Origin of the sequence: Candidatus Anaeroferrophillus wilburensis (assembly GCA_016934315.1) — a bacterium.
Taxonomy (GTDB): Bacteria; Desulfobacterota; Anaeroferrophillalia; order Anaeroferrophillales; family Anaeroferrophillaceae; genus Anaeroferrophillus; species Anaeroferrophillus wilburensis.
This window is the reverse complement of record JAFGSY010000038.1, coordinates 1-112,008: the sequence shown is the minus strand read 5'-3', so window position 1 is coordinate 112,008 and position 112,008 is coordinate 1. Positions and strand designations below refer to the sequence as shown.

The window sequence follows — 112,008 nt, the reverse complement described above, 5'->3', positions numbered from 1 at the left end:
ACGGGTGACTCAGAGCTTAACACATTGTCCAATTTTTGGGGACCACCGTAGACAGAGGAAAAAGAGTAATCATGGCCGAAGAGCAGGTTCAGGAATCAGAATGTCCTGAAGGAAACGGGGAAGAGTGCGAAGAGGGAGCGCCAGCCTGGATGGCCACCTTTGCCGACATGGCCACCCTGCTGATGACTTTTTTTGTTCTGCTGCTCTCCTTCTCCAACATGGATGTTGTCAAGTTCAGAACCATGCTCGGTTCGGTCAAGGATGCCTTTGGCACCACGGTGGAAAGTCCGGGGGACTTCCAGGAAAGGTCGAGCACCCCGGTTTCCATCCAGCTGTCGGAAGAAGAAAGTCACATGATCGACATGTTGCAGATGGGCGACCAGGTGAAACGGGCCATCGAAGAACATCATCTGGAGGATGCCGCCGAGGTGAGCGTCGATGAGCGCGGCGTCACCCTGCAAATTACCGGTCAACTGATGTTCGATGCCGGTTCGGCCACCATCAAGGAAGAGCTGAAACCGTTTCTTGCAACCATTACCAGGATTATTGAAGAAAATACCTACCCGGTGGCCATCGAAGGGCACACCGACAACCTGCCCATGACCTCTTCTCCCATCTACCCTTCCAACTGGGAGCTTTCGTCAGCCCGAGCCACCGCCGTATTGCGCCATCTGGTTGAGGTACACCATCTCCCGCCAAACCGACTGATGGCGGTGGGCTATGCCGACACCAGGCCGCTGGTCCCCAATGACACCCCGGAAAACCGAGCCAAAAACAGGCGGGTTGAATTCCATTTCATGAAAGAAGCCGCCTCGTCCTCCCCGCCGGCGGCAACCCAGTAGGATTTCATTTTCTGTCTCCTGAATCCTGACTTCTAGGTTTTTTGCCGGGCAGCAAACTCTTCACATCCCTGCACCAAGACCTCATTATCGGCCCGGTTTTTGACCGCAACCCTGATGAACGTGTCGTCCAGACCGGCAAAATCGTTGCATGTCCGCACCAGCAGATGATGGTTGTGCAGAAGAAAATCAGCCAGGGCCTGTGTCTTGATGTGCGGGTCAACCCGAATCAGCAGATAATTGGTCGTTGAAGGAAAAGGATGGAAAAAAGCCAGGGTTGCCAGCTGCCTGGTGAGATAGCTCCGTTCCTTGTCGATCAACCGGCGGGTCCGCTGGCGAAACGGTTCATCGGCAAGCGCCGCTTTTGCCGCCGCCACCGCCAGACTGTTGACATTCCAAGGCTCCTGATGGCAACGCAGCCTGGTTACCAGATCAGGGCAGGCCAGCAGATAGCCGCAGCGCAGGCCGGCCAAACTGAATATCTTGGTCAGCGATCGGAGGATAATCAGATTGTCAAACTCCTGCACCAACTGGTCTGCCGATACCGAGTTATCAACAAAATCCACAAAGGCCTCATCGATGACGCAGACAACTCCCTGATCGCGGGCAGTTTCAACAATCGGTCGCATGTCGGCCACCGGTAGATAAGCCCCGGTGGGATTGTTGGGGTTGCCGATAAAAAGCAGGTCGGGGCTAGACAGCAAGGCTTCCCGCAGGCGTTCCGGCTGCAGGGCAAAATCATCCCGGGAGTCAGTATAAAAGAACTTCACTGTCCCGCCATGGACAGCCACCGATCGCTGGTACTCGGTAAATGCCGGCGCGACAATGAGCGTTCTGGCCGGTTGCAGCACTCTTACCAAAAGATAGATCAGCTCCGTTGAACCGTTGCCGGCCAGAACAGCCGCCGACGGCAGGCCGATCGTGGCAGCAATCTCCTCAACCAGGGACTCAGCATAGCTTTCTGGGTAGTGCTGCAGATGTCGGATACCTTCCTGCAGCGCTGCCAATGCCGTGACCGGCATCCCCAGTGGATTGATGTTGGCGGAAAAATCGATGAACGCCTCAACCGGGAGGCCCATTTGTTGAGCCTTTTGAAAAACAGTGCCGCCATGAAAGGGCTGATCCTTGCACACTACCATAAGACCACCACCCCAATCATCGTCATCATCACGGTACAGCCGTAGAGAATGCTGATGGCCATCTGCACCTGTTGTCCAGAGATCTCGTTTATTGCTTCTCCGAACGATGCTTTATCAATGAGCGAACCAAAATAAGAGCTGGGGCCGCCCAATCTGATGCCCAGTATTCCTGCCATGGCAGCCTCCGGATAACCGCTGTTGGGGCTGTGGTGGACGCCATGATCACGCCTCATGGTCCGCCAGCCGGCCCGCCACTCATAACCAAGACACCAGCCGGCCGCAACAATCAGCAGCCCGGTCAGCCGGGCCGGAATAAAATTCGCCAGGTCATCAAGCCGGGCGGCAGCGGTTCCAAAGCAGGCATACCGCTCGTTGCGGTAGCCAATCATGGAATCCATTGTGTTGATCGCTTTATAAGTCATGGCCAGGGGAACTCCACCGACGATCAGGTAGATCAGGGGAGCTACAATCCCGTCACTGATATTTTCAGCTACCGTTTCCACCACCGCCTGGAGCATCTGCCGGCGGTCAAGGTTCGCCGTATCCCGGCCGACAATCATTGCCAAAGCTTTTCTGGCTTCCTGCTCCCCCTCCAGATCCAAGGTTCGCAGAACATTGGCTGCCGCTCTGGCAAGGCCGGTACTGGCAAGGGTCGTATAGCCTATAAATACGGTGATTATCATGCCAATGAGAGGGGAAAGAAAAGTTGCTGTCTTGAGTAGGACGACAGTTGCCAGAAACGTCGCTACACAGACCACCAAAACCAGCAAAACACCCATCCACCGGTGAAGCTGCGGCTGTTTTTCCCGGGGATAGAGATGGTGTTCGAGGGTCTCTATCAGGCGGCCTACAAGGACGACCGGGTGGGGAAAAGGCAGAGCACGTTCTCCAGCCAGCAGGTCGGCAGCAACCATCAGCACCAGCAGAAAAGGTGAAAGAGTGAAAAACATTGGTATGACATGCCTTTTACGGGTAAGAAGGAAAACAGGATCATGCGGATTGGGTTATTCCAGCTCCTGCCGGGGCTACAGACCATCACCTTTCGTATCTACAACAGGGGGATAAACAGCTTTATGGGTCGGCTTTAAAAAGCGATTACTCCATACAATAAAAATTAGCTGTTGTCAAAAAAATGTTGATCTGCTACCATAAAAAGTTACCGTTCGAGAATACTATAACCTATTGAAAATAAAAGTTTTTCCCTCATGCATGATAATTTCTGGCCCCAAGTTCTGGCCCATATCAAAGAACAGGTCTCAGAGCAAAATTTTCTCACCTGGTTTAAGCCGATAAAATTGATCAAAACGGAGGAAACTTCCCTGCTGTTGGAGGTACCCAACCGTTTTTTCAAAGATTGGCTGGCGGATAACTATCCCTCCGCCATTGAGAATGCGGTTGAGGCCATTACCGGACAATCACTCAAGGTCACCTGCAAGGTGGCCAAGAAGACCCCCAATTATCTGAAAAACAACGATGGTAAACCGGATAGCAAGGTTCCTGAACAGCCCCCGGCCAGCAACGGGGCCCATTCTCTCTTCAATCCTAAATACACGTTTGCCGAGTTTGTTGTCGGTCCTTCCAATGAATTTTCCCATGCCGCCGCTCTGGCGGTTGCCAAACAGCCGGGTACCAGTTATAATCCACTCTTTATTTACAGCAGCGCCGGTTTGGGCAAAACCCATCTGCTCCATGCCATCGGCAACCACATATGCCGCTACAATTCCCGGTTAAAAACGCATTATGTAACATCGGAAGATTTTACCAATGATCTGATCAGCGCCATCAAAGAAGACAAGATGCCGAAATTCAGAAATAAATATCGGCAAATTGATGTTCTACTGATCGACGATATCCAGTTTATTGCCGGCAAGGAGCGTACCCAGGAGGAATTTTTTCATACCTTCAACGCGCTTTACAAAAGTCACAAACAGATTGTCCTCACCAGTGACAAGTTTCCCATGGACATTCCCAAACTGGAAGATCGTTTGCGGACCCGTTTTGAGTGGGGGCTGATCGCGGATATTCAACCGCCTGATAATGAAACGCTGGTCGCCATACTGATTACCAAAGCCAATCAGGAAAATCTTATTTTAAATACCGATGTGGCATTTTTCCTGGCTGAAAATGTTTCATCCAATATTCGCACCCTTGAGGGGGCATTGTTGAGGATAGCTGCCTTTTCTTCGTTTGAAAACAAGCAGGAGATAACCATCGATTTTGTCAAAAAAGTGTTGAAAGACATCATTAAACTGGAAGATAAAGTGATCACGGTAGAGGATATCATTACTGCTGCGGCGGAGGTGTATCGCCTGAAAACCTCTGATATTCGATCACGTAAAAAAACTCGGAATGTGGTTGTTCCCCGTCAGGTAGCCATGTATCTATCGCGGAAATTAACCAACTGCTCCTATCCTGATATTGCCGATAAATTCGGCGGCAAAGATCACTCTACCGTCATTTATTCTGAAAAAAAGATTGCCGGTCAACTGAAGGAGCAACCAGCACTTCAGGAAGTGATTGATAAAATAACCCTGATGCTTAAAAACAGTCATTAACCCGTGTTGATAATCCTGTGCAGGTTATTTGCAATCTGTGTGGAATAGATGTTGAAAAAATAGAACAACCCTGAAAATGCGAAGATAATAATAAAATACCATTTTATCCGTTTTGTTATACACAGCAAATTAAACAGGTATTTCTCTATATAATTAGTAACTTATGATTGTTATTCACAAATTAACAGCTTTTATTACTATTACTGGTTTAGTTAATTCTTAAAGGAAAAATATTATGGAAATAACAATAACAAAAAATAATTTGGTTAACAGTTTACAAAAAATTCAATATATTTTGGAAAAAACATCAGCATTACAACATTCCCATAACATTCTTTTTACAACGAATGAATCCACCGCCTTTATTACTGCCTATGATATTGATTGCAGTGCCAGGGCAACGGTTCCCATTACCCTTTCCAAACCAGGTACCATCTGCGTTAATGGTAAAAAACTTTTTGAAATTATCAAGAGTTTTGATGATGAAGATATTCTTCTGCAAAAAAACAGTGATGATAATCTTGTAACCATCAAAGGAAAGAAAAGTTTTTTTCATATTGTCAGTGCAAATCCGGAAGATTTTCCGGTTATTGATTTTACCTCACCGGATGAACATTTTTATCTTCAGGCCGAAACGGTCAAAAAAATAATCGATAGGACCGTATTTTCCGTTGCCCGGATTCCGGATCCCCGTTACAATCTTGAGGGTGTATATGTAGAGCTTACCCCCCAGGAAAAGGAATCTGCTGATGACGATGAAAAAAATATGCTGGCCTTCATTGCCACCGATGGTCACCGGGTAACCGTGGCTAAAACTGACAAGGTCGGGGGTCAGATAACTCTTGGAGAGCGGCGGATATTTTCCCGAAAAAGCCTGGTGGAAATTAAAAATGTTTTTGCCGATTCAGAAACGTTGAAAATGAGTTTTGCCGGCAACGATGTTCATGTGCGGGGAGAAAATTTTATTCTTATTCTCCGGATGCTGAAGGGAAGTTTTCCCGATTACCGGAAGATGATTCCCACTAGTTTTATCCATGAGATAACCATCAATAAGGATGCCCTGCTGCAGATTCTCCGTCGGATGAATATTTTGGCTCACGATAAATACAAGGGCATTGCCATGCATTTTGCCACCGATAATCTGACGGTTAGTATTAATAATCCTGAAATGGGCCATGCCCGCGAAGATATGGCTATCAATTATGCAGGAGAACCTGTTAATGTGTCATTTAATATTCGTTACCTGCTTGATTTCCTTCAGGTGGTGGCCACGACGGATATTGATATTATGATGAGCAGCGGCATGCATCCGTGTATTTTGAAAGAGCATGGAAGTGATAATTTTATTAACGGTATTATGCCTATGAAAAGCTAGACAATCACGGAATTCCCTCTGATCTGGAACGAACGTAGAAAAAATAAATAATTGGTGGCCGCGCGTGGATGGTGGTTGCAGATGGAAACATAAGGAATATCAATGTCAAAAGAGTACAGTTCTAAAAATATAAAAATACTTGAGGGACTGGAAGCGGTTCGGAAACGTCCTTCCATGTATATCGGCAGTACGGATGTCGGCGGCCTCCACCATCTGATTTATGAATTGGTGGATAATAGTGTTGATGAAGCACTGGCCGGATACTGTCATAATGTATCAGTTATTGTTCATGTGGATAATTCGGTAACTGTAGAGGATGACGGCCGGGGAATACCGGTTGACATGCATGTGGAAACCGGCATGCCAGCGGTTGAACTGGTACTGACCAAGCTGCATGCCGGTGGTAAATTTGAAGATACGGCTTACAAGGTATCCGGCGGCTTACATGGGGTCGGAGTTTCCGTTGTTAATGCGCTGACCGAATTTCTTGAGGTTGAAATCCGACGCAACGGGAATGTCTACACCCAGCGATATGAGCGGGGTGTGCGGAAAACGGACCTGACAATCATTGGGAAGACCAAACGATCAGGAACATTGGTTCGTTGTAAGCCTGATGCGGAAATATTCGAAAATACCATCTTCAATTTCGATATCATTACCCGGCGTTTACGTGAATTGGCATTTCTTAATTCCGGCATCAGGATTCTTGTTGAAGATGAACGGAATGGTGGAAGAAAGAAAGAATTTTTCTACGAAGGGGGAATCAGCTCCTTTGTTGAATATCTGGGCATTAATAAATCACCATTGCATAAAAAACCGATTTACATCAGCGGTCAGCGGGAAAATATCGAAATAGAAGTGGCAATGCAGTATAACCACGGCTATAAGGAACAGCTGTTTACCTTTGCCAACAACATCAATACCCATGAAGGTGGCAGCCATCTGATAGGATTTAAGGCGGCCTTGACGAGGACCGTTAACGCCTATATCAATGCCAAAAATATCTTGAAAGGAAAAAAGGTCAATATCGGTGGTGATGATATCCGTGAGGGACTCATAGCGGTTATCAGCGTCAAAATTCCCGATCCACAGTTTGAAGGTCAGACCAAAACAAAGTTGGGTAACAGTGAAGTAAAGGGGCTGGTGGAGTCACTCGTTAATGAGCATCTGGCGGATTTTCTCGAGGAAAATCCGGCGGTGGCCAATGCGGTGGTGCAAAAGGTTGTCGATGCCGCCAGAGCAAGAGAAGCGGCCCGGAAAGCCCGTGAACTGACCCGTCGCAAAGGACTGTTGGAATCCTCCATGCTGCCGGGTAAGTTGGCAGACTGCCAGGAGAAGGATGCCAGCTTTTCTGAAATTTTTATTGTCGAGGGGGATTCAGCTGGGGGATCAGCCAAGCAGGGTCGGGATAGGAAAAATCAGGCGATTTTACCCCTGAAGGGTAAAATATTGAATATCGAGAAAGCCCGTTTTGATAAAATGCTCACCAGCGAGGAGATCAAGACCCTGATCGCCGCCCTGGGAACCGGCATCGGCCCGGATGAGTTCAGTCTTGATAAGTTGCGCTACAACAGGGTTATCATCATGACGGATGCGGATGTCGACGGTTCCCACATCAGAACCCTGCTCCTGACCTTCTTTTTCCGGCAGATGACCTCACTGGTTGAAAAGGGGCATCTTTATATTGCCCAGCCGCCTCTTTACCGGGTCAGCAGGGGCAAGTCTTCTGAATATCTCAGTACCGACAAAGAACTGAATGAGTTTATTATCAAGCACAATACCGATGACATGGTGGTAACCATCCAGACAACCGGTCAGGAAATCAGGGGAAAAAACCTTGTGCAGATGCTATTGAAGCTGGTTTCCTATAAATATTATATTGATCGGTTGATGAAAAAAGGGTACTCCGCTGCCTTCATTAAGTTGCTGATGAAAAATGGGATCATCAGCCGCAAGGATTTGCAGGACGAACAAAAAATCAAACGGCTGATCAAGGTACTGGTTGATCATCAGATGGAGGTCAAGGAGTTTTCCTTCGATGAGGAAAGTAATGTTACTAAATTGACGATCGCTGATATGGTCAGTAAACGGCTTTTTCCTTTGGATGTGCGATTGATAAAGTGCATTGAGTATGAAACGCTGCTGGATCTCAATAGCGCCTTGAAGCAGATGGAAACGCCGCCGTTTTCGCTCACTTATAAAAACGGTTTTCTCGAGGTGGGCACCAAAGAGGAGCTGCTGCTTAAAATTCTTGAAATTGGTAAAGGGGGTATTTCCATTCAGCGTTACAAGGGTCTTGGAGAGATGAACCCAGGCCAGCTGTGGGAGACAACCATGAATCCGGAAACCCGCAAACTTCTACAGGTACGGGTTGAAGATGATGTGGAAGCAGATGATATCTTTACGGTTTTAATGGGAGATCAGATAGCACCCCGGCGTAGTTTTATCGAGGACAACGCTTTGCTGGTATCAAATCTCGATATCTGATTAAAGAGAATGGCATTATACCAACGCCTTCGTTTTTGTTAAGCTGTAACCTCTGTCCGCTTGGTTGCCCTTTTTTGGATTCAGACACGGCGATTTTGCGCTTCACCTTATGTTGTTTCGCCCGCGGCAGCGAGGCGAGGGGCCACTGAATTATCATTTGACAAACAGGTTATTTGGTGGTAAGTTCGCCGACGTTTTTTCCGGGTGGGGGATCGTCTAGCGGCAGGACTACGGACTCTGACTCCGTCAACCCAGGTTCGAATCCTGGTCCCCCAGCCACATGTGGTCCCATCGTCTAGTGGCCTAGGATATCGCCCTCTCACGGCGGAGACACGGGTTCGAGTCCCGTTGGGACTACCATTGCATATGTGAAGGGGTATGAGTGAATACCCCTTTTTTCCGTGCTGTTTTACACGATTTCAGGGGCAAGAGATAGACGGTGCCATGAAAAGATCTCTGATCCAGCACCCCGAAAAGAAAGGTGATCGATAACCATGAAAAGGACGTTTCAACCCAGCAATCTGAAAAAGAAAAGAACCCATGGCTTTCGTAAGCGGATGAGTACGGCCGCCGGTCGGCTCATTATCAAACGGAGAAGACAGAAAGGAAGAAAACGTCTGACGCTCTAGAACATAATGAAATCGCAGGGTTTTTCTTCCCAGGAAAGGATGCTCAAGCGTTCTGATTATCAACAGTGTTTTGCTGCCGGCAAAAAAAGAAGCAGCAAAAATCTGCTTTTTTTTTACCTGGTTCAGGATACCGGCCGGGTTCGATTTGGGGTGACGGTCAGTAAAAAGGTTGGCAAGGCAGTAAAGCGGAACCGGCTCAAACGGCTGCTCAGAGAATTTTATCGATTGCATAAAGCTCTTTTTCTTCCGGGGGTAGATTATTCCATTGTCGTCAAAAGAAAGTGCTCCATTCAATCCCTGACGGATGTCGCCCGGGAGATGATGCCCCTTTTGCAGCAGATGAGAAAGCAGCATAATCCTGTAGAAAACGTTTCATGATGCTGAAAAAGCTTTACTGCCTGCCCATCCGAGGGTATCGTTTTTTTTTATCACCCTATGTTGGTCATTCCTGCCGCTTTGTTCCTTCCTGTTCCCAGTATGCCCTTGATGCGATTGACCGCTATGGTATCGTTAGGGGGAGCTTAAAGGCCTGTCTGAGAATCTTGCGCTGCAATCCACTGTTTCCCGGAGGTATTGATCCGGCATAAGCACGTGGAGCCTGAAGAGCGGCTGAGTGTTATGTTCAGCTGCTGCAATTCTGATTAGTATCATCAATGTGGAGTTTTTATGGAAAAAAGGACCATTCTGGCTGTTGCCTTATCACTGGCTGTCCTTCTGGGCTGGCAGTTTATCTTTCCCCCGGCAAAAAAAACTCCTCCGGCCCCGGTGGAGGTCGTTGCCGAGCAGGCAAAGCCCGACGTTGCAGACGATCTGACTAAGGTGCTGCCAGCGGGTTCAAGTGCCTCCCCCCTGGCGGCAGGTGCCGGTAGCGTGCCGGCATCGAGCGGCCGTGAGGTCACCATTGAAACCCCGGCATATCAGTGTGTTATTGATACTGCCGGCGGGGTGGTGAAAAAATTTACCTTGCAACATTACCAAGAGAGTGTTTCACCGACCAGCGCCCGTCTGGAGATGGCCACCGTTGTCGACCCGGCCTATTATCCCCTTGCGGGAACGTTATCTCTGGGAGATCAGCAGTTCAGCGACCGGCGGTTTGTCTACCAGCCGGCAGCTGGCGTGAGCGGACAGCTTGAGGTTATTGACCGGCAGCAGGAGTTGGTGCTCACCCATCCCTTGCCAAACGGTCAACAGGTGGTGAAAAAATATGTTTTTTACCCCGGGGAATACTATTTTGATCTTTTTTATGAACTGCGAGCTTCCGATGGTAGTCCTGCGGCCTTGGCCACCACCAGCCTGGCATGGTCACATGAGCTTTTCGAGTCGGCAGCGAAAGAGAAGACCTATGTCTATAGCGGCCCTTTAGCCTATGTCAACGGCAAGCTGTTCAAGCAGTCTAAAAAACAGAAAAATATCAAGAAAATGGAGCTTGACGGTACGGTAAGTTGGATCGGCTATACCACCAAATACTTTATGGCCGCGATCATGCCTCTGCACCCGGAAAGTTCCGGGCGTTCTGTTGGTGCGATTGAGAAGCCGAGCATGCACATTGTTGAAACTGGTTTGCAGCTTGATGGTGCCGGCCAGTTTCGCGTTTTTGTCGGTCCCAAGGAAACGTCCTACCTGAAGACCCTGGGTCAGAATCTGGAGAAGTCGGTTGATTTTGGCTGGTTTGGCGTTATTGCCCGGCCTCTGGTGCAGCTGCTCAACCTTTTTTACCGTTATGTGCATAATTACGGGGTGGCCATTATTCTGGTTACCATCCTGATCAAGCTGGTGTTTTATCCTCTTTCCCAGAAAAGCTACCAGTCGATGGGCAAAATGAAAGAGGTGCAGCCAAAACTTGCTAAACTAAAAGAAAAGTTCAAGGATGATAAAGCCCGCCAACAGAAAGAGATGATGGATCTCTATCGCACCCATAAAGTGAATCCTTTTGGTGGTTGTCTGCCGATGGTAGCCCAGATTCCGGTGTTCTTTGGCCTTTACCGGGGGCTGATGGTTGCCATTGAACTTCGACATGCACCTTTTTTCTGGTGGATTCAGGATTTGGCGGCCAAAGATCCCTATTATGTGACCCCGATTCTCATGGGGGCGACCATGCTTCTGCAGCAGAAAATGACCCCGTCGACGGGCGATCAGATGCAGGCCAAAATGATGATGTTCATGCCGATCATATTTACGTTCATGTTCCTGAGCTTTCCAGCCGGTTTGGTGCTTTACTGGTTGGTGAACAATCTCCTGTCGATCGGTCAGCAGTACATGGTGATGAAAAAAGCCACGGTAAAATAGCCTTGTGACGTGCGAGTGCTGACGGTGGACCGCTTGTGGCGGCAGTAGCCAGCTGCCGAGCAGGAATGGTTTTACGGAGAAGAGTTGGATGCAAAAAAATATAGAAGGAAAAACGGTTGCTGAGGCAGTGGAAAAGGCCTGTCTCCAGTTCAATACTTCAGCAGATGAGCTGGACTATGAAGTGATTAGGCAGGATTCGAAAAAAATATTCGGCTTATTGGGTGGTAAATCAGCCATTATCCGGGTGAAGCGTCGGGAAAAAGAGGGCAAAGATATTGTCAAGGACCTGATTGACTCGGCCTTCAGCGACCTTAAGGAGGAGCAGCCAAAACCGGCGGCAGACCTTATGCAGCCGTCTGTGCCGGCGGCGGTCGGAACGGTTGAAGCGCCGCCGGATGAGGAGTGGCAGGCGGAAAGCGGCGACCAGCTGGAAATCCCGGCGGCAGTCAGCGAGCCTGCTATGGCTGCTACGCAGGATGTTGCCATTGCCATCAACCCGGATGGCGTGAAGCAATCCCTGATTGATATTCTCGCCCTGATGGGACTGGCGGTGGGGGCGATAGAGATTCGTTTTGAAGGTCGTGACTGCCATGTGGTGGTAGATGAAAATAATGAACGTCCAGTGTTAACCAGCCGAAAAGGACAGGTTCTGGATGCACTCCAGTATCTGCTTAATAAACTGCACGGGGTTCGCGGTGGGCGAATTTATGTCGATAGCGGTGGTTTTCGCTCCCGCCACGAGAATAATATCAGCAAACTGGCACTGAAACTCGGAGCCAAAGCGAAAAAAAGCCGCAAACCGGTGACCATCAATGCCTTGAATGCCCATGATCGACGCCTGGTCCATCTGGCCATCCAGGAAGATAAAGAGTTGCGTTCACGCAGCAAAGGAGAAGGGGAATATAAAAAAATTATTATCTACCCCAAAAATGGCTATCGCCGCCGTGAGAAAAGCAAGCCGGAAGCGGCAGATAACTAAACAGCTTTGTCCATGATTACCGGTGATACCATTGCCGCCATTTCAACCCCGGCCGGGGAAGGCGGCATTGCTATTGTGCGCTTGAGCGGTCCCTGCGCCCGTGCCATCCTCCTGGAACTTTTTACCCCGGTTCCCGATCCCTTTATTCCCTTTCATCTCTATCTGGGACTGCTCCATGATCCCCAATCTATGAAAGCCGTTGATCAGGTTCTGGCCGTCTGGATGCGTGCCGGCCGATCATATACTCGTGAAGAAATGGTTGAAATTCACTGCCATGGCGGTCGGCTGGCAACCAGAAAGATTTTGGCATTGGTGCTGGCCCGGGGAGCCAGGCTGGCGGAACCGGGTGAATTTACCCGTCGGGCCTTTCTCCATGGCCGCCTGGATCTGGTGCAGGCGGAGGCCGTTGCCGATCTGATTACGGCCCATAGCGAACAGGCACTGGCGGTGGCCGCAACCCAGCTGGCCGGAGGTTTATCAGCGGTTCTGGCTGCCATGAAGGAGACCCTTTCCCGGCAACTGGCAGCGTTGGAAGTTGATCTCGATGGTTTGGCTGGGGAGGGCCTGCAGAGCCATAAGATATCGCTGGCGGTGGAGCTTGCCACGTTGTTGCAGCGTTCCCAAGCATTGATTACCTCCTATAGGGAGGGCAGATCATTGGTGAACGGTTTGCGGCTTGTGTTGGTGGGCCGGCCGAATGTGGGCAAATCAAGTCTGCTTAATGCCCTTTTGGAGCGGGAGCGGGCGATTGTTACCGATGTCCCCGGAACCACCCGGGATGTGGTCAGTGAACGGTTTGAACTGGCGGGCATCGCGGTTGAGTTGGCCGATACCGCGGGGATTTGTGACTCGGCTGATCCGCTGGAGCAGCTGGGTATTGCCCAGACCGATAGATGGCTGCAGCAGGCTGATCTGGCTATCATGGTCATTGATCAGAGTCAGCCGCTGACGGTTGCTGATCAACGACTGTTCCAGCGCTTGACATCCAGTCGCCATCTGGTGGTGGTCAACAAAACCGATCTTCCCGCTGCTTGGAGCGAGTCGCAGATCAGGGCATGGCTTTCCCATGATGGTCCGCTCATACCCTGTATCGCCCACCAGCGGCATACCAACATCACCGCATTGAAAACCGCCCTGCTGACGCTCATCGAGCAGGAATTTTCCCAGGTGGCGGGGGAGCAGGTGGTCTGTCATCTGCGTCAGAAACAGCAGCTGGAAAAGCTGGCAGTTTCCTTGGAGCGTGCCATGACCCTTCTTGAGACTTCCCAACCGCTGCTTGATATGGTTGCCGATGAACTCCATCAGGCTCGTGGAGCCTTGCTGGAGCTGACCGGCGAGCGTCGGGACAGCGATTTGCTGGAAACGCTCTTTGCCAATTTCTGTGTTGGAAAATGAAGAAGAGTGATCTTTCCCCTCCGATTGCGCTTCTGGTCCGGGGTGCCGAAGAGCTGGGTATTTCTCTTGGCGTTCATCAACAAAAGGCTTTTGCCGTCTATCTGGCTGCCTTGCAACGCTGGAACAAGACCTATAACCTCACCGCAATCCATGATCCTCTGGAGATGGTCAGCCGCCATTTCCTGGATTCCCTGGCTTTCATTCACGGTCTTCGGGGGGTGGAGGGAACGGTTCTCGATCTGGGCAGCGGCGCCGGATTTCCCGGCTTGCCTTTAGCCCTGGTTATGCCCGGCCACCGTTTTTACCTGGTGGATGCGAGGCGCAAGAAAACATTTTTTTTACACCATGTTGTAAGAACGCTGGGACTGGAAAATGTGATGGTCATCCATTTGCATTTGCAGCCGGGAAATGGTAGTACGGAGATCAAACATCCTGTTGCAGCCTTGGTGAGTCGGGCTGTGTCGGCGCCTGATGTGGTGCTGCCGGTGGCGGGCGAGGTGGTGGTCCCCGGAGGGCGACTGGTGTTTTCCGCCACCGCTTCATCGCAAAAGAATATTATCGCGGCCTTATCCCGATATCAGGGGAGACTGCAGCTCATGGAGAGCATTGATGTTGCCATCCCTTTTCTGGATCTGCAGAGACATTTGCTGGTGATTGGCAGAAGCGAGAATCCTGATGGGTAAAATAATTTCCATTGCCAACCAGAAAGGCGGCGTCGGCAAGACAACCACCGCCGTCAATCTGGCAGCATCCCTGGCCATCGCTGAATCAAAGACCCTGTTGCTGGATCTTGATCCCCAGGGTAATGCTTCCAGTGGGGTGGGCTATGCCGCCGATGACGGCCAATTGACCATCTATCATGCGCTGCTGGGACTTGTTCAGTTGCGGGAGGTGATCAGGCAAAGTCCTTTTGCTCACCTTGATATTATTCCGGCCAATCCTGATCTGATTGGCGCGGAAGTGGAGCTGCTGCATTTCGATCGACGGGAATTTGTTTTAGCCGATCTGATCAGACCGCTGCGGCAGCAGTATGAATTTATTATTATCGACTGCTCCCCCTCTCTGGGCTTGCTGACCATCAATTCACTGGTGGCGGCGGACTCCATTCTCATTCCTCTGCAGAGCGAATACTATGCCATGGAAGGGCTTGGTCAGCTGTTGCATACCGTTGATCGAGTCCGTGATTCCCTCAATCCCCGTTTGGCTATAGAGGGAATTGTATTGACGATGGTGGATCAGCGGACCACCCTGGCCCAGCAGGTTGAGCAGGAAGTTCGCCGGCATTTCGGCACGCTGGTTTATGACGCGGTCATCCCCCGGAATGTCCGCCTCAGCGAATCTCCCAGCCATGGGAAGCCGATCGCCTTGTACGATGTATCTTCCAAGGGGGCCCAGGCCTACTTCAGGTTGACCGAGGAGTTTTTACAGCAGCAAAAGGATGTCCAGCACGTGGGTTCAGCCACCAGGGGTAGTAAAGCCTCCTGATGTATCGCAGTGTATGTTAGGCGAGAGGATTAGCGGCCAGTATCATGAGTGTTGCTGGTGATTGATGTAGAGCTTTTGAGGTGGAGATGACTGAAAGACGTGATTTTGCGGTAAAAAGGGGGTTGGGGAAAGGTTTGGGGGCCCTGCTGCCGACAGCCGACAAGACGACCGGCGAAAAACTGATTCAGTGTCCCCTGTCATTCATCGATCCTGATGATCAGCAGCCCCGCAAACGGTTTGATCCTGAGAAGTTGCATGAGCTGGCTGATTCAATCAAGGAAAAAGGGGTGGTCCAGCCGGTGTTGGTGCGGGCTGCGGCTCAGCCCGGGAGATATAAACTGGTGGCCGGCGAACGACGCTGGCGGGCGGCTCAACAGGCCGGTCTTGATCAGATTCCTGCCCTGGTTCTTACCCTTGATGATCGTCAGGCGGTCGAGGTTTCCCTGATTGAAAATCTTCAGCGGGAAGATCTCAATGCGGTGGAAGAGGCTCGGGGTTACCAGCGGCTGATCGATGAATTTGACTTTAACCATGAAGAGGTGGCTAAAACGCTGGGGAAAGACCGTTCTACGGTTACCAATATGTTGCGCTTGCTTCATCTGCCTACCGTGGTCCTGGCAATGTTGGAGGAGAGCAAGCTGAGCATGGGACATGGCCGGGCATTGCTGGCTCTCGATAGTGTTGACCAACAGACCGCTTTGGCCGAGCGCATCGTCGCCAGGCAACTTTCCGTTCGCCAGGTGGAAAAGCTGGTGCGTGATGTCAAGCAAGAGAAAATGACAACCTCCCCTTCATCCTGTTTATATGACGCCGATCTTTGCAGCCGGCTGCAGCAGGCGCTGGGAACCAGGGTCGCTCTCAATTGGAAAAACAAAAATAAGCAGCAGGGACAATTGGTGGTGGATTTTCATAATGGTGAGGAGTTGGAACGGCTGATTGAGTTTTTTACCCGGACAACGCCATTGACCTAGGTGCTTGGTCTTTTCAGAGGGAGTATTCCTGCAGCCAGAGGCGTAGATCATGCATTGCTCTCTGGCTATAAGCGGCTTTTCGGGCCGCTTTTTTCATTTTTGTACCCAGGGGAGGAAACAGGCCGAAATTGATATTCATCGGCTGGAAATTCTTGCTGTGGGTGTTGCTGATATGGCTTGCCAGAGCGCCAAGCGCTGTGGTCTCGGGGAAAGGTGCGAAGGCGCCGGTTTTTAACAGCAGGGCAGCCTGCAGGCCGACACTTAAGCCGCTGGCCGCCGATTCGATATAGCCTTCAACCCCGCTGATCTGACCGGCAAAAAACAACCGTGGTTCCTGCTGGTGCTGGAAGCAGCGGTTGAGGATCTGAGGTGCATTGATGAAGGTGTTGCGATGGATGGTGCCGTAGCGGTAGATAGTTGCTGCTTCGAGTCCGGGGATCAGATGGATGACCTTTTCCTGCCAGCCGAAGGAGAGGCGGGTCTGGAAACCCACCAGGTTTAACATCGTGGCTTCCCGATTTTCCGGCCGGAGCTGCACCACGGCATGGGGTTGTCTGCCTGTCCATGGATTGATCAGCCCAACCGGCTTCAATGGGCCGAACGCCAGGGTGTTGGTGCCGCGGGCGACCATTGCTTCAATGGGCATGCAGCCTTCAAAAACCTTTTGATCTTCAAAGACATGGGCCTGGACCTGATCGCCGTCAGCGATGGTCTGGACCAGCTGCAGATACTCCTCTTCGGTCAGCGGGCAGTTGAGATAATCACCCTTGTCCTCCGGTTGATAGCGATTACCCCAGAAGCATTTCCCATAATCAAGGGAATCCGCTGCCACGATCGGGGCGGTGGCATCATAAAAATGAAGCTGTTCTCCCACCAAGCCAGCTAATGAGGCCGTCAGCGGTTCTGAGGTCAAGGGGCCGGTAGCAACAATCACCAGGGCTTCTGCCGGCAGTTGGCTGATTTCCCGGCGGACCAGCGTAATCATCGGTTGTGAGGTTATTGCTTCGGTTACTTGGTGGGCAAAGGCCTGGCGGTCGACGGCTAGGGCGGAACCGGCGGGAACCTGTGTCTGACGGGCAATTTTCATGATCAGCGAGTGGCACTCTTCCATCTCCCGTTTCAGCAGACCTGCCGCCTGTTCGGGGCTGTCTGAGCGCAGGGAGTTGGAGCAGACCAGCTCGGCCAGATCAGGATTCCCATGAGCCGGGGAAAATTTTTCCGGTTTCATGTCGTAGAGGGTAACGGGGATCTGGTGTCTGGCCAGCTGCCAGGCAGCTTCGCAGCCGGCTAGACCGGCGCCGATGATGGTAACGGGGAGATGCATGGAAACCTCGGATGATGATAGATAAGCCGGCATGTTCTTCACAGGAAAAGGGGCAGGGGCTTTCCGCCTGCCACCCGCAGCCTTCCAGCCGCCATCTGCCAGGGGAAGGGGTGATGGGGCACGTAGTCGTTTTTGCTAGGCGAACATGGTCAACGATACCATGGTTTGCTGAAACAATTCCACCAGCTCTGACTCAGCATAGAAGGGATCATGCTTTACCATGCCTTCCAGGGTGGGAATAAGGGCGTTGATCACTATCTCGCGGTCCATTTCTAACGCGTTGCAATACCAGGAGATTCGTTCAGCAAGCTGGTAGACGATCAGAGAGCGGAGGGTTTTTTCCTCTTTTCCCGGATGCAGCAAGGGGAAAGCAGGTTGTTCGTTGATGAGAACCCGGCGACAGACATGGCGCAGGTATTCCAGTTTTTGTTTTTCCGGACTATCGGATGTGGGAGCCTGAAGGAAAAACTCCTTATAATTGGCATACTCCCCTTTTTTATCAAGGAATTGCTCAATATGACAGGCTTCATAGCTCAAAAAACGGTCGTCAATGGCCTCCGTTTCGTAGACAAACAGTGGCAGGAGCCGGATGCGCTCATCATCAAAGGAGGCGGGAATTGTGGCAAAGCCTCCAGCGGTGTGGCGAATCTTTCCTTTTTGCAAGAGTTTCACCGCAATGATTGGTAGCCCGTCGGGCGAGGCTATGGAAATGCACACCGGTGTATTGAGGGTGCTTTCCACCAGGGTTTTCATGTTATCCAGATTTTCCTGATTATCCTGGCAGAACCGAATAAATTTCTCGTAAAAAAAACGATCCATCGTACTTTCCCTGCGTCGTGTAATTCCTAGAAACTCCTCTGACTATCGATGTAGAGGAACAAATCCGACTGACTATTTCAATGACGTTGTTATTTCAATCGATGTGGTGCCGCGGCGGAAGTTGATTGTGGTCTGGGGGGTTGGCCTATTCGTTTGAACGAGGCCAATTTAGGATCGGTTCCCTTCAAAAGACTGGTAGAGTGAGAGTATTTTGGCGGGATAGCTGGTTGGCAGCTGCCGGCCATTTCTGAGTTGCCGCCTTACATAGGTCGGCCCATAGTTATAGGCAACCAGAGCTGTAGGCAGATCGGAAAAATCTCGAATCAGGGATGACAGGTAGTAGGTGCCCATCAAAATGTTGGCTTCCGGATCATGTAGGGTTTGCGGGCCATCCCAGGAGGTTTCCAGCCGGCGGGCCATCTCCCGGGCCACAAACGGTCTTAGCTGCATAAGCCCCCGGGCTCCCTTGTGGGAGTGAGCCCTGTTCAGGAAGCTGCTTTCAATCTGGATGACAGCTGCAATAAGCTGGGGATCACAGTCAAACCGATAACCAGCCTGCCAGATAAATCTGGCCAGTCTGGCGGTGTGTGACGGGGAAAGACTCTGCCGCTGTTGTTGAATGTTGACCATCAGGCGGTGGAAAGCATCAAGGGAGCAGCGGTCATTCTCCAAAGAGGTGATGCTGCTTGCCTGTGGAGCCGTCTGAATTCCGGTGGCTTGCTGATTCCAGAGCTGCTTCATGGCCGGCATCTGACAGGTTGCCGCAACAATAAGCACAAAGGCGGCAGCTATGACCAGATTGCTGAACACGGTGCGCTTTCGGTTCATCATATTCATGGAGGGAACTATAGTGTTTAAAGCAGCTTTTGTCAAGGTTTGTCGCCTGTCATGAACAATTTCCCGGTTTCAGGGCCGCCGGTATATTGCCGGAATAGGTTGTCATAAGTGCTGACATGCGCCGCGGACAACCCTATGTTGCCTATGGTTGCTGATGAGCGACTTCCTGCTCACTGGTTTGCAGCTGGCGGAAGATCTGATCCAGAATGCCGTTGATAAAAGCGCCGGAATCCTTGTCGCCGTAGCGCTTGCTGATTTCAATCGCCTCGTTGATGGAAACCTTCGGCGGGATATCCGGGCAGTAGAGCAGTTCAAAAACAGCCAATCGGAGAATGTTGCGGTCCACGTAGGACATCCGACTCAGTTTCCAGTTGTGGGAACAGCGACCGATGGTCTGGTCAATCTCCACGACGTGCTCCGTAACCCCCATCGCCAGCTGATTGGCAAAGGCCAGGCAGTCGTATGACTGGCCGAAATGATCCCAGAACGCCTGAATCGCAGACCGGCAATCCTTGGCCTTAACGATATCCAACATATAGAGGATCTGCAGGGAAAACTCTCTGGCCTTCCGTCGATTGCTGGTCATGGTTTTATTGGTAACATCAAGGTCAGGGACTCAGATGTTCTTCAGAAGATCAATGGTTTCCAGGAGTGTAACGGCCGCATCCCAGCCTTTGTTGCCGGCCTTGGTTCCCGCTCTTTCGATGGCCTGCTCCACGTTGGCTGTGGTCAGGATGCCGAAAGCGATGGGCAGCTCCGTTTCCAACGATGTCTGGGCAATGCCTTTGCTTACCTCGGCGGCAACGTAATCAAAATGGGGGGTGTCTCCTTTGATGACCGCACCCAGGCAGATGATGCCGTCATAGGTTCCCTTTTTGGCCAGTTTTTTGGCAACCAGGGGAATCTCAAAGGCTCCGGGAATCCGGTAGACGGCACAGGCATCGCCGGCTACTCCATGCCGTTGCAGAGCATCCAGCGCTCCTTCCAGCAATCGTTCGGTGATAAAGCTGTTGAAACGACTGACCACCAGGGCGATCTTGTAGGCGCTGCCCTGGTGCAGGTTTCCCTCAATATACTGTGTCATAGTATAACCTCCTTGTTTTATGGGCAGTCCTGCGGATCGCCTTGGTCGAGAATGCTGATCATGTGCCCCATTTTTTCACACTTGGTTTTCATGTATCGCAAGTTTGTTTCGTTGGGTTCGATCTCCATTGGTACCCGTTCAACCACCTTGATGCCGTATCCCTGGAGGCCAATGATTTTTTTCGGATTATTGGTCAGCAGGCGGATTTCTTTGAGACCCAGATCGGCAAGAATCTGGGCTCCGACCCCGTAGTCACGGAGATCCGGCTTAAACCCCAGCTCTTCGTTGGCCTCAACCGTATCCCGGCCATGCTCCTGGAGGCAGTAAGCCCGCAGTTTGTTGACCAGACCAATGCCCCGCCCCTCCTGACGCATGTAGAGGATAACGCCGCGGCCTTCTTTTTCGATCATCTCCATGGCGGTATGCAGCTGATCGGCACAGTCACAGCGTAATGACCCGAGGGTGTCACCCGTAAAGCATTCTGAATGGACACGCACCAGCACCGGTTCATTACTTTCGAGATTGCCCTTGATCAGGGCCATGTGGTCCAGGCCGTCAACCTGGTTTTCATAGAGAATGATTTCGAAGGTTCCATAGCGGGTGGGGAGATTGGTTTTCACCGCCTTGTGGACAAGCGATTCCGTGCGCATGCGGTAAGCAATGATCTCGGCAATCGAAATTATTTTTAAATCGTGTTCTGCGGCAAACACCTGCAGCTCCGGCATGCGGGCCATCGTTCCGTCATCATTCATGATTTCACAGATAACCCCATAAGGCTTGAGACCGGCCAGGCGGGCCAGATCAACGGAACCTTCGGTTTGTCCGGTACGCACCAGAACTCCGCCTTTACGGGCTCGCAAAGGGAAGATGTGGCCGGGCCGGTTCAAGTCATGGGGGCCGGCGGCATCATCAACGGCGGTGAGCACCGTTTTGGCCCGATCTGCCGCGGAAATGCCGGTGGTCACCCCCCGGCGGGCTTCAATGGAGACGGTGAAGGCCGTCTGGTAGTGTGAAGTGTTATCCTGGACCATGGGCGGCAGGTTAAGGTAATCGGCCCGCTCCTCGGTCAGGGAAAGGCAGATCAGGCCGCGGCCGTACCGGGACATGAAATTAATCGCTTCAGGGGTAATCTTTTCGGCGGCCATGACCAGATCACCCTCATTTTCTCGGTCTTCATCATCCACCAGGATGACCATTTTTCCTTCTTTGATATCCTGTAGTGCTTCTTCAATTTTGGCGATAATCATTGTTTTCCTCTGGGTTAAAGATCAGTTCTTCAGGTTGCGGCCGAGTTTCTGCCGTGACAAGGCAGACTTAGGCAAAGCCATGCTTTTTTAAAAAAGCATGGTCAATGGCTGACTTGGGTTGCTCCAGCGTTTCAGGGTGCAAAAAGGAATAGATATATTTCCCTACCAGATCGTTTTCCAGATTGACGCGGTCCCGAGTCTTTTTCCAGCGAAGGGTGGTCTGGTTGAGGGTGTGGGGTATGATGGCCACCGAAAAGGAGGTTGGGCTGCATGCTGCAACGGTCAGGCTGATGCCATCAACGGCGATGGATCCTTTTTCGATCAACAAACGGGTGATGGCCGGGGGAGCGGTGATGGTAATCAGAGTGGCATTGGCATCTTGGCTGCGGGCGGCAATGGTGCCGGTTCCATCGATATGGCCGGAAACCATGTGGCCGCCAAAACGACCGTTGGCCGCCATCGCCCGTTCCAGGTTGACGGGATCGCCAGGCTGCAGCAAGCCGATGGTTGAGCGGTCTACGGTTTCGGCAGAAACGTCAAAGGATACCGCTGAAGTGCCTATTTCCACAACCGTCAGGCAGGTGCCGTTAACGGCGATACTGTCACCCAGGTGACAACCCTGACGGATGATTTCTCCCTGAACGGCTAGCCGGCCGGAGCCGTGGCGCACATCAATCCATTCAATGCTGCCGATTTCTTCGATAATGCCAGTGAACATTGGTCAACGTGTTTGCTGTGTAAAAACAGATAATTATTCTGGCCGTCATATATAGATAAATTGCTTCCGAGTCAAGAAAAAACAATGATGGGCGGCTGTTGGCTTTGGTGCTTGCCCCCCATTACGATCATCCCTGATCCGGCAGCGTTATGTCCGGCTGGGCTGCTGGCAGGCGCATGTATTGAAAATACAAAATAAAAAATACTTGACAAACTTTTTTTTATTGGAGTAGGTTATCTCTGCCGACTACCTTGCTTTGTTGTCCATGGCAGCGGGCGTCACCAGCAGAAAGTTGCAATAGGTGTGTCAACGTTTTTTGCCATTGCCATGGATTTTCGGAGGTACAGCCTGCGCGAGAGCAGAATGGTTTGTAAGTGTTGCGCTCTGGGAGCTGTTTTTCTGATTTTCAGCGAGTTCACTACGGTATTGAAGAGGTGGTCAAAAATGAAGCGTCATGTAACGCCAGGCGCTTTTTTTCTGGCTTGGTTCTGTGATTTTTTTCTCATATTTGCGCTGCTGCTCAGCTGGGTGTCGATGCCTGGGAACCAGGTGTCTCCCTCTGGGTTATCCAGAGAGAACGTGATCCGGTGAGCAAATGTTCACGGTCTGCCCAACTGAAAAGATGGCCGTTTTTTAGCCGCTGAGGTGCTGGTCTTGCCGAGATCCAGGAACCTGTTGTTCCAGGATGACAATATCTTCTAATTATCAAAGGTGAGGAATGTCAGATGAAGTCGGGAAGCAATCTTGAAAAGGTGTTAAAAGCAGGACACTTTGCCTTTACCGGTGAAGTCGGACCGCCTCGTGGTGCCAATGTTGAGGCAATCAGACAGAAAGCGAGCTATTTGAAAGGGATGGTCGATATGGCCAACATGACCGACAACCAGACGGCCATGGTGCGCATGTCCAGTTGGGCTGGATCGATGATTCTGCTGCAGGAGGGAATAGAGCCCAATTATCAGATGGTCTGTCGGGACCGGAACCGGATCGCCATGCAGAGTGATGTTCTGGGGGCTTACGCGCATGGAATTCGCAATATGCTTTGTTTGTCCGGTGACCATCAGCAGTTCGGCGATCATCCCAAGGCGAAAGGGGTTTTTGATATTGATTCCATCCAGTTGATCAGCGTCGTTAAAAAAATGCGTGATGAGGGGAAATTTCTTGGTGGTGATGATCTTGATGTAGCTCCGAAGATGTTCATCGGTGCGGCCGCCAATCCCTTTGGCGAGCCTTTTGAATGGCGGGTGCATCGGCTGGCCAAAAAGGTGGCCGCCGGGGCAGATTTTATCCAGACCCAGTGTATCTTCAACATGAAGCGGATGCGCGAGTGGGTTCATCAGGCGAATGAGATGGGCCTGACGGAGAAGGTCTATATTCTGGCCGGCGTAACTCCGATGAAAAGCATCGGTATGGCAAAATATATGAAGGGCAATGTTCCCGGCATGGATGTTCCTGATGAAATTATCACCAGGCTGCAGGGGGTGGAGAAGAAAAAGGTTGCCGATGAGGGGATCAAAATTGCCTGCGAGCAGATTGAGGAGTTCAAAGAGATGAAGGGGGTGGCCGGTGTCCATCTGATGCCCATTGAATGGGAGCACCGGGTGCCGGAAATTGCCGAGCGAGCCAACGTCTTGCCCAGACCCCAGGTGTAGGAACACTATTCCCCGGTTAGGGGAGGCAGGGATGCGTGTTTTTCCCTGCCGGAATACAGAGGAGGTAACCATGTACGACATCTATGGTTTTGTCCGGGGGCCGCTGGTATGGGTCGCTTTTGCCATTTTCATTATCGGCCTGCTCTTCCAGGCCAGACGATTTTATGACTGCACCAGGGAATCGTCCCTTCCCAGTCCGCCGGCCAGCGTTCTCGGTGACATAAAGTCATCAGGCAATCTTCGCCTGCTTGATATCAGTACCAGCATCTTTGGCGTTCACCCGCTGCTGACCATAATGACCACGGCATTTCATGCCTGTGTCATTATTCTGCCGATTTTTCTCCTGGCCCATAACATTCTCCTGAGCGAATCTTTTGGTATCAGCCTTTTCACCTTTCCTGAATTTGTTGCCGATATGCTTACCTGGTTTGTGCTCTTAGGCGGACTGTTTTTCTTTATGCGTCGTATCTTCGTCTATCGGGTGAGGGTGATCACGACCGCCTATGATTATCTCATTCTCCTGATTGTCATTGCTCCTTTTCTCACCGGCTATGCTGCCACCCGCCAGTGGTTTGATTATGAAACGGTGCTTATTCTTCATATCGTGGCCGGGGAACTGATGCTGGTGGCCATCCCCTTTACCAAGCTGAAACACGGACTGTTGTTTTTTCTCTATCGTTACCTGATGCATTATGAGCACACATTGGGGCGGGGAGCCAGAGTCTGGTCCTATAACCAAGTGAAATAAAAGGGAGAAGTTCAATGCCTGAGCAGGAAAAAAACTCTGTCAATACAGCGGCAATCTCAGAAATGCTGGAAAGAAAAGAGCCTGAGATGAAGCGCATTTTGAATTATTGTGTTCGTTGCAGCATCTGTGCCGAGAGCTGCTTTTTGTATATGGCCCACAAGGGAGACCCGCAGTACATGCCCTCGTATAAAATCGTTAATTCGCTGGGTATCTTGTATAAGAAAAAAGGCAATGTTGACCGCCAATTTCTTGAGGGAATCAAGGGACTGGTATGGAGAAACTGTGTGCTTTGCCACCGCTGCTACTGCCCCATCGGGATCGATATCCCGCGGATGATCGACTTTACCCGTGGTATCTGCCGATCTCAGGGGGTGTTCCCTGAGCAGGATGGGGGAGAAAGTTGGCTCTAATGGCAAAGGAGAGAGGGACAATGAAAAAAAATTACGGCATAGGTTTGTTGTTCGGTGCAGTTCTGGTCATCGCCTTTGCTTTGCCGCTGTGGGCCCAACCGGAGACTATCGTGCTGAACAATCTGGAAACTTTTACCAAAAAAGAACGGCCAGCAGTTCTTTTTCCCCATGAACGTCACCTGAACGCACTTGAGTGTGCCGATTGCCATCACCGCTACGAGAAGGGGGAAAATGTTCTGGATGAAGATACGCTGGAAGAGGGAAACGCAGAAATTCGCTGTGCCCACTGTCACAACTGGAAAGCCCGACAGGGTCTGCGGCAGGCTTTTCACCGGTCATGCACCGGGTGTCACAAGGTCATGGCCGCAGCAGGCAAAACGACAGGCCCGCGGACCTGCGGTGGTTGTCATGTTGTCAAGTAGGATACAGCATCCTGATGAAATCATTGCCATACAGCATTCGGTATTTGAGGACAAGCTTGGCAGGGAGATGATGAAGCTGAAACATGAGAGCGAAAGATGATGACCCTGCCCGAACGCCTCAGTTTGCTGCGGGGGCACACAAAACTTTGATAGTTATGAACGGAGGGAAAAGTGATTATAGCTGAAAGAAAACCCTTGGATGAAATCAAAGAGATGGTCAAGAGCTACAAAAAGGTGTTGAACGTCGGGTGCGGCGGCTGTACCTCCATCTGTCTGGCAGGGGGGCAGAAAGAGGTGGTCACCCTCAATGCGGAATTGAAAAACGCCTTGCAGGGCGACAATATCAACCTGATAATGGATAATTTTGTCATTGAACGTCAATGCAACTATGATTTTTTTACCGATCTAGATGAGATGATTGCCGGCTATGATGCCGTGTTGTCGATGGCCTGCGGGGTTGGTGTTCAGTTTGTTGCCGAGCGTTATCCTGAGACGCCGGTGTTTCCGGCGCTCAATACCGTCTTTTGCGGTGTGGACCGCAATATTGGCTGGTTTGAAGAGAACTGCCGTACTTGCGGTGAGTGTGTTCTGGCGGAAACCGCCGGCATTTGTCCGGTGACCCGGTGTGCCAAGGGCGTCTTCAATGGTCCCTGCGGCGGCACCCGGCTGGATGGGACCTGCGAAGTGGATAAAGATACGCCCTGTGCCTGGTATGAGATTCACAAACGGCTGCAGGCCCAGGGGAGACTCGCCAATATCCTCACGGTGAAGCCGCCGAGGGAGTGGCAGAACCAGACCCGCCGAAGCCTTATTCAGGAAGACTATAAGCAGCGTTACGCAGGCTGACCACCGGCCGTTCTCTGGCCGCGCCCACCGTTGTCGGGCGCGGCTTTGCAACGATTGGAAGCCGGTTGCACCGCTGATGACATCAGCGGTGCAACCGGCTTTTTTTTTCAGGCCTGCAGCTGAGGTCTGTCGTGGGACCCTGTTTTTCCGCATGGACGAGTGTTTCGCACTTCTTGTTATGCCACCCCTGCATGACGGGAGCGTGCTGGCCGGTTGCGTGCTTGAACGCCGAAACGAGCACGGTGCCATTGTCTCCAGGCGTTGCTGCCGGTTCATCATAGAAGGTAGATATTTTTTTTTGATAATGGTATGGAAAAAGCAACGGAGGATTGCAACGTTTTCCCGCAGATGCTTCCGGATGATGTTCATGGCGGGCTGGTGCAGCTACCAAGCCGCTATGGTGCAGTCAGCGGTCGACTTTTCGTGGAATAGAGAGATGTGCGATCATGGATACGGTGTTGAATGAGCGCCAGATAGAGGAACTTGTTGCCCGGCTGGCGAGGGAAATTGCCATTGAGCACCAGCACCTCATGGTGGTTGGCCTGTTGAAGGGCTGCCTGCCGTTTATGGCCGATCTCAGCCGTGCTCTTTGCCGCTGCGGAGTGCGGTTGGAGATGGGGTTTATGCGGGCTAAAAGCTACTTTGGCGACCGGTCCAGTGGCCATGTCCAGCTTGAAGAACTGATGGGGCTGACGGTAGCGGACAAGGATGTTCTGGTGGTGGATGACATCCTTGATACCGGGCATACCCTCCGGAAGATGCACAATTTTCTTGCTGATCGGGGAGCCCGTCAGGTGAGAACCTGTGTCTTGCTGCAGAAAGAGGGGCATAACAACGGGGTCGTTGCGGATTACGTTGGCACCACCATTGCCGATATGTTTGTCGTCGGGTATGGCCTGGATTATCGCGAGTGCTACCGGGAACTGCCCCACATTGCTGCATTAGGTGAAGAGGAGCGTGCAGCCGTTGATTGCGGCAGCGATCCTCTACTGTTGGAAGCCGGACATGGGTGATCTGCCCAGTTAACACTTTTGACCTATTTGAGACTATGGCGCACCATATCGAAGTATATTATCAGCAGTCGGAACTTGATGCCCGGGCCGTGCGGCTCATGGAGCGGCTGCAGGGTTTGGGATTGGCCGGCCGATTGTTTTCGGTAAGTATTTCAGATGTCTACACACTTGAAGGGGATTTTAGCGCGGCTGAGCTGGAACAGGCAGCCCAGCTGTTGAGCAATCCGGTGATTCACCAGGTCCTGGTAAATCGAAGTCGTGACTTGGCCGAGCTTTCCCATGTCTTGGAGGTTGGTTTTCTCCCCGGAGTTACCGATAATGTCGCCGCCACCACCAGGGAAACTCTGCAGGATAGCTGGCAGCGCCGCTTGCCGGCGGCGGCCGGCGTCTACAGCAGCCAGATTTTTTATCTGGCGGGCGAGGGCCTGGGTGATGATGATTTGGCGATAATCGCCGCCTCCCTGGCCAACCCCCTTATCCAGCGTGTGCAGATCAAGGATCGGGTTCGCTACCTGGCCGATGGAGGTATGGATAGCGTTATTCCGCGGGTTTCCCTAACTGCCGGCATGGAGGTTTCAACGGTTGACCTGCAGCTCTCAGAGGAGCAGTTGGTGGCCTTGGGAAAAGAAGGGATCATTGACCACCTTGATGCGCAGGGGCAGCCGGTACGCCGTGGGCCGCTGGCGCTTGACCTTCCCTATCTGGCTGCCATTAAGGCGTATTTTCAGAACCGTGAACACCGGGCTCCCACCGATGTGGAGCTTGAGTCTCTGGCCCAGACCTGGTCGGAACACTGCAAGCATACAATCTTTGCCGCTTCCATTGATGAGCTGGTTGATGGTCTGTACCGTACCTATATCAAAGGTGCAACAGCCGCCATCCGGGCCCGGCGGGGGGCTGATGACCCTTGTGTTTCGGTGTTTGTGGATAATTCCGGCGCAATTATTTTTGATGATCGGTATCTGGTGACCGATAAAGTCGAAACCCATAACTCGCCGTCGGCACTGGATCCTTTTGGCGGTTCCATTACCGGTATTGTCGGGGTGAACCGGGATACGATCGGCTTCGGGATGGGGGCTAAACCGGTATTGAACCGTTATGGTTTCTGTTTTGCGGATCCTGCTGATCGTCAACCGCTGTACCGCTCTCCCGGTCGCCTGAACCAGGCACTGCTACCGCGCCAAATTATGGATGGCGTGATTGAAGGCGTCCGGGTGGGAGGCAACTGTTCCGGCATTCCCACAACCCAGGGTTTCATGACCTTCGATCCCCGCTATAAAGGGAAGCCGCTGGTGTTTGTCGGCACGGTGGGATTGATACCCCGCCAGCTCAATGGCAAGCCCAGCCATCTCAAGCAGGCTCGGGCTGGCGATTATATCGTTATGGTTGGCGGCCGGGTGGGATTGGACGGCATTCATGGCGCCACCTTTTCGTCGGAGGCGATGACCAGCGGCAGCCCGGCAACGGCGGTGCAGATCGGTGATCCCATCACCCAGAAGAAGTTTTCCGATTGTCTGGTGAAAGAGGTCAGGGATCGGGAACTGTATCATAGTATTACCGACAACGGTGCCGGTGGTCTTTCCTGTTCGGTGGCGGAGATGGCCCGGGAATGCGGCGGCTGTTATGTGGAGCTGGATAAAGTGCCGACCAAATATCCAGGCATGGCCCCTTGGCAGATCTGGATCAGCGAATCGCAGGAGCGTATGACCATGTCGGTGCCGCCGGAGAATTGGGCGGCGTTGGCCGAGTTGCTGCAGCGGCGTGGAGTTGAAGCCACGGTAATCGGGCGGTTTACCGACAGCGGCCGCTGTCAGGTGGTGTTTGCGGGGCAGATGGTCGTGGATATGGAGTTGGACTTTCTCCATAACGGCCTGCCGCCCAAAGTTCTGCAAACAGCTGCCTGCCGGGTGGCCGACAAACCTGTGAGTCTGCCGGAGTCGATCCCGGTCGAGGACCTTTTCCTGCAGATGTTTTCCCGCTTGAATATCTGTTCCCGGGCGTTTGTCAGTACACAGTATGATTTTGAGGTGCAGGGCGGGTCGGTACTTAAGCCGCTGGTGGGCAAAAATCTGGTTGATAATGTGGCGACCGTCATTCGGCCGGTGCTTGATTCTCCCCGGGGGGTTGCCGTTTCCCAGAGCCTCTACCCTGCCTTTGCTGAACTGGATCCCTATGCCATGGCGGCGGTGGCCATTGATACGGCGGTGCGCAACCTGATTGCTGTTGGCTCTCCGTTGGCGCAGATTGCCCTGCTGGATAATTTCTGCTGGTGTTCCTCCCATGATTCGCAGCGTTTGTGGCAATTGAAGGAGGCAGCGAGGGCCTGTTATGACATTGCCGTTGCCTATGGAACGCCGTTTATTTCCGGCAAAGACAGTATGTTTAATGACTTTTCTGGTTTTGACGCCGATGATCGGCCCCTGACGATTTCTGTCCCTCCGACGCTGCTCATCTCTTCCCTGGGGGTGGTTCCCCATGTGGCGCAGGTGCGTACGTTTGCCTTTTGCGAGCCGGGCGATGTGATCTATCTTCTGGGCGAAACCGGGAGTGAACTGGGCGGCAGCGAGTTTGCCGGGTTGCTCCAGGACCAGGGCCTGCTTTCGGCGGCGGCGGCCGAGGGCATGGTGCCCCAGGTTCAGCCGGACAAGTTTCTGCCTGCTTATGGCAAGGTTGCCCAGCTGGTGGAACAGGGCTTTTTCCGGACACTCTATCCACTGGCCCAGGGTGGTCTGGCGGTCGCCCTCGGCAAATCATCAATGGCCAATGGTTTAGGCTGCACCATTACCCTGCCTGCCGGCCAGCCGCCTGAACCTTTCCTTTTTGTTGAAACCCCGGGTCGTTTTCTCGTGACGGTGGCAGCCGACCGGCGGTCACTGCTTGAACAGGAGTTTGGTGGTTCTCCGCATCTGTGCCTTGGCGTCGTGAGTGACCGTGGGCGGTTGATCATCACCCAGGGTGAGGAAGCCTGTGTTGATGTGGCAGTCGACGAGTTGCTGGCGGCATACCGGCGGCCTTTTGCTGATTTTTGATGATTCCATCAAAGCGACCAGCTGTCTTTCATGAATAAAAGTATGTCTGGGCCAGATGAACCATATAAGGTTGCCCATTATTAGGTATTAATCCCCCCGGGAACCAGGCGTTTTCGGCTGGGAATGTGAACTTTTCAACGGCGATCGGATACTTTTTCTGAGGCCGTCATCATCAGGAGAAACATGCATGTCCCGACCGCAGGTGTTACTGTTGACCGGATATGGTATCAATTGTGAAGAGGAAACAGCTTTTGCTTTCAGCCGCTGTGGTGCGGGCTGTCGGATTGTCCATGTGAACGATCTTATCGACCGGCCGGAGCAGCTGCAGGAATGCCAGGTTTTTGTTGTTCCCGGCGGTTTTTCCTATGGCGATGATACTGGCTCCGGCAATGCCCTGGCCAATAAGATGAGACATACCCTGTGGCCGGAGCTGATGGATTTTATCAGCAAGGATCGACTGGTTCTGGGTATTTGCAACGGCTTTCAGGTGCTGGTCAACCTGGGTCTGCTTCCCGGTTTAGACGGTGACTACGGCAACCGTCAGGCGGCACTCATTGCCAACTCATCCACCCGTTATGAATGTCGGTGGGTGGAGCTCCAGGTGCAGACAGACCGCTCCGTCTTTCTCCAGAACCTGGATCGCCTGCAACTACCGGTAGCCCATGGCGAGGGGCGTTTCTATGTTCCGCCGGCGGTGGCACCACGCTTGCAGGCCAATGATGCCATTGCTTTGACCTATGTTGATGGGGAAGGCAACCCGGCTGATGGACGCTTTCCTCATAATCCCAACGGGTCGCTGCTGGATATTGCCGGCATCTGCGATGACAGTGGCAAGGTATTTGGTTTGATGCCTCATCCGGAGCGGGCGCTGGTTGCCAGTCAGCTGCCATCCTGGCCTGAGATCGCTGCCGGTGACCACCCCTGCCGCTGGGATGATCCGGCTCCGGGCCTGGCTCTTTTTCAGAATGCGGTCAACTACTTCCTGTAGCTCGCAGGTTTCTAGAAACAGCCGTTTTGGCAGGTGCTCCGAAGACCCCCAACTCTCATGCAGCCATATCCACTAGGGCGATGATCATGGTCATCCTGTTGTATTTCCCCTCTGCTCTGGATGAGCAATATGTTGCTGTCGGATTCAGGCGCCGGGTTCCTGTCGCACGGCACTAACCCTCCCCCCTTTTTTTATCACAGGGGAGGGAGAATACAAACCCAATTATGCCGGAACTTCCAGAAGTAGAAATTGTTACCAGGGCGTTGCGTCCCCACCTGAGTGACCGAATGATCACCGGCGTCGAGGTGAGGGTGTCGAAACTGCGTTCTTTCCTGGCCCCGGAACGGTTGGCCGCAGTGGTGGGCAGGGAGATCATCAGGGTGCGCCGGCGGGCGAAATATATCATCATCGAATTTGCCGGTCAGCAGGCCATGGTGATTCACCTGGGGATGTCCGGTTCGCTGCGGGTTGTTCCCCAATTGCTACCGCCGGCCAAGCACGAACACCTGATCTGGTCGCTGGACAACGGCCTTTCGCTACGTTTCAATGATCCCCGCAGATTTGGTATGGTCGATATGCACGTTCTTGGCGAACCCGGTGCCATGCCTGAATTTCTCCTTCTTCTGCCGCCTGAACCCCTTGATGATGCGTTTTCAGCAACCTATCTCACACAGGTCGCTCGGGGCCGTCGCCGACCGGTTAAATCATTGCTGATGGATAACCGGTTCGTGGTTGGGGTGGGCAATATCTATGCCAATGAGGCCCTGTTTCGGGCCGCTCTTCGGCCGACGAAACCTGCCGGGACAATGACCGGCAGACAGTGTGCCATGCTCGTGCAGGCAATTAAAGAGGTTCTCCGGGAAGCGATTGCCGCCGGTGGGACAACGATCAGTGATTTTGCCAGTGTTGATGGCAGCGAGGGCCGATTTGCCCGCCAGCTTTTTGTCTATGGCCGGGTCGGGGAATCCTGTCCTGTCTGTCGCCAGCGGGTGATTGTCAAAGAGGTTCTTGCCGGCCGGTCAACCTATTATTGTCCCCGTTGCCAGCGGTAACGGTTGTCCGGCTGCTTCCACGCTGGAGCTGATCTGTTGCCGGCTTACTATTCTGTTGCGTAGGGGGCGGCAGGCTAATCTTTGCCTGACCGTGCGAGCATTACCCGGATTACCCGGGTCCGACGCTGACCGTGGCCGATGCAGGGTTGATGTTCTGGTGTCCCCTTTGAGATTCCGAACTCTTTTGTTGCCCTACGGTAAACTTCCCTGGGCTTGTGTGCGTCTATAAGGAGGAAACCCTTGGCTGGGGAGGGGTCCTTTGCGGCGGTTGGAAATCCGGTTATGAACCATGATAGCTTTAACCAGTTTATGGCGCGCTGGCAGCATGATATCTACCGTATGATCAGCGCCAGGACGCGCACGGCCGCGGATGTCGAGGACATCATGCAGGAGGTTTTGTTGAAGCTCTATCGTGGTCTTGGGGGATTCCGCGGGGAATCCCAGGTTAAAACTTGGATCTACCGGGTCGTCAAAAATGCGATTATTGACTACTACCGGAAGCCTTGGTGGAAGTTCAACTGGCTCCAGGAGCGTGACTATGCTGATGGTTCCAATCGGGGTTCGGCCATTGAACAAGTTCCCGACAACCTGCAGCCCTCGGCGCTCACCATTGCGATCAGCAGGGAGGAAAGGGCGCGTCTGGTGGGGCATTTGGATGGGCTTTCGCCCACTGAACGGGAATATTTTATCCTTCGTTTTCTGGATGATTACTCCCTGCCCCAAATGGCGGCCGCCACCGGGCAGAATCTGAATACGATCAAAACCCACTTGTATCGAGCAGTAAAAAAAATGCAATCATTTCTGGCTGAGGAACTATCATGAGTAGCATGACCGCCTTGTCCTCTTGTGAAGACTATCTGGCCAGGGTGCTGGTGGAGGGGACAGCAGAAGTTCCGGCGCCGTCAGACCATCTGGTGTCCTGTTCCCGGTGCCGGCAGCAGAAACAGGTTTTTGACAGCTACCGGATGCGGGTTCAGCAGGCGTTAGAACCCTCGGATGTGGCCCTCCAACGCATAAGGAGTCGCGTGTGGGAAACCCTCGAACGGCAGGAATGCCGATGGCGGTTTTTCCGCCAGCCGGTTTGGTCTACATTCGTTATTCTCCTGCTGCTGGTGGCGACGGTGGTTAGCGTTCCTCTCCGCCTTCCCCGCCTTGCGGTATTGCCGCCGGAGCATTTTTTGTTTGCCGATTCTGCCGGCCTGCAGATCATGGTTGACGAGCTGGTGCCGCTAAGCGCAGCATCCGAGCCTGCCTGGATCGGTGTTTTAGGTGGCGGTGTGTGGGAAGAACAGGATGCGGAACAACTGGATGACCTGATCGAAATGGTCATGCCAGAGAGAGGAGAACAGACATGAGGTGGAGAAGGACGGTTATTGCTCTGGTGATGGTGATTCTCTGTATGGCAACGGCGGCGGGCGGTTGGGCTCGTGATGGAGGCAGCAAAGATAGAATGCTGGGTAAATGGTGGCACCATGACCGTACGGTGGCCCGACTACAGTTGACCGGTGAGCAGAAAGACCGGCTTGATGCGTTGTATGCCAAGTATAGAGTTGCTTTTATCGAGTTGCGTGCCGAGGTGGATAAAAGTGCCGTTCGTTTTGAACAGGTGATGGAGTCCGATTCATTTTCTGAGTCGGATGCCCGGCGCTGCCTGTCCGAGGCGCAACAGGCCAAAGACCGCCTGGACCGGGCCCGGATGGACTACCTGGTGGAAGTCCGCTCCATCTTGAGCCGGGAGCAGTTTGTCACGTTGAAGAAAACGACGGAAGAGCGTCATCAGCGGCGGCAGTAACAGGGTTGCAGGCGATCCTTTTCTTGTCCATTGTCAAAAAGATGAAGCTGTGCTAACCATCTACTGGTTATCGTAGAGAGGGAATCTGTGTTGCCTGCTTCGGGAGGCCATGATGCAGGCAAGCCGGTTTTGGGCATTATGCAGTAACAATCAGAATCATCAGCAGGGAGGGTTATGCCATGAGTAATCGGTCCTATTGTCCCATCAAGGATGAGTCGGCACTCGTTATTGTTGATTTTCAGGATGCTATCTTGAATACCTTTTCCAGCAAGGTTATCAAACAGTTGAAAAAACAGACCGGTCTGGCTATTCATATGGCCCAGCAGCTTGGTATTCCGATTGTGGTGATGGAGCAATATCCCCAGGGGCTGGGTGCCACCAATGAAGAGATCAGGGCGCTTCTGGGCAACGATTATCAACCTTTTGCCAAGAAGGTTTTTTCCGGCTGGGGAAGCATAAGTACCCGGTTGGCAGAGTTGGAGCGGAAGCACTTGCTGATTATCGGCATTGAAGCCCATATCTGTGTTTTGCAGACGGCCATCGACCTCCTGGACCAGGGGTATGCGGTTTTTGTCCTCAGGGACGCGGTTGGTTCCCGTTATACCTTGGACTGGCAGACGGGGTGCGAGCTGATTGAAAAGGCGGGGGGGCTGATGAGTACGGTGCAGACGGTGCTTTTTCATTTTCTCGGCAAAGCGGAAGGTCCCGATTTCAAAGCCATGCTGCCTCATCTTAAATAGCAGGCAGGAGCAATCTGAGGTTCTGGTTAGGGCCGCGACATGTCAGGCATTATGGCGTTGGCCGTGCGGCGCTGCCGGCCTCTGTTTGATCGGCTGGTGCAGCGCGCCGCCGGTTCGCCTGTCCAGCAAGAGAGGGACCTGGGTCCCGTGGGAATGATCATGAATGGGAATGAAAAAAACTTGGCGGTTGTGTTGGTGGTTGGCGAAGATAAAACAGGCATTGTTGCCCAGGTGTCTGATTTTCTCTGGAAGGAAAATATCAATATCGAAGATATCAATCAGAAGATTATGCATGGGGTGTTTGTTATGACCATGCTGGTTGACTTGGCCGGTGCCCGCAGCGATGTGGGGATCCTGGGGCCAAAGCTGGAAAAACTGGGGGAGAAGATCGGTCTTTCCATCCAGATTCAGCATCATAAAATCTTTGAAGTTATGCACCGGGTCTAATTGACTGTCTTTCATTGCTCCGTGGTTGTAAGGTTAACGCATGTCCCAGACCATTTCCCTTGATGAAGTATATGAAACCTACCGGATGACCGAGAAGGAACATTTTGATATTCGGGCGGTCACCCTCGGCATCAATCTGCTTCCCTGTGTTTCCGATGATTTCTCCACCCTCTGCCAGCGGACGGAAAAGAAAATTCTTGCTACTGCCCGCCAGTTTGTCAAGCGGGCGGAAAAAATCCAGTCCTATTATGGCATCCCCATTATCAATAAGCGGATTACCATCACCCCAGCGGCCGTGGTATTGTCAGGAGCCCTCACCGGGGCGGCTGATCAGGACCGGGAGCGTTGCGTGCAGTATGCCCATCTACTGGACCGCTGTGCCGGTGAGGTGGGAGTGGATTTTCTTGGCGGCTTCGGCGGGTTCTGTGAAAAGGGGATGACCTATGCCGAACAGACGGTGATGGACTCCCTGCCGGCGGCATTGGGGGAGACCAAAAAAGTATGCGGCTTTTTCAGCCTTGCTTCGAGCAAGGCGGGCATCAATATGCGCGCAGTGGCTAAGATTGGCGGCATTATCCGTGACTTGGGAATCACTACAGCGCAGGCCATCGGGGCGGCAAAATTTGTTGTTTTCGCCAATCCAGTCAGCGATAATCCTTTCATGGCCGGTGGTTTTCATGGCCTGCAGGAGGCGGACAATGTCATCAACGTTGGCATTTCCGGCCCCGGCGTGGTGCGCCGCGCGGTTGCCGGTGCGCCGCGGGATCTATCCCTGGATGAGCTAGCGGAGGTTATTAAAAAAACTGCTTTTAAAATAACCCGGGCCGGCGAGTTGATTGGCCAGGAACTGGCCCGCAATCTGGGGGTACGCTTTGGTTCTCTCGATGTTTCTCTGGCGCCGACTACCGCGGTGGGAGACAGTGTCGGCCGTATTCTTGAAGCCATGGGGCTTGAGCGGGTGGGAACCCATGGGTCGACTGCAGCCCTGGCATTGTTGACTGATGCGGTTAAAAAGGGTGGGATGATGGCTTCGTCCCACATTGGCGGTTTGAGCGGGGCCTTTATTCCGATCAGTGAAGATGTTGGGCTGGCAGAAGCGGTTAGGGCCGGTACCCTGACGATTGACAAGCTGGAAGCAATGACGACCGTTTGCTCCGTGGGTCTCGATATGATTGCCATTCCCGGCGACACGAAAACGACAACCATTTCGGCCATCATTGCCGATGAGATGGCAATCGGCGTGATGAATAATAAAACGACGGCCGTCAGGCTGATTCCCGTGCCTGGCAAGCAGGCCGGTGACTATGTTTCCTGGGGCGGGCTGTTGGGCAACGCTTATGTTTTGCCGCTGCATGGGGAAAGCAGTGATTATTTTATCTGGCGCAAGGGACAGTTGCCGGCGCCGGTGACCAGTTTTCGCAATTAAAGCGGGAGAGTGCATGAACAAGATAGACATTCATAATCATGACCAGTATTTAATCGATGATTTCAAGCTGGAAGAGAGCTGGCGCATCTTCAAGATAATCTCTGAATTTGTTGAAGGTTTTGAGAAGATGTCCGACAGCGGCCTGGCGGTGTCTATTTTTGGTTCAGCCCGTACGACTGAAGAGCACGAGGACTACCAACAGGCATGGTCGCTGGGTAATATTCTGGCGAAAGCGGGCATTACGGTTATTACCGGTGGGGGGCCGGGTATCATGGCGGCCGCCAATCGAGGCGCTTTGGAGGCCGGTGGGAAATCTGTCGGCCTGAATATAACCCTGCCCATGGAGCAGAAGCCCAATGAGTACATTACCAAGCTGGTTTCGTTCAAATATTTTTTCGTCCGCAAGGTGATGCTGGTAAAATATGCCCAGGCGTTTATTATTTTCCCTGGCGGGTTTGGTACTCTGGATGAGATGTTTGAATCATTGACTCTGATCCAGACCCATAAAATGAAGCCTTTCCCCATTATTCTCTATGGCAGCCATTACTGGCGTGGCCTTATTGATTGGCTCAGGCGTGAAATGGAGCCTTTGGGATATATCGGGGAAGAGGATCTTTCGCTGTTTCAGATCGTCGATGATATTAATGAAATTGCCGCCATTGTTAAGGAGCACATCGAGCAGTCCGGTGATGAGGGCTAAGAGCAGCACAATACTGCTGCTTTCTGACCCGACCGGAAACTGCAAACCGAAGCGGCGGCAGGATTGCTTTACTGGTTTGGCTGCAGAATGATTGTCTGTTCCAGTAAGGTGACTTTGCGGATATCAGCATCAACAAGTTTTTGTTCGCCGAAGATATTCTCCAGCAGAATCTTGTTGTCTTCCGGTTTCATCAGGTAGACGTGCTCCATCAGTAGGGTGTTTTCTCCGGTGGTTTTTTTCAGATACGCGTTTACTTCACACATGGTTGTGTATCTCCTTAATCAGTATGTCGATAAGGTGGGGCAGGGGTTCCTTGTTGACCCCAATGATTTCAATATGTTCCTGGGAAAGGGGCAGGAGTAGTTTGGCGGCCGGGCTGGCGGCCACGGCGAGGGCCATGGCCGGCGTCAGTTCTCCCATCATCGAGTGCGCCATGACAATGGAGATGGTGCCGGCAATGATATCGACCTTCGGCACGCTTTGAACGATGGCGTTTTCTCCGGTTGCACCGCGATTGGCTCTGGCTTTCATCATTGCTGCTGTGGCAATGGCATTGGTGCCCAGGGCCCAGATTTCTACTTTTTCGCCAAAGGATTCCTTCAGACGGCGGATTATCGTGCTGCCAATCCCACCCCCCTGACCATCAATGATGCCAATTTTCATATGCTATCCCTTTCCCTTGTGCTTTGATCTGCCACGGTAAGATATGCACGGTTTTTTTGCAAGTCAAAATTGATGGTTTTGTAACAGCCCATTCTTCTGCTTTGTGCTGTAAGCTGCGTCATGGCGGCGTGTTCCTTGCGCACAATCCCCCGGTTTTGCACCCTCGCCCTCGAATCTGGAGCCGTTTTGGTGGTCATCGGGTTCCCGCAAGGTTTTGCCAAGTGTTGCGAGTTCACCAAGATTTACTACAGTCCGGAATGTGATGAGCGCCAAAAGTAGCGAAAGCCGTCGGGCAAGGGAATGCAAAGGTGTCGCCGGGCGAGCCTGGGAAAAACTATTGACTTGACAATGATTGTTTACATGTTATAGTGGAGATACTGTTTATAGCCGGCAAGGAGACCTTAGGAACCATGCCTCTGCAGGACAATAATTACCCCCTGTACTCCATCGGGGTAGCCGCCGATTTGTTGGAGGTCCACCCGCGGACGTTGCGTTTGTATGAGCAGGCCGGTCTTCTTTGTCCTTCCCGTCGTGGTGGGAAACGTTTTTATTCGCCCAATGACCTTAATTGGCTTCGCTGTCTGCGGCGGCTGATCCATGACGAGGGGGTTAATATTGCCGGCCTGCAAAAACTGCTGCAGTTTGCCCCCTGTTGGGAAATCCGTCGCCGGACTTGTCGTGAATATCGCTGTTGTCGGACCTGCATCTTATGTCATGATGAAGAGTATCATGGTGGCCGTTGAGGTTGCCGGAAGTGAGTCTAGGGAGAACGCGTGATGCTGGAAAAAGCACAAAAAATGCTGCGTGAACGCAATGTGGATGGACGGATAACCTGTGCCCAGGCGGAAGCAATTGCTGCTGAGTGCGGCTTGAGTCGCCGGCAGGTTGGTGATCTTATCAATGAGCTGGAACTGAAAATTACCACCTGCCAGCTGGGTTGTTTTTAAGGTTAATACTATTGCTTTTCAGGAGCCATTAATGGTAATGGTGACCCTGATTAACAGCAGGTTGAGAAAGAGAGGATACGAAATGGCTGATTGCGCAGATGGAGCATCGTGTAGCAGTTGCGGCAGTGCCGGGACCTGTTCTCCGGAGGAGAAGCAGCGGCGTGAAGAAGAGCAGCTCGATGCGAGGCTTCTTCAGATAAAGCATAATATTGTGGTTATGAGCGGCAAGGGAGGGGTTGGTAAAAGTACCGTTGCCGTGAACCTGGCTGTTGCCCTTGCCCAGCGGGGATTAAAAGTTGGCCTGCTGGATGCCGATATCCATGGACCCAACGTACCGAAAATGTTAGGTCTTGAACAGCATCGCCTGCAGGCAACCGAGCAGGGAATTATTCCCCAGGAAGTAATGCCGGGATTGGCAGTGGTTTCCATGGCTTTTCTGTTGGAGAGTGTCGACAATCCGATAGTCTGGCGCGGGCCGCTGAAGCATACGGTGATCAGGCAGTTTGTCGCGGATGTCCAGTGGGGCGAGCTTGATTATCTGATTGTTGACCTGCCTCCCGGTACCGGTGATGAACCGCTAAGTGTTGCCCAGATCCTCAAAAAGGTTGATGGCAGTGTTATTGTCACCACGCCTCAGGATGTGGCTTTGCTTGATTCACGGAAATCGGTGACTTTCAGCGGTCATCTCAAGGTGCCGGTAATCGGTATTGTGGAAAACATGAGCGGCTTCCATTGTCCCCATTGCGACGGTAAGATCGATCTGTTTAAAAGGGGTGGCGGCGAGTTGGCTGCCAGTGAGTTGAAGGTGCCTTTTTTGGGCGGCGTTCCCATTGATCCCCAGATAGTTGTTAATGGGGATGCCGGCAAGCCGTTTATTGTTGCTGAGCCCGATTCTCCGGCGGCTAAAAGTTTTCAGCAGATAGCGGATAAATGTTTGGCGTTTATTGACAAGCAGTGAAGCGGTAAAACCGGTAATAGTTCCAAAGGATAATGGTGGCGTAATAGCTTCTGCTCCGAGTTCGCAAACATACCGTCATAACGCAGCAGTGACAATGGTTGCAGTGCAACTGATTAGCAGGAGTTGTTCCAAAGCCTTCAAACAGTAACAGTATTCAGGTTAAAAGGAGGGTAGGGGCTGATGGATTCATTAGATTGCATTATGACCAGGCGGAGTGTGCGGAAATTTACCGACCAGGCAGTAAGCAACGAAACCTTGCAGAAAGTTGTTGAGGCCGCCCGGTATTCACCTTCCTGGGCTAATACCCAGTGCTGGGAATTTATTGCTGTCCGTGATTTGGCCGTGAAGGAAAAGCTGGTGGCTGCCATGCCCGAGGGGAACCCAGCCCGCAAGGCAGTGGTGCAGGCGCCGGTGGTGCTGGCGATTCTCGGCAAACATGAGCTTTCCGGTTTTTATAAAGGGCAGGCAGCGACCAACAAGGGGGATACCTGGTTCATGTATGACCTTGGAATTGCGACCCAGAGTATGTCGCTGGCAGCCCATGCCCTTGGCTTGGGTAGTGTTATCCTCGGCCTATTTGATGCCGATGCAGCGGAAAAAGTCCTTGCCGTACCTGAAGGTGTTTCTCTGGTGGCTTTAATGCCTGTCGGTTACCCGGAAAAAGTGCCCTCATCGGCACCGTCACGAAAGCCGCTGTGCGAATTTGTTTTTCTGAACAAATATGAAAGTCCCTGGGCTGTGGGAGATCAGAACCTCTGTTTCATTGAGGACAAGTATTAAAGAGCTCAATTCTTCCAGATTATTATGGTATTGATGACAAAGGATACGTGATGAAAAAAATAGCTTTGGCTGCTAACGACATGAATGGTCTCGATGGTGAAATGAGTATGCATTTTGGCCGTTGTCCCGCGTATGTGGTTGCCTATGTGAATGACAATAATAACCTTGATACTACCGAGATTGTTGAAAACCCCTATTTCGGCCAGCATGTCCCCGGCCAGGTGCCGGCTTTTATTAAGTCCCTGGCTGCGGATGTCATTATTGCCGGCGGGATGGGCCCGAAAGCCATCGATATGTTTCAGGGGTTTGGCATTGATGTGGTTACCGGGGTCGGCGGCAGGGTCGGTAATGTCCTGCAGGCATATCTGGATGGTAAAATTTCCGGCGCCGCCAGCTGCGGTCATGATCATGACCACTGATTGGCGGTCGGCATGCTGATTGCGTTCAGTGTCCAGCGGGAAGGAAATGACGGTACCATCGATGCGCGGTTTGGCCGGTGCCCTTTTTTTGCCCTGCTTGATGAGCAGAACAGTGAATCTACTTGGGTGGCAAACCCGGCTGCCGGTGCCTCCGTTGGCGCCGGCACCGGGGCGGCCCAGTTTCTTTTGGAGCAGGGTGTAGATATGGTGGTTACCGGTCAGGTGGGGCCAAAGGCGATGGAAATTCTCGTGGCTGCGGACATCCCTATTTTTCTGGCCCCTGCTGATCTTCCCTTGGTTGAGGCGATCCACAAATATCAGGCTGGGCAGCTGCAGCAGTATCGGATACAACGGTTCTAAAAATTTTTGTCCCCATAGTTAGATATCCCTAATTTGTAGGCCATTGGTTGGTGGTGGATAAGAATACGCTACTGAGAGGTGAGGGAGGTGATGAAGATGCCAGGATTTGATGGTACAGGTCCGCAAGGGTATGGACCGATGACCGGTGGCGGTCGCGGTTATTGCACGGCAGGTACGCCCGGTTCCAATGCTTATGGATTTCGCCGTTTTGGTGGCAGGGGCTTTGGTTTTCAGGGGGTGCCCCGGTGTTTCCCCCGGGGAGGTGGTTATGACCCGGGAGCCGAACTTCAGTTTCTTCAGCAGCAGGCTGTCGGGTTACGGCAGAGCCTGGAGCAGTTGGATGCCCGTATCAAGCAGCTATCGGAACAGCTACAGCAAGAACAACAAAAGGATAACCAGTGAGAGCTCAAGCCATCTTGAGCGGGTATGTCGTCAACGTTAATAAATGAAAGGAGTGCACAATGAAAATAGCCGTGAGTTCCAGCGGGTCGTCCATGGATGCCCAAGTTGACCCTCGATTTGGCCGTTGCCAATTTTTTATCATTGTCGACAGTGAAAGTGGAGAGTTTAAGGCTTTGCCCAATGAATTTCAAGGGGCATCGGGCGGTGCCGGCACCCAGGCTGGGCAGCTGATGGTCAGCAACGAGGTTGGCGCTGTATTGACCGGTAATTGCGGTCCGAATGCTTTTGCCGTGCTGCAGGGCGCCGGTGTCCAGGTGGTTACCGGTGTTTCAGGAACCGTCCGGCAGGCGGTTGACCGTTTTCAACAGGGAACATTGCCAGGGAGCGCTGCTCCGAATGTTGAATCACACGCAGGTATGGCAGTATCTGGGGGTCCTGTTGTTGGCCCAGGCCCGGGTGGTGGTCGTGGCCGTGGGTGTGGTGGCGGCAGGGGGGGCGGCATGGGCCGTGGTGGCAGAAACTGAGGCCTCCATCTCCACGATTGATTGGAAAGACAGTAGTAACCAAAGTGGCTGAAGGAGGTGATCATATGCCTGGATTTGACGGTAGTGGACCTCGAGGAATGGGACCTATGACTGGTCGGGGAATGGGCTATTGTGTCCAACCGATGGGAAAACCCATGATTAATGCTTCCCTGTCAGTAGCGGGGGAGTCGAGAAATTACGGTGTTGGCCGCGGTGGCCTGCCCCGCGGTGGGGGTCGTGGCCGAGCTTTCGGTGGCCGGCGGGGCCGGCGTGCATGGCATCATTGTTGGTGATGCGTCTGACTGGCCCTGGCTTTGGCCGGGGCCAGGCCAGCCTTTGTTCAGTTGTCAGATCTGTTAATGGCCGTCCAAGGACGGTTCTTGGGTCCCTGGGCTTTCAGTCGGCCATCAAAAATGTTTTGAGCCTTATGCATAAAGGCTTCGGGAGGTTTCAACCGCTTACTTCGGGTGGATTATAAGGAGAATGTCTTAGATGATTATCACAATAGCCAGCGGCAAGGGAGGGACCGGCAAAACCACCATTGCGACAAATTTTGCCCTGTCCATTCCCGATGCCCAGTATATTGATTGTGATGTGGAAGAACCGAACGGCAACCTTTTTCTAAATGCCGAGATTGTTGAACGGCTGGCGGTCGGGACGCCGCTCCCCCAGGTGGATCTTGAGCAATGTACTTTTTGTGGTGATTGTGCCAAAGCCTGTGAATTTAACGCCCTGGCGGTTTTGAAGAAGAAGGTGCTCGTTTTTCCGGAACTTTGCCATGGTTGTGGCGTGTGCCGCTATATCTGTCCTGCGAAGGCGATCAGCGAGGGGGAAAAGCGTATCGGGATAGTCGAAACCGGCATCGTTCACCAGATCCAGGGGGATGATGTTGCTTTTGCCCAGGGAGTTCTTAACGTAGGTGAACCCATGTCACCGCCCCTGATCAAAAGGGTTAAGCAGTGCGCCTTGGCCGGGAAAACGGTAATCCTGGATGCTCCTCCAGGAACCTCGTGTCCGGTGATCCAAACCCTCAACGGCTCGGACTTCTGCCTGCTGGTCACTGAACCGACGCCTTTCGGCCTCAATGATCTCGAGCTGGCGGTGGGTGTCGTGCGTTTGCTGGAAATTCCGTTCGGGGTGATTATCAATCGCTGCGATAGTGGCGACCAGTCTGTTGTCAGTTACTGTCGGGCTGAGGGCATTCCCATTCTTATGGAACTGCCTTTAAATCGTGATCTGGCCTTTGCCTATTCCAAGGGAATTCCTTTTGTGGCGGAATATCCCGAAGCCCGTGAGCAATTTCGCCACTTGTTGTGGGCAATCCACAAGGAGCTGAAACCATGATCAAAGAGTTGACCATTGTCAGCGGCAAAGGAGGGACGGGAAAAACAACGGTAACCGCTGCTTTTGCCTCCCTGATTGAGCGAAAACTGATGACCGATTGTGATGTGGATGCCGCCGATCTGCATCTGATCCTCATTCCTGAGGTGTACCATGAAGAAGACTTTGTCGGCGGTCGGGCACCGACCATGGATAAGTCGTTGTGTACCGAGTGTGGAACCTGTCAGGAGGTCTGTCGCTTTGCGGCGATTACCCATGACGTGGAGCGTGGCTATCGAATAAATTCCTTTGCCTGTGATAATTGCGCCCTGTGCTCCTTTGCGTGTCCGGAAGGGGCCATCACCATGGTTGATTCAGTGAATGGAACCTGGTATATTTCCCGCACGCCCTATGGAAAAATGGTCCATGCCAAGCTGGGTATTGGTGAGGACAATTCGGGCAAACTGGTAACGTTGGTGCGCCAGCAGGCTAAAAAACTTGCCCAGGAGGAAGGGTTGTCCCTGATTGTCAGTGACGGCCCTCCCGGGATTGGCTGTCCGGTTACCGCGGCGATCACGGGTACGACATTAGTCTTGATTGTTACCGAACCAACCATTTCCGGCATCCATGACATGGAGCGGGTTGCCGATTTATGTCGCCATTTTCAGGTGCCGGTCCAGGTCTGTATTAATAAGTACAGCATCAATCTGGTCAATACCCAGAAAATTCGCCACTATTGTGCAGATCGGGGTATTCCTGTGGTTGGTGAAATTCCTTTTGAGCCGCTGGTCAACAAGGCCCAGGTGGCCCGCAAAAGTGTGGTTGATTTTGATTGTGGTTCGGTTGGTCAGGTGGTCAGACAGATGTGGCAGGAAGTGGAAAAAAAACTACTTGCTTAGCGATGAATCATCCGGCCATGTTGAGCTGTATGGCGCTGCATGTTGCCGGGGGGGGCTGACTGTTTTTACGCTTGCGGCGACTCCCGGACGGCTTTGATTGCCGTTCGGATGGTTTGTCGGGCCTGCGCTCCGCCGAGCCCGATGATCCTGCCATCATCAATTTTCATTGTTTAGCAGTGTTGTCCAGGAACGTTTTTTATGTCTCAATCTCGCTTATACCAGGATATTTTCACTGCCATTGGCATGGTGCGTGATCCCTCCACCGGCATGGCGGTAAAAGACCTGCCCCTGGTGAAGGATGTTGTCATTGCTGCCGGAGGGGTGATAACCATAACCTTGGAGCCCTCTTCGTCTGTCTGTCCCTTGATTTTCAAACTGGGCAGTGATATAAAGCAGGCGGTTGTCTCCTTGGACGGGGTGCAAAAAGTGCGGTTTATCATCCATGGCCATCAGCAGCAGGCGATGGTTGAGGAATACCTGTCAGATGAATGAATGGCACCACCCATGTCGGGAACGCTCTCATTACCTTCTTTTGCCACTTGTCGGCTATTGTCTATGAACTATCTCTTTGGCCCGGTTCCCTCCCGTCGGTTGGGATTATCCCTGGGAGTGGATCTGGTCCCCTTCAAAACATGCTCCTTTGATTGTCTCTATTGCGAGCTTGGCCGTACAACCTCCCATACCAGCAAGCGGCAGATGTATGCTCCAGTTGCAGCTGTTGATGCTGAGTTAACGGCTTACTTCCAGCAGCCGGGGGGAGTGTCATGCGATGTTGTCACCCTGTCTGGCTCGGGTGAGCCAACCTTGCATGAGGGATTGGCAGCCATCGTCAGGAGGATCAGGGAGCTGACCACCATTCCGGTGGCTCTGTTGACCAATAGTTCTCTGCTGGCTGATCCCGGAGTACGCCAGGCGGCAGCTCTGGTGGATATCATCCTGCCTTCCCTTGACGCCGTGTCGCCGGAGGTTTTTGCCCGTCTCAATCGTCCGGTACCGGAGGTGACGGTGGATGCCATTATTGCCGGCCTGCTGGCACTGCGCCAGGAGTTTGCCGGCGCCCTCTGGCTGGAGGTCCTTTTTTGTCGTGGGATCAACGATCATGAAACGGAAATAGCCCGCTTGTCCGAAGTTATTCACCACCTGCAGCCGGATAAGATTCACCTGAATACGGTCGTCCGTCCAGGAGCCTACCGGGAAGCCCAGCCGGTATCGGCGGCATTTCTCCATCAAGTTCAGCGGCGCTGGGGGCCGCGGGCGGAAATTGTCGCCCCTTTTGAACGGGAACGGCTCAATGAACAGCAGCAGGATTGCCAGCGGCTCATTGTCGATACGGTTAAACGGCGACCGTGCACGGTTCGGGATCTGGCAGTGTTGTGCGCCCTGGCACCGGCTGAAGTTGTGAAAATTATCGATCTTCTCCAGGGGGTGGGCGCCATCAGGGCAACCGACCATGAAGGTCAAATATTTTATTGTGCTGATTGATGATGAGAATCCTTAGTGCCATGAGGTTGGTATGATGAACGAACAAGTCATTGACCACTTTACCAAGCCGCGCAATATGGGGCGGCTGACCCGGGCAACGGTGGTTGGCCAGGGCGGCGATCCCGGTTGTGGTGACTATGTGGAGCTCTATCTCCTGCTGGAGAATGATCATATTATTGAAGTTTCCGCCATGGTCTATGGGTGTCCCTATGCAATAGCCACCACCAGCGTATTTACGGAATTGGTTAAGGGCAAATCCCTCGATGACGCACTGGAAGTAGATGGTGAGGCTGTCGTTGGGGTTCTGGGGGAGGTGCCGGAGGCCAAACGTCATTGTTCGCTGATGGGACCCGAAGCCTTGAAGCATTGTGTGTCCCAGTATATCCTCCAACGGATTTGCACCCCCTGTACGTCAGCCGATGATTAAAGTTGCCATTCCCGGGCGTCGGGAGATAAGTCTTGCGGGGGTGGTTTTTGATATGAATGGCACACTGACCGTTGACGGCAGGTTGGGTGCTCATGAGCGCCAGCTGATTATCTCCCTGGCCAGCCAGTTGGATATCTGGGTTTTGACCGCTGACACTTTTGGCACTGCAACAGCGGTGTTTGCCGACTTGCCGGTGCGGTTGGGCAAGCTTTCCTCCCGGACCGGCTTTCTGGAGAAAAAAAAGTTTCTTGAATCCCGGGGCAGCCGAACCCATGCTGCGGTGGGCAACGGCTATAATGATCATCTAATGCTGAAGCAGGCGGTGTTGGGCATTTGCGTCCTGGGGCCGGAAGGCGCCCATCCGTTGTCCCTTGCCCATGCTGATCTGGTGGTGCCCTCGACTGTTGATGCCATCGAGTTGTTTCTTTCTCCCCAGCGCTTGGTTGCCGGCTTGCGGCGCTGAACCATGCCAAAGATAATTTGTAATTTGCAATTTTGTGAAAAATTTGTTTTATAGCAGAGAGGAAAGATTCTGTCGGAGTCTGCATAGAAGACTGGGCAGAAAAACATGAAAAGGAGGGTGCCGCTATGCCGTTTATCGTTGATGTTGCAGCCACAGAAATTCTTGATTCCCGGGGGAACCCCACCATTGAGGTGGAAGTATTGCTTGAAAGTGGTGCGGTAGGCCGGGCGGCGGTGCCTTCAGGAGCTTCTACCGGGGTCCATGAGGCGGTTGAACTGCGAGATGGTGACCAGGATCGCTTTCTTGGCAAAGGGGTGCTGCAGGCCGTTGATAATGTTAATGATGTTATTGCCGAGGAGATCATCGGTTTTGATGCAACCCGTCAGCGCGAGATTGACCAGATGCTGATTGAACTGGATGGTACACCCAATAAGGGAAAACTTGGTGCTAATGCAATCCTTGGTGTATCGCTGGCGGTGGCCCGGGCTGCCGCTGATTTCATGAGTCTGCCCCTGTACCAGTATATTGGCGGGGTTAACGCCCACCTGCTGCCGGTGCCGATGATGAATATTCTCAATGGTGGCCAGCATGCGGACAATAATGTTGACATTCAGGAGTTCATGATCATGCCGGTGGGCGCCGGATCATTCGGTGAAGCCCTGCAGATGGGAACCGAAACCTTTCACCATCTGAAGAAAGTATTGAAGGCGAAAGGCTATAATACCGCCGTTGGTGATGAGGGCGGTTTTGCGCCCAACCTGAAGTCCAATGAGGAGCCCCTGGAGCTGATTGTCGAGGCCATCGGTCAGGCTGGCTATCAAGCCGGCAAGGAGATTATGATTGCTCTGGATGCGGCAGCCAGTTCTTTCTATCGTGATGGCAAATATCACCTGGAAGCCGAAGGCAAGGCTTTGGATGCAGCTGACCTGGTGGACTTCTATGCTGCCCTGGTGGAGAAGTATCCGATTATTTCCATTGAGGATGGTTTGGATGAAGATGACTGGTCAGGCTGGAAATTGATGATGGATCGACTGGGGAAAAAGATTCAGATTGTTGGTGATGATCTCTTTGTGACCAATCCGCAGCGTTTGTCCCGGGGGATTATAGCAGGTTCGGCCAATTCCATTCTCATCAAGCTGAACCAGATAGGCACCTTGACGGAAACACTGGAAACCGTGGAGATGGCTAAAAAAGCCGGCTACACCGCAGTGGTGTCGCACCGGTCCGGTGAAACGGAAGACACCACCATTGCTGATCTGGTGGTGGCTCTTAATACCGGCCAGATTAAAACCGGCTCAGCCTCACGGACCGACCGAATTTGTAAATACAACCAGCTGTTGAGGATTGAGGATGAGTTGGGCAGCCAGGGAGTATTTCTCGGCCGGGAAGTTTTTTATAATTTGAAGTAAAACCAGTCACGTGCAAAACTAGAGGCCGGCTTTATGCCGGCCTTTTTTTATTCATGAAACTCTTTGATAATATCATAGAACGTGTTTCTCTGGGCCGGCATAAAGCCAGCTTCTCGGATAGTGCTGATCATCTCCTCCAGCGACATGCGGAAATGGACTCCGGCAGCAGCCACCACATTTTCCTCGATCATCGTGCTGCCAAAATCATTGGCGCCAAAATAGAGGGCTACCTGGGCGGTTTTTGCCCCCTGGGTAACCCAGGATGCCTGGATATTGTCAATGTTATCGAGGACGATCCGAGAAAGAGCAAGGACCCGGAGATAGTCGATGCCGGTGGCGGTGATGGGCACCTCATCTTTCAGATCGGTGTTGTCCGGCTGGAAACTCCAGGGGATGAAGGCGGTAAAACCGCCGGTTTTGTCTTGGAGCTCGCGCACCCGCAGCAGATGGTCAACCAGTTCCTCCGCCGTTTCCACCGAGCCGAACATCATGGTGGCGGTGGACCGCAGTCCGTGGCGGTGTGCGACTTCCATGACCTGGAGCCATTGTTGCCAGCCGATCTTGTTAGGGCTGATATGTTTGCGAACCCGATCATCAAGGATTTCGGCCCCCCCTCCGGGGATCGATCCCAAGCCTGCATCCCGCAGGCGACAGATGGTCTCTTCGAGAGAAAGGTCCGACAGGGTGCTGATATGCCAGATCTCCGGGGCGGAAAAGCCATGGATATGGATGGTGGGAAAGTTTTTCCTAATGGTTTGCAGCAACGCTTCATAATAGGGAATTTTCAGATGGGGGTGAAGCCCCCCCTGCAGCAGGATCTGGGTGCCCCCCAAGGCCAGGGTTTCGGTGATTTTTTCTGCCAGGGTAGCCTGATCAAGGACAAAGGCTTCCGGGTCGTCCTCCTGTCGATAGTAGGCGCAGAACCGGCATTGGCAGCTGCAGATGTTGGTATAGTTGATGTTGCGGTCAATAACAAAGGTGACCCGGGGTGCGGGATTCTTTGCCAGCCGGAGGTTGTGGGCTTGGCGCCCCAGGGATAAGAACTCCTCGTCAGCAAGGAGCTGGATGGCTTCTGTCCGGGAGATGCGACTAGTCATGGCATGCCTGCATTGTGCTGTGTGTACGGTCAACGGGATGGTAGAAAGTGTCTCTTTCCACCGGCAGCCGGTCAGCGCGGGATATCAGATTGCGAATATACTCTTCACTGTGACCTTTAGCGCTTTGGGCGCCGGCAGCGTGGGTGATCCTTTCCTTGACCACCGTGCCATCAAGATCATTGACCCCGAAATGGAGCGCCACCTGGGCGATTTTTTCCCCCAGCATGACCCAGTAGGCCTTGATATGACGGAAATTATCAAGAAAAAGCCTGGCTAAGGCCAGCGTTTTCAGGTCATCAATACCGCTGGTTTCCCCCTTTTTGCGGATATCCGTATTGGTGGCATGGAAGGCCAGGGGAATGAAAACCTGAAACCCGCCGGTTTGATCCTGCAGTTGCCGGAGCTGTCCCATATGGTCCAGTCGGTCTTCAATGGTTTCAATGTGGCCATAGAGCATGGTGGCATTGGTGGGAATCTCAAGCTGATGGGCGACAGTCATAATCTCCAGCCAGCGTTTGCCGCTGATTTTTTCAGGGCAGATCTTGTTCCTTACCCGGGGAGCAAAAATTTCCGCCCCGCCGCCGGGCATTGCCTCAAGGCCGCTATCCTTAAGCTGGAGCAAGACTTCTTTAATCGGGAGTTTGCTGATCTGGCTGAAATAATCAATTTCCACCGCCGTAAAAGCTTTCAAGGTAATGTGCGGGTGCTCATTTCTTAACGTTTGCAGCAGCGTAGGGTAGAATGAGAACGGCCATGTGGGATGCAGGCCGCCGACGATGTGAAACTCGGTGATCCCTTTTTTTTCTGCCCCGCTGACCTCTGAGAGGATATCGGCAAGACTCTGTTCATAGGCACCCTCGTCACCAGCCAGCTTGCTATAGGCACAAAAACGGCACTGGTTAACACAGATATTCGTCGGGTTGATATGGTGGTTGATATTATAAAAAACCGTCCTGTCATTGCGTTCCTGGTTCAGCCGGTTCGCCAGCTCTCCCAAGGTGAAAAGATCGGCATTTTCATAGAGAAACAAGGCGTCGTCCACCGACAGGCGGTCGCCAGCCAGCAGTTGATCGCCGATGTGTGTGATGTTTTGAATAGTTGTTGACATGGTACTTATCCTTCCAGACTTGCCCCCACACAGGCGAAAAAGAAGCGTTCCGGCAGGCGACTGTAAATCTGGGCGGCTTTTTCCAGGCCGGTGCAATGGGATACCCCCAGGCGTTCTATCTGGTAGTGCTCCAACACCTTGATGGTGGCTTCAAATTGATCGGTACTGGAAAAGCCCAGGTGAGTTCCTCCGAGAACGGCATAAATCCGCTCACGACCCAATTGCTGCAGAACGTGGTTGATGATGTTGACCATTCCGGCATGGGCACAGCCGAGCACCAGAATGAGCCCTTTATCTGAATCGATTACCAGTGACAGGTCGTCACGGAGGGGGTCGGGGTGGAGTTTTTCGCCGGTACTGGTGAAGGCGGTCATGTTGTCATCCCCGGTTTCAAAGGCGGTCTGCCGGGGAATTTCGCCGGTCAGATAGATGGAAGGCCCCACCTCAACCATTTCCCGATTGAGAACAAAATGAGCCCCCAACGATTCCAGGTAACTCCGTTGATAGGGGATGCCAATAAATCGCTGGTGCTCACCTTCGGCACCCCAGAACCGTTCGAGAAACATCTCCGGATGGCCGTAGACGTCCACGGGTCCACGACGCTGGAGAACCGCCGGCAGGCCGCCGGTGTGGTCATAATGACCGTGGCTGATCATGATACTGTCGATTGTTTGTAAATTTTTCTGCAGCACGGTGGCATTTTGGATGATGCCCAGACCTTGGCCGGTATCGAAGAGATACGTGCCGTGATCAGTTTCGATATGACAGGCAAAGCCATGTTCGCCGATGCCGCCAAAAGGAATGCCCACCGAATTTTCACAGAGAATTGTAAGTCGGGTTTTCATCTGCCGCCCCATTCTGTTTGGATTTTTTTAACCAGCTGATAATGACCTAAAATTTCGCGGGTGTCAACCGCTAGAGATGGTTTTAGATCAGAATAGGGAGGACTTGAGGGTTGTGGTGGTTATGGCTGCCTTTCAACCACGATGGCGTTGTAACAACTCCATTGTCTTCGTTTCGCTGTAATGTGCGTCCTTGCGGCGTCCTTTTATGGGCACCGCAGTCCTCAGGTTTTTCCGGCCGGAATCCTGAGCTTTTACGATGCTATTCGGCTTGTGAAAGGGGTTGCCGGTCGTTAACCAGCCGTCACCAGCGATCGGGGACCGATTCATCTTGATGGTCGTCTGTCTTGTTCAACGGGTGGAGAGAAAGCTGATTTCATAAAGGTTTTCTGTCAGTCCTTGAGATGCCAGGTTTCTATCCCATGTGCTTTTGGCGCGGTGGCACCGGTCTCTGCTGGTTATTTCCCCTTTCCTATGATATTTCAACGGTTCTAAGGAGTCTGGGATGAGAACGATGCGGAAAATGATATTTCGCGGCCTGGTGAATGGCCTTCGCACCACCTGGGATCTGGCGATCATCATTGTTCCCGTGTATCTGCTGGTATTTTTATTGCAGCAGACAGCCATATTGTCGAGGATTGGCACTGCATGTCGGCCGTTGATGGCCATGATGGGGTTGCCTGGCGAGGCGGCCATGGGGGTGGTGCTGGGCAACCTGCTGAATCTCTATGCAGCTATTGGTGCGGTCTCGCCGCTGGCGTTGGAAACCTCGCAGATAACGGTTTTTGCCCTGTTGCTGCTCATTTCTCACAGTTTGGTGGTGGAAACGGCGGTCAGCAGGAAGGTGGGCATTGTTGCCTGGCCCTATGTGGTGCTGCGGCTTGGTGTTGGATTTATTGTTGCAGTTATCTTGCATCGCTGCTGGTTGGCTGGCTAGGGGAGGTCGAGGATGACCGTTGCGGAGATCATTTATGAAGGTTTGCTGGGCAGCCTGAAGCAGGTTTGGCAGATTGCCTTGATTGTGGTGCCGTTGATGGTGGGAATGCAGATTCTTGAAGATCTGCAGATCCTGCACAGAGTTGCCGTCAGACTGGAAAAGGTGGTCCGCTATATCGGTCTTTCCGGTCGCGGTGCTTTTCCTCTGGTCGTCGGGCTGGTGTTTGGCCTGGCTTACGGGGCAGGATTGATTATTCACAGTGCCCGTCGGGGGCAGTTGGGCAAAGATGAGCTGATTCTTATCATGACCTTTCTGTCCATCAACCATGCGGTGTTTGAAGATACCCTGCTCTTTGTCGCCATCGGTGCCAACGGCCCCCTGCTGCTCGTTATCCGCTTCATTATTTCTCTGGCGGTGACGGCGTTGCTGGCCGGCTTTTTCCGGTGGCGCCGTCGGGAGCTGATTGCTGGTGATGAATAAATATCCTTTTAAGCGGTTGGTTACCTGACGCATCGGTTTCAGGGTGATTCTCGGCGGCCAACCAGGGAGCTGGCAGGGATGATCGGCGATAATGAGTGGGTAATCCTGCTGCAAAGCGTATGCATCCGGCAGGTGAGAGAGCCAAACTTCATGAGAACGGCCGGCAAAAAGCCGGCCGTTCTCATGAAGTTATGGGGTGAGGATTGGCTAGTCAGATGGTGACGGGTTGACGATCTTGAGGGTCAGACCGGTAACCGAACAGTGAATGGGGGTTCGACGCCAGAGGGGGTCGCCGCTGCAGGCAGCATCGAGCATCGCCTGCCAGCCGGAGCAGCCCCTGCAAACACCGAAATCCGCCTGCAGGCAGGGGGGGGAAGCGCCCGGGGTGATGACTGCAACCTTAAAAGCATTATTTTTTTCTGTCACTGGCAGCTCCTCTCACAGGACTATTGTAGGTCATAGTTTGCCAAGTCCGGTGAGCACCTTTTCCGGGGTTATGGGCAAATCCATGCAGCGGTAGCCGGTGGCATGGTAGACCGCATCAGCAATCGCCGGCGCGGTGGGGGAAACCAGCCCTTCCCCGGCTTCCTTGGCCCCGAAGGGGCCGTCCGGTTCGTAGGTGTCCACATGGACCGATTTCCCCGGCGGCATATCTTCGGCACAGGGGATTTTATAATCAAGAAATGTTGTGGTCAGGGTTTTCCCTTCCTTCATGACAAACTGTTCACTGAGGGCATAACCGAGGCCCATGTGGACAGAACCTTCAAGCTGACCCTCCACCGACATGGGGTTGATGGGCGTGCCGCAGTCATGGGCGGTGTTCATTTCCTCAACTTCAATGGCTCCGGTTTCCAGATCCACCTTTACCTCGGCCACCTGGGCGCCGAAGCTGAAGGCCGGGGTTACCAGGCCCTTGTTGCGCGGCGTATAGGAGCCGTAGCCGATAACAGGGTCGCCGCGCTTGGCCCGTTGGGCGAGCCGCACGGCTTCACCAAAGGGGATGCCCCGGTCAGGACGGTTTTTCGGATAGATCCGTCCGTCTCTGCAGGTGAGGTCATGGATGACATTGAGATCAAACTGCATGGAGACGACGCTGAACAACTGGTCTTTAATCTCTTCAGCTGCTTTCCGCACCGCGTTGCCGGCCATCAAGGTTACCCGACTGCCCCAGGTTCCCAGGTCTGCTTGGGGGGTGACCGCGGTATCGGCGGCAGTCAGGCGGATATCTTTGATGGTTAACCCCAGTTCTTCGGCAAGAATCTGGCGCAGTACCGTATCACAACCTTGACCGATATCCGAAGCCATGGTCAGCAGGTGAACAGTGCCGTCATCGAAGGCCCGCACTTCGGCCCGGGTAAAATTATAACGGGTGTTGAACCAGTTGAAGACGCCACCGGAGATGAAGCTGTAACAGCCGATGCCGATGCCGTGCCCTTTTTTCAGGGATTGCCGCTTTTCCCGCCAGTTGGTCATTTCGGCAACCTTCAGCAGGGATTCCTTGAACCCGCAGCTGGAAATCTTGGCAACCCCGGGAATTTCATCGCCGGTTTCCATGGCGTTTTTCAGCCTGATATCCAGCGGGTCGATGCCCAGCCGCTCAGCGGCGATGTTCATCTGGGTTTCCGCCACAAAAAGGGCCTGGGGGGCGCCGAAGCCGCGCATGGCGCCGGCTGGTGGCTTGTTGGTGTAAACATGGTAGCCCTGATAGCGATAGTTGGGATAGCGGTAGAGCATGCCGCCGAAATTGCCGCAGAGAAAGGCCGCGGTCGGCCCCATGCTGTTATAGGCGCCACCATCCAGATAGGCGGTGAACTCCTTGGCGACAATGGTGCCGTCCTTTTTGAAGCCGACCTTTGATTTAATGGTCATGGGGTGGCGCCGACGGCCGGTGGCCAGCTCTTCACCCCGGGTCAGGGTGAATTTCACCGGCCGGCCGGTTTCCCGAGCCATGAAGGCGGCGGCAAATTCCCACTTGCGCAGCTCCATTTTGCCACCGAAACCACCACCCACAAACGGTTTGATAACCCGGATATCATTTTCCCGCATACCCAGGGTCTGGGCCAGCAGGCACTGGACAAAATAGGGAGTCTGGGTTGACGTCCAGATGGTCAGACGGCCATCGTGGTCATATTCCGCCACGCAGGAGCAGGGTTCCATATACGCATGGCTGGTGGCATGAACGGTAAACTCCTGGTCGAGGATCAGATCGGATTCGGCAAAGCCCTTTTCCAGGTTGCCATAGTCAATTTTACGGCTCAGGCTGATGTTGTCAGGGTTCCGTTCGTGCAGCACCGGGGCACCTTCGGCCAGCGAATCAGCGACACAAAAGGAGCCTGGCAGCTCTTCGTAGTCAACTTTGATGAGGGATAAGGCTTCTTCGGCGATATCCTTATCAATGGCTGCAACCGCTGCAACCTCATCGCCAATGAAGCGCACTTTGTCGACGGCCAGTGGCAATTCATCCTGACTTTCCGGTACCAGCCGCCAGTTGCCGAAGGGGATTTTAAGGGTGTCCTGACCGGTGATGACGCACTTGACGCCCGGCAGCTGCCGGGCCTTGCTTACATCGATGTTGCTGATGGTGGCATGGGCCACCGGACTGCGCAGCAGCTTGCCATGCAGCATGCCGGGAAGAATAATATCATCAGCATACTGGGCTGCACCAACCGCCTTTATGCGGCCATCAGCCCGGGGGAGACTGTGTCCCACTACAGAATATGTCTTACTCATCGTTTCCTCTCTGGTGTTGGCTTATCTGATTCATGTTCATCCGGGAAAAAGCCGTTTCTGCCGGGATACTGACTAGCTCTTGGTTCCGGTTGCCAGATGGCAGGCTTCCGACAACGCCCGTTTCGTCAATACGGCGACCATCAGCTTGCGATACTCTTTTGAGGCGCGAACGTCGGAAATGGGCGATGCTTCGCCTGCCGCCAGCTCTCCCGCTTCTTCAATTGTTTCAGAATGGAGAGCCTTTCCCTGGAGAAAAGCGGCAGTCTTGGTGGCCTGCAGCGGGGTGGGGCCGACAGCACCGAGACAGATGCGGGCCTGCTGACAGGTGCCGTCAGCATCCAATTGCAGCATGGCGGCGACATTGACTGCCGCGATATCCACTTTGGAGCGCCGTGAAATTTTCTGGTAGCTGACGCCACTGGAAGCCGGCAGCGGCGGAACGAGGATTGCCGTGGCTATTTCGCCCGATTCCAAGGCGGTACGACCGGGGCCGAGGAAGAATTCAGACAGCGGTATTTCCCGTTCACCGTTGGCTGAAATCGTCTTGATGGATGCCCCGTGGACCATCAAGGAGGGAATGTTGTCCGCCGATGGTGAAGCATTGCACACATTACCCATGACGGTACCCATGTTGCGGATCTGAACGGTTGCCGTTGCGTTGGCAGCCCGTGCCAGCATGGGATAATGTTCCTGGATTGCCGGGTTGTTGACCACCTCGGCGAGCAGTGCCATGGCGCCGAGCTTCAGGCCGGCAGTAGGTGTATATGAGACCTCAGCCAAACCGGGGATTTTGCCAAGGGCCATGAGATAGGCTGGTTTTAAAGCATGTTGTGCCAGGCGAACCATGAGGTCGGTGCCGCCGGCCTTGATTTTTATGGTACCCTGATGGTTGGCCAGCAGCTGACAGGCTTCTTCAAGACTGTCCGGGGCCAGGTAGGTGAACTTTGGTAAAGACACGGGAGCATCTCCTGAATTTGAGGTGATGGCGGTCTTGGTGCCGCCAAGCATTATGCTGATGATGAAACTTTTCGGTTGTTCAAAACGACTTTTGTCTGCAAGCAGCTAATGCTGGTTCATTTTATCGGCAGCATCCTTGATGGCGTCGACAATTTTGTTGTAGCCGGTACAGCGGCACAGATTGCCCGAGAGGCCAGCGCGAATTTCCTTTTCTGTTGGTTGTGGATTCTGCTTCAGGAGATAGGCACTGGACATGATCATTCCGGGGGTGCAGTAGCCGCATTGAATCGCCCCTTTTTCAATGAAAGATTCCTGAATGGGATGCAGCTCCTCGCTATTGGGGGCCATGCCTTCGATGGTGGTGATCCGGCGGTCAACCGCCTCAACGGCCAGGGTGAGGCAGGAGCTAACCGACTTGCCGTCAATCAGTACCGTGCAGGCGCCGCAGTCGCCGGTGCCGCAGCCCAACTTGGTTCCGGTCAGCTTCAAATCTTCCCGGAGAACCTCATTGAGGGTCCGCCACGGGTGGACTGCCAGTTCATAGCAGTCACCATTGATGTTGAGGGTAATGACCTGTTTCATAGATACCTCCTGGATTTAACGGTTTTTCACCGATATTATTTCAGCCATAATGCTGATGGCAATTTCTTCTGGTGTCTGGGCGCCGATCTCCAGCCCGATGGGAGAATGGATAGCCTCAATTTCAGCTACTGGATAGCCGTCATCCACCAAGCGCTCCTTGACCTTGGTGGTCCGTCGCCGGCTGCCAATCATTCCCAGGTAGGCATAAGGCAGGCCGAGGAGCTGACGCAGCAGCAGGTCATCATGCCGATGTTCCCGGGTAATGAGGACAAAATAGGTGGTCATGGAAGGAGCTACAAGATTTTTAACCGCATCCATGGGTGCGGTGAGTACCTTTTTTGCCTTGGGAAACCGGCCGGGATCAGCAAACTCATCCCGGTCATCAATAACGGTCGTTGCAAACCCGCACCAGGAGGCCATCTCAACCAGTGGAATTGCCAGATGACCGGCCCCGAAAATAACCATCTGCGGCGGTGGCAGCAGGGGGGTGACCATCAGCTGCTGTCCGTCAAGCTCCTGCAGGCCAGGTTGCTGCTCTTTTTTCCAGGCTGTGAGCAGTGTTTCCACCGACAACGGCAGGTTCCCGGCGCTGGTTGATTGCCCGGTGGCCGGTTCATAGGTCACAATGCCGCCGCCGGGATATTCAAAAAGCATCAGCGTCAGTCCCTGTTCAAGGGCGTTGGCAATCTGTTTGGCAGGTTTCCTGTAATCTTCGGGGGACCAGAAGGCGATAGCAGTTTGAAACCAGCCGCCGCAGATCGCTGGCGAGTCCAGCCCCTGTTCCCCGGCCAGAGAAGTGGTGGTAACAAGGCTTTGACGGCTGCTGATTGCCCGACGGGCTTGGGCAATGATCTCATACTCGCCAATTCCCCCGCCAATGGTTCCGTCAATGGTTCCGTCAGCCCGGACCAGCATGCGGGTTCCTACTCCCCGCGGAACGGAGCCGTGCTTGTCGATAATTGTGCAGACGGCAATCCCTGCCGGTTCTGCCGCAAGGATTGTTGCAAGGGTTTCCCAGGAAAATTCCATTATCGGTTTTTTTACCTTCGGCTGCGCAGATTAAGCGGTGCTTGTCAGAGTTAAGCAATAAATAGACCAATGGCCCTATGCTTATATGTGTTTACCACCACGCGGCGGATTCATCCAGGACAAAAAACTTTTGGTGGCCAATAACTGTTTGTGCAGGGTTGTTTGCCGGCTTCCCATGCCTGATGGTGCTTTTTGAGCATCTATTGATGGCTTCGCAGCAACCCCCTCTTTTATGTTGTGCTGCACCCTTCGTCACTGGGTTGTCATCTCCTATGCGCCTCATCCCTCAGGTTTTGCGTACCGCAACTCTTGAGTCGCTACTGTGCCATCCGGTTTCCGAGGGGTTTTGCCGGTTGCCACACGTTCATGCTTATTGGCTCCCAACGGCGGCAAGTCAGCCGGTAGGGGTTATGCCAGCGACTCTTTGAAGAGCTGCTTGTAGGTTTCCCAGGTGTCAATGTCTTGTCGGCCCGAATGCCTTGAAACGTTGATGGCATGGGCTTGCGCAAAATGTTTTTGGATAAAAGGGCGAATGCCAGTTTCACCGCTTAAAGATAAAATTTCACCGATATGGTGCTGCCAGAGCAGGTAGGGATGGGCCGGCCTGTCATGCACTGTGGCAATGATCAGTGGCTGTTCCTGGGTCAGGGTTTCCGCCGCCCCGACAAACTGGCTGAGGATTTCCGGTGTGATAAACGGCATATCCCCGAGCAGCACCAGAATGCCCTCGTTCGTCGCGTCATTTGATAAAAAACGCAGACCCTCGGTGATTGAGCTGAACATACCCTGCTGCCAGGCCCGGTTTCTGATGACGTTGACTGTTGACAGAGCTGATTCCATGGTTTTGGTAATGGCGTCGTAATGGGCACCAAGTACCACATGAATCCTGGCCAAGCCGGGAGTTTTTTTGACGGTGGCCAGAACAGAACCCAGGATGGTGTTGTTCCTCCCCCACGGCAGGAGCTGCTTGGGCTGCCCGAACCGGCGGGCTTCCCCGGCCGCTACGATCAGTGCCGACAGCTGTACAGAAGTGCCTTTGGTTGCTGGTTGAGCCAAGGAAGTTTACCCCATTGTCTCCCCACAGCGCCGGTGATGGCCGGGGGGTTCAGCTTTTCGCAATCCGCCTGACATTAGGTCCTGGCCATGGAGAAGGCTGAACGGAAAGAACTTTTGCTTGCCGGAAATTTCCGGTTTTCGTCTGGCAACCACGGCATGGAGGCATGGTATGCTTTTGGGTTTTCCGGATGCTGGTTTAGTAGAGCATTTGTCAGGGAATGTCAACAAGATGAAATCACTAATCGGCTTTTCGCCTTGACAGCATGGTGATTCTCTGTTAGACAATTTAGTTCTGAAATTCTTGTATGTTACCTGAAATTTTTCCTATTGGAGAGGTGCCCGAGAGGCCGAAGGGGCACGATTGGAAATCGTGTGTACTTAACGGTACCGTGGGTTCGAATCCCACCCTCTCCGCCAGCTGGTTTTATCCCCATGGATGATAACCAGGTCCTGTGCAACAGAGACAGTGTAAACTCCGTCAGGTCCGGAAGGAAGCAGCGGTAGCATTGCTCGCTGTGTGCCGCAGGGGAGCCTGGTTATCATCCATGGGGATAAGACTTTTTTGGAGATGAGTGTGTCCGTGGCAGATGGCCAGGTGTATCAGGTTTTAGCCCGTAAATGGCGTCCCCAAAGTTTTGCTGACCTTGCCGGCCTGCAGCATATTGCCCAGACTCTGCAGAATGCCATTCGGGCAAAGCGGGTGGCGCATGCTTTTGTGTTTACCGGTTCCCGGGGGGTTGGCAAAACCTCGGCGGCGAGGATTCTGGCAAAATGTCTGAACTGCCTGACCGGGCCAAGTCCTGAGCCGTGCAATCAGTGTGAAAGCTGTGTGGCGATTACCGCCGGCAGCAGTCCGGATGTTATCGAGATTGATGGCGCCTCCAACCGGGGGATCAATGAAATTCGTCAGTTACGGGAGAACGTTGGCTATCTGCCGCAGATTTCGGCATATAAGATTTACATTATTGACGAAGTTCACATGCTGACCACCGAGGCCTTTAACGCGCTGTTAAAGACACTCGAAGAGCCTCCCGATCATGTCAAGTTTATCCTTGCGACCACTGAACCGCACAAAATACCCATTACCATCCTTTCACGTTGCCAGCGCTATGATTTTGGCCGCTTATCTGCAGCCGTGATTGAGGCGACCATTGAGCATATTGCTGCCAGGGAGGGTTGGGAGATCGAGCCTGCTGCCATCCAGTTGCTGGCCAGGGAGGCGGAAGGGAGCATGCGGGATGCTCTGAGTGTTCTGGATCAGGTTGTTGCTTTTTCCAGTGGCCCAATACGTGTGGATGACGTTCGCCTGACCTTGGGGGTGGTAGATTCCCGGCACTGCTTTGCCTTGGTGCAGGCGCTGGTTGACCGCCAGATGCCGACGGCTTTGCAGCAGGTCATGATGCTGGAGAAGGCCGGCATCGACATGAAGCGGTTTGCCAAGGACTTTCTTCTCTATCTGCGCAATCTGGTTCTTTTGAAGTTGTCTCCGGAGCTGGAAGATCTGGTGGAAGCAGCACCGGAAGAGCGTCAGCAGATCATCACCCTGGCAAAACGGGCCAACTTTTCCTACTGGCAGCAGATTTTTGACCTTTTTCAGGAGCAGTATGCTGCTTTGCTGGCGGCTAATCTGCCTCGCCTTACGTTTGAAATGACCTTGGTGCGCATGGGGATGGCCCGAGACCTGGAACCACTGGAAACCCTTATTGATCGATTGCGGGGCATGCCCCAGCCGGCTGCCGACGCCATCTCCCCTGGGCTGGATGTCGTGGAGGTCCATGAGCAGGATCCTGGCTATGGTCGAGAAGTGGAGGGGCAGGAGCAGTTCCGTCCCGTCGATTTTGCCACCGGCCAACCGGCATGGCCAGCAGTGCTTGAGGCCCTGCGCCCGGTGGTGCCGGTAATCAGTTCCCTGTTGGAAGATTCTCGTCTTTTGCGCTGGGAAGGGGAGCAGTTGGAAATAGGCTTGCCGGCGTATGCCTATTCCCTGATGCGTGATGACGAAAAAGAAGCAAGGCTATGCAGCCAGCTCCAGGAGATAACCGGTATCTCCGTGCAGGTGACGTTGAGTCGTTTGCCGGAAAATGATCCGGCAGCTCCGGCGGTCCAGGGAAAAAGTGTCCGATCAGGAGCTCAGCAGATCAATAAGCAGGCTGTTATCAATGATGATATGGTCCGCTGTTTGGTGGACACCTTTGATGCCAGCATTGAGGAGATCAGGCAGCACACTTGATCTTCGTGGGATTTGTCGGGGGATGATTTTTTAACGATGGAGGATGTAACGATGGCGAAGGGAATGGGTAACTTGCTCAAACAGGCCCAGCAGATGCAGGCCAAAATGGCAAAAATACAGGAAGAAGTGGGGGCTAAAACGGTGGAGGCAACGGCCGGCGGCGGCATGGTGACGGTGGTTGCCAATGGAAAACAGGAGATTATCTCCATTGCCATTGAGCCTCAGGTGGTTGACCCCGATGATATTGAGATGCTGCAGGATCTGGTTGTTGCCGCGGCCAATAAGGCGTTAAAGGAAGCAGGGGAGATGATGGCTGCTGAGTTGGGAAAAGTAACCGGCGGCATTAAAGTTCCGGGACTGACCCTGTAAGAATGAAGCGGATTGAATGCCCATGAATTCTCAAGAAATCTTCACCCTTAGCGATGCTCATGTTGCCCCTACCTACCGGCGCTATCCCGTGGCGTTGGTCCGTGGTCGGGGGATGAAGCTCTGGGATGCGGATGGTCGGGAATACCTTGATTTTCTCGCCGGGATTGCCGTCTGCAATCTGGGCCATTGCCATTCCCTGGTTACCCATGCCATTGCCGAGCAGGCCAAGAGATTGCTTCACGTTTCCAATCTGTATTATATAGAGCCGCAGGCCAGTCTGGCGGCGGAGCTTTGCTGCAAATCGTTTGCGCAAAAAGTTTTTTTCTGTAATTCCGGGGCGGAGGCGAATGAAGCGGCGATTAAGCTCGCCCGGCGTTATGGCCATGAGGTTCGGGGTGTTGCTGAAGGCGAAATTATCACCATGCAGCGCTCATTTCATGGTCGGACGATGGCTACTCTTTCGGCTACCGGACAAGAAAAGATCCAGCTTGGTTACCAGCCGCTGCTGACAGGTTTTACCTATGTGCCCTTTGATGATCCCCAGGCGGTGGTCAGGGCGATTACCAGTAAAACCTGTGCCGTTATGGTTGAGCCGGTCCAGGGAGAGGGCGGAGTTGTTGTTCCTCGGCCCGGTTATCTGCAGGAGCTGCGCCGCATCTGTGATGATCATGGTCTTCTGCTTATCCTGGATGAGGTTCAGACCGGGTTGGGGCGGACCGGCCGGCTGTTTGCCCATCAGCACAGCGGCATGACGCCGGACATTATGACGCTGGCCAAGGCCCTGGGAGCTGGTTTTCCCATCGGTGCGATGCTGGCCACCGACAAGGTCGCCAACATCTTTGGTCCCGGCAGTCATGCTTCGACATTTGGTGGCAATCCCTTGGCCTGCAGCGCGGCTCTTGCCTCCTTGAAGGCCATTGACACCGATGATATTCTGGCTAATTGCCAGCGGCAGGGAGTCTATCTGACGGGACGCCTTGAGACGCTGAGAGAGCGCCATGCCTGTATCAAGGAGATAAGGGGGCTTGGCCTGATGGTGGGAGTTGATCTCGGGGTTCCGGTGGGGGATATTATTCAACGCTGTCTGGAACGGGGCATTCTGGTTGGGCCGGCCGGTGAGCAGACGCTGCGCCTGACCCCCCCCCTGATTGTCACTGAAGCGGACATTGAGACGTTGATGACGGTCCTTGATGAGGTGCTGCCATGAGCAGGAAAAACAAGGATTTCCTTGATTTATACAGTTGGCCGGCAGGGGATTTGCGGGATGTTTTGTCCCTAGCCACGGTACTGAAGGCCGAGCGTTTACCGCGTCGTTCACGACTTGCTGGCAGGACGCTGGCAATGATTTTTGAAAAAGCTTCCACGAGAACCAGAGTTTCTTTTGAAGTGGGTATGTTCCAGCTTGGAGGGCAGGCACTTTTTCTCAGCCGCCATGATACCCAACTGGGGCGGGGGGAGCCCATTGAAGATACGGCCCGTGTTTTATCCCGTTATGTTGACGGGATCATGATCAGAACCTTTTCACAGGATGACGTTGTGTGCCTGGCCCGGCATGCCACCGTGCCGGTGATCAACGGGCTGACCGACCTGTTGCATCCCAGTCAGGTACTTGCCGATATCTTCACGATCCAGGAGCGGCTGGGCGAGATACGCTCGATGAAAGTTGCTTATATTGGTGACGGCAACAATATGGCCAACTCCTGGATCCATGGAGCGCTGCGTTTCGGTTTTGATTTGACCCTGGCGTGTCCGGCTGGCTACCACCCTGATTCAGCCATCATGGCATTGGCTGACAAGAGCCATGGGAGTACGATTAAGGTAGTGGCCGATCCGCTGGAAGCGGCCAGGGATGCCCAAGTGATTAATACCGATGTTTGGGCCAGCATGGGGCAGGAAGAAGAGGCCGCAGCCAGGCGCCAGGTTTTTGCCCCGTTTCAGGTTAACGATGCGTTGCTGGCCGTGGCTGACCCAGCAGCTATGGTGCTCCATTGCCTGCCTGCCCATCGTGGGGAGGAAATTTCCGCAGCGGTTTTTTCGCGTTTCCAGGAGCTTATTTTCACCCAGGCTGAAAACCGCCTGCATGTCCAGAAAGCACTGCTTGTTCGTTTATTAGGGGGAGAAGATGAAAGCCGTTAAAAAGATTGTTCTGGCTTATTCCGGTGGCTTGGATACCTCGGTCATCCTGAAATGGTTGAAAAACGAGTATCAATGTGAGGTGGTTGCCTATGCCGCCGAGCTCGGCCAGGGAAAAGAGCTTGCCGGGATAGAAGAGAAGGCGATGGCGACCGGTGCCAGTCAGGTGTTTGTTGATGATCTCCGGGATGAATTTGTCGCCGATTATGTTTTTCCCATGTTCCGTGGCAACGCCATTTATGAGGGAACCTATCTGCTGGGGACTTCCATTGCCCGGCCGCTGATTGCCAAGCGGCAGATCGAGATTGCCCGCCAGGTGGGGGCGGATGCCGTCGCCCATGGCGCTACCGGCAAGGGGAATGATCAGGTGCGTTTTGAACTTGCCTACCATGCCATGGAGCCCGGAATAACGGTTATTGCTCCGTGGCGGACCTGGGATCTCAACTCGCGGGAGAAGTTGATTGATTATGCCCGTCATAATGGCATTCCTATTCCGGTTTCCAAAGAAAAACCTTACAGCAGCGACCGGAATCTGCTGCACATCAGCTTTGAGGGAGGAGTGCTTGAGGATCCGTGGAACGAACCGCCGGAAGACATGTTTGTTCTTTCGGTTTCTCCTGAGCAGGCTCCCGATAGGGCAACCTATGTCGAAATTGACTTTCAGCATGGCGATCCGGTGGCGCTTGATGGTGAAAGGATGGGGCCGGCAGCATTGCTGCAGCGTCTTAACGAGCTGGGTGGGGAAAACGGTATCGGCCGGGTTGATCTGGTGGAAAATCGGTTCGTAGGCATGAAGTCACGCGGTGTCTACGAAACTCCCGGCGGTACCATCCTCTATCATGCGCACCGGGCGATGGAATCGATTACCATGGACCGGGAGGTGATGTTTTTGCGGGACTCCCTGGTGCCGGAATATGCCCGCCTGATCTATAATGGCTTCTGGTTTGCCCCTGAGCGGCTGGCCATGCAGACCCTTATCGACCATACGCAGCAGAACGTTTCAGGCACCGTCCGGGTAAAGCTGTATAAGGGCAACTGCATCGTGGTGGGGAGAAAATCACCCCAGAGTCTCTATAATCCGGAACTGGCCACCTTTGAGGAAGATACCGTCTATGACCAGCAGGATGCCGAGGGTTTTATCAAGTTGAATGCCCTGCGGCTGAAAGCCCAGTCTATCCTGGCCCGGGCCAGGGATTCCCGCTAGTCTGCCTGGTGTTCTACCTCAGAGTTGATGGATGAATCTCCAGGTGAAGCGTCTGATACCATTGGTCTGGATAGCGGGGCTGGTTATTATGCTGGATCAGGCGAGTAAAATACTGGCCCTGACCTACCTGTCACCGGTGTACCCGTTAAAGGTTATTGATGGTTGCTTTTCCCTGACGCTGGTGCTGAATTCAGGGGTTGCCTTTGGTCTTTTTTCCCAGGTTGCCGCAGCCTGGAAGTCTGCAGCCTTGCTGCTGCTTTCCGGGGTCACCGTCCTGCTGCTGATCTGGTATTATTGGCGGGAAAAGGAGATGCATTGGTTGATAACCACTGCCTTCAGCCTTGTTGTTGGCGGGGCGGTGGGCAATATGATCGACCGGGCCCGCTTGGGCAAAGTTGTTGATTTTCTCGATTTTTACTGGCACCACCACCACTGGCCGGCCTTTAACGTTGCCGATTCGGCTATTACCATAGGTGTGCTGCTGATGCTTGTGGCTACCTTCAGGCAGAATAGTTCTGATAATGCATCCAGTATTGATTAAATGGGGTGGGCTGACCATTCACACCTATGGCCTGTTGGTGGCAATCGGTTTTCTCATGGCCATGATCTATGCGGTACAGGCGGGAAAAAAAGAAGGACTAGCCCCCGATCTTATCTATGACCTTTTTTTTTATGCCCTGTTGTTTGCCATAATCGGCGCTAGAATCCTTTACGTTTTGATCAATAGTTCCTATTACCGTAGCCATCCCTTGGAGATCTTGTACATCTGGCAGGGAGGGCTGGTGTTCTACGGTGGCTTTCTCGCGGCGGTGGCCGCGGTTTATATCAAGCTGCGCATCCACCACCTTGCTGTTATGCAGGTGGCTGATATCGCTGCGCCGGCCCTGGCTTTGGCCCAGGCGATCGGCCGCCTTGGGTGCCTGGCTGCTGGTTGCTGTTATGGCGGTCACTGTGGTCTCCCTTTTGCGTTGATATTTTCCGATCCCGCCAGCCTCGCACCGTTGCACGTTGCCCTGCATCCGACCCAGATCTATCATGCGGTCGCCAACGGGCTGCTTTTTGTAATTCTGGCATGGCACCGCCATCATCGGTCTTTTGTTGGTCAGTCAGCTGTCCTCTATCTTCTTCTGTATCCCGTTGGGCGTTTTACCATTGAATTCTTTCGCGGCGATCAGCGGGGCGGCTGGTGGTTGTTCTCCACTTCCCAATGGATCAGTGTTGTCCTGTTTTTGTGCGGTCTTGCTCTCCTTGTCGCCTTGAAGGGTTTTGGAAAACCCGAGCCACCGGCCCATGGGGCGTAATGGCCGGTGCATTCGCTTGGTGATGCTAGCAACCTATTGTAATAAAAGATAAAATGTCCGTATCCATGGCTGCAACTTCTCTACTTCAGTTCTCACATCCCCTGTTGACGTGCAAGGAGGGGTTTATCTTGGCCTCCCTTTCCCCGCGTCGACAGGATTTGCTGCAGAATCTCGGCCTGGAATTCACGGTAATGGCTGCCGCCGTAGATGAATCAATGCATGCAGGGGAGATTCCTGCCCTCTATGTTCAGCGGTTGGCGGCGGCAAAGGCTGCTGCGGTTGCTGATCATCAAGGGGGCAACTGGGTGTTGGCTGCAGATACCATCGTTGTGCGTGATGATGGGGTGATGCTTGGTAAGCCACGATCAGCTTTGGAAGCTTGTGAAATGCTTGCCTCTCTCGCCGGAAGGTGGCATACAGTGTATACTGCTTTTACGATCATCCACCGGGGCAGAGGCGTTTCGCAGACGTCCATGGATCAAACCAGAGTCCGGCTGATGCCTCTGTCGCCGGCTTTAATAGCTGCCTACGTCGCAACCGGTGAGCCGATGGATAAAGCCGGCTCGTATGCGTTGCAGGGTATTGGCGGTTCTTTTATTGCCGATATTCATGGTTCTCCTTCAACGGTTATCGGTCTCCCGGTTCATCTGGTGGTTGCCGAATTGATGGATATGGGCGTTGTCGAGGTAGGCTGCCATGGAGCATAGTCATGATGGCCAGGGGCACGATTCGCTTGCAGCGCGTCTTGCTGCCGTGCAGCAAGAGATTGTGGCCGCCTGTCAGCGGGTGGCCCGGGACCCTGCTGATGTGACGCTGATTGCCGTTTCTAAAACGTTCAGCTGGGAGGAAATTCTGCCTGCTTACCGTTTGGGTATTCGCCATTTTGGTGAGAATTACATGCAGGACGCATTGCAAAAAATATCGCTGTCGGCCACCTATCCAGACCTGTGCTGGCATTTTATCGGTCATTTGCAGCGGAATAAAGTCCGTTTCTGGAGTTCCCGTTTTCATCTCTTCCATTGTCTCGATTCAGTGGCCCTGGCCAGGCTTCTGCAAAAAAAAGCCGAGCAGGATCAGGTTGTTACCTCAGTTCTTCTGCAAGTCAAGCTAGGGGATGAGGTGTCAAAATCAGGGGTGTTGCCGGCTGAGCTTCCCTTTTTCATGGAAGAGCTTGCCGGATTTCCGCGCCTGTCCGTTGGCGGTTTAATGACAATCCCCCCCTTTACGGTTGACCCGGAGCAAGGGCGAGCGTATTATCAGCAACTGCGCAACTTGCGTGATCGCCTGGTTGCCCGGGGATTGGCTGACCAGCGGGTATTTCGTCATCTTTCCATGGGAATGTCCCATGATTTTGTGGTGGCTGTGGAGGAGGGAGCGACGATGGTCAGGGTCGGTTCGGCAATTTTCGGCCCTCGTCAGCGGTGAATGCCATCAAGATTATCATGTCTGAAACTGATTATATGAGCGAGGTTGATAGTGAGTACAGAGAAACCATGGGGCGGCAGGTTTTCTGAGCGGACGGATAAACTGGTGGAAGATTTTACTGCTTCTATCGGCTTTGATCAGCGACTCTACCGCGAGGATATCCGGGGGAGCATTGCTCATTGCCGGATGCTGACTTCCTGTAAGGTTATCAGCTTGCAGGAGGGGGAGCAGATTATTGCCGGCCTGCAGGCCATCCTTAAGGAAATTGAAAGCGGTGAGTTTGTCTTTTCGGTGCCCCTGGAAGATATTCACATGAATATCGAATCCCGTTTGTCTGCCATGATCGGGGCGGAGTTGGCGGGCAAGTTGCATACCGCCCGCAGTCGCAACGACCAGGTAGCCCTTGATATTCGTCTCTACTTGAAAAAGGAGGTTCCGGAGATCAAGGAGTCGTTGCGTCAGCTGATTGGTGCCTTTATCGACCAGGCAGAGCGATCATTGCCGGTGGTCATGCCTGGTTTTACCCATCTGCAGCAGGCGCAGCCGGTGCTTTTTTCCCACCATTTGCTTGCCTATGTCGAGATGTTCGGGCGAGATTATGGCCGCCTGGAAAACCTTGAAAAGCAAAGTGACGTGTTGCCGTTAGGCGCTGGTGCCTTGGCTGGAACAAGTTTTGCCATTGACCGCCAGCAGGTAGCGGATGAACTTGGCTTTGCCGGACTGACTGCCAATAGCATGGATGCCGTCAGTGACCGTGACGGTGTGCTGGAGATGCTTTTTGCTGCAGCCTTGATCATGGTTCATCTTTCCCGTTTTTGTGAAGAGCTGGTTCTCTGGTCTACGGTGCAGTTTGACTTCATCTCCTTGGCAGATTCCTTCTGTACCGGCAGCAGCATTATGCCCCAGAAGAAAAACCCCGATGTTCCGGAATTGATTCGTGGCAAATGCGGCCGGGTGATCGGCTCGCTGGTTTCACTGCTGGTCACCATGAAAGCCCTGCCGCTGGCCTACAATAAGGATATGCAGGAGGATAAAGAGCCTCTCTTTGATGCCGTTGATACGGTCAAGGCATCGCTGGCAATTATGGCGCCATTGGTTGCGACCATGTCGGTTAAACAGCAAAAGATGGCTTCGCAGGCTGAAGCCGGGTTTTCAACCGCTACCGAAATAGCTGATTACCTGGTGCGCCGTGGGCTTCCTTTCCGCCAGGCACATGAGATTGTTGGCAATATTGTTGCCTCCTGTGTGGATAAAGGCCTGGCTTTCAGTGATCTTGGAGCCGATGACTGGCTGCGGTTTTCACCTTTTTTAGATGCTGGGGTTGAATCGTTGCTTTCCGCTGACGACGCCGTGCAAAGTAAGGATGTCTATGGCGGTACTGCCCGCCGGCAGGTATCCCTGCAACTTGAGCGGGTCAAGCAGTTGTGGCAAAAGGCGTAAGGGAGGAGATGGGAGAATGAACGTGCTCCGTTATGGTATGGTTTTGATTTTGCTGCTGCCGCTAGTGGCTGGCTGTGGCAAAAAGGCTGATCCACGGCCACGCCGCCTGGTGGTGCCCAAGGCAATAACCGATGTAAACCTTGATGTCAGGCCTGGAGCGCGCTTTCTGGTCTGGAGTGTCCCCGGCGAAAACACCGATGGCTCCCGGCCTGCCGATATTAAGGAGTTTGTTGTCTTTGCCAAAACCCTGAAACAGGGTGATGAGGGCTGTGTTTTTTGTGATGAAGGGTTTGCTGTTTTGGCCAAGGTTGCCGTTTCTCGGCCGGAAAAAGGTCATCGTCTAGGCGATCGGATCTATTATCCCTTGCCTGCCGTGGCTGCTGATCAGCTGCAGGCGATAAAAGTGCTTTCTGTCAACCGTTATGGTTGGCAAAGTGAACCTTCCAATAAGATTAAGGTGTATGGCTTTGATGCCTATGGCCCTCCCGCTGAGGTTCAGTGTGACCCCGGTGCCTCGGTGGTCACCGTGACCTGGATGGCGCCAAAGAGCGAATCCTCATCTTCGGTAGTTCCTGAGATTTACGGTTACCGGGGCTACCGGCAGGGAGAAGATGGTGACTGGTTGAGGATTACGCCTGAAATACTTACCGATCGCCAGCTTGTTGATGTGGGGCTTAAGGACTGGCAATCCTATACCTATGCGGTTACCACGGTTTCGACCTATCAGGGAACACCTTGGGAAAGCCGGCTGTCGCAGCCGGTTGCGGTGGTCCCCGGTGATTATACCGTTCCTGGACCTGTCCAGGGCTTTACGGCCTTTGCCCACCAGGGAGGTGTCCAGTTGATATGGCAGGCGAGCCGGGAACCTGATCTCCTGTTCTATCGAGTCTATAAATATGAAGTTGATACGGGAAAATCCTATATTCTCGAGCTACCGCCACCGGCAACCGATTATTTTGATTCTGCCATTATGGCGGGCCGGCAATATGGTTATCGTATATCGGCCGTTGATTCATCGGCCAGACACAACGAAAGCGATTTGTCACCGGAACAAAAGGTTTTGGTGAAGTAACGCTTGGATCATTACCGAAGAAAGAGAGGGGCAATGCATACTTTTTTGTATAAAAATGATGAATTGTTCTGCGAGCAGGTTCCGGTTGCTGAGATCGCCCGCCAGCAGGGCACTCCTTTTTATCTCTATAGTCAGGAGACTCTCAGCCGCCATTATCAGGTTTTTGATGAGGCGTTTGCCGGCATTGATCATCTTGTCTGCTACTCCGTCAAAGCCTGTTCCAACCTCAGTGTTATTTCCCTTTTTGCCGGTTTTGGCAGCGGTTGTGACGTGGTCTCCGGTGGTGAGCTGTTCCGCGCTTTAAAGGCCGGGGTGCCCGCGGCAAAAATTGTTTTTTCCGGGGTTGGCAAAACAGCCGCAGAGATCAGCGCGGCGCTCGACGCCGGAATTTTGATGTTTAATGTCGAGTCTTCACAGGAGTTGGAAGCCATTAATGGCATTGCGGGAAAAATGGGCCGGGTTGCTCCCGTGTCTATTCGGGTTAATCCCGATGTTGATCCCCAGACCCACCCGTATATTTCTACCGGGCTGAGCGGCAATAAATTCGGTGTACCCATGGCCGAAGCCATGACACAGTTTCAAATTGCTGCCAGGCTTCCTCATGTTGAGGTGATTGGCGTCGATTGTCACATAGGTTCCCAACTGACCCAGGTCAGCCCCTTTCGCGATGCCATGATTCGGGTTAAATTGCTGGTTGAGTCTTTGCGCCGGCTTGACATGGAGATTCGTTTTCTTGATATTGGCGGCGGCCTGGGAATCACCTATGATGCCGAAGTCCCGCCGCTGCCCAAGGAGTATGCCGAGGCGGTTATCGATGTACTCGGTGATTTGCAATGTACCCTGATTATGGAACCCGGTCGGGTGCTGGTCGGCAATGCCGGCATTATGGTGACCAAGGTTCTTTACACCAAACTGGGGGCGACCAAGAAATTTGTCATAGTCGACGCTGGGATGAATGATCTGGTACGACCCAGCCTCTATGGTGCTTATCAGAATATCATTCCTGTGAACCGGGCAGCCAGCGGCGATTCCGCTGATCTTCAACCTGTTGATGTGGTGGGCCCCATATGCGAATCGGGGGATTTTCTTGCGCAGGATCGCCCCCTGCCGTCGGTTTGCCAGGGTGATTTGCTGGCAGTTATGAGTGCCGGTGCCTACGGGTTTACCATGTCGTCAAATTATAACTCCCGTCCACGGGTGCCTGAAATTCTGGTTACCGGCGATCACTACCGGGTGATCCGCCAGCGGGAAACTTTTGCTGATCTGATCAGGGGTGAGCTTCTTTCGTAAGGGGTGGGCTTTGGTATGGTGCATGATTTGCTTAGTATGACCGGTTATGGGGAATCGCGGGCCGAGATCGGCCCTTATGCGGTTGAGGTTACTGTCCGGTCCGTTAACTCCCGTTACCTGGACTTTCGTTTTAAAGCACCGTCCATGTGCTCCCATCTGGAGCCTCTGGTGCGCAGAAAAGTTCAGCAGAGGCTTTTGCGCGGCAAGGTGGATCTGAATCTTCAGGTAAGTGTTGCTCCTGATGCAGGGGAGCAGGCCGTTCAGGTAAACAGGGGGCTTGCGAAAGCGTATAAGGAGCTGTTTGAGACCCTGCAGCATGACCTTGCTCTGCAGGATGGTGATATCCCCTTAAGCCTGATTGTCGGCCAACGGGACGTTCTGCAGACCATGCCAGATCCTGCGTTGATGCGCAGCCATACGGACGCATATCTGGCTGCAGTCGAACAGGCATTGGAGATGATGGTGGCGATGCAGACCGCAGAGGGGGAGGCGTTAAAGGTCGAGCTTTTGGGACGTTGCCAACTGCTTGAAGGGCTGATTGGGGAGGTAACCGAATGCGTGAAAACGCTGCCCGCTATTCTTCGTGATCGGCTTGTCGGTCGTATCACGGAGCTTCTTGATGGTGTTGGCCTCGTGGATGAAAACCGTATTTATCAGGAAGCTGCGCAACAGGCTGAAAAGGCGGATGTTACCGAGGAGATTGTACGTTTTAAAAGCCATTGTCAGCAGTTTTGTGCCACGGTGGCAGGCGGCAAAGGCGCTCGCGGTAAAAAACTCGATTTTATTATTCAGGAGATGCTGCGCGAAATTAATACGGTTGGCTCTAAATCATCATTGTTGCCGGTTGCTCAGCATGTCATCAGGGTGAAGGATGAACTGGAGAAGCTGCGTGAACAGGTGCAGAATGTTGCTTGACGTTTCCGTGCTTCTGTTGCAATAGACTGGGGGCCATCATGGGTAATCGTTTGTTGAATATTGGGTTAGGAAACTCGGTGGTTGCCTCACGGGTGGTGGCCATTGTAACCCCACTATCGGCTCCGATGAAACGCCTGAAGGATGATGCCAAGTCGCGGGGTAAGTTGGTTGACGCCACCCTTGGGCGTAAAACGCGGGCCTTGATCATTATGGACAGTGACCACGTGATTATGTCTGCAATCCAAGCGGAAACTATTGCCCAGCGCTTTGACGATCGTGAGGCGGTTGCTGAGCCTGTGTATGCTGACGGGAATGCTGCCAATGGCTAATGTCAATGGCGGTATGCTGCTTGTTTTATCTTCGCCTTCCGGCGGGGGTAAAAGCACTCTGGGGCAAAAAACTATCGCTCGCCTCGATAACCTGCGCTATTCTGTTTCCTATACAACCCGCAGCCCGCGTGCAGGGGAGCAGGATGGAACGGCATATAACTTTATCTCTTTTGAGCGGTTTTCCCTGCTGATAGACGAAGGCTTTTTTCTTGAGTGGGAAAGGGTCCATGGTAACTTTTATGGCACCGGTAAAAAGAATATTCAAGAGATTCTTGCCAGCGGCCATGATGTGCTGCTTGATATCGATGTCAAAGGTGCCCAGCAGGTCCGCAAACAGTTGCCCGGCCAAGTGGTGACGGTTTTTGTTTTACCTCCTTCAATGGTGGTTCTTGAATCACGCCTGCGCAGCCGGGCAACCGATGATGAGGAGGTTATTGCCGGCCGGCTGAAAAACGCTGTTGAAGAAATTGGCCATTGCCAAAGCTACGACTATCTGGTGGTTAATGATGATCTTGATGCAGCGGTTGCCCGGTTGGCGAGCATCATTATTGCTGAGCGCTGTCGCATGAGTCGGCAGCAGGCGTTTTTGAAGCGGTCCGGTTATGTGTAGTAGAAGTCCGTGCCGGTGTGAGGTGGCGGTGTGTCGTAATGCAGCCGGCATTTTATTCTGATTGCCACGTGAGGTGGTTCAACGACCGCCGCTGGAATTAACGCCGGCGAATGCGGGTGATTGTGAGAGATCGTTAATTGCATAAAGGAGAGTAGGATGGCGCGAGTAACAGTAGAAGATTGCCTTGAGAAGGTAGAGAATCGTTTTGAACTGGCTGCGCTGGCTTCCAAACGGGCCAAGCAGTTATTTAAGGGGCAAAAACCTCTGGTTGGTCAGTATAAGAATAGGCCCATTGTCATGGCGTTGCGTGAGATCGCTGCCGGCAAGGTATGGCCAGAGTATGAATAGTGAGTTTGTTTCTGCCCGTTGTTGATGGATATGTAACAGCCCTGGTAAGCAATGGTACAGTAATAACTTCAGCGTCACAATGCATAACACCTGTGGGCCGCGATGCCCTGCAGTGGTGCAGGATTACGAAGAAAATGGTCCTGCGAAGCCATGATGGTTGTAGGGTGTCATGAAAAGAGGACCCGTAGGTCCTCTTTTTTGATGTTATGATGTCCCTTCAACTTCAGGTACTGTTGTTGCTGATCTGCTGTGCCTGGAGGCTGGGGCCATGTTTCACGTGAAACATGGCAGGTGGTTGATAGTTGTGTGTTCTGATATCAGTGCGTGCCAGCCGTGGTGGTGGCTTGCCGCATCAAGGGAGCTGGCGCTATGAGAGGGCAGATAGGGGAGTGATGATGAGACTTGGGATTTACGGGCTGCCAAACAGCGGCAAGACAACCGTTTTTAATGCGCTTACCGGCCTGGCTGTTGAAGCCGGTCCCGTGGTGACGGCAAGCCTGGAGCCGCATATTGGCATGGTCAGGGTTCCTGACCGGCGAATAGATCACTTGGCCAGGATTTATCAGCCAAAAAAAACAACCTTTGCCGATATTGAGTTGATAGACCTGATGGGGATTGTTCCGGGTGGTGGAGATGCTTCGCTCGGTCGACGGGTACTCAATCAGGTGCGCGATGTTCAGGGGCTGCTGCAAGTCGTCAGGGGGTTTGCCAGCAGCCAGGTTCCGGCCTATGAAAACCGGGTGGCGCCGGTAATCGATGTCGACCTGTTGGAAATGGAACTGCTGTTTGCTGACCTTGAGCTGGTGGAACGGCGACTTGAGCGGATCGTCACAGGGTTGCAGAAGGGGCAAGACAAGGCACGGCTACTCAGGGAACAGGAAGTTCTGGAGCGTTGCCGGGCAGCTCTTGAAGATGAAAAGCCCCTGCGCGACATGGTGTTTACCGGCGAGGAGCAGCTTATTTTGAATACGTATCAGTTCTTATCGCAGCGCCCCGAGCTGGTGGTTCTCAACCTCGATGAGGATAGCAGTGAAGCAGATTCACAGAATATTGTCACTAAGGTCAAAGAGAGGCTGGGACACGGGAGAACCGATGTTATTGCCCTTTCCGCCCGGGTGGAAATGGAAATTTCCCAACTTGACGCCGAGGATCGGCAGGCGTTCATGGACGACCTGGGAATTGAGGTGCCGGCTCTTGAGTTGGTTGTCCAGCATGCCTATCAGCTCCTGGGGCTGATTCCTTTTTTCACGGTCGGTAAGGATGAAGTAAAGGCCTGGACCATAGAGATGGGGACCACGGCGGTAAAAGCGGCAGGAAAAATTCATTCGGATATTGAGCGGGGGTTTATCCGGGCGGAAGTTCTGGCCTACGATGATTTCGTTGCCTGCAATGGTGATTTTGTCAAAGCCAAGGAGACCGGCAAACTGCGTCTTGAAGGCAAGGAGTATGTGGTTCAGGATGGCGACATTATCAACTTTCGGTTCAATGTTTGATGGCATTGTAAGGGCTCTATTTTTTTTGCGTTGCACAACAACCTTTGTTGCCGCGGGGCACGGGCAAGGCAATCGATCCCCAGAGTATGCAACCCGCCGAATGCCAGCGCATCTCGCAGCTGGGGTTACTGATCTCAAGAGGCGTGTTGCAAGTTCACCGATGGTTGACGCCATCATGCGGGTTGCTCCCGATTGTGGTGCATCGCCTTGGTAGACTTGGGAGCGCGGAGATAAGGTTAATGAATATGGAACGATGTAATCGTTTTCCCCGAAAGCCAACGGCCTTATATAATGCCGACCGGCTGGGGTGCGAGCGATGAAAAAAGGTAAACTCTATCTCATTGATGGCAGTTCGCTGATCTATCGGGCATACCACGCAATTCCCCCATTGACGACGGTTACTGGTCAGCCTACCAATGCCATCTATGGCTTTACCACCATGATGGTAAAGCTTTTGGAGGAGGAAAAGCCGGGCTATATTGCTGTTGCTATGGATGCCCGACGACCAACCTGGAGAAACAGGGTTTATCATGACTACAAGGCTACCAGGCCGCCCATGCCAGCCGATCTGGTGCAGCAACTTCCCTATTTCACCAGGATTATTGAAGCATTGGGAATCGGCGTTTTGCAGTGCGATGACTACGAGGCTGATGATGTCATTGCCACCTATACCCGGCGGGCGGTTGAAAGTGGGTATGAGGTGGTTGTTGTTTCCGGGGATAAGGATCTCATGAGCCTGGTCGGCGACGGTGTGGTTATGGTTGATACCATGAAAGAGAAAACCTATGGTATTGACGAAGTGGAGGAGCGCCATGGGGCTTCGGGGGAGCGGTTGCTCGATCTGCTGGCGCTGGCCGGTGATAAATCGGACAATGTTCCCGGCGTCCCGGGGATAGGGCCAAAATCGGCACTTGCTCTGCTGCAGCAGTTTGGTTCGCTGGAAAACCTGCTGGCTTCTGTGGATGATATCGGGCGTCCCGGCTGGCGGCAGAAAATTGTGGAACATGCAGATTTGGCTAGGATTTCCAGGACATTAGTGACCTTGGCTGATGATGTCCCCTTGTCGATTCCAATGATGGACCTGGTCCGCCGTGAACCTGATTATGCGCAGCTCCAGGATCTATTTCAGGAGCTTGAGTTTTACCGGCTGGCAAAAAAAATTGCCCCCCGCAAAGCCATAACAACCACCGGCTACCAGTTGATTCTGGCAAAAGAGCAGCTTGAAAATTTCTGTCGACAGCTGAAAGAACAGGATGGCTTCGCCATTGATACGGAAACGACCTCCCCGGATCCCATGGCGGCAACGTTGGTGGGGATCTCGGTGTCGTGGACAGATGATGCGGCCCACTATATTCCGGTTGGCCACCGGTCGGATGTGGCACCCCAGCAGGTCAGTCTGGGTGATGTCGTTGCCTGCCTGGGGCCGCTGCTGGCCAATCCGCAGATTGAAAAATGGGGCCATAATATCAAATATGATATGATTGTCCTGGCCAGAAGCGGCCTGCCACTGGCAGGCAATGTCTTTGATACCATGATTGCCTCCTATGTCATCAACCCTTCGCGACATCGGCACAGTCTTTCGGCGATAGCCCAGGAACTGCTGCATCATACACCAACGGAGTTTAAAGATCTGGTGGGCAGTGGCAAGCGGGCAAAAACCTTTGATGCAGTTGCACTGCCGCAGGCCCGCGATTATGCTTGTGAAGATGCACGCCTGACTTCGCTGCTGCACCAAGAACTGGCGGAAAAACTTGTTCAGGAGGGGCTTGATGACCTCTTTCATGAGTTGGAAATGCCGCTGATGCCGGTGCTGATGCGCATGGAAATGGCGGGGGTGAAGCTCGACATCGCTCTGCTGCAGGAGCTTTCAGCTGATTATCGCGACAAACTGGCGATGATGGAAGAGGATATCTATGCATTGGCCGGGCGTTCTTTTAACATTAGCTCTCCCAAGCAGCTGGCCGTGGTGCTCTTTGACCAGCTGAACCTGCCGGTTCTCAAGAAAACCAAAACCGGTGCCTCAACGGATGTAGATGTATTGACAGACTTGGCACAGCACCATCCGCTGCCGGAAAAAATCCTCAGCTACCGCTCCCTGGCCAAGTTGAGATCGACCTATCTTGAGGCGCTACCGAAATTGGTCAATGCGACTACCGGCCGGGTACATACCTCATACAATCAGACGGTAACTGCCACCGGTCGGCTCTCATCGAGCGACCCGAACCTGCAGAATATTCCCATCCGTGGCCAAGAGGGAGGCAATATCAGGCGGGCATTTGTCGGTGAACGAGGCAATCTCATTATGTCGGCGGACTACTCGCAGATCGAACTGCGTATTCTGGCCCATTTATCCGGGGACCGGGAACTGGTGGCTGCTTTTGAGCGGGGAGAGGATATCCATGGCCTGACGGCGGCGAAAATTTTCGGCGTCTTGCCCCTGATGGTGACTCCGGATATGCGGCGGGAGGCAAAGGTGGTCAATTTTGGGGTGTTGTACGGCATGAGCGCCTTTGGTCTGGCCAAGGAGTTGCGGATTGACAGGGGAACGGCAAAAGCTTATATAGAAAACTATTTTGCCACCTACGGGCAGGTGAAAAAGTATTTTGATCGTCTGGTTGCTGAAGCGGAGCAGCAGGGTTATGTGACCACCATGTTTGGTCGACGCCGTTACCTGCCGGAAATTATTAGCCGGAATCCCAATCGGCGGGAAATGGCCAGGAGAATGGCGGTCAACAGTCCCATCCAGGGCTCGGCAGCGGATCTGATCAAACAGGCGATGATCACCATCGACCGGCGTCTGGTTGCCGAAGGGTGGCAATCAACCATGATCATGCAGGTTCATGACGAACTGGTTTTCGAAGTGTTTCCGGCTGAACTTGAGGCCCTGAGGGAGATGGTCCGTAAGGAAATGACAGAAGTCGCCGCCTTGCGGGTGCCACTGTTGGTGGACATTGGGGTGGGTAACAACTGGCTTGAGGCCCATTAAGAGATGAGCATGGATTTTCAGCAGACCCTTGAATATCTCTATAACCTGGAACACTTCGGCATCAGCCTGGGACTGGAAAACATCAGCCAGCTGACAGCCGCATTCGCTAATCCCCAGGACCAGCTGCCCATTGTCCATGTGGCAGGCAGTAACGGCAAAGGTTCGACCATCTCATTCCTCAAAGATCTGGCACGGGAAGCCGGTCTCAAGGTCGGGGTCTATACATCGCCGCACCTGCGTCACTTTTCTGAGCGGATTGTTGTTGATGGCAATCCCATCACCGAAGAGGAGATTGTCTCGCTGACCAGGGAGCTGAAGCCGGTGGCCGAAAGCATTCCCCGGATCGTTACCTTCTTTGATTTCACGACGGCGATGGCCCTGATCCATTTTTACCGCTGTCGACCTGACCTGGTTATTCTGGAAACCGGCTTGGGGGGTACCCTTGATGCCACGAACGTGGTAGCCAGCCCCCTGCTGACCATCATTACCAATATTGCCTTGGAGCATGAGGAATACCTGGGGAATACGCTGTTGGCGGTGGCCGGGGAGAAAGCCGGCATCCTGAAGAAACGGACGCCGCTGATCTCCGGAGTACGCAACCGGCGGATCAGGGACTTTCTCGAAGGGCGAAATCGCACCCTGGGCGGCACGACGTTTTTTCTCGGTCGTGATTTTCGCCTGCGGAAGAAAAACGATGGCTTTTTCAGCTATCTGGGCTTGACGAAACGCATTCCTCAACTCCACCTGCGGATGCTGGGTGATTATCAGAAAGAGAATGCTGCTTTGGCTCTTTGCGCCCTTGAGTTGCTGCAAAACCAAGGCCTACTAAGCATAAATGATGACCAGGTGCGTAAAGCCCTTGAGAAGAGTCACTGGCCGGCGCGGCTGGAAAAAATCGGCGAACAGCCGGATTTTTACGTTGACGGTGCCCACAACCCCCATGGTGTGCGGGCGTTGGAACCGGTCTTGCGGCAACTGGCCGAGGGCCGCCGGTTGATTCTGGTGATTGGGGCAATGAAAGATAAGCGGGTGGAGGCCATGGTTTCGCGCTTGGCGCCACTGGCGGCCGAAGTAATTGTCACCCGGGCGCAACTGGACCGATCCTGTTCAACAGAACAACTGTATGTCGCGGTGAAGAAGTTTTGCCCGGAGGTTTTCCGTACCGAAACAATTGCCGAGGCGGTGGAACTGGCCAGGGGTAGGGCAGGCGTGCATGATCTGGTGTTTCTGACCGGCTCTCTGTATTGTGTTGGTGAGGCACTGCAGTTGATGGATAATGGTGGCAAAAATAAAAAATGAGCAGGGCATGAAGAAAATCGGCGTGCTCTATGGTAGTCCTCGCCGGCAGGGCAATACTGCCCGCCTGACCGGTCAGGCAGTCAGAGGGGCCCGCGACAGTGGGGCAGAGGTGGTGGAGTTTGTCCTGCGGGATCTTAAAATTTCTCCCTGCCTGGAGATCTACGGCTGCCGTCAGAACGGCCGGTGTGTGATCAAGGATGATTTTCAGACGGTGGTTGATGAGCTTGAAAGCTGCCAGGGTATAATCTTAAGTTCGCCGATCTTCTTTTATGCGGTCAGCGGTCATACCAAGGCTTTTATGGACCGCTTCCAGTCGCGCTGGGTAAAAAAATACTGGCTTGACAAAGTGCCCTTTAATCAGCCCGGCAACTGGAAAAAAGGGTTGTTTATCGCTGCTGGCGCAACCCGGGGTAGGCAGTTGTTCACTGGCGCAGCGCTGACTGTCCGCTATTTCTTTGATGCCCTAGACACGGAGCTCTGGCGTTCACTTCTCTATCGTGGGCTGGACGGGGCCGATGATGTGCTTAGCTATCCAGAATATCTTGAAGAAGCCTATCAGAGTGGGAAAGACCTGGTTCTGTCGTTGCAGGAAGGACAAGCTTAGACGTTGTACGGGGTTTTGCCGGATGCTATAACGGCGACGATTGTGCCAGACGGCAGATCAGAAACATCACCGTGCCGAAATGAATGAAAGCCCGATAAAACAATCAGGCTTTCCGGTAAGCAAGAGGAGAGTTAATGAGCGCGACAGGTTATGAGGAGAAAGGGAGGGCAGCGCATTTCATGCTGTTCCTTTTCGTGCTGGTTGTGGTGATGATGGTCTTGCCGGTTGATGCTGGTGCTGTTTTTGACGGAGCGCCGGCCGCTGATACGGTCAATATTGAAGCCCGGCATCTGCTCTACGACAAGGTCCTGAACCGGTATGTCGCCCAAGGAGAGGTGGTGGTCACCCAGGAGTCGATGGAACTCAAGGCTGACCGGGTGATTCTCGACAACCGGACGCGGGAGTTTGAGGCCTGGGGTAATGTGCTCATGCGTGACCGGGGAGATTACCTTGCCTGCCGTTACCTGAAGTTCAATCTCGATACCAAGACCGGTGTGGTTCAGCAGGGGCGGGTGTTCATCAAGGAGAAGAATTACTATATCACCGGTGACCGCATAGACAAATTAGGTCCCGATGAATACCAGGTGGAGAAGGGCATCCTGACCACCTGTGATGCCGCCAAAGCTGCCTGGCAGATCGACTGTGATTCGGCGCACGTTACCAAAGACGGTTATGGGGTGGTGGACGGTGCGGTGTTCAAGGTCAAGGAAGTGCCGGTTATCTATCTGCCCAAGGGAATATTTCCTGTTAAAACCAGCCGGCAAAGCGGACTTCTCTTCCCCTACCTTGGCTATGGGCAGGAGGATGGTCTGGTTACCAAAAATGCCTATTTCTGGGCGATTGATGAAAATCAGGATGCCACATTTTTCCTTGATACCTACGGCCATCGAGGGGCTGGAATTGGCGCTGAGTACCGCTACGTGCTGAATGAAAGGGCCAAAGGGGAGGTGAGAGGCAGTTATCTCCATGATGATCTGGCGAAGGACAAGGAGCTGTACCCCAACACGGAGGTTGACCGCTGGTCATTTGCCGGCCGCCATTATCAGGACTTTGCCAATGGTGCCATGTTGCGTGCCCATCTGAATTTTGTTAGTGATAATGCCTTCCTTGATGATTTTCCCGATGCTTTTGCCGCGACCTTTATCGATGCGCTGGATGATGTGGACTATCAGACGGATAACGAGCTGCGTTCCAACATCTTTCTTGCAAAAAACTGGAGCTATGCCAACCTGACGGCGGAGTTTCTCTACTATGATTCGCTGGTCAAGCCGCATAATGATGCAGTTATGCAGCTTTTGCCCCAGATAACCCTGACCGCTTTTGAACAGCAGCTGGGAACCAGCCCGTTTTATGGGCAGCTGGATGCAAGCTACGTCAATTTCTGGCGGGAAACCGGGGATCGGGGGCACCGTTTCGATCTCTATCCAAGGGTTACCCTTCCTTTCCACCTTGGTCCTTTGGAAGTGACCCCTGGTGTGGGGGTCCGCGAAACAGCGTATATGACCGACTGGGAAAATGAAGGTTCAGAAACTGCCTCCCGGGAGCTTTATGAGGCAGGCGTCGAGGTAAAGACAGTTCTGGAGCGTGTCTATGACGCCCAGGTTCTGGGGATTGACCGGTTGCTTCATACCATCGAGCCGACGGTCACCTACTGGTACGTTTCAGATGAGGACCAGAGTGATCTGCCGCGTTTTGACGCGCTTGACCGCCTGTATGAGCAAAACAACATTACCTATGGCCTGGTCAGCCGCCTCATCGGACGATTCCCGCGCCCCAGTGGTGAGGGCTATACCTATCACCAATATCTCAAAGCCAAGGTTAGCCAGTCCTACAACCTTATTAATGAGCCGAACGGCGACCAGTTTTCTTCCACTGACGATTTTTCCAACATTGAAGCCCAGCTGGAATTCTGGAGCAGGAAGTATTTCTATGGCAAGGTTGAAGGTGAGTTTAATCCTTATGATACCTGGCTGGAAAGTTTTTCGTCGCTTGCTTCATGGCATGATACGCGCAATGATCGCCTGTCCTTGGAATATCGCTATGAGCGTGACCGGCTGGAAGAATATACCCTGACCGGCTATCTTCCCCTGCTGATGACCCTTGATCTGTATGGCAGTATTCGGTATTCGCTGCTTGACAACCTGCTGTGGGAGAGTGTTTATGGCGTTAACTACCATCCCCAGTGTTGGGCGATCGATTTTTCGGTGGCCGAAGAGCATCAGCCCTATGATCTCCAGTTCAGAATGCTGTTGACGCTCAACGGCTTGGGATCATTTGGTCAGTAGACGGATCACTGATTGATCTTCGGAGTCCGGCTGCATCTGCAGTCCCTACGTAGGGATGTCAGCTGAGGTTTCTTGCGGGCATTAAGTCTTGACAAGGAATCATCTTTTATAATATTGCATGCAGTATCCAATAGTGAGGGCCTTGCGAACTACATTACAGGTTTTTTGTGCCTGAAGGCAGGTGTAAGGAAGATCGCAAATACCTTGCAACGGGTGGATTGCCACGCTGACGGCATGTTTTTTTGCAGTATTTACGGGTGGGGAGGCGGGTTGTAAGCTGCTGGCGATACCTGTAAAAACATCCTTAAGGAGGAAGGGAATGACGCAATACGAAGCAGCAATTGCACGGCTTGAAGAGATGAATAAAACCGCGGAACTTGGTGGTGGTGAAGACCGGATTGCCAAGCAGCATGAGTCCGGGAAAATGACTGCCAGAGAGCGGATGCTGGCATTTTTTGACCAGGGTAGCTTCGAGGAAATTGACAAATTTGTTACCCATCGCTGCACCGATTTTGGCATGGAAAAGAAAAAAATTGTCGGCGATGGTCTGGTGAGCGGTTACGGTAAGGTCAACGGCCGGCTGACATTTGCGTTTGCGCAGGATTTTACCGCCATTGGTGGCACCCTCAGCGAAACCAATGCCCAGAAAATTTGCAAGGTGCTGGATATGGCCGCCACGGCCGGCGCACCCTTTGTCGGTCTCAACGATTCAGGTGGCGCCCGAATTCATGAAGGCGTAGCAAGCCTGGGTGGTTATGCCGAGCTGTTTTATCGGAATACGATCTATTCCGGCGTTGTTCCCCAGATTTCCGGTATCCTCGGTCCTTGTGCCGGTGGCGCGGTGTATTCCCCGGCAATTATGGACTTTATCGTGATGACTGAGAAAACCAGTTATATGTTTATCACCGGTCCCAACGTTATCAAAACGGTAACCAACGAAGATGTGACCCAGGAAAAGCTGGGTGGCGCTTCAACCCATATGAGTGTCAGCGGTGTTGCCCACCTGGCGGCTAAGGATGACCAGGGAACCATTGATACCATCAAAAAGCTCCTCAGCTACCTGCCCCAGAGTAACAGGGAGAAAGCCCCCCTTTATCCGTATGACGGCGAGGTGGAGCCCATCCTGCCGGAATTAAATGAGGTGGTGCCTGCTGACCCCCGCCGGCCCTATGATATCAAAAAAATCATCAAGGGGGTCGCGGATTACAATGAGTTTTTTGAGATTCAGCCCCGATATGCGCCCAATATGGTGATTGGTTTTGCCCGCTTCAATGGCGAGTCAGTGGGGATCATTGCCAACCAGCCCAACTTTATGGCCGGCTGCCTGGACATCAATGCTTCTGATAAATGTTCCCGTTTTATCCGTTTTTGTGATTGTTTCAATATCCCGCTGCTGACCTTTGTTGATGTTCCCGGATATTTGCCCGGGACGGCCCAGGAATATGGCGGCATCATCCGTCACGGTGCCAAAATCATTTTTGCCTATGCCGAGTCAACGGTGCCCAAGATTACTATCACCACCAGAAAATCCTACGGTGGTGCCTATTGTGCCATGTCTTCTAAACAGCTGCGTTCTGACATCCATTTTGCCTATCCCACCGCTGAATATTCCGTCATGGGTCCCGACGGGGCGGTGAATATTGTTTTCGGCCGCGAACTGAAAAGTTCTGATGATCCGGAAGCAAAACGCCGGGAACTGACTGATGAATACCGGGAAAAGTTTGCCAATCCCTACCGAGCGGCTTCCTATGGTTTTGTCGATGAGGTGATAAAACCGGAAATGACTCGGATTAAAATTATTCGGGCGCTGGAAATGCTCCAGGATAAGGAAGAGGAAAAACCGTTTAAGAAGCACGGGAATATTCCCCTTTAGTTCAGTCCGTCACCCGTGTAGATGCGTAGATGAAATGAATGGGTGGTGGTTGGTGACGGGGATGGCGTCCTGAAAGCCCGGGCGTCTTTGCTGCACCGATCAACAGTGAATGGAAGCCCTGGTGACCGTTGCGGGAAGTAGCCCAGCGGGCCTGGGGAGAGGGGGTTTTATTACATCAGTGTCCAGACGCCGCTGGCGTCACTGGGACAAGGGAGGTATGGAGGCATGACCTGTAAAGAACATTCACAGCAGTTGGAACAGCGTCAGCAGCAGTGGCAGGCATTGGTGGACAAGGCCTGTGCCCGCTTTCCTGAGCGGCGTGAAAGTTTCACCACCACATCTGGCATTGAAATGAAGCGCCTTTTTACGCCGGCGGACTGTCCTGCAGAAGAGTACGCTGATAACATCGGTTTTCCCGGGGTCTATCCCTTTACTCGCGGGGTACAGCCGACCATGTATCGTGGACGTTTCTGGACCATGCGCCAATACGCCGGTTTCGGCTCGGCAGAGGAAACCAACAAGCGATATAAATATCTGCTGGAAAACGGCCAAACCGGGCTGAGCGTAGCTTTTGACCTGCCCACCCAGATCGGCTATGATTCGGACCATGAACTTTCTGAGGGTGAAGTTGGCAAAGTTGGCGTTGCCATCGATACGCTGGCTGACATGGAAACCCTTTTTGATGGGATTGCGCTTGACAAAGTCAGCACCTCCATGACCATTAATGCGCCGGCCGCGGTTCTACTGGCCATGTATGTGGCGGTGGCTGAAAAGCAGGGAGTAAGTTCCGAACAGCTGCGGGGGACGATTCAGAATGATGTCCTGAAAGAGTATTTTGCCCGTGGGACCTATATCTTTCCTCCCTCCCCATCGATGAAAATCATTACCGATATTTTTGCCTACTGCAAGGATCATCTGCCCAATTGGAACACCATCAGCATCAGTGGTTACCATATTCGTGAAGCCGGTTCCTCGGCGGTCCAGGAAGTTGCTTTTACGCTCGCTGACGGCCTTGCCTATGTAGATGCCGCCGTGAAATCCGGCCTTGATGTCGATGACTTTGCCACACGGCTTTCCTTTTTCTTCAATGTCCACAATACCTTTCTTGAGGAGGTGGCCAAGTTTCGTGCCGCCCGCCGCCTCTGGGCCCGATTGATGAAAGAGCGCTTCGGCGCCAAAAAACCAGCGTCCATGATGCTGCGCTTCCATACCCAGACGGCGGGTTGTTCGCTCACCGCTCAGCAGCCGGATAACAATGTTATTCGGGTAACCATGCAGGCCCTCGCTGCTGTTCTTGGTGGTACCAATTCCCTGCACACCAATTCCCGCGATGAAGCGCTCTGTCTGCCGACTGAGGATTCGGTACGTATTGCTTTGCGTACCCAGCAAGTTATTGCTTATGAGAGTGGTGTGGCAGACAGTATTGATCCACTGGCCGGGTCCTATCTGGTGGAATCCCTGACCAGCCAGATAGAAGAGCAGGCGATGGCCTATATCAAGAAGATTGACGATCTCGGCGGCGTTGTGAAGGCAATTGAGGCGGGATATATCCAGCAGGAAATCGGTGACAGCGCCTATGCCTATCAGAAAGCGGTGGAAGCTAATGAAACCGTGATCGTCGGCGTCAACAAATTTACCGTCGAGGAAGCCCCTCCTGCAAACCTGCTGACCATCAAGCCGGAAATGGAGCTGAAGCAGAAATCCAAGCTGGCCCAGGTAAAGGGTGGCCGGGATAATGATGCGGTTGGTGCCGCCCTTAAGGAGTTGCAGCAGGTGGCAGAAACCGGTGGGAATCTGATGCCAGCCATTGTGTCGGCGGTCAGAACGTATGCCAGCCTGGGAGAAATTTGCGGAGTCTTGCGCCACGTTTATGGAGAATACCGGGAGCTGTAGCCCATGCCTGGGTCCTTACAAGGGAGGAAATAATGATGGCTAAACGGATAAAAGTATTGGTTGCCAAACCTGGTCTTGACGGGCATGATCGCGGTGCCAGAGTGGTTGCCCGAGCGCTCAGGGATGCCGGCATGGAAGTTATCTATACCGGTATTCGCCAAACCCCTGAACAGATTGTTGCGACGGCAATTCAGGAAGATGTTGACGCGGTGGGACTCAGCTGCCTGTCTGGAGCTCATAACAACCTGTTTCCCAAGGTTGTCCAGCTTCTTAAGGACAAGGGGGCGGCCGACATTTTGGTTTTTGGCGGCGGCATCATTCCTGATGCTGACATCCCGGGGTTGAAAGCGGCCGGTGTTAGGGAGATTTTCCGGCCCGGATCCTCCACCGAGGAGACGATCAAGTTTATTCATGAGTATGTGCAGGTCTAGAGGGGTTTTGATTGGATACCATTATTACAGGTCTCTTGGCCGGCAATATCCGGTCGCTGGCTAAAGCGATAACCATTGTTGAAAATGACCGGCCCGGGAAAAAGGAGCTGCTCAGGGCTTTGTTTCCGAAAACCGGCAATGCTTTTCTCATTGGTATTACCGGTCCTCCAGGAGCTGGAAAAAGTACGCTTACCGACAAATTGATTACCCAGCTGCGCAGCCAGGGAAAATCCGTGGGGGTGATTGCCGTTGATCCTTCAAGTCCCTTTTCCGGCGGCGCCATTCTGGGAGATCGGATTCGTATGCAGCAGCATGCCCTTGACGAAGGGGTGTTTATCCGTAGCATGGCAACTAGAAGCCACCTGGGCGGCTTGGCAAAGACAACGGTGGATGTGATCCACCTGCTTGACGCTGCCGGCAAAGATGTTATTATTGTCGAAACAGTGGGCGTTGGTCAGGATGAGGTTGATATTGTCAAAATAGCCCATACCACCGTGGTGGTTATGGTCCCCGGCCTTGGGGATGCCATTCAGATTGCCAAAGCCGGAGTGATGGAAATTGCCGATATCTTTGCAGTGAATAAAGCCGATCGCGAGGGTTCGGCAAAGCTGGTCAATGAGTTGCGGGCCATGCTGGATATGGCAACCGGCGACTGGAAGCCGACCATCCATCAGACGGTTGCCAGAGATGATGTGGGCATCGGGGAGCTGTTGGCAGGCATCTATGCCCACCGCGAGTATGTCCAGCAGGCTGGTTTGGACGAGGAAAAATTCAGAAGCAATGTCCAGCAGGAATTGAGAACCTATCTGATGGACGGGATTGTCGATCTGGCTGCCTCTTTTCCGGGCTTTGGGCAGTTGGTCGACGACGTGTGCCGCAAGGAGTTGACTCCGCTGGAGGGGGCGGAGAAGCTGTTTAGTGAAATGGGTGTCAGTTGCTGCTGGCAGAAAACAGGGGGAGATGATGTTGGAGAAAATTGATCATATAGGTATTGCTGTCCATGATATCGAAGAAAGCTCCCGATTTTATCGTGATATGCTGGGACTCGAAGCCCATGGCGTGGAGGAGGTTCCTTCCCAGAAGGTAAAAGTTGCTTTTTTCAAAATTGGCGAGACCAATATTGAGTTGGTGATGCCAACCAGTGAAGACTCGCCGGTGGCCAAGTTTTTAGCCACTAAAGGGGAAGGGATTCATCATGTCTGTTATGCCAGCAGTAATATCGAAGAGGATGTCCAGAGTCTGATGGAGAAAGGAACACGGATGATTGATGAGTCGCCCCGCCCCGGTGCCCACGGTGCCCGGGTTGCGTTTATCCATCCTAAAAGTTCCCGCGGGGTGCTGACGGAGATATCGCAGAAGTAGCATTGTTCAGATAAATTGTACTTGACAAAGCCGCCGTCAAAATATACTGTATACAAATTAATATCCATATCTTTCTATATCCTCTCTTCTGGGTTGTTCTGCCAGCGTGATCGGACTGCCATGTACGAATATCCCGAAGCACTCAGAAAGCTGGTTGAGCAGTTGATGAAACTGCCGGGTGTGGGCAGAAAAACCGCTGACCGGCTGGCGTTTCATGTGGTCCATATGGCCAGACATGATGCTTTGCAGCTGTCCGAGGCTATCCGTGACGTGAAAAACCAGCTAACCCTGTGTTCGGAGTGCCAGAACTTAACCGACGTTGATCCGTGCCCCCTCTGTTCCCGCGCCGGCCGCAATGCAGAGCAGCTGTGTGTCGTGGAGTTCCCTGCCGATGTGAGTGCCATTGAAAAATCAGGGGCATTTACCGGCCGATATTTTGTTCTTCATGGAACCGTGGCGCCTCTCCAGGGCGTTGGGCCGGAGGACCTGCGGCTCGACATCCTGAAAAGTCTGGTTATTCACCGACGAATTCAAGAGGTCATTGTCTCAACCAACCTTACCGTTGAGGGTAATGCCACTGCAGCCTGCATCGCTGATCTTCTGCGGCCTCTCAATGTTCAGATAACCCGGCCTGCCTGCGGTTTACCGGTGGGGGCGGATTTTGAATATATGGATCCGGTGACCATTGAAAAATCGATTCTTGGGCGTTGCAGATTATAGTCTGCAGTGACAATTGTTCAACCAGAATGGCAAAAGCCCGGCAACGGATGCAACAGGCAAAATCCTGTTTGCGGAGTTCCTGGCGGGATAGGATTCAGTAACGAATTCCGGGATTGCAAGGAGAACATTCATGATTGAAGTCAGAGTTCACGGAAGAGGCGGGCAGGGCGGAGTAACATCGGCGGAAATGCTGGCCATAGCTGCCATCAACGAAGGGAAATATGCCCAGGCATTTCCCAGTTTTGGGCCAGAGCGGCGGGGGGCGCCGGTTGTTGCCTTTGCCCGGGTAAGCGAAACAAAAATTCGCAATCGCACCAAGGTTTATGCCCCTGATATCGTTGTTGTCCTTGACCCTTCCGTCCTCAAAATAGTCGATGTTGAAGAAGGGCTCAAAAGGGATGGTCTGCTGGTGATAAACAGCGGCAAAACCATTGAAGATCTACGGCGGGAATTCGGTTTTAAGACGGCCATGGCCCAGGTGGATGCCTCCAGCATAGCGATGGAGGAGCTTGGCCTGCCGATTACCAATACCACCATGCTGGGGGCCCTGATAAAGGGCTGGGAGATTATTCCGGTGGAAGCCCTGGTTGCTCCTTTGGAAGCCCGGTTTGGCCGCATTGCCCCTCGTAATATAAAGGCCATGATGCGGGCCTACGAAGAAACGATCGTGGCAGGAAAGGAGTAGGACGATGGCCAAAAATTTCAATGAAATGACGTGGAAAGAATTTGATATTGCCTTTATGGTGACCAATCCCGGCTGTTCAGCTGACTATCGGACCGGGGATTGGCGTTCGCAAAAGCCGGTTACCGACAAAAGCAAATGCATCAAATGTGGCGTTTGCTATCTGGCCTGTCCCGATGATGCCATCAGGCTGGCTGCGGATGGCACCTATGATTTTGACTATGATCATTGCAAGGGTTGCGGTATCTGCGCCACCGAATGCTGGACCGGTTGCATCAGCATGGTAGAGGAGGAGAAGTGATGGCAAAACGAATCGGAATCGAGGTTTCGCTGGCGATCAGTGAAGCGGTGAAGTTGGCTAATGTGGACGCCATCGCTGCCTATCCGATCACCCCTCAAACCCATATAGTGGAGCACCTTTCGGAGCTGGTGGCTGATGGTGAGCTGCAGGCGGAGTTCATTCCGGTGGAATCGGAACATTCAGCCATGAGTGTTTGCGCCGGCACTTCGGCAGCCGGAGCAAGAACCTATACGGCAACCAGTTCCCAGGGACTGGCGCTGATGAATGAGATCCTCTTTATTATCCCGGCCATGCGGTTGCCGGTGGTGATGACGATTGCCAACCGCTCCCTGTCGGGTCCGATCAGCATCTGGAACGACCACAGTGATCTCATGAGTGTGCGGGATACCGGCTGGATTGCCATTTTTGCTGAAAACGGCCAGGAAGCCTTTGACCTGACCCTGCAATCGTTCAAGATTGCCGAAGACCACCGGGTCATGCTGCCCATCAGCGTCAATATTGACGGATTTACCCTCAGCCACGTTATCGAACCCCATGAGTTTCTCGATCAGGCGGAGGTCGACAGCTTTCTGCCACCCTATGAGCCCCTTGTCCAGCTCAATCCCGACAAACCGGTCAGTATGGGAATGGTGGGGATTCCGGAGATTTACTTTGAAGCCAAGAAGGCTCAGGATATGGTCCTGATTGAGTCGAAAGCGGTCATTAAGGAAGTATTCAAGGAATTTGGTGAAAAGTTCGGCCGCTATTACCATGTCATTGAATCATATCGAACCGACGATGCTGAAACCCTGCTGATGACCATGGGCAGCATCAGTGAGACGGCCATGGAAGCCATTGACATCATGAAGGATGAGCAGGGCAGGAAGGTTGGTCTGATTCGTCTGCGCCTCTGGCGGCCGTTTCCCCATGAAGAGCTGCGGGAACTGCTCCGGGGAGTAAAAACCCTGGCAGTGGTGGACCGGGCGGTATCCTTTGGCAGTCCCGGTGGGCCGGTTGCCACCGAGGTTCGTTCTGCCTTGTATAATAGCGAGAATGCCCCCTATGTGGCAAGTTTCATTGCCGGTCTTGGGGGTCGGGATGTGACGATCGAGCACTTTACGACCATGGTGGACATGGCTGAGCGGATGGCTGAGCAGCGTGAAGTTCACGAATACAAGATGATAGGAGTAAGGGAATAATGGATGCCTTAAATGTATATGCGGCTAAGATGGCACCTCAGCAGGAATCCCTGGCCAATGGCCATCGAGCCTGTCAGGGCTGTGCTGAGTTGCTGGCGGTGCGGTTGGTGGCCAAAACCCTGGGGCAGGATTTTATCATCGCCAACGCCACCGGCTGTCTGGAGATCGTTACCTCATCATACCCCCATTCGGCATGGAAGGTGCCCTGGATTCATGTGGCTTTTGAGAATGCTGCCGCCGTGGCTTCAGGGGTCGAAGCCGGCATTAAAATCCTCAAGAAAAAGGGTAAGTATCCGGTTGATCGGGAGATTAAGATCATCGCCCAGGCTGGTGACGGCGGCACGGTGGATATCGGCCTGCAGGCCCTTTCCGGTGCGTTGGAGCGGGGACATGATTTCATGTACCTGTGCTATGATAACGAAGCATACATGAATACTGGCATTCAGCGGTCAAGCTCAACTCCCTATGGGGCATCAACAACCACCTCACCCTCCGGCAGCGAGAGTATTGGCCAGGTGACCATGAAGAAAAATGTGGTCGAAATCGCCGTTGCCCATGACATCCCTTATGTTGCCACCGCCTCCCCCAGCTATCCTTTTGATCTGATGGAAAAGGTGCGCAAAGGGGCGGAGGCTAAAGGACCGGCCTATATTCATGTATTGGCTCCCTGCCCCACCGGCTGGCGACTGGCGCCAAATCTGGCTCTTTCCATTGGCCGCCTGGCGGTGCAGACCAAGGTATTTCCGCTGTATGAAGTGGTAAATGGCCAATACCGGATGACCGTATCATATAAAAACCACCGTCCGGTGGCTGATTATCTGAAGCCCCAAGGCCGGTTCCGGCACCTGAAGGAGGCTGATATTGCATTTATTCAGCAGCATGTGGACAGTTCCTATGACCGGCTGTTGAAAAAAATTGAAATGAGTGAGGGCTAACCATGGAAACTACGGTACAATCTCTTATCGCCAAATATGGCGCAGATCCGGCACAGATTATTGCCATGCTTCAGGATCTCCAGAGTGCCAAACGCTATCTTCCAGTGGAAGACCTTCGGGCCCTGGCTGAATCACTGGCAATTCCCCTGGCCCGGATTTACCGCATTGCCACCTTTTTCAAAGCCTTCAGCCTGGAGCCGAAAGGGGAACATATTATCAACGTGTGCATGGGGACCGCCTGTCATGTGCGCGGCGCCGGCCGGATTCTTGATGAGCTTAAGCGCCAACTGGGTGTCGAGCAGGGTTGTACGACCGATGATCAGCACTTTTCCCTGGAAACGGTCAACTGCCTGGGTGCCTGTGCTTTGGGGCCGGTGGTGGTGGTTGATCAGGAATACCACGGTGACATGCAAGCTGGTCAGGTCAAAAAACTGGTGGAACAGTATCGTTAATCGTATGTGAAAGCTGAAAAGGATTTTTCCCATGAAAAAAATAGCATCATTCCAGGAACTGGAAGCCTATTGCCAGGAATGTGTCGCTGCCCGGGACCCTCAAAGGACAGTGATTACCATTTGTGCCGGTACAGGCTGTCAGGCCCACGGGTGTACTAATGTTGTGGCCGCAGCGCAGCAGGAGCTGGAGAAACAGGGGCTGGTGGATGTGGAACTGAAGGCCACCGGCTGCCACGGTTTTTGTGAGCAGGGCCCGCTCATGGTTATCCACCCCCAAGGGGTTCTCTACCATAAGGTGAAGGTTGACGATGTTCCCGAGGTTATCGCTAAAACGGTCAAGGGTGGCGAAGTGATCGATGCATTGCTCTATGCCTTGCCCAGCACCAAAGAAAAGATTGCTCTGGAGCAGGATGTCCCGTTTTACAAGCTGCAGAAACGCATTATTTTTGGCAGCAACGGTTTGATCGATCCCACCAGTATTGATGATTACCTGGCCATTGGCGGTTATCGGGCGCTGGCTAAGGCTCTTGCCGACATGACGCCGGGCGGCGTGGTGGAGGAAGTGAAGAAAGCTGGTTTGCGAGGCCGTGGCGGCGGTGGTTTTCCCACCGGCCGTAAATGGGAATCAACCCTGAATGTCGCCGGCGAAACGAAATATGTCATCTGTAATGCCGATGAGGGCGATCCCGGTGCCTATATGGACCGCAGTTTGCTGGAAGGGAATCCTCATTCGGTTATTGAAGGGATGCTCCTGGGTGCCTATGCCGTTGGAGCAACCGAAGGATATGTGTATGTGCGGCATGAATATCCCCTGGCGGTTGCCAACCTGACCATCGCCATTGATGTTGCCAGGCAGGCCGGTCTGCTCGGGGAGCGTATTCTTGGTAGTAATTTCAGTTTTGATATCAAAATCAGCCGCGGTGGCGGTGCTTTTGTCTGCGGTGAATCGAGTGCGTTGATTGCTTCCATTGAAGGACAGGTGGGCGAGCCCCGGGCCAAACATATCCATATGGCTGAAAGCGGATTGTGGGGTAAGCCGACGGTGTTGAATAATGTCGAGACCTGGGCCAACGTGCCGGTTATTATTGCCAAAGGGGCAGACTGGTTTCGTAGCATCGGCACGGAGGGCAGTCCCGGCACCAAGATTTTCTCGTTGGTGGGGAAGGTTAATAACACCGGTCTGGTTGAGGTGCCCATGGGTATCAGCCTGCGGAAAATTATTTTTGATATCGGTGGCGGCATCCCGGGAGGTCGGGCGTTTAAAGCGGTCCAGACCGGCGGGCCTTCCGGCGGTTGTATTCCTGAAGAACATCTTGATCTGCCGGTCGACTTTGATGAATTGAGCAAGGTTGGTTCGATGATGGGTTCCGGTGGCATGATTGTGATGGATGACCGGACCTGCATGGTGGATGTGGCCAAGTATTTTGTTAATTTTCTTAAAGGTGAATCCTGCGGTAAATGTACAACCTGTCGCGAAGGTATAGCCAGGATGTATGAAATTCTCGATAAGATTACCCGAGGTGAGGGAGAACTGACTGACCTTGAACTGCTCGAAGAGCTGGCGCCGGTGATCCAGGAAGGCTCCATGTGTGGCCTGGGGAAAACGGCTCCCAACCCGGTACTCAGTACGTTACGTTATTTCCGGGCTGAATATCTTGCCCATATCAATGATAAAAAGTGTCCGGCCGGGGTCTGTAAAGAGCTGATCCGTTTTGAAATTGATCCCGAAGCCTGCACCGGGTGCCATAAATGCGCCCGGGTTTGTCCGGTTGAGGCTGCCCATGGTAAGAAGAAAGAGGCCCATGAGATTGACCAGGAAAAATGCATCAAGTGCGGTATGTGCTATGAAGCCTGTAAGTTTGATGCGGTGAAAATTATTTAATCAGTTCTGTATCCCACTGACGGTAAAGGGGAATGATGATGATTGAGATAACAATAAACGGGAAAAAGGTGCAGGTGGAGAAGGGAACGACGATCCTGGAAGCGGCAACCGCCAATCGGGTTCGGATTCCCACGTTGTGCCACCATGAACTCCTGGAGCCTTATGGTGCCTGTCGACTGTGTCTGGTGGAAGTGGTGAAAAACGGCTGGCGCTCGCTTGCCACATCCTGCAATTACCCCATAACCGGCCCCATTGAAGTGGAGACGGATACCGAAAAAGTGCGCAGTGCAAGGCGCATGGTGCTGGAGTTGCTGTTGTCCCGCTGCGACACCTCGCCGCGCCTGAATCAACTGGCGGCCGAATATGGCCTGACGGAATCACGTTTTTCACTCAACTATGACGATTGCATTCTTTGCGGTCAATGCGAGCGGGTGTGCCGGGAGGTGGTTGGTGCCAACGCCATAACTTTTGCCAATCGAGGCGTTGAGCGGGTTGTGGTTCCTCCCTTTGGTGAGGAAGCTGAATTCTGCATTGGCTGCGGGGCCTGTGTCTATGTCTGCCCTACCAATGCCATCCGGATTCAGGAAGATGGTGATGAAAAAATTATTGACCGTTGGTCGCGGGTATTGAAGCTTAGAGCCTGCAGTGAGTGCGGGGTGGAATTTGCTCCTGATTTTCAGCTCCGCTATCTGCAACAGAAATATGATTTGGCGGCGGATTTTTTTGATCTATGCCGCGACTGCCGGGCAATGCAAAAGTAGACAGTTTGTTCAACGTTCTACGGTTGAAAAGGTGGCTGTGGTTCCTTTGGGGGAGCAATAGTCGCCTTTTTTCATCGTTTTACGACAATCTTATGTGTGCCTGGTTATGGCGAGGCGATGCCGGGATAGCTTGCGTGCAGAACCGGAGCGTCGGAGGAAGATCAAGAATGGTAGAAAATTTGGAAAAAGGTGGTCTGTCCAGCCGACAGGATGGTCGCGATGCTGGACAGTTGCGGACGGTGAATTTTCAGCCGGGCTATCTGGATTATCCTGCCGGGTCCGTCCTGGTAAGTATGGGCAGCACCAGGGTTCTCTGTGCGGCCACTGTGGAAGAGTCTGTTCCCAGGTTCCTTAAGGGGAAGGGCAGCGGCTGGCTGACGGCGGAATATGCCCTGCTGCCTTGTTCCACCCATAGCCGCAGCCAGCGGGAAGCAAGCCGGGGAAAGCAGGGCGGCAGAACGATGGAGATTCAGCGCCTGATCGGCCGCAGCCTGCGATCTATTGTCGATCTGGAAAACCTTGGTGAGCGGACGATCTGGATCGACTGTGATGTGTTGCAGGCTGATGGTGGAACCAGAACCGCCTCCATTACCGGAGCATACGCAGCATTGGGTTTAGCCTTGCGGCAGCTCCGTGAGAGTAAAAAGCTGCCTGGTAAGGTTCCTCTCAAAGACAGTCTGGCGGCGATCAGTGTTGGTCTAATCGATGGTATGCCACTGCTCGACCTTAATTACCAGGAAGACTCTGCTGCTGAGGTTGATATGAATGTGGTCATGACCGGCAGCGGCAGGTATGTTGAGGTTCAGGGTACCGCCGAACGAGCCCCTTTTGCTGCCGATGAACTGCAGCAGATGCTGGCCATGGCCCAGCAGGGAATAGACGAGCTGATCGGTCGGATGAATAGGGCTGTTTTTGGCGGCGAACTCGAATCGCTGCTCCAGAAAAGTTGAAAAAAACGTTGCCATGATGCCGCAGGATATTGTTGTTGCCACGGGCAACCAGGGAAAATTGCGGGAAATTCGCCAAGTGCTGGCTGATTTGCCGGTTGACTTGCTGTCATTGCAGAATTTTCCAAACCTGAAGATGCCTGTTGAAGATGGTGATAGTTTTGCCGCCAATGCCCGCCTGAAGGCGGAGTATGTGGTTCGGAAAACCGGCAAGTGGGTTCTGGCCGATGATTCCGGTCTGGTTGTTTTTCATCTCGGTGGTGAGCCGGGAATCTATTCCGCCCGTTACGCCGGACCTGATGCTGGAGACCAGGAAAACAATCAGTTGCTCCTGGCCAGGATGCGTGGTGTTCCTGCGGCACAACGGGCAGCTGAATTTGTGTGTGTGCTGGTCCTGGCGGCGCCGACCAAAGAGATATTCACGTTTGAAGGGCGATGTCAGGGGCGTATTGCCTACGGCCTGCGAGGAGATGAGGGGTTTGGTTATGATCCTCTTTTTCTTCTGCCGCCAGACTTCACGGGTACCATGGCCGAAATCAGCCTGCAGGAAAAACAGCAGATCAGCCATCGAGGTCGGGCACTGCTCCAGCTGCATGACTGGCTGCACAAGTGCACCTCAAGCAGAAACTCCCTGGATTGAGGAGCAACCGGTTCGGCCACTGATATGCTGCCGGGCTCAGGTGGGCATGCACCCGGGGGGCAGAGGCGAGCTTGAACCAGACTGCTTTATGGGCCGGTGGTGGTGATGTTTCCCATAATAACCATAATAAAAAAGAGTTGACAAAAGAGTGGTAAGCAATTATACGGTTGCCATTAGCGATTTTTAATAGACGGGATTTGGTAGTTTACCCCAGCCAGCATAGTATAACGCCCGACACTCATATTCCTTTCTCGTATCGTTCATAATCATACATATAGGGCTGCATATCGGCAGCGTGTTGTGAATAACCATTTTCGTATGGGAACAATCCTGCCCTGCTGATCTAAAACCTGACGGAAAAACCTTCCATCCTTACGAATACTATACATCAGCACATACCTTGCATAGAAAGCATGCCTATGGGTTTGCAGGTTGGGCGACCGTGGCTGCCTCACCGTTCAAAAATACTGTTAAAAACAGCATACTGTTTGCTACGCAGTTTCAACCAAAACAGAGGAACGTTGAATGAATTTAAATGATCTGAAAACCAAAAAAATTTCTGACTTGACTGCAATGGCCAAGGATTTGAAGGTGGAAGGTGCCGCCGGAATGCGCAAGCAGGACTTGATTTTTGCCCTGCTCCAGGCCCATACTAATAAAAATGGCGCCATTCACGGCGAAGGGGTGCTGGAAATTCTTCCCGATGGATTTGGTTTCCTACGGGCTCCCGACTATAATTACCTGTCGGGTCCCGACGATATTTATGTTTCACCATCGCAGATTCGACGCTTTAATCTGCGAACCGGCGATACTGTTTCCGGACAGATTCGTTCGCCGAAAGAGAGTGAACGATATTTTGCCCTGTTGAAAGTACAGGAAATCAATCATGAAAATCCCGAAGTGGCCAGGGATAAAATTCTCTTTGATAATTTGACCCCCCTCTTTCCTGAAGAGAGGCTGATGCTCGAACGGGAAAGTGACAATTATGCCATGCGGATGATGGATCTCATGACTCCCATCGGCAAAGGGCAGCGGGGGCTGATTGTTGCACCGCCGCGGACGGGCAAAACAGTGCTGTTGAAAAACATTGCCAATAGCCTGACCAGCAACCACCCTGAAGTTACCTTGATTGTTCTGCTTATTGATGAACGGCCGGAAGAGGTCACCGATATGCAGCGGTCGGTGAATGGCGAGGTTATCTCTTCCACCTTTGATGAACCGGCTCAACGCCATGTGCAGGTGGCTGAGATGGTGATTGAGAAAGCCAAAAGGCTGGTCGAACACAAACATGATGTGGTTATTCTTCTTGACAGTATTACGCGGCTGGCACGGGCGTATAATACGGTGGTGCCTCCCAGTGGTAAAGTCCTTTCAGGCGGTGTAGATTCCAATGCGTTGCATAAACCGAAGCGTTTTTTCGGGGCGGCAAGAAATATCGAGGAAGGTGGTTCCCTGACAATTATCTCAACGGCCCTTATTGAAACCGGCAGCCGGATGGATGATGTTATTTTTGAGGAGTTCAAGGGAACCGGCAATATGGAGCTTCATCTGGATCGTCGCTTGGCTGACAAGCGGACGTTTCCGGCCATTGATATTGGTCGTTCAGGAACCCGGCGGGAGGATCTGCTGATGAGCAAACGCGACCTGCAGTTGGTCTGGATTTTGCGCAAGTTTCTCCAGCCCATGGGGGTGGTGGAAAGCATGGAGTTTCTCCTGGAAAAAATGGAAGGAACCAAAAATAACGCCGAGTTTCTTGATTCTATGCACCAGTGACGCCGGTGCCTTCGGCAAAGATGACAACAGATGACGTCCTGATGGAAAAAAATAATTGACAAAAACAGCTGGTTCCGGCTACTTTCACCTTTCGCATCCATATAAGGATGCCGGAAGTCCAGTGACAAGGAGGTTCAACGCGTTTTATGAAAAAAGATATTCATCCCAAATATGATACCTGCAGTGTTTCCTGTGCCTGTGGCAACAGTTTTGAGACCCGCTCCACGATTGATGAGATCAAGGTTGAAATCTGTTCAGCGTGTCATCCATTCTATACCGGCAAGCAGAAGTTTGTTGATAGCGCCGGTCGCATAGAAAAATTCCGTCGCAAATACGCTAAACCCGGGAACTGATTGTTGCAGGTCACCGTTCTTGCTCATACTGTTGACCCTGAGCAGGTTGTGGCCATGGCCGCCAGGTTATGCTATTCGCCGGAGGGCATTGATTCTCTTCGCTTGAGCGATGCTGCAGATGACCGGCAACTGATCGAGAAAATCCTCAATCTGGGGCACTACTCTGTACTGGAGCATGCTTCCTTTACCATCGGTATTGAGGGGGTATCCAGAGCGCTCTCACATCAGCTTGTCCGCCATCGGATTGCCTCATTTTCGCAGCAGAGTCAGCGCTATGTTGCCTTTGATGGCGGCTTTACCTACCAGATTCCGCCATCCATTGGCGGTGATGAGGCGCTGTGCCAGGAATACAGGGAAACCATGGCTGGGTTGGCCAGCTTTTATGGCCGACTCCGGCAACAGGGGGTTCCAGCTGAAGATGCTCGGTTTGTATTGCCCAATGGAGCCGACACCCGGTTGGTGATGACCATGAATGCCCGGGAGCTGCGCCATTTTTTTCGCCTTCGATGCTGCCGCCGGGCTCAGTGGGAAATAAGAGCCCTGGCTGTGGAGATCCTCCGCCAGGTAAGGAATATATCTCCCCTGCTGTTTCGAGATGCCGGTCCGGCCTGCCTAGCGGGGCCCTGCCCGGAAGGAGCTCTGAGTTGTGGTGAAGCCAGCGTTGTCCGGCAGGAGTTTGACGTTCTTCAGTGATAGTCTAGATTGGGTTTATGCGGTAGGCTGGAAGATTTCCTTTCAGGTGTTTCGGCCGCTGCTGAATCAGTGTTTATTGCGGGCAGGGTATGGGCACCCTGCCCGTTGTCTTTCTGCCATCAGCCTTTTTCATTCCAGGTGCTGTCCATAGGTTGTGCCTGCGGTTAAGGCTGTTGGGAGTATCCCGGCCTCTTATTGTTATAAGTCTTTGCTAAGGTCATTGGTATGTTTTCCAAGCTGCATGAAGTAGAAGAAAGATTTTTCGAGCTGGAACGGGAAATGATGGTTCCAGAGGTTGCCGCAGATCCTAAAAGGTATCGCGAAAAGGCCAAGGAAGCGGCCGACCTCCGGCCGCTGGTTGAATGTTACCAGCAGTACAAAAAAGTAGTAGCTGAACTGGCTGAAAACCAGGAGGTGCTGCAGGGAAATGATGAAGAGCTGAAAGAGCTGGCCCAGGAAGAGCTGCCGGGCTTGACCAGAGAGAAAGAATCTTTGAATAAAAAGCTGCATTTCCTGCTGCTGCCCAAGGATCCCAATGATGAAAAAAATGTTGTCCTGGAAATTAGGGCGGGCACCGGCGGTGATGAGGCAGCCCTTTTTGCCGCCGACCTGTTTAGGATGTACAGCCGGTATGCGGAACAGCAGAAGTGGAAGATTGAGATTCTTAGCCAGAGTTTTACCGGGGTGGGCGGATTCAAGGAAATTATTGCTTTGCTGCAGGGACAGCGGGTCTACAGCCGGTTAAAATATGAAAGCGGCGTCCACCGGGTGCAGCGAGTGCCAACAACCGAATCCCAGGGTCGCATTCATACGTCCGCAGTTACGGTGGCCATCCTGCCGGAAGCAGACGAGGTGGAGCTGGACATCAATCCCAATGATCTTCGTATCGACATCTACCGTTCGTCGGGACCCGGGGGACAAAGTGTCAATACGACCGACTCGGCCGTTCGGATTACCCATATTCCCACCGGCCTGGTAATCTCCTGCCAAGACGAAAGATCACAGCATAAAAACAAGGCAAAGGGAATGAAAATTCTGAAAGCCAAGCTGCTGGACTTGAAGCAGCAGGAGCAGCACGACCTGATTTCCGCTGACCGGCGGCAGCAGGTGGGGTCCGGCGACCGCAGTGAGCGGATAAGAACCTACAACTTCCCCCAGGGACGGGTAACCGACCATCGCATTGGCTTGACGCTCCATAGGCTAGATCAGGTGATGGCTGGTGATTTGGATGAGGTGATTGACTCTCTGGCGACCCATTTCCAGGCGGAGGCCTTGAAGGCTGGCCAAGAATGAGCGACCTCTGGACGGTTATCAGCCTGCTTGGCTGGGCAGCCCCATATTTGGAAAAACATGGCGTTGCCACGCCGCGGCTGGATGCGGAACTGCTCTTGGCCAGGGTTCTGGCATGCAGGCGTCTCGATCTTTACCTCCACCATGACCGGCCCCTGTCTGCCGATGAGTTGGCAGCCTTTAAAAAGTTGCTTTTGCGGCGACGACAGCGTGAGCCGATTGCCCATATCCTGGGTGAACGGGAGTTCTGGTCGTTGCCCTTTATGGTCTCCCCCGATGTCCTCGTGCCGCGGCCGGAGACGGAACATCTGGTTGAAGCAGCTGCTGAGATTCTGACAGACTATTATCCTGACGGGGGCTCGGTGGTCGATTTCGGGACCGGCAGCGGTGCCATTGTTCTTGCCTTGGCCAACCAGTTCAAAGAGAAGCAGTGGTATTCCTGGCTGGGTATTGATTTGAGTTCCAAGGCGGTTGCCGTGGCCAAAGAGAATGCCCGACGGCTCGACTTGCCGCAGGTGAGGTTTGCTGTTGCCGATCTGCGCCAGATCAAGCCCGCTGCAGGAGAAACGTGGGATGTAGTGCTGGCTAATCCACCCTATATTCCCACAGCTGATCTGTCGTCGCTGTCGCCGGAGGTTTGCAGGGAGCCGCGCGCAGCCCTCGATGGTGGTCAGGATGGCCTGGACTATTATCGTGCCTTGAGCCGCCGGGCAGCTGAACTGCTGGGTGGCTGTGGTTTTATGATTGTTGAAGTGGGTGACCGGCAGGCGGCAGCGGTATTGGCACTGTTGGCCGAGCAGCATCCCGCTGCACTGTACACCAAGCGTGACTTACGCGGCATTGAACGGGTTGTGGTAGGCAGATGGACACCATAATAGTCAGGGGTGGGCAAAAACTGGCCGGGGAAGTGGTCGTCAGCGGGGCAAAAAACGCTGCACTGCCGATTCTTGCAGCATCATTGCTGGTTTCTGAGGGGCGAAGCAGGTTTGCCAATATTCCTTGTCTGCGGGACATTGCGACGATCAGCAGCCTCCTTGAAACCATGGGTGCCGAACTGCTTGCCGATGGTGAACGGCTGGAGATTGATACTTCAGGCATTACTTCGTGGGAGGCACCCTATGAGCTGGTGAAAACCATGCGGGCCTCAATTCTGGTTCTCGGTCCTTTGCTGGCCCGCTTCGGTGAAGCCCGGGTTTCATTGCCGGGTGGTTGTGCCATTGGTGCCCGGCCGGTGAATCTCCATATTCACGGGCTTGAAATGATGGGAGCCGACATTACGGTGGAGCACGGCTATATCCATGGTCGGGCGGCGCGTTTGCATGGTGCAGATATAACCTTTGACCTGCCGACGGTTACCGGGACGGAGAACCTGATGATGGCTGCGACCCTGGCCCGGGGAACCACTGTGCTGCGCAATGCCGCCCGGGAACCAGAAATTATCGATCTGGCCAACTGTCTGCAGGGAATGGGGGCCCGGATATCCGGTGCCGGCACCGCCACTATCAGCATAGAGGGGGTCGAAAAGCTCCGACCGGCTGATTATGCCGTCATGCCGGATCGTATTGAAGCTGCAACCTTTATGATCGCCGGCGGACTGACCGGCGGTAAGGTTATTATTAAAAACTGCCCCCTGGGGGTGATGGGTGCTGAGGTCGGCAAATTGCAGGAAGCGGGCCTTAAGATTACCCCTGTTGGGGAGGTTGATCCCCGTTTGCCTCATCATGGTATTGATGTGCAGGTAGCCGCCGGTCGGCCGCTCTGTGGTTTTGATGTTAAAACCATGCCGTTTCCCGGTTTTCCCACCGATGTTCAGGCCCAGATTATGGTTCTTGCTTGTCTGGCGGCTGGGACCAGTGTTATTACGGAAACGGTCTTTGAAAATCGCTTCATGCATGTCTTTGAGCTGCAGCGGATGGGTGCTGATATTGAGCTGGAAGGGCGTAGTGCGATTATTAAAGGGGTGACAATGCTTTCCGGGGCGCCGGTTATGGCCTCCGATCTGCGGGCCAGTGCCAGTCTGGTGCTGGCTGGCCTGGCAGCCGAAGGAGAAACGCGTATTTCGCGGGTCTATCATCTTGATCGTGGCTATTTTCAATTTGAAAAGAAACTTCAGTCCATGGGTGCCGATATTTGGCGGGTGCCTGCCGGCGCGTGACGAGTGAGGAAAGGGAGACATTATGACGACGGTTACTGTTTTTGAAAGCTCTGCCGCCGCTTTTCAGCCTTTTTTTCAGCAACTATGCGAACGGAATCCCGAGCTGACCCGGGAAGCGGAACAGACAGTCGGGGAGATCATCGACCGTGTCCGTCGGGAAGGGGATGCGGCCCTGTTCGATTATACCAAAAAATTTGATGGACTTGACCTTGGGGTGCTGCCGGCGGAAGTCTCGCCGGCCGAAATGGACGCGGCGCTTGATTCCTTACCCCCTGAAAAAGTGGCGCATCTCAAACTGGCCATTGAAAGGGTTTCCCGCTACCATCAGCGGCAAGTCCAGCAGTCTTGGTTTGACGATCATGAAAGTGAGATTCTACTGGGGCAGAAAGTAACTCCCCTTGATCGGGTTGGGGTCTATGTGCCCGGCGGCAAGGCGTCCTATCCCTCCTCGGTGCTTATGAATGTACTGCCGGCCAAAGTTGCCGGCGTTGATGAGGTGATCATGGTTTCTCCGGCACCCAAAGGATATAATCCGTCAGTGCTGGCGGCGGCCCGCATGTGTGGTGTTGATCGGGTGTTTCGGATAGGTGGTGCCCAAGCGGTGGCGGCTCTGGCTTATGGTACGGAAAGCATTCCGGCCGTAGATAAAATTGTCGGTCCCGGCAATATCTACGTGGCTTTGGCAAAACGTCAGGTTTTTGGTCGGGTTGGCATTGATATGGTCGCCGGTCCCAGCGAAATTTTAGTTGTTGCTGACCACTCCGCTAGACCTGCCTGGATTGCCGCTGACATGCTGTCCCAGGCTGAACATGATGAACTGGCGGTGGCGGTGCTGATGACCCCCAGCCAGGAGCTGGCGGCGGCCGTCAAGGAACAGCTCAAGCTTCAGCTTGAAAAACTGGATCGACGGGAGATTGCCGGGAAGTCTTTGGCCGACCAGGGAGCGATCATTATTACCCGCTCCCTCGATGAAGCCTTGCAGTTGGCTAATCGTTTTGCCGCCGAACATCTTGAACTGGCAGTTGCCGATCCCATGGCGGCCATGACCGCAATCAGGCATGCCGGGGCAATTTTTCTCGGGCACTATACCCCGGAGGCGCTGGGCGATTATCTTGCCGGACCCAACCACGTTTTGCCCACCGGGGGTACGGCGAGATTTTCGTCGCCTTTGGGTGTCCATGACTTTATTAAACGATCCAGTGTTTTGTCGTTTACCCATCGTTCACTGGTTGCCTATGGGCGACCGGTTCAGGACCTGGCCCGGATGGAAGGGTTGCAGGCCCATGGCCGGGCCGTGGGCTTGCGGATGTCTAATCTCCAGGAGGAAACAGAAGGATAAGGCTATGACTGAGCAGAATCGGCAGGCAAAGGTGGCCCGCAAGACGGAGGAAACGGATATCCGTCTGGCGTTGGTGCTGGATGGACAGGGAATGACGCGTGTTGTTTCCGGCATTCCCTTCATGGATCATATGCTGACGTTGTTTGGTCGTCACAGTCGTGCAAACCTGGAGGTGACCGCCGTTGGCGATCTCGAGGTTGACTTTCACCATACGGTTGAGGATCTGGGCATCTGCCTGGGGCAGGCTCTTGCCCAGGCGCTGGGTGATGGCGGTGGCATCACCCGCTATGGACAGGCGACTATCCCCATGGACGAAGCCCTCTGTTCCGTTGCCGTTGACCTTGCCAAACGACCGAACCTGACCTTTAATGTGCCTCTTGTGGTGGAGAAGGTCGGCGAACTGGATACCGAATTGATGGAAGAGTTTTTTCGGGCTTTTTCGAGCCACAGCGGCATGACCCTGCATATCAACGTTCACTATGGCAAAAATCAGCACCATATCTTTGAAGCTGTTTTCAAAGCCTTGGCCCATGCGCTGCGTCAGGCTTGGCAGCCCGATGCCGCCCTAGCCGGCTGGCCCCTGAGTACGAAAGGGATGTTATGAGATGATTGTCATTGTCGATTATGGTATGGGGAATCTGCGCAGTGTTCAGAAGGCGGTGGAAAAAGCCGGTTTTGCCGCTGAAATTACCCGTTCTGCCGGGAAAATTGCTGATGCCCGGGGCATTATTCTGCCCGGGGTTGGGGCATTTAAGGATTGCATGGAAAATCTGGATCGCTACGCCCTTATCCAGCCGGTCCTTAACAGCATTGCGGCGGGAAAACCTTTTCTGGGTATTTGTCTGGGGTTGCAGGTGCTTTTTTCTGAGAGCCAGGAATTTGGTGCCTATCCCGGCCTTGATGTCGTGAAAGGCTCCGTGGTGCCGTTTTCCCATCAGATGCCGGATCCCGATGTCCCCGGAGCCTGCCTGAAAATACCCCATATGGGTTGGAATGTCATCAGGAAGCAGGGTGAGGTCCCTCAACTGCAAAAGGTTGCCGATGGAGACTATTTTTACTTTGTCCATTCCTACTATGTTATTCCTGATGATCCGGCAGTAATTGCCACCACTACTGACTATGGGATTGATTTTGTTTCATCGATCCATAAGGATAATATCTTCGCAACCCAGTTTCATCCAGAAAAGAGCCAGCAACGGGGCTTGCACATTCTTGAGGCTTTTGGCAAACAGGTTGGTTCGTAACCTGCTGATTGCGGGCTGACAAACGAAGCAGGATGGTTTACGAGGGGGAAGCGGTATGATAGAACAAGGAGTGTTGAAGCGGTGGTGGCTGCTGGGTCTGGCCATCATAGGCATGCTGTTCTGGCTGCCATCGTGTGTTGCCAAGGGGGTCATGGTTACGCCGCTTGAGCCTGAGGTGCGTGCCTATCAAAGGGTCGCTGTTTTGCCTTTTCACGCGGCGGGCAGCAAGGGCAACATTCAGACAATTACCACCTGTCAGTTGTCTGATCGCGATATCAGATGCGAGCAGGTGGCCAGTGACATCGGCATGATCACCGCAACCTCGATGGCCAGAGAAATAGCTATCTACGGCTTGCACCAGGTTGTTGAACCTCAGCAGGCACTGACGGTTATTCCTGATCTGGGCAAGATTCCCGTAGTGGAGATTGGTCGACGCTTGCATGTAGAGATGCTCATTTTTGGCACTATTACCCGCTATCTTGAGCGCGTCGGGGGGCCTTATGGTGTAACCCGGCCGGCGTCGGTGGGTTTTGAGGTTTTTCTGGTTGATGCCCATTCCGGTAAAAAGGTTTGGTCCGGTACTTTCTACCATACCCAGCAGGAGCTGAGTGAAGATCTGACTGCCCTTGGCTCGTTTCTCCAGGGCGGAGGAAAATGGCTGACGGCCGGGGAACTGGCGGATGTGGGGATTGCCAGGCTGGTGCAGCAACTCCCGGGATTAAAAGGGAAGAGGATCCGATAAAATGTTGATTATTCCTGCGATTGACTTGAAAGATGGCAACTGCGTCCGCCTCCGCCAGGGGCGGCTGGATGACGATACGCTGTTTTCCACCGATCCGGTGCAGATGGCGGAGCATTGGCAGGCTGAAGGGGCCCGTTATCTCCATCTGGTTGATTTGAATGGGGCTTTTGCCGGCCACCCGGTTAACCGGGAAGTGATTGCCGCCATTGTCCGGACATTGACCATTCCCTGTCAGCTGGGTGGTGGTATCCGTTCCCTGGCAATCATCGAGGACTACCTCAACCTGGGTCTCGACCGGATTATTCTGGGGACGGCAGCGGTTGAACAGGAGGATCTTGTAGCTGAAGCGGCCCGCCTTTTCCCCGGCCGGATTTGTGTCGGCATTGATGCCCGGCAGGGCATGGTTGCCACCCGTGGCTGGGCCGAGGAAACAGAACTGAAAGCGGTTGATCTGGCCAGGAAGATGCAGGACCTTGGGGTTGCCGCCATCATTTACACCGATATCATGCGGGACGGGATGCAGACCGGCGTTAATGTAGAAGAAACCGGTCGGCTGGCGGCGGCACTGGAGATCCCAGTGATCGCCTCCGGCGGGATTGCTTCCCTTGCTGACCTGGAACAGCTGTTGACGGTTGAAGCTCAAGGGGTGGTGGGGGCGATTACCGGGCGGGCCATTTATGAGGGCACACTCAATTTGCGCGAAGCAGTAGCGCTGACTGAAGGATAAATCGATGCTGGCAAAACGGATTATTCCCTGTCTGGACGTGAAAGACGGGCGGGTGGTGAAAGGGGTTAACTTCGTCGGGCTTCGGGATGCCGGTGATCCCGTGGAAGTGGCGGCCATGTATGATGAGCAGGGAGCCGACGAGGTGACCTTTCTTGACATTACCGCTTCCAGCGACCAGCGGGATATCATCCTCGACGTGGTGCGCCGGACCGCCGAGCAGGTTTTTATTCCCCTGACGGTGGGTGGCGGCATCCGCACCCTTGATGATATCCGTGTTCTGTTGCAGGCCGGGGCCGACAAGGTGTCCATCAATACGGCGGCGGTCAAACGGCCGGAATTTGTGCTGGAGGCTTCCCGGCGGTTCGGCAGCCAATGCATTGTGGTGGCCATTGATGCCAAGGCCAGATCTATTGGCGGTTGGGAAGTGTATATTTACGGCGGCCGGACACCCACCGGCATTGATGCGGTCGAATGGGCCAGGAAGATGGAAAGCTATGGGGCGGGAGAAATTCTGCTTACCAGTATGGATCGCGATGGAACGAAAGATGGCTATGATCTGTCATTGACCAAAACGATTGTGGATGCCGTTGATATTCCAGTGATTGCCTCCGGCGGTGTTGGTACCCTGGAACATCTCTATGACGGTTTTGCCAAAGCCAACGCCAGTGCTGCTTTGGCGGCTTCCATTTTTCATTATCGGGAATATACCATCGGCGAGGCAAAATCTTTTTTGCACGAGCGGCATATCCGGGTTCGTGACGTTTGAACCGCTGCCGTTAAGGTATGTTTTCCAGCTGGCTGCAGGCGCTTCCAGAGCCATGACCGTTTGTCAGGACAGGAAGGACATCATTAGGATCAAGAAAGGCAGGCAGAAAATGAATTTGAAAGAACAGCTTACTGAAGATATGAAAACGGCGGCCAAGGCCAAAGATAAAGTCCGTTTGTCAACGATCCGCATGGTACGTGCCGATATCAAGAATAAAGAGATTGCTCTGCGCCATGAGCTGGCCGATGGAGAGATCATGAAGCTGCTGGCCACGTTGGTGAAGCAACGCAAAGAATCCATCGGTCAGTTTGAAAAGGGCGGCCGCGACGATTTGGTGGCCAAAGAGCAGGCCGAACTGGAAGTCCTGGCGGCCTATCTGCCGGAACAGCTGGATGAGGCCGAGGTTGAAGAGCTGGTGAAGGCGGCCATCGCAGAAACCGGCGCCACCAGCAAAAAGGATATGGGATTGGTGATGCGGACGGTGATGGCCCGTGCCGGCGGCCGGGCAGACGGGAAAATTGTCAACCGCCTGGTTTCCAGCCTCCTTCCCTGACCGATCAATGGAACATCATGCCGCGCGGGTACTTGATTTTGCCGGGATAATCCGGCTGGTTGCCCGGCATGCCATGACGCCCCGGGGAAAGGCGGCCTGCCAGTGCCTTTTTCCCCTTTCTGCCGCCTCCTTTGCCGGGCTGTCTGCGGGCTTGTGCCAGGTAGTCCTTTTTATGGATCTGGTGGGGGAATACGGGAGTGTTCCCCTGGGCGGCATTCAGGATCTTGGGCCAGATCTTCAGCGGATCCGGATTGAAGATACCTACCTGCTGCCGCATTCCCTGCTGGTGTTTGCCGAAACATTCCGCTGCCTTGACAATGTAAGCCAGTTTGCCGCCGTCCTTGATGAACCCTTTGTGCCGTTGCGGGAGCTGTTTGACGGCATCAGCTCCTTCAGGCCGCTGATGGAACTGATCAACAGCTGCATTGATGACCAGGAAGGGATCAAGGATGAGGCCAGTTTTGCCCTGGCTGACATCCGACGGCAGATCAGGACGACCCGTCAGAAGGTGCAGGCGATTCTTGCCAACCATCTTGACAATCCTGCTTTGCAGCCGATCATCCAGGATCATCTGGTGACGGTGCGCAACAATCGTTATGTCATTCCGGTAAAACCCAACTTCAAAACGTTTTTTTCCGGCATCATCCACGACCAATCCCGGACCCACATGACCTTTTTTGTCGAACCGGTTGAGACCATCGGTTTGAATAATACCTTGGGCATTCTGCGCAAGGAGGAGCAGGAAGAGGAGATTAGAATCCTCAAGATGATTGCCCTCCATCTGCGCGCAGAGCGCCAGCAGATAATGGCGGTTTTGGAGCGGGTGTTTCATCTTGATATGATCCAAGCAAAAGCCCTCTTTGGCCGGGAAACCGGCGGGACATCCCCCCGACTGGCTGCCGACTGGTCCGCGGGATTTTCCCTGCAGCAGGCCCGTCACCCCCTGCTGGTTGCTGAAAAAACAGCCGCAGAGGTGGTGCCGGTGGATATCATTTTTGCCCCCGGCATTCAGGGGCTGGTCATTTCCGGGGCCAACACCGGCGGTAAAACGGTGACCCTGAAAACCCTGGGACTCATCAGTTTTATGGCTCGCTGCGCTCTGCCGCTGCCCGTTGACCGCGAGAGTGTCGTGCCCTTGTTTTGCCAGGTATTGGCGGATATCGGTGATGAACAGAGTATCAGCGAAGACCTCAGCACCTTTTCCGGCCATTTGAAGAATATTGACGCCATTCTTGCTGACTGCAATGAACGCACGCTGGTGCTTTTTGATGAACTGGGAGTTGGTACCGATCCCCAGGAAGGCTCTGCCCTGGCTCTGGGAATCCTTGATGAACTCCATGACCGTCAGGCGGCTTTCGTGGTGACGACCCACTACAACAATGTCAAGGCCTATGCCTATGAGCGTCCGTGGATCGAGAGTGTCGCCGTATCGTTTGATTCCCAATCGATGAAGCCGCTCTACAGGCTCCATTACGGGGTTCCCGGCCTGAGTAATGCCCTGAATATTGCCCAGCGTCTCCAGGTGAACAGAAGCATTATTGATAGGGCTCGTTCATATCTGGATCGGGAGCATGATCAGGTGGTCATGCTGGCCGAAAAACTGGAAAAGCGGTTGGCGCAGGTGGATGTCAAGGAACGGGAGCTTTTTCGCCTGAAACAGCAAGCCTATCTGCTGGAGGAGGAGTGCCGCAAAGAGCGGGAGCGGCTGCTTGAGGCGCGTGAGAATCTTCGCCAGACTGCCACCCGCCAGGTGGCGCAGATCACCCGTCAGGCTGAAGACAGGTTTAAAGAACTTTTGGCTATCCTTGAAGCCCAGCGTCGTGAGGGGGTAAGCAAGGAGATGAAAACCGGTGCCCTGCGCCATGATTTTTCCCTGATGAAAAAGCAAGTGGGTGATCTGCTGCCCGAGGCGCCCCCAGCAGCACCGCCAACCCCTGTACCTTTGGCGGAACTGCTGCCCGGGGTTCGCGTCCGGCTGGCGGGAACCAGCCACCCGGCCGAGGTTGAATCTGTTGATCAACAGAAAAAATTGGTGACCGTTTCTCTGGGAGGTAATCTGAAGGCCAGTCTGCCATTGAAAAAAATAGTCGCCATTATTGGCAAATCACCTACCGGTCGCCTGGGCCAGGTCCGGGTAAGATCATCATCACCGGGCGACATTCCCTTGACCCTCAACTTGATTGGCAAGCGGGTTGAAGAGGCCCGGGAAGAACTCATGCGTTATCTTGACCAGGCGGTGCGGGCCAACATCCAACAGGTAGAAATTGTCCATGGTTTCGGAACTGGCCGCCTGCGGGAGGGCGTCCATGAATTATTGCGGGAGATCCATTATGTTTCTGACTTCTACCATCCGTCCGGCAATGAAGGCGGCAAGGCAGTGACGGTGGTAAAACTGGCTGGTGAATAAAAGAAACAAAAAAATCTTGACTTTCCCGACTGTTTTCCCTATAAAAACAGCCTGCTTCACTGTTCCCTGGTAGCTCAATCGGCAGAGCGGGTGGCTGTTAACCACTAGGTTGGCGGTTCGAGTCCGTCCCGGGGAGCCAGATGCCTCAAGGCCGTTTCTCATATGAGAAACGGCCTTTTTTTGCAACATGGCCACTAATAACTTGTCTGCCCTATATACGTAACAAATTCGCAGAGAATATTAAGTTTGAAAGCATGGCTATTTAGTTGAGCTTCATAGTGGCAATCTTAACTTATTACACCCTCGCGTTCTCTGGGGATTTATGACATGAAATGAAAAAAGGGCAGGGTATGGAGACCCTGCCCTGTAGTAAAAATTGATAGTGGGAATTGATTAAGCTTTCTTCCTGGCCCTTATGCCGATCAGTCCGGCAAGTCCAAAACCCATGAGGAGGATTGTCGAGGGTTCAGGAACAGGGGCAACATCACCAGTCAATTTCAGGTCAAAAAAGGTGGCTCCGCCATGATCTTCTGCCAACACCTGAATTATATTGTCTCCAGGGGAAATAAAGCCAAGTGTTGTCAGAGGCAACGTATATTCCCAATAAGCAGTATAACCTTCTGCATTCTGTTTGGCAACTTGCTGGCCATTGATGAAAACCATAAATCCATTATCAGAAGCAACATTGAGCGTTATGGGTGCCTCAAGTAACCCATCAATATTGAAGGTTTGTTGGAGTGCCAAATCTGTATTTGCTGCCCAATAAGTATTGTAGGAGAGAGAATACGGATTACCAAAAGCAGCATCTCCCGTTTGCCATACTATGCTAGTAGTATCCCAATCAAACGAATCGTAACCGGCAGTAGCCCAGCTTGACCATAAATCATTATTGAGAACGGAATATTGCCATGTAGAACCTTCGTCAACCAAGGTGGTAGGAATCGCAAATGCTGTTCCTGCTACACTTAGCATAAAGAACGCAATTGCCATCACTGTAAGCTTTTTTTTCATTGTAATCTCCCCTCCCATTGTTTTCATTTCGCCTCAGAGGCCATCCTGTCAAAATATAATTTTAAGGTAAATTCTCCCCATAATGTAATATTTTTCCACTAAATCCGCTGTGCCAAATTTATACTGCAGAGTCTATGCCAATAGTTTCAAGTCAGCAGATTTAGTAATTTATTAATTGACTTGACAGTCTAAAGTTTTTAGAGGGTTAAGCCGCTATTTTCACTAAATCAGGCTTGATTTTACTGCGTTTGTTACGAATTATT

At 53.1% G+C, this 112,008-nt stretch carries 118 protein-coding genes, 4 tRNA genes and 1 other RNA gene; 102 read left to right on the top strand and 21 right to left on the bottom strand.

The features are described from left to right. Positions 1-71 precede the first annotated feature (71 nt). Positions 72-842 carry an OmpA family protein gene (locus tag JXO50_10110; protein ID MBN2333441.1) on the top strand — a complete coding sequence of 257 codons (771 nt, stop codon included), beginning with the start codon at positions 72-74 and terminating at the stop codon, positions 840-842. A 32-nt stretch (positions 843-874) separates the two neighbouring features. Here JXO50_10110 and JXO50_10105 read toward each other — a convergent pair whose 3' ends face one another. Together JXO50_10105 and cobD are read right to left on the bottom strand one after the other, a co-directional pair. After that, positions 875-1,918: a threonine-phosphate decarboxylase gene (locus JXO50_10105; protein ID MBN2333440.1), complete on the bottom strand. Its 1,044-nt coding sequence runs from the start codon at positions 1,916-1,918 to the stop codon at positions 875-877. Positions 1,919-1,971: 53 nt separating this feature from the next. After that, positions 1,972-2,928 (bottom strand): cobalamin biosynthesis protein CobD, encoded by a 957-nt coding sequence (gene cobD, locus JXO50_10100; protein MBN2333439.1) that lies wholly within the window; start codon positions 2,926-2,928, stop codon positions 1,972-1,974. Between the two features lie 255 nt (positions 2,929-3,183). Between cobD and dnaA the strand changes: the two genes are divergently transcribed. The 14 genes from dnaA to JXO50_10030 all read left to right on the top strand — a co-directional run bounded on the left by dnaA (position 3,184) and on the right by JXO50_10030 (position 16,140). Beyond that, on the top strand, positions 3,184-4,533 hold the full coding sequence (dnaA, locus tag JXO50_10095; GenBank protein ID MBN2333438.1) for a chromosomal replication initiator protein DnaA: 1,350 nt from the start codon (positions 3,184-3,186) through the stop codon (positions 4,531-4,533). Between the two features lie 235 nt (positions 4,534-4,768). Continuing rightward, the gene (gene dnaN, locus JXO50_10090; GenBank protein ID MBN2333437.1) at positions 4,769-5,908 is read left to right on the top strand and encodes a DNA polymerase III subunit beta; all 1,140 of its coding nucleotides are present in this window, start codon (positions 4,769-4,771) and stop codon (positions 5,906-5,908) included. A gap of 102 nt (positions 5,909-6,010) precedes the next feature. After that, positions 6,011-8,395 (top strand): DNA topoisomerase (ATP-hydrolyzing) subunit B, encoded by a 2,385-nt coding sequence (gyrB, locus tag JXO50_10085; protein MBN2333436.1) that lies wholly within the window; start codon positions 6,011-6,013, stop codon positions 8,393-8,395. A gap of 205 nt (positions 8,396-8,600) precedes the next feature. After that, positions 8,601-8,674: transfer RNA gene (locus tag JXO50_10080), tRNA-Gln, on the top strand. 5 nt (positions 8,675-8,679) lie between these two features. After that, positions 8,680-8,755, top strand: a tRNA-Glu gene (locus JXO50_10075). A 134-nt stretch (positions 8,756-8,889) separates the two neighbouring features. Then, on the top strand, positions 8,890-9,024 hold the full coding sequence (gene rpmH / locus JXO50_10070; GenBank protein ID MBN2333435.1) for a 50S ribosomal protein L34: 135 nt from the start codon (positions 8,890-8,892) through the stop codon (positions 9,022-9,024). Positions 9,025-9,063: 39 nt separating this feature from the next. After that, positions 9,064-9,402, top strand: a complete 339-nt coding sequence (gene rnpA / locus JXO50_10065; protein MBN2333434.1) for a ribonuclease P protein component — start codon at positions 9,064-9,066, stop codon at positions 9,400-9,402. Positions 9,403-9,404: 2 nt separating this feature from the next. After that, entirely contained in the window at positions 9,405-9,611 is a 207-nt protein-coding gene (yidD, locus tag JXO50_10060) for a membrane protein insertion efficiency factor YidD (GenBank protein MBN2333433.1), read from the top strand. 79 nt (positions 9,612-9,690) lie between these two features. Next, positions 9,691-11,310 (top strand): membrane protein insertase YidC, encoded by a 1,620-nt coding sequence (yidC, locus tag JXO50_10055; GenBank protein MBN2333432.1) that lies wholly within the window; start codon positions 9,691-9,693, stop codon positions 11,308-11,310. Positions 11,311-11,398: 88 nt separating this feature from the next. Continuing rightward, entirely contained in the window at positions 11,399-12,289 is an 891-nt protein-coding gene (locus JXO50_10050; GenBank protein ID MBN2333431.1) for a Jag N-terminal domain-containing protein, read from the top strand. A 12-nt stretch (positions 12,290-12,301) separates the two neighbouring features. Next, complete coding sequence (mnmE, locus tag JXO50_10045) at positions 12,302-13,684, top strand: tRNA uridine-5-carboxymethylaminomethyl(34) synthesis GTPase MnmE (GenBank protein ID MBN2333430.1); 1,383 nt, start codon at positions 12,302-12,304, stop codon at positions 13,682-13,684. Continuing rightward, the gene (gene rsmG, locus JXO50_10040; protein ID MBN2333429.1) at positions 13,681-14,367 is read left to right on the top strand and encodes a 16S rRNA (guanine(527)-N(7))-methyltransferase RsmG; all 687 of its coding nucleotides are present in this window, start codon (positions 13,681-13,683) and stop codon (positions 14,365-14,367) included. The genes mnmE and rsmG overlap by 4 nt, the downstream gene beginning before the upstream one ends. Further along, positions 14,360-15,169 carry a ParA family protein gene (locus JXO50_10035; GenBank protein MBN2333428.1) on the top strand — a complete coding sequence of 270 codons (810 nt, stop codon included), beginning with the start codon at positions 14,360-14,362 and terminating at the stop codon, positions 15,167-15,169. Before rsmG ends, JXO50_10035 begins: the two co-directional genes overlap by 8 nt. Before the next feature lie 86 nt (positions 15,170-15,255). After that, positions 15,256-16,140: a ParB/RepB/Spo0J family partition protein gene (locus JXO50_10030; GenBank protein ID MBN2333427.1), complete on the top strand. Its 885-nt coding sequence runs from the start codon at positions 15,256-15,258 to the stop codon at positions 16,138-16,140. Between the two features lie 13 nt (positions 16,141-16,153). On the opposite strand, the gene trmFO is transcribed toward JXO50_10030, so the two are convergent. The 7 genes from trmFO to JXO50_09995 all read right to left on the bottom strand — a co-directional run bounded on the left by trmFO (position 16,154) and on the right by JXO50_09995 (position 22,169). Beyond that, a complete protein-coding gene (trmFO, locus tag JXO50_10025; GenBank protein ID MBN2333426.1) occupies positions 16,154-17,464 on the bottom strand; it encodes a methylenetetrahydrofolate--tRNA-(uracil(54)-C(5))-methyltransferase (FADH(2)-oxidizing) TrmFO in 1,311 nt (436 codons plus the stop codon). Positions 17,465-17,599: 135 nt separating this feature from the next. Continuing rightward, on the bottom strand, positions 17,600-18,283 hold the full coding sequence (locus JXO50_10020; GenBank protein ID MBN2333425.1) for a hypothetical protein: 684 nt from the start codon (positions 18,281-18,283) through the stop codon (positions 17,600-17,602). Positions 18,284-18,451: 168 nt separating this feature from the next. Continuing rightward, entirely contained in the window at positions 18,452-19,120 is a 669-nt protein-coding gene (locus tag JXO50_10015) for a lytic transglycosylase domain-containing protein (GenBank protein MBN2333424.1), read from the bottom strand. Positions 19,121-19,262: 142 nt separating this feature from the next. Further along, positions 19,263-19,706 carry a transcription antitermination factor NusB gene (nusB, locus tag JXO50_10010; GenBank protein MBN2333423.1) on the bottom strand — a complete coding sequence of 148 codons (444 nt, stop codon included), beginning with the start codon at positions 19,704-19,706 and terminating at the stop codon, positions 19,263-19,265. A 30-nt stretch (positions 19,707-19,736) separates the two neighbouring features. Then, a complete protein-coding gene (locus JXO50_10005; GenBank protein MBN2333422.1) occupies positions 19,737-20,204 on the bottom strand; it encodes a 6,7-dimethyl-8-ribityllumazine synthase in 468 nt (155 codons plus the stop codon). A 17-nt stretch (positions 20,205-20,221) separates the two neighbouring features. Next, on the bottom strand, positions 20,222-21,448 hold the full coding sequence (locus JXO50_10000) for a bifunctional 3,4-dihydroxy-2-butanone-4-phosphate synthase/GTP cyclohydrolase II (GenBank protein ID MBN2333421.1): 1,227 nt from the start codon (positions 21,446-21,448) through the stop codon (positions 20,222-20,224). Between the two features lie 70 nt (positions 21,449-21,518). Continuing rightward, on the bottom strand, positions 21,519-22,169 hold the full coding sequence (locus JXO50_09995; GenBank protein MBN2333420.1) for a riboflavin synthase: 651 nt from the start codon (positions 22,167-22,169) through the stop codon (positions 21,519-21,521). A 725-nt stretch (positions 22,170-22,894) separates the two neighbouring features. On the opposite strand from JXO50_09995, the gene JXO50_09990 reads away from it, so the two are divergent. The 16 genes from JXO50_09990 (at position 22,895) to JXO50_09915 (ending at position 37,431) form a co-directional block, all read left to right on the top strand. Further along, positions 22,895-23,818, top strand: a complete 924-nt coding sequence (locus tag JXO50_09990; protein ID MBN2333419.1) for a methylenetetrahydrofolate reductase — start codon at positions 22,895-22,897, stop codon at positions 23,816-23,818. Positions 23,819-23,888: 70 nt separating this feature from the next. After that, entirely contained in the window at positions 23,889-24,566 is a 678-nt protein-coding gene (locus JXO50_09985) for a hypothetical protein (protein MBN2333418.1), read from the top strand. Between the two features lie 14 nt (positions 24,567-24,580). Next, positions 24,581-24,976, top strand: a complete 396-nt coding sequence (locus JXO50_09980) for a (Fe-S)-binding protein (GenBank protein ID MBN2333417.1) — start codon at positions 24,581-24,583, stop codon at positions 24,974-24,976. A gap of 20 nt (positions 24,977-24,996) precedes the next feature. Continuing rightward, positions 24,997-25,398 (top strand): cytochrome c3 family protein, encoded by a 402-nt coding sequence (locus tag JXO50_09975; protein MBN2333416.1) that lies wholly within the window; start codon positions 24,997-24,999, stop codon positions 25,396-25,398. 171 nt (positions 25,399-25,569) lie between these two features. Beyond that, positions 25,570-26,244, top strand: a complete 675-nt coding sequence (locus tag JXO50_09970) for a methylenetetrahydrofolate reductase C-terminal domain-containing protein (GenBank protein ID MBN2333415.1) — start codon at positions 25,570-25,572, stop codon at positions 26,242-26,244. 446 nt (positions 26,245-26,690) lie between these two features. Then, a complete protein-coding gene (gene hpt / locus JXO50_09965) occupies positions 26,691-27,257 on the top strand; it encodes a hypoxanthine phosphoribosyltransferase (protein MBN2333414.1) in 567 nt (188 codons plus the stop codon). 35 nt (positions 27,258-27,292) lie between these two features. Continuing rightward, complete coding sequence (locus tag JXO50_09960) at positions 27,293-30,286, top strand: phosphoribosylformylglycinamidine synthase (GenBank protein ID MBN2333413.1); 2,994 nt, start codon at positions 27,293-27,295, stop codon at positions 30,284-30,286. Positions 30,287-30,473: 187 nt separating this feature from the next. Then, entirely contained in the window at positions 30,474-31,274 is an 801-nt protein-coding gene (purQ, locus tag JXO50_09955; GenBank protein ID MBN2333412.1) for a phosphoribosylformylglycinamidine synthase I, read from the top strand. 224 nt (positions 31,275-31,498) lie between these two features. Further along, entirely contained in the window at positions 31,499-32,326 is an 828-nt protein-coding gene (gene mutM, locus JXO50_09950; GenBank protein MBN2333411.1) for a bifunctional DNA-formamidopyrimidine glycosylase/DNA-(apurinic or apyrimidinic site) lyase, read from the top strand. 282 nt (positions 32,327-32,608) lie between these two features. Then, entirely contained in the window at positions 32,609-33,148 is a 540-nt protein-coding gene (locus tag JXO50_09945) for an RNA polymerase sigma factor (protein ID MBN2333410.1), read from the top strand. After that, a complete protein-coding gene (locus tag JXO50_09940) occupies positions 33,145-33,681 on the top strand; it encodes a hypothetical protein (GenBank protein ID MBN2333409.1) in 537 nt (178 codons plus the stop codon). Before JXO50_09945 ends, JXO50_09940 begins: the two co-directional genes overlap by 4 nt. Beyond that, positions 33,678-34,118: a periplasmic heavy metal sensor gene (locus tag JXO50_09935; GenBank protein MBN2333408.1), complete on the top strand. Its 441-nt coding sequence runs from the start codon at positions 33,678-33,680 to the stop codon at positions 34,116-34,118. Before JXO50_09940 ends, JXO50_09935 begins: the two co-directional genes overlap by 4 nt. A 179-nt stretch (positions 34,119-34,297) precedes the next feature. Next, on the top strand, positions 34,298-34,858 hold the full coding sequence (locus tag JXO50_09930; GenBank protein ID MBN2333407.1) for an isochorismatase family protein: 561 nt from the start codon (positions 34,298-34,300) through the stop codon (positions 34,856-34,858). A 39-nt stretch (positions 34,859-34,897) separates the two neighbouring features. Further along, complete coding sequence (locus JXO50_09925) at positions 34,898-35,305, top strand: ACT domain-containing protein (GenBank protein ID MBN2333406.1); 408 nt, start codon at positions 34,898-34,900, stop codon at positions 35,303-35,305. A gap of 40 nt (positions 35,306-35,345) precedes the next feature. Beyond that, complete coding sequence (locus JXO50_09920) at positions 35,346-36,731, top strand: PFL family protein (protein ID MBN2333405.1); 1,386 nt, start codon at positions 35,346-35,348, stop codon at positions 36,729-36,731. 13 nt (positions 36,732-36,744) lie between these two features. Continuing rightward, positions 36,745-37,431 (top strand): TIGR00730 family Rossman fold protein, encoded by a 687-nt coding sequence (locus JXO50_09915; GenBank protein MBN2333404.1) that lies wholly within the window; start codon positions 36,745-36,747, stop codon positions 37,429-37,431. Positions 37,432-37,499: 68 nt separating this feature from the next. On the opposite strand, the gene JXO50_09910 is transcribed toward JXO50_09915, so the two are convergent. After that, entirely contained in the window at positions 37,500-37,694 is a 195-nt protein-coding gene (locus JXO50_09910) for a CooT family nickel-binding protein (GenBank protein MBN2333403.1), read from the bottom strand. Next, a complete protein-coding gene (locus JXO50_09905; GenBank protein MBN2333402.1) occupies positions 37,687-38,094 on the bottom strand; it encodes a DUF3842 family protein in 408 nt (135 codons plus the stop codon). Before JXO50_09905 ends, JXO50_09910 begins: the two co-directional genes overlap by 8 nt. A 410-nt stretch (positions 38,095-38,504) precedes the next feature. Between JXO50_09905 and JXO50_09900 the strand changes: the two genes are divergently transcribed. The 16 genes from JXO50_09900 (at position 38,505) to eno (ending at position 48,484) form a co-directional block, all read left to right on the top strand. Then, positions 38,505-38,837 carry a MerR family transcriptional regulator gene (locus JXO50_09900; protein ID MBN2333401.1) on the top strand — a complete coding sequence of 111 codons (333 nt, stop codon included), beginning with the start codon at positions 38,505-38,507 and terminating at the stop codon, positions 38,835-38,837. A 33-nt stretch (positions 38,838-38,870) separates the two neighbouring features. Continuing rightward, entirely contained in the window at positions 38,871-39,041 is a 171-nt protein-coding gene (locus JXO50_09895; protein MBN2333400.1) for a hypothetical protein, read from the top strand. 82 nt (positions 39,042-39,123) lie between these two features. Further along, positions 39,124-39,999, top strand: coding sequence for an Mrp/NBP35 family ATP-binding protein (locus tag JXO50_09890; GenBank protein MBN2333399.1), 876 nt, complete (start codon positions 39,124-39,126; stop codon positions 39,997-39,999). Positions 40,000-40,176: 177 nt separating this feature from the next. Then, the gene (locus tag JXO50_09885) at positions 40,177-40,779 is read left to right on the top strand and encodes a nitroreductase family protein (GenBank protein MBN2333398.1); all 603 of its coding nucleotides are present in this window, start codon (positions 40,177-40,179) and stop codon (positions 40,777-40,779) included. A gap of 50 nt (positions 40,780-40,829) precedes the next feature. Then, positions 40,830-41,198, top strand: coding sequence for a NifB/NifX family molybdenum-iron cluster-binding protein (locus JXO50_09880; protein ID MBN2333397.1), 369 nt, complete (start codon positions 40,830-40,832; stop codon positions 41,196-41,198). A 12-nt stretch (positions 41,199-41,210) separates the two neighbouring features. Continuing rightward, positions 41,211-41,558, top strand: a complete 348-nt coding sequence (locus tag JXO50_09875) for a NifB/NifX family molybdenum-iron cluster-binding protein (GenBank protein MBN2333396.1) — start codon at positions 41,211-41,213, stop codon at positions 41,556-41,558. Between the two features lie 96 nt (positions 41,559-41,654). Next, the gene (locus JXO50_09870) at positions 41,655-41,960 is read left to right on the top strand and encodes a DUF5320 domain-containing protein (GenBank protein ID MBN2333395.1); all 306 of its coding nucleotides are present in this window, start codon (positions 41,655-41,657) and stop codon (positions 41,958-41,960) included. Positions 41,961-42,019: 59 nt separating this feature from the next. After that, positions 42,020-42,484, top strand: coding sequence for a NifB/NifX family molybdenum-iron cluster-binding protein (locus JXO50_09865; GenBank protein MBN2333394.1), 465 nt, complete (start codon positions 42,020-42,022; stop codon positions 42,482-42,484). A gap of 65 nt (positions 42,485-42,549) precedes the next feature. Next, a complete protein-coding gene (locus JXO50_09860; protein MBN2333393.1) occupies positions 42,550-42,777 on the top strand; it encodes a DUF5320 domain-containing protein in 228 nt (75 codons plus the stop codon). A gap of 199 nt (positions 42,778-42,976) precedes the next feature. Then, positions 42,977-43,828, top strand: a complete 852-nt coding sequence (locus tag JXO50_09855; GenBank protein ID MBN2333392.1) for an ATP-binding protein — start codon at positions 42,977-42,979, stop codon at positions 43,826-43,828. Beyond that, entirely contained in the window at positions 43,828-44,703 is an 876-nt protein-coding gene (locus JXO50_09850; protein MBN2333391.1) for an ATP-binding protein, read from the top strand. Before JXO50_09855 ends, JXO50_09850 begins: the two co-directional genes overlap by 1 nt. Before the next feature lie 198 nt (positions 44,704-44,901). Beyond that, positions 44,902-45,195 (top strand): DUF59 domain-containing protein, encoded by a 294-nt coding sequence (locus JXO50_09845; GenBank protein MBN2333390.1) that lies wholly within the window; start codon positions 44,902-44,904, stop codon positions 45,193-45,195. Between the two features lie 63 nt (positions 45,196-45,258). Next, positions 45,259-46,185, top strand: a complete 927-nt coding sequence (locus JXO50_09840) for a radical SAM protein (GenBank protein MBN2333389.1) — start codon at positions 45,259-45,261, stop codon at positions 46,183-46,185. Between the two features lie 31 nt (positions 46,186-46,216). Further along, positions 46,217-46,612 carry an iron-sulfur cluster assembly scaffold protein gene (locus JXO50_09835; GenBank protein MBN2333388.1) on the top strand — a complete coding sequence of 132 codons (396 nt, stop codon included), beginning with the start codon at positions 46,217-46,219 and terminating at the stop codon, positions 46,610-46,612. Next, positions 46,605-47,075, top strand: coding sequence for a hypothetical protein (locus tag JXO50_09830; protein MBN2333387.1), 471 nt, complete (start codon positions 46,605-46,607; stop codon positions 47,073-47,075). The genes JXO50_09835 and JXO50_09830 overlap by 8 nt, the downstream gene beginning before the upstream one ends. Positions 47,076-47,200: 125 nt before the next feature. Then, complete coding sequence (gene eno / locus JXO50_09825) at positions 47,201-48,484, top strand: phosphopyruvate hydratase (GenBank protein MBN2333386.1); 1,284 nt, start codon at positions 47,201-47,203, stop codon at positions 48,482-48,484. A 47-nt stretch (positions 48,485-48,531) separates the two neighbouring features. Here eno and mqnC read toward each other — a convergent pair whose 3' ends face one another. From mqnC to JXO50_09810, 3 genes are read right to left on the bottom strand one after another with little or no spacing between them, the layout of a single operon-like run. Continuing rightward, positions 48,532-49,581 carry a dehypoxanthine futalosine cyclase gene (mqnC, locus tag JXO50_09820; protein ID MBN2333385.1) on the bottom strand — a complete coding sequence of 350 codons (1,050 nt, stop codon included), beginning with the start codon at positions 49,579-49,581 and terminating at the stop codon, positions 48,532-48,534. Then, positions 49,574-50,689 carry an aminofutalosine synthase MqnE gene (gene mqnE, locus JXO50_09815; GenBank protein MBN2333384.1) on the bottom strand — a complete coding sequence of 372 codons (1,116 nt, stop codon included), beginning with the start codon at positions 50,687-50,689 and terminating at the stop codon, positions 49,574-49,576. Before mqnE ends, mqnC begins: the two co-directional genes overlap by 8 nt. Positions 50,690-50,694: 5 nt before the next feature. Beyond that, positions 50,695-51,534, bottom strand: coding sequence for an MBL fold metallo-hydrolase (locus JXO50_09810; GenBank protein MBN2333383.1), 840 nt, complete (start codon positions 51,532-51,534; stop codon positions 50,695-50,697). Between the two features lie 511 nt (positions 51,535-52,045). Between JXO50_09810 and JXO50_09805 the strand changes: the two genes are divergently transcribed. Both JXO50_09805 and JXO50_09800 read left to right on the top strand, forming a co-directional pair. Continuing rightward, positions 52,046-52,468 (top strand): nucleoside recognition protein, encoded by a 423-nt coding sequence (locus JXO50_09805; GenBank protein ID MBN2333382.1) that lies wholly within the window; start codon positions 52,046-52,048, stop codon positions 52,466-52,468. 12 nt (positions 52,469-52,480) lie between these two features. Further along, positions 52,481-52,948, top strand: coding sequence for a nucleoside recognition protein (locus JXO50_09800; protein ID MBN2333381.1), 468 nt, complete (start codon positions 52,481-52,483; stop codon positions 52,946-52,948). Between the two features lie 207 nt (positions 52,949-53,155). Here the strand turns inward: JXO50_09800 and JXO50_09795 are convergent, their stop codons facing one another. From JXO50_09795 to JXO50_09770, 6 genes are all read right to left on the bottom strand, one after another. After that, positions 53,156-53,374: a hypothetical protein gene (locus JXO50_09795; GenBank protein ID MBN2333380.1), complete on the bottom strand. Its 219-nt coding sequence runs from the start codon at positions 53,372-53,374 to the stop codon at positions 53,156-53,158. A 30-nt stretch (positions 53,375-53,404) separates the two neighbouring features. Beyond that, positions 53,405-55,678, bottom strand: coding sequence for a molybdopterin-dependent oxidoreductase (locus tag JXO50_09790; GenBank protein ID MBN2333379.1), 2,274 nt, complete (start codon positions 55,676-55,678; stop codon positions 53,405-53,407). 72 nt (positions 55,679-55,750) lie between these two features. Next, on the bottom strand, positions 55,751-56,635 hold the full coding sequence (locus JXO50_09785) for a xanthine dehydrogenase family protein subunit M (GenBank protein ID MBN2333378.1): 885 nt from the start codon (positions 56,633-56,635) through the stop codon (positions 55,751-55,753). 105 nt (positions 56,636-56,740) lie between these two features. Next, positions 56,741-57,217, bottom strand: a complete 477-nt coding sequence (locus JXO50_09780; protein ID MBN2333377.1) for a (2Fe-2S)-binding protein — start codon at positions 57,215-57,217, stop codon at positions 56,741-56,743. Positions 57,218-57,232: 15 nt separating this feature from the next. Next, on the bottom strand, positions 57,233-58,246 hold the full coding sequence (locus JXO50_09775) for an XdhC family protein (protein ID MBN2333376.1): 1,014 nt from the start codon (positions 58,244-58,246) through the stop codon (positions 57,233-57,235). 408 nt (positions 58,247-58,654) lie between these two features. Further along, positions 58,655-59,302 carry a nucleotidyltransferase family protein gene (locus JXO50_09770; GenBank protein MBN2333375.1) on the bottom strand — a complete coding sequence of 216 codons (648 nt, stop codon included), beginning with the start codon at positions 59,300-59,302 and terminating at the stop codon, positions 58,655-58,657. Positions 59,303-59,631: 329 nt separating this feature from the next. On the opposite strand from JXO50_09770, the gene JXO50_09765 reads away from it, so the two are divergent. From JXO50_09765 to JXO50_09505, 53 genes are all read left to right on the top strand, one after another. Beyond that, a tRNA-Ser gene (locus tag JXO50_09765) sits at positions 59,632-59,719 on the top strand. A gap of 24 nt (positions 59,720-59,743) precedes the next feature. Further along, positions 59,744-59,843, top strand: an RNA gene (ffs, locus tag JXO50_09760) — signal recognition particle sRNA small type. Between the two features lie 27 nt (positions 59,844-59,870). Further along, positions 59,871-61,532: a DNA polymerase III subunit gamma/tau gene (dnaX, locus tag JXO50_09755; protein MBN2333374.1), complete on the top strand. Its 1,662-nt coding sequence runs from the start codon at positions 59,871-59,873 to the stop codon at positions 61,530-61,532. Positions 61,533-61,583: 51 nt separating this feature from the next. After that, positions 61,584-61,901: a YbaB/EbfC family nucleoid-associated protein gene (locus JXO50_09750; protein MBN2333373.1), complete on the top strand. Its 318-nt coding sequence runs from the start codon at positions 61,584-61,586 to the stop codon at positions 61,899-61,901. 22 nt (positions 61,902-61,923) lie between these two features. Then, positions 61,924-63,108 (top strand): acetylornithine transaminase, encoded by a 1,185-nt coding sequence (locus tag JXO50_09745; protein MBN2333372.1) that lies wholly within the window; start codon positions 61,924-61,926, stop codon positions 63,106-63,108. Then, positions 63,105-64,037, top strand: a complete 933-nt coding sequence (gene argF, locus JXO50_09740; protein MBN2333371.1) for an ornithine carbamoyltransferase — start codon at positions 63,105-63,107, stop codon at positions 64,035-64,037. Before JXO50_09745 ends, argF begins: the two co-directional genes overlap by 4 nt. Beyond that, positions 64,024-65,238 carry an argininosuccinate synthase gene (locus JXO50_09735; GenBank protein ID MBN2333370.1) on the top strand — a complete coding sequence of 405 codons (1,215 nt, stop codon included), beginning with the start codon at positions 64,024-64,026 and terminating at the stop codon, positions 65,236-65,238. Before argF ends, JXO50_09735 begins: the two co-directional genes overlap by 14 nt. A 43-nt stretch (positions 65,239-65,281) precedes the next feature. After that, positions 65,282-65,779 (top strand): signal peptidase II, encoded by a 498-nt coding sequence (lspA, locus tag JXO50_09730; protein ID MBN2333369.1) that lies wholly within the window; start codon positions 65,282-65,284, stop codon positions 65,777-65,779. Continuing rightward, positions 65,772-66,539 carry a prolipoprotein diacylglyceryl transferase gene (gene lgt / locus JXO50_09725; GenBank protein MBN2333368.1) on the top strand — a complete coding sequence of 256 codons (768 nt, stop codon included), beginning with the start codon at positions 65,772-65,774 and terminating at the stop codon, positions 66,537-66,539. Before lspA ends, lgt begins: the two co-directional genes overlap by 8 nt. A 65-nt stretch (positions 66,540-66,604) precedes the next feature. Further along, positions 66,605-67,246 (top strand): septum formation protein Maf, encoded by a 642-nt coding sequence (gene maf / locus JXO50_09720; GenBank protein MBN2333367.1) that lies wholly within the window; start codon positions 66,605-66,607, stop codon positions 67,244-67,246. Beyond that, on the top strand, positions 67,236-67,964 hold the full coding sequence (locus JXO50_09715; protein MBN2333366.1) for a YggS family pyridoxal phosphate-dependent enzyme: 729 nt from the start codon (positions 67,236-67,238) through the stop codon (positions 67,962-67,964). Before maf ends, JXO50_09715 begins: the two co-directional genes overlap by 11 nt. A 51-nt stretch (positions 67,965-68,015) precedes the next feature. After that, positions 68,016-69,404 carry an argininosuccinate lyase gene (gene argH, locus JXO50_09710; GenBank protein ID MBN2333365.1) on the top strand — a complete coding sequence of 463 codons (1,389 nt, stop codon included), beginning with the start codon at positions 68,016-68,018 and terminating at the stop codon, positions 69,402-69,404. A gap of 16 nt (positions 69,405-69,420) precedes the next feature. Further along, complete coding sequence (locus JXO50_09705) at positions 69,421-70,476, top strand: hypothetical protein (protein ID MBN2333364.1); 1,056 nt, start codon at positions 69,421-69,423, stop codon at positions 70,474-70,476. A 33-nt stretch (positions 70,477-70,509) separates the two neighbouring features. Continuing rightward, a complete protein-coding gene (lysA, locus tag JXO50_09700; protein ID MBN2333363.1) occupies positions 70,510-71,766 on the top strand; it encodes a diaminopimelate decarboxylase in 1,257 nt (418 codons plus the stop codon). A 15-nt stretch (positions 71,767-71,781) separates the two neighbouring features. Then, complete coding sequence (locus tag JXO50_09695; GenBank protein ID MBN2333362.1) at positions 71,782-72,681, top strand: YicC family protein; 900 nt, start codon at positions 71,782-71,784, stop codon at positions 72,679-72,681. A 38-nt stretch (positions 72,682-72,719) separates the two neighbouring features. Further along, the gene (locus tag JXO50_09690; GenBank protein ID MBN2333361.1) at positions 72,720-73,010 is read left to right on the top strand and encodes a DUF370 domain-containing protein; all 291 of its coding nucleotides are present in this window, start codon (positions 72,720-72,722) and stop codon (positions 73,008-73,010) included. After that, a complete protein-coding gene (gmk, locus tag JXO50_09685) occupies positions 73,003-73,620 on the top strand; it encodes a guanylate kinase (GenBank protein MBN2333360.1) in 618 nt (205 codons plus the stop codon). The genes JXO50_09690 and gmk overlap by 8 nt, the downstream gene beginning before the upstream one ends. A 156-nt stretch (positions 73,621-73,776) precedes the next feature. After that, complete coding sequence (locus JXO50_09680; protein MBN2333359.1) at positions 73,777-73,968, top strand: DNA-directed RNA polymerase subunit omega; 192 nt, start codon at positions 73,777-73,779, stop codon at positions 73,966-73,968. 395 nt (positions 73,969-74,363) lie between these two features. Next, entirely contained in the window at positions 74,364-75,461 is a 1,098-nt protein-coding gene (gene ychF / locus JXO50_09675) for a redox-regulated ATPase YchF (protein ID MBN2333358.1), read from the top strand. Positions 75,462-75,777: 316 nt separating this feature from the next. Then, entirely contained in the window at positions 75,778-78,447 is a 2,670-nt protein-coding gene (gene polA, locus JXO50_09670; protein MBN2333357.1) for a DNA polymerase I, read from the top strand. A gap of 9 nt (positions 78,448-78,456) precedes the next feature. Next, entirely contained in the window at positions 78,457-79,746 is a 1,290-nt protein-coding gene (locus JXO50_09665) for a bifunctional folylpolyglutamate synthase/dihydrofolate synthase (protein ID MBN2333356.1), read from the top strand. Between the two features lie 7 nt (positions 79,747-79,753). Further along, positions 79,754-80,350: a flavodoxin family protein gene (locus JXO50_09660; protein MBN2333355.1), complete on the top strand. Its 597-nt coding sequence runs from the start codon at positions 79,754-79,756 to the stop codon at positions 80,348-80,350. Between the two features lie 134 nt (positions 80,351-80,484). Beyond that, a complete protein-coding gene (locus JXO50_09655; protein MBN2333354.1) occupies positions 80,485-82,635 on the top strand; it encodes an LPS-assembly protein LptD in 2,151 nt (716 codons plus the stop codon). A 319-nt stretch (positions 82,636-82,954) separates the two neighbouring features. Next, positions 82,955-84,508, top strand: coding sequence for a methylmalonyl-CoA carboxyltransferase (locus tag JXO50_09650; GenBank protein MBN2333353.1), 1,554 nt, complete (start codon positions 82,955-82,957; stop codon positions 84,506-84,508). Between the two features lie 225 nt (positions 84,509-84,733). Further along, a complete protein-coding gene (locus JXO50_09645; GenBank protein ID MBN2333352.1) occupies positions 84,734-86,401 on the top strand; it encodes a methylmalonyl-CoA mutase family protein in 1,668 nt (555 codons plus the stop codon). A 32-nt stretch (positions 86,402-86,433) separates the two neighbouring features. Beyond that, entirely contained in the window at positions 86,434-86,832 is a 399-nt protein-coding gene (locus tag JXO50_09640; GenBank protein MBN2333351.1) for a cobalamin B12-binding domain-containing protein, read from the top strand. Between the two features lie 11 nt (positions 86,833-86,843). Beyond that, complete coding sequence (meaB, locus tag JXO50_09635) at positions 86,844-87,812, top strand: methylmalonyl Co-A mutase-associated GTPase MeaB (protein MBN2333350.1); 969 nt, start codon at positions 86,844-86,846, stop codon at positions 87,810-87,812. Then, positions 87,796-88,194 carry a methylmalonyl-CoA epimerase gene (gene mce / locus JXO50_09630; GenBank protein MBN2333349.1) on the top strand — a complete coding sequence of 133 codons (399 nt, stop codon included), beginning with the start codon at positions 87,796-87,798 and terminating at the stop codon, positions 88,192-88,194. The genes meaB and mce overlap by 17 nt, the downstream gene beginning before the upstream one ends. Positions 88,195-88,314: 120 nt before the next feature. Continuing rightward, entirely contained in the window at positions 88,315-88,914 is a 600-nt protein-coding gene (gene recR / locus JXO50_09625; protein MBN2333348.1) for a recombination protein RecR, read from the top strand. Between the two features lie 130 nt (positions 88,915-89,044). Beyond that, positions 89,045-89,599 (top strand): 2-oxoacid:acceptor oxidoreductase family protein, encoded by a 555-nt coding sequence (locus tag JXO50_09620; GenBank protein ID MBN2333347.1) that lies wholly within the window; start codon positions 89,045-89,047, stop codon positions 89,597-89,599. A gap of 4 nt (positions 89,600-89,603) precedes the next feature. After that, on the top strand, positions 89,604-89,897 hold the full coding sequence (locus tag JXO50_09615) for a 4Fe-4S binding protein (protein MBN2333346.1): 294 nt from the start codon (positions 89,604-89,606) through the stop codon (positions 89,895-89,897). After that, positions 89,897-91,075 (top strand): pyruvate ferredoxin oxidoreductase, encoded by a 1,179-nt coding sequence (porA, locus tag JXO50_09610; GenBank protein ID MBN2333345.1) that lies wholly within the window; start codon positions 89,897-89,899, stop codon positions 91,073-91,075. The genes JXO50_09615 and porA overlap by 1 nt, the downstream gene beginning before the upstream one ends. Beyond that, the gene (locus JXO50_09605; GenBank protein MBN2333344.1) at positions 91,075-92,010 is read left to right on the top strand and encodes a pyruvate synthase subunit beta; all 936 of its coding nucleotides are present in this window, start codon (positions 91,075-91,077) and stop codon (positions 92,008-92,010) included. The genes porA and JXO50_09605 overlap by 1 nt, the downstream gene beginning before the upstream one ends. A 2-nt stretch (positions 92,011-92,012) precedes the next feature. Next, a complete protein-coding gene (locus JXO50_09600; protein ID MBN2333343.1) occupies positions 92,013-92,462 on the top strand; it encodes an NAD(P)H-dependent oxidoreductase subunit E in 450 nt (149 codons plus the stop codon). Between the two features lie 31 nt (positions 92,463-92,493). Next, entirely contained in the window at positions 92,494-94,344 is a 1,851-nt protein-coding gene (locus JXO50_09595) for a 4Fe-4S binding protein (GenBank protein MBN2333342.1), read from the top strand. 32 nt (positions 94,345-94,376) lie between these two features. Continuing rightward, positions 94,377-95,105, top strand: a complete 729-nt coding sequence (locus JXO50_09590) for a (2Fe-2S)-binding protein (GenBank protein MBN2333341.1) — start codon at positions 94,377-94,379, stop codon at positions 95,103-95,105. Between the two features lie 167 nt (positions 95,106-95,272). Continuing rightward, positions 95,273-96,055, top strand: coding sequence for a ribonuclease PH (rph, locus tag JXO50_09585; protein ID MBN2333340.1), 783 nt, complete (start codon positions 95,273-95,275; stop codon positions 96,053-96,055). Between the two features lie 16 nt (positions 96,056-96,071). Then, positions 96,072-96,692 (top strand): XTP/dITP diphosphatase, encoded by a 621-nt coding sequence (locus JXO50_09580; GenBank protein MBN2333339.1) that lies wholly within the window; start codon positions 96,072-96,074, stop codon positions 96,690-96,692. 525 nt (positions 96,693-97,217) lie between these two features. Then, on the top strand, positions 97,218-98,465 hold the full coding sequence (rho, locus tag JXO50_09575) for a transcription termination factor Rho (GenBank protein MBN2333338.1): 1,248 nt from the start codon (positions 97,218-97,220) through the stop codon (positions 98,463-98,465). A 146-nt stretch (positions 98,466-98,611) separates the two neighbouring features. Further along, complete coding sequence (gene rpmE, locus JXO50_09570) at positions 98,612-98,818, top strand: 50S ribosomal protein L31 (protein ID MBN2333337.1); 207 nt, start codon at positions 98,612-98,614, stop codon at positions 98,816-98,818. Between the two features lie 3 nt (positions 98,819-98,821). Further along, entirely contained in the window at positions 98,822-99,511 is a 690-nt protein-coding gene (locus JXO50_09565; protein ID MBN2333336.1) for an FAD-dependent thymidylate synthase, read from the top strand. A 225-nt stretch (positions 99,512-99,736) separates the two neighbouring features. Next, entirely contained in the window at positions 99,737-100,804 is a 1,068-nt protein-coding gene (gene prfA / locus JXO50_09560; protein MBN2333335.1) for a peptide chain release factor 1, read from the top strand. Next, the gene (gene prmC, locus JXO50_09555; GenBank protein MBN2333334.1) at positions 100,801-101,676 is read left to right on the top strand and encodes a peptide chain release factor N(5)-glutamine methyltransferase; all 876 of its coding nucleotides are present in this window, start codon (positions 100,801-100,803) and stop codon (positions 101,674-101,676) included. Before prfA ends, prmC begins: the two co-directional genes overlap by 4 nt. Further along, positions 101,664-102,956, top strand: a complete 1,293-nt coding sequence (gene murA, locus JXO50_09550; protein ID MBN2333333.1) for a UDP-N-acetylglucosamine 1-carboxyvinyltransferase — start codon at positions 101,664-101,666, stop codon at positions 102,954-102,956. The genes prmC and murA overlap by 13 nt, the downstream gene beginning before the upstream one ends. Positions 102,957-102,978: 22 nt before the next feature. After that, entirely contained in the window at positions 102,979-104,295 is a 1,317-nt protein-coding gene (gene hisD, locus JXO50_09545; GenBank protein ID MBN2333332.1) for a histidinol dehydrogenase, read from the top strand. Positions 104,296-104,299: 4 nt separating this feature from the next. Further along, on the top strand, positions 104,300-104,899 hold the full coding sequence (gene hisB / locus JXO50_09540; protein MBN2333331.1) for an imidazoleglycerol-phosphate dehydratase HisB: 600 nt from the start codon (positions 104,300-104,302) through the stop codon (positions 104,897-104,899). Position 104,900: 1 nt separating this feature from the next. Further along, positions 104,901-105,539 carry an imidazole glycerol phosphate synthase subunit HisH gene (hisH, locus tag JXO50_09535; protein MBN2333330.1) on the top strand — a complete coding sequence of 213 codons (639 nt, stop codon included), beginning with the start codon at positions 104,901-104,903 and terminating at the stop codon, positions 105,537-105,539. 55 nt (positions 105,540-105,594) lie between these two features. Then, a complete protein-coding gene (locus JXO50_09530; protein ID MBN2333329.1) occupies positions 105,595-106,281 on the top strand; it encodes a hypothetical protein in 687 nt (228 codons plus the stop codon). Between the two features lies 1 nt (position 106,282). After that, complete coding sequence (gene hisA, locus JXO50_09525; GenBank protein ID MBN2333328.1) at positions 106,283-107,008, top strand: 1-(5-phosphoribosyl)-5-[(5-phosphoribosylamino)methylideneamino]imidazole-4-carboxamide isomerase; 726 nt, start codon at positions 106,283-106,285, stop codon at positions 107,006-107,008. A gap of 4 nt (positions 107,009-107,012) precedes the next feature. Next, a complete protein-coding gene (hisF, locus tag JXO50_09520; GenBank protein ID MBN2333327.1) occupies positions 107,013-107,774 on the top strand; it encodes an imidazole glycerol phosphate synthase subunit HisF in 762 nt (253 codons plus the stop codon). A 109-nt stretch (positions 107,775-107,883) separates the two neighbouring features. After that, the gene (locus JXO50_09515) at positions 107,884-108,327 is read left to right on the top strand and encodes a GatB/YqeY domain-containing protein (GenBank protein ID MBN2333326.1); all 444 of its coding nucleotides are present in this window, start codon (positions 107,884-107,886) and stop codon (positions 108,325-108,327) included. Positions 108,328-108,334: 7 nt separating this feature from the next. Further along, entirely contained in the window at positions 108,335-110,734 is a 2,400-nt protein-coding gene (locus tag JXO50_09510; protein MBN2333325.1) for an endonuclease MutS2, read from the top strand. A 63-nt stretch (positions 110,735-110,797) separates the two neighbouring features. Then, a tRNA-Asn gene (locus JXO50_09505) sits at positions 110,798-110,873 on the top strand. A 254-nt stretch (positions 110,874-111,127) separates the two neighbouring features. On the opposite strand, the gene JXO50_09500 is transcribed toward JXO50_09505, so the two are convergent. Then, positions 111,128-111,745: a PEP-CTERM sorting domain-containing protein gene (locus tag JXO50_09500; protein ID MBN2333324.1), complete on the bottom strand. Its 618-nt coding sequence runs from the start codon at positions 111,743-111,745 to the stop codon at positions 111,128-111,130. Between the last annotated feature and the right edge of the window lie 263 nt (positions 111,746-112,008).

Bases quoted from the DNA above. Each gene is read 5' to 3' on its own strand.
- JXO50_09845 (MBN2333390.1), top strand. From the start codon at position 44,902: ATGTCTCAATCTCGCTTATACCAGGATATTTTCACTGCCATTGGCATG.
- JXO50_10030 (MBN2333427.1), top strand. From the start codon at position 15,256: ATGACTGAAAGACGTGATTTTGCGGTAAAAAGGGGGTTGGGGAAAGGT.
- JXO50_09745 (MBN2333372.1), top strand. From the start codon at position 61,924: ATGAATTCTCAAGAAATCTTCACCCTTAGCGATGCTCATGTTGCCCCT.
- JXO50_09645 (MBN2333352.1), top strand. From the start codon at position 84,734: ATGACCTGTAAAGAACATTCACAGCAGTTGGAACAGCGTCAGCAGCAG.
- JXO50_10110 (MBN2333441.1), top strand. From the start codon at position 72: ATGGCCGAAGAGCAGGTTCAGGAATCAGAATGTCCTGAAGGAAACGGG.
- JXO50_09705 (MBN2333364.1), top strand. From the start codon at position 69,421: ATGAACGTGCTCCGTTATGGTATGGTTTTGATTTTGCTGCTGCCGCTA.
- hpt (MBN2333414.1), top strand. From the start codon at position 26,691: ATGGATACGGTGTTGAATGAGCGCCAGATAGAGGAACTTGTTGCCCGG.
- rpmE (MBN2333337.1), top strand. From the start codon at position 98,612: ATGAAAAAAGATATTCATCCCAAATATGATACCTGCAGTGTTTCCTGT.
- polA (MBN2333357.1), top strand. From the start codon at position 75,778: ATGAAAAAAGGTAAACTCTATCTCATTGATGGCAGTTCGCTGATCTAT.
- rho (MBN2333338.1), top strand. From the start codon at position 97,218: ATGAATTTAAATGATCTGAAAACCAAAAAAATTTCTGACTTGACTGCA.
- JXO50_09810 (MBN2333383.1), bottom strand. From the start codon at position 51,534: ATGAAAACCCGACTTACAATTCTCTGTGAAAATTCGGTGGGCATTCCT.
- JXO50_09690 (MBN2333361.1), top strand. From the start codon at position 72,720: ATGGGTAATCGTTTGTTGAATATTGGGTTAGGAAACTCGGTGGTTGCC.
- dnaX (MBN2333374.1), top strand. From the start codon at position 59,871: ATGAGTGTGTCCGTGGCAGATGGCCAGGTGTATCAGGTTTTAGCCCGT.
- JXO50_09985 (MBN2333418.1), top strand. From the start codon at position 23,889: ATGTACGACATCTATGGTTTTGTCCGGGGGCCGCTGGTATGGGTCGCT.
- dnaA (MBN2333438.1), top strand. From the start codon at position 3,184: ATGCATGATAATTTCTGGCCCCAAGTTCTGGCCCATATCAAAGAACAG.
- hisA (MBN2333328.1), top strand. From the start codon at position 106,283: ATGTTGATTATTCCTGCGATTGACTTGAAAGATGGCAACTGCGTCCGC.
- JXO50_09620 (MBN2333347.1), top strand. From the start codon at position 89,045: ATGATTGAAGTCAGAGTTCACGGAAGAGGCGGGCAGGGCGGAGTAACA.
- rsmG (MBN2333429.1), top strand. From the start codon at position 13,681: ATGAAGAAGAGTGATCTTTCCCCTCCGATTGCGCTTCTGGTCCGGGGT.
- JXO50_09840 (MBN2333389.1), top strand. From the start codon at position 45,259: ATGAACTATCTCTTTGGCCCGGTTCCCTCCCGTCGGTTGGGATTATCC.
- JXO50_09640 (MBN2333351.1), top strand. From the start codon at position 86,434: ATGATGGCTAAACGGATAAAAGTATTGGTTGCCAAACCTGGTCTTGAC.
- dnaN (MBN2333437.1), top strand. From the start codon at position 4,769: ATGGAAATAACAATAACAAAAAATAATTTGGTTAACAGTTTACAAAAA.
- rph (MBN2333340.1), top strand. From the start codon at position 95,273: ATGGTAGAAAATTTGGAAAAAGGTGGTCTGTCCAGCCGACAGGATGGT.
- JXO50_09880 (MBN2333397.1), top strand. From the start codon at position 40,830: ATGAAAAAAATAGCTTTGGCTGCTAACGACATGAATGGTCTCGATGGT.
- JXO50_09775 (MBN2333376.1), bottom strand. From the start codon at position 58,246: ATGGAATTTTCCTGGGAAACCCTTGCAACAATCCTTGCGGCAGAACCG.
- JXO50_09805 (MBN2333382.1), top strand. From the start codon at position 52,046: ATGCGGAAAATGATATTTCGCGGCCTGGTGAATGGCCTTCGCACCACC.
- JXO50_09855 (MBN2333392.1), top strand. From the start codon at position 42,977: ATGATTATCACAATAGCCAGCGGCAAGGGAGGGACCGGCAAAACCACC.
- hisD (MBN2333332.1), top strand. From the start codon at position 102,979: ATGACGACGGTTACTGTTTTTGAAAGCTCTGCCGCCGCTTTTCAGCCT.
- JXO50_09920 (MBN2333405.1), top strand. From the start codon at position 35,346: ATGTCCCAGACCATTTCCCTTGATGAAGTATATGAAACCTACCGGATG.
- JXO50_09695 (MBN2333362.1), top strand. From the start codon at position 71,782: ATGGTGCATGATTTGCTTAGTATGACCGGTTATGGGGAATCGCGGGCC.
- JXO50_09895 (MBN2333400.1), top strand. From the start codon at position 38,871: ATGCTGGAAAAAGCACAAAAAATGCTGCGTGAACGCAATGTGGATGGA.
- JXO50_09530 (MBN2333329.1), top strand. From the start codon at position 105,595: ATGATAGAACAAGGAGTGTTGAAGCGGTGGTGGCTGCTGGGTCTGGCC.
- prmC (MBN2333334.1), top strand. From the start codon at position 100,801: ATGAGCGACCTCTGGACGGTTATCAGCCTGCTTGGCTGGGCAGCCCCA.
- JXO50_09715 (MBN2333366.1), top strand. From the start codon at position 67,236: ATGGAGCATAGTCATGATGGCCAGGGGCACGATTCGCTTGCAGCGCGT.
- JXO50_09935 (MBN2333408.1), top strand. From the start codon at position 33,678: ATGAGGTGGAGAAGGACGGTTATTGCTCTGGTGATGGTGATTCTCTGT.
- maf (MBN2333367.1), top strand. From the start codon at position 66,605: ATGGCTGCAACTTCTCTACTTCAGTTCTCACATCCCCTGTTGACGTGC.
- JXO50_10020 (MBN2333425.1), bottom strand. From the start codon at position 18,283: ATGGATCGTTTTTTTTACGAGAAATTTATTCGGTTCTGCCAGGATAAT.
- JXO50_09915 (MBN2333404.1), top strand. From the start codon at position 36,745: ATGAACAAGATAGACATTCATAATCATGACCAGTATTTAATCGATGAT.
- JXO50_09910 (MBN2333403.1), bottom strand. From the start codon at position 37,694: ATGTGTGAAGTAAACGCGTATCTGAAAAAAACCACCGGAGAAAACACC.
- gyrB (MBN2333436.1), top strand. From the start codon at position 6,011: ATGTCAAAAGAGTACAGTTCTAAAAATATAAAAATACTTGAGGGACTG.
- JXO50_09835 (MBN2333388.1), top strand. From the start codon at position 46,217: ATGATGAACGAACAAGTCATTGACCACTTTACCAAGCCGCGCAATATG.
- JXO50_09780 (MBN2333377.1), bottom strand. From the start codon at position 57,217: ATGAAACAGGTCATTACCCTCAACATCAATGGTGACTGCTATGAACTG.
- JXO50_09660 (MBN2333355.1), top strand. From the start codon at position 79,754: ATGAAGAAAATCGGCGTGCTCTATGGTAGTCCTCGCCGGCAGGGCAAT.
- trmFO (MBN2333426.1), bottom strand. From the start codon at position 17,464: ATGCATCTCCCCGTTACCATCATCGGCGCCGGTCTAGCCGGCTGCGAA.
- ychF (MBN2333358.1), top strand. From the start codon at position 74,364: ATGAGACTTGGGATTTACGGGCTGCCAAACAGCGGCAAGACAACCGTT.
- murA (MBN2333333.1), top strand. From the start codon at position 101,664: ATGGACACCATAATAGTCAGGGGTGGGCAAAAACTGGCCGGGGAAGTG.
- JXO50_09615 (MBN2333346.1), top strand. From the start codon at position 89,604: ATGGCCAAAAATTTCAATGAAATGACGTGGAAAGAATTTGATATTGCC.
- JXO50_09865 (MBN2333394.1), top strand. From the start codon at position 42,020: ATGAAAATAGCCGTGAGTTCCAGCGGGTCGTCCATGGATGCCCAAGTT.
- yidC (MBN2333432.1), top strand. From the start codon at position 9,691: ATGGAAAAAAGGACCATTCTGGCTGTTGCCTTATCACTGGCTGTCCTT.
- nusB (MBN2333423.1), bottom strand. From the start codon at position 19,706: ATGACCAGCAATCGACGGAAGGCCAGAGAGTTTTCCCTGCAGATCCTC.
- JXO50_09860 (MBN2333393.1), top strand. From the start codon at position 42,550: ATGCCTGGATTTGACGGTAGTGGACCTCGAGGAATGGGACCTATGACT.
- JXO50_09925 (MBN2333406.1), top strand. From the start codon at position 34,898: ATGTCAGGCATTATGGCGTTGGCCGTGCGGCGCTGCCGGCCTCTGTTT.
- JXO50_09900 (MBN2333401.1), top strand. From the start codon at position 38,505: ATGCCTCTGCAGGACAATAATTACCCCCTGTACTCCATCGGGGTAGCC.
- mce (MBN2333349.1), top strand. From the start codon at position 87,796: ATGTTGGAGAAAATTGATCATATAGGTATTGCTGTCCATGATATCGAA.
- mnmE (MBN2333430.1), top strand. From the start codon at position 12,302: ATGATTACCGGTGATACCATTGCCGCCATTTCAACCCCGGCCGGGGAA.
- JXO50_09890 (MBN2333399.1), top strand. From the start codon at position 39,124: ATGGCTGATTGCGCAGATGGAGCATCGTGTAGCAGTTGCGGCAGTGCC.
- JXO50_09905 (MBN2333402.1), bottom strand. From the start codon at position 38,094: ATGAAAATTGGCATCATTGATGGTCAGGGGGGTGGGATTGGCAGCACG.
- JXO50_09590 (MBN2333341.1), top strand. From the start codon at position 94,377: ATGATGATGATTGAGATAACAATAAACGGGAAAAAGGTGCAGGTGGAG.
- JXO50_10005 (MBN2333422.1), bottom strand. From the start codon at position 20,204: ATGACACAGTATATTGAGGGAAACCTGCACCAGGGCAGCGCCTACAAG.
- JXO50_09995 (MBN2333420.1), bottom strand. From the start codon at position 22,169: ATGTTCACTGGCATTATCGAAGAAATCGGCAGCATTGAATGGATTGAT.
- eno (MBN2333386.1), top strand. From the start codon at position 47,201: ATGCCGTTTATCGTTGATGTTGCAGCCACAGAAATTCTTGATTCCCGG.
- hisH (MBN2333330.1), top strand. From the start codon at position 104,901: ATGATTGTCATTGTCGATTATGGTATGGGGAATCTGCGCAGTGTTCAG.
- mutM (MBN2333411.1), top strand. From the start codon at position 31,499: ATGCCGGAACTTCCAGAAGTAGAAATTGTTACCAGGGCGTTGCGTCCC.
- JXO50_09500 (MBN2333324.1), bottom strand. From the start codon at position 111,745: ATGAAAAAAAAGCTTACAGTGATGGCAATTGCGTTCTTTATGCTAAGT.
- argF (MBN2333371.1), top strand. From the start codon at position 63,105: ATGAGCAGGAAAAACAAGGATTTCCTTGATTTATACAGTTGGCCGGCA.
- JXO50_09800 (MBN2333381.1), top strand. From the start codon at position 52,481: ATGACCGTTGCGGAGATCATTTATGAAGGTTTGCTGGGCAGCCTGAAG.
- cobD (MBN2333439.1), bottom strand. From the start codon at position 2,928: ATGTTTTTCACTCTTTCACCTTTTCTGCTGGTGCTGATGGTTGCTGCC.
- JXO50_09680 (MBN2333359.1), top strand. From the start codon at position 73,777: ATGGCGCGAGTAACAGTAGAAGATTGCCTTGAGAAGGTAGAGAATCGT.
- mqnE (MBN2333384.1), bottom strand. From the start codon at position 50,689: ATGTCAACAACTATTCAAAACATCACACACATCGGCGATCAACTGCTG.
- JXO50_09650 (MBN2333353.1), top strand. From the start codon at position 82,955: ATGACGCAATACGAAGCAGCAATTGCACGGCTTGAAGAGATGAATAAA.
- JXO50_09980 (MBN2333417.1), top strand. From the start codon at position 24,581: ATGCCTGAGCAGGAAAAAAACTCTGTCAATACAGCGGCAATCTCAGAA.
- JXO50_10035 (MBN2333428.1), top strand. From the start codon at position 14,360: ATGGGTAAAATAATTTCCATTGCCAACCAGAAAGGCGGCGTCGGCAAG.
- JXO50_09790 (MBN2333379.1), bottom strand. From the start codon at position 55,678: ATGAGTAAGACATATTCTGTAGTGGGACACAGTCTCCCCCGGGCTGAT.
- JXO50_10105 (MBN2333440.1), bottom strand. From the start codon at position 1,918: ATGGGCCTCCCGGTTGAGGCGTTCATCGATTTTTCCGCCAACATCAAT.
- gmk (MBN2333360.1), top strand. From the start codon at position 73,003: ATGGCTAATGTCAATGGCGGTATGCTGCTTGTTTTATCTTCGCCTTCC.
- JXO50_09735 (MBN2333370.1), top strand. From the start codon at position 64,024: ATGAAAGCCGTTAAAAAGATTGTTCTGGCTTATTCCGGTGGCTTGGAT.
- JXO50_09580 (MBN2333339.1), top strand. From the start codon at position 96,072: ATGCCGCAGGATATTGTTGTTGCCACGGGCAACCAGGGAAAATTGCGG.
- porA (MBN2333345.1), top strand. From the start codon at position 89,897: ATGGCAAAACGAATCGGAATCGAGGTTTCGCTGGCGATCAGTGAAGCG.
- JXO50_09930 (MBN2333407.1), top strand. From the start codon at position 34,298: ATGAGTAATCGGTCCTATTGTCCCATCAAGGATGAGTCGGCACTCGTT.
- rnpA (MBN2333434.1), top strand. From the start codon at position 9,064: ATGCTCAAGCGTTCTGATTATCAACAGTGTTTTGCTGCCGGCAAAAAA.
- JXO50_09750 (MBN2333373.1), top strand. From the start codon at position 61,584: ATGGCGAAGGGAATGGGTAACTTGCTCAAACAGGCCCAGCAGATGCAG.
- JXO50_10050 (MBN2333431.1), top strand. From the start codon at position 11,399: ATGCAAAAAAATATAGAAGGAAAAACGGTTGCTGAGGCAGTGGAAAAG.
- hisF (MBN2333327.1), top strand. From the start codon at position 107,013: ATGCTGGCAAAACGGATTATTCCCTGTCTGGACGTGAAAGACGGGCGG.
- JXO50_09960 (MBN2333413.1), top strand. From the start codon at position 27,293: ATGGCGCACCATATCGAAGTATATTATCAGCAGTCGGAACTTGATGCC.
- prfA (MBN2333335.1), top strand. From the start codon at position 99,737: ATGTTTTCCAAGCTGCATGAAGTAGAAGAAAGATTTTTCGAGCTGGAA.
- JXO50_09600 (MBN2333343.1), top strand. From the start codon at position 92,013: ATGGAAACTACGGTACAATCTCTTATCGCCAAATATGGCGCAGATCCG.
- mqnC (MBN2333385.1), bottom strand. From the start codon at position 49,581: ATGACTAGTCGCATCTCCCGGACAGAAGCCATCCAGCTCCTTGCTGAC.
- JXO50_09940 (MBN2333409.1), top strand. From the start codon at position 33,145: ATGAGTAGCATGACCGCCTTGTCCTCTTGTGAAGACTATCTGGCCAGG.
- JXO50_10015 (MBN2333424.1), bottom strand. From the start codon at position 19,120: ATGAATATGATGAACCGAAAGCGCACCGTGTTCAGCAATCTGGTCATA.
- JXO50_09870 (MBN2333395.1), top strand. From the start codon at position 41,655: ATGCCAGGATTTGATGGTACAGGTCCGCAAGGGTATGGACCGATGACC.
- JXO50_09830 (MBN2333387.1), top strand. From the start codon at position 46,605: ATGATTAAAGTTGCCATTCCCGGGCGTCGGGAGATAAGTCTTGCGGGG.
- JXO50_09510 (MBN2333325.1), top strand. From the start codon at position 108,335: ATGGAACATCATGCCGCGCGGGTACTTGATTTTGCCGGGATAATCCGG.
- JXO50_09665 (MBN2333356.1), top strand. From the start codon at position 78,457: ATGGATTTTCAGCAGACCCTTGAATATCTCTATAACCTGGAACACTTC.
- JXO50_09875 (MBN2333396.1), top strand. From the start codon at position 41,211: ATGCTGATTGCGTTCAGTGTCCAGCGGGAAGGAAATGACGGTACCATC.
- JXO50_09605 (MBN2333344.1), top strand. From the start codon at position 91,075: ATGGATGCCTTAAATGTATATGCGGCTAAGATGGCACCTCAGCAGGAA.
- purQ (MBN2333412.1), top strand. From the start codon at position 30,474: ATGTCCCGACCGCAGGTGTTACTGTTGACCGGATATGGTATCAATTGT.
- JXO50_09945 (MBN2333410.1), top strand. From the start codon at position 32,609: ATGAACCATGATAGCTTTAACCAGTTTATGGCGCGCTGGCAGCATGAT.
- JXO50_09990 (MBN2333419.1), top strand. From the start codon at position 22,895: ATGAAGTCGGGAAGCAATCTTGAAAAGGTGTTAAAAGCAGGACACTTT.
- lysA (MBN2333363.1), top strand. From the start codon at position 70,510: ATGCATACTTTTTTGTATAAAAATGATGAATTGTTCTGCGAGCAGGTT.
- JXO50_09655 (MBN2333354.1), top strand. From the start codon at position 80,485: ATGAGCGCGACAGGTTATGAGGAGAAAGGGAGGGCAGCGCATTTCATG.
- JXO50_09515 (MBN2333326.1), top strand. From the start codon at position 107,884: ATGAATTTGAAAGAACAGCTTACTGAAGATATGAAAACGGCGGCCAAG.
- JXO50_09975 (MBN2333416.1), top strand. From the start codon at position 24,997: ATGAAAAAAAATTACGGCATAGGTTTGTTGTTCGGTGCAGTTCTGGTC.
- hisB (MBN2333331.1), top strand. From the start codon at position 104,300: ATGACTGAGCAGAATCGGCAGGCAAAGGTGGCCCGCAAGACGGAGGAA.
- JXO50_09595 (MBN2333342.1), top strand. From the start codon at position 92,494: ATGAAAAAAATAGCATCATTCCAGGAACTGGAAGCCTATTGCCAGGAA.
- rpmH (MBN2333435.1), top strand. From the start codon at position 8,890: ATGAAAAGGACGTTTCAACCCAGCAATCTGAAAAAGAAAAGAACCCAT.
- recR (MBN2333348.1), top strand. From the start codon at position 88,315: ATGTACGAATATCCCGAAGCACTCAGAAAGCTGGTTGAGCAGTTGATG.